The sequence below is a fragment of the Sphingobacterium sp. ML3W genome (genome assembly GCF_029542085.1).
Classification (GTDB): Bacteria; Bacteroidota; Bacteroidia; order Sphingobacteriales; family Sphingobacteriaceae; genus Sphingobacterium.
Map to the genome: position 1 here is coordinate 2,882,498 of NZ_CP107036.1, position 115,343 is coordinate 2,997,840.

General features: G+C 42.2%; 80 protein-coding genes (2 of these 80 running past the window's edge). 42 read left to right on the top strand and 38 right to left on the bottom strand.

Annotation, left to right across the window (positions count from 1 at the left end):
- From OGI71_RS12340 to OGI71_RS12365, 6 genes are all read left to right on the top strand, one after another.
- On the top strand, nt 1-15 hold the 3' portion of the coding sequence (locus OGI71_RS12340; protein WP_282255768.1) for a DUF5695 domain-containing protein. It extends 2,715 nt beyond the left edge of the window; 15 of the gene's 2,730 nt are visible here — the last part of the coding sequence; the start codon falls outside the window, past its left edge; it ends in the stop codon at nt 13-15.
- 180 nt (nt 16-195) lie between these two features.
- On the top strand, nt 196-759 hold the full coding sequence (locus tag OGI71_RS12345; RefSeq protein WP_223578017.1) for an RNA polymerase sigma-70 factor: 564 nt from the start codon (nt 196-198) through the stop codon (nt 757-759).
- Nucleotides 760-847: 88 nt separating this feature from the next.
- Nucleotides 848-1,954 (top strand): FecR domain-containing protein, encoded by a 1,107-nt coding sequence (locus OGI71_RS12350; protein WP_282255771.1) that lies wholly within the window; start codon nt 848-850, stop codon nt 1,952-1,954.
- A gap of 30 nt (nt 1,955-1,984) precedes the next feature.
- Nucleotides 1,985-5,485: a SusC/RagA family TonB-linked outer membrane protein gene (locus OGI71_RS12355; protein WP_282255772.1), complete on the top strand. Its 3,501-nt coding sequence runs from the start codon at nt 1,985-1,987 to the stop codon at nt 5,483-5,485.
- A 12-nt stretch (nt 5,486-5,497) separates the two neighbouring features.
- Nucleotides 5,498-6,901 carry a RagB/SusD family nutrient uptake outer membrane protein gene (locus OGI71_RS12360; RefSeq protein ID WP_282255773.1) on the top strand — a complete coding sequence of 468 codons (1,404 nt, stop codon included), beginning with the start codon at nt 5,498-5,500 and terminating at the stop codon, nt 6,899-6,901.
- 11 nt (nt 6,902-6,912) lie between these two features.
- Entirely contained in the window at nt 6,913-8,385 is a 1,473-nt protein-coding gene (locus tag OGI71_RS12365) for a TlpA disulfide reductase family protein (RefSeq protein ID WP_282255774.1), read from the top strand.
- A 102-nt stretch (nt 8,386-8,487) separates the two neighbouring features.
- Here the strand turns inward: OGI71_RS12365 and OGI71_RS12370 are convergent, their stop codons facing one another.
- From OGI71_RS12370 to OGI71_RS12395, 6 genes are all read right to left on the bottom strand, one after another.
- A complete protein-coding gene (locus OGI71_RS12370; protein ID WP_282255775.1) occupies nt 8,488-9,696 on the bottom strand; it encodes a TlpA disulfide reductase family protein in 1,209 nt (402 codons plus the stop codon).
- A 45-nt stretch (nt 9,697-9,741) separates the two neighbouring features.
- Complete coding sequence (locus tag OGI71_RS12375) at nt 9,742-11,229, bottom strand: RagB/SusD family nutrient uptake outer membrane protein (protein ID WP_282255776.1); 1,488 nt, start codon at nt 11,227-11,229, stop codon at nt 9,742-9,744.
- A 10-nt stretch (nt 11,230-11,239) separates the two neighbouring features.
- The gene (locus tag OGI71_RS12380) at nt 11,240-14,674 is read right to left on the bottom strand and encodes a SusC/RagA family TonB-linked outer membrane protein (RefSeq protein ID WP_282255777.1); all 3,435 of its coding nucleotides are present in this window, start codon (nt 14,672-14,674) and stop codon (nt 11,240-11,242) included.
- Nucleotides 14,675-14,928: 254 nt separating this feature from the next.
- A complete protein-coding gene (locus tag OGI71_RS12385; protein WP_282255778.1) occupies nt 14,929-16,110 on the bottom strand; it encodes a FecR domain-containing protein in 1,182 nt (393 codons plus the stop codon).
- A gap of 143 nt (nt 16,111-16,253) precedes the next feature.
- Nucleotides 16,254-16,865 (bottom strand): RNA polymerase sigma factor, encoded by a 612-nt coding sequence (locus tag OGI71_RS12390; protein ID WP_282255779.1) that lies wholly within the window; start codon nt 16,863-16,865, stop codon nt 16,254-16,256.
- Nucleotides 16,866-17,139: 274 nt separating this feature from the next.
- Nucleotides 17,140-20,370 (bottom strand): sugar-binding domain-containing protein, encoded by a 3,231-nt coding sequence (locus OGI71_RS12395; RefSeq protein ID WP_282255780.1) that lies wholly within the window; start codon nt 20,368-20,370, stop codon nt 17,140-17,142.
- 223 nt (nt 20,371-20,593) lie between these two features.
- Here OGI71_RS12395 and OGI71_RS12400 point away from each other — a divergent pair, with 223 nt between their 5' ends.
- The 15 genes from OGI71_RS12400 (at nt 20,594) to OGI71_RS12470 (ending at nt 42,167) form a co-directional block, all read left to right on the top strand.
- Complete coding sequence (locus tag OGI71_RS12400; protein WP_282255781.1) at nt 20,594-21,688, top strand: zinc-binding dehydrogenase; 1,095 nt, start codon at nt 20,594-20,596, stop codon at nt 21,686-21,688.
- Nucleotides 21,688-22,935, top strand: coding sequence for an MFS transporter (locus OGI71_RS12405; protein WP_282255782.1), 1,248 nt, complete (start codon nt 21,688-21,690; stop codon nt 22,933-22,935). The genes OGI71_RS12400 and OGI71_RS12405 overlap by 1 nt, the downstream gene beginning before the upstream one ends.
- Nucleotides 22,928-23,662 carry an HAD family hydrolase gene (locus OGI71_RS12410; protein ID WP_282255783.1) on the top strand — a complete coding sequence of 245 codons (735 nt, stop codon included), beginning with the start codon at nt 22,928-22,930 and terminating at the stop codon, nt 23,660-23,662. Before OGI71_RS12405 ends, OGI71_RS12410 begins: the two co-directional genes overlap by 8 nt.
- 36 nt (nt 23,663-23,698) lie before the next feature.
- Nucleotides 23,699-24,586 carry an ectonucleotide pyrophosphatase/phosphodiesterase gene (locus OGI71_RS12415; protein WP_282255784.1) on the top strand — a complete coding sequence of 296 codons (888 nt, stop codon included), beginning with the start codon at nt 23,699-23,701 and terminating at the stop codon, nt 24,584-24,586.
- Between the two features lie 585 nt (nt 24,587-25,171).
- On the top strand, nt 25,172-27,220 hold the full coding sequence (locus OGI71_RS12420) for a S41 family peptidase (RefSeq protein ID WP_282255786.1): 2,049 nt from the start codon (nt 25,172-25,174) through the stop codon (nt 27,218-27,220).
- Between the two features lie 20 nt (nt 27,221-27,240).
- Nucleotides 27,241-28,368 (top strand): TlpA disulfide reductase family protein, encoded by a 1,128-nt coding sequence (locus OGI71_RS12425; protein ID WP_282255788.1) that lies wholly within the window; start codon nt 27,241-27,243, stop codon nt 28,366-28,368.
- Nucleotides 28,369-28,402: 34 nt separating this feature from the next.
- Complete coding sequence (locus OGI71_RS12430; RefSeq protein ID WP_282255789.1) at nt 28,403-31,990, top strand: SusC/RagA family TonB-linked outer membrane protein; 3,588 nt, start codon at nt 28,403-28,405, stop codon at nt 31,988-31,990.
- A 10-nt stretch (nt 31,991-32,000) separates the two neighbouring features.
- Complete coding sequence (locus OGI71_RS12435) at nt 32,001-33,419, top strand: RagB/SusD family nutrient uptake outer membrane protein (protein WP_282255790.1); 1,419 nt, start codon at nt 32,001-32,003, stop codon at nt 33,417-33,419.
- Between the two features lie 5 nt (nt 33,420-33,424).
- Nucleotides 33,425-34,282 carry a hypothetical protein gene (locus OGI71_RS12440; protein ID WP_282255791.1) on the top strand — a complete coding sequence of 286 codons (858 nt, stop codon included), beginning with the start codon at nt 33,425-33,427 and terminating at the stop codon, nt 34,280-34,282.
- 2 nt (nt 34,283-34,284) lie between these two features.
- Nucleotides 34,285-35,205: an ABC transporter ATP-binding protein gene (locus OGI71_RS12445; RefSeq protein ID WP_335995073.1), complete on the top strand. Its 921-nt coding sequence runs from the start codon at nt 34,285-34,287 to the stop codon at nt 35,203-35,205.
- A gap of 117 nt (nt 35,206-35,322) precedes the next feature.
- Complete coding sequence (locus OGI71_RS12450) at nt 35,323-37,662, top strand: Gldg family protein (RefSeq protein WP_282255792.1); 2,340 nt, start codon at nt 35,323-35,325, stop codon at nt 37,660-37,662.
- A 9-nt stretch (nt 37,663-37,671) separates the two neighbouring features.
- Complete coding sequence (locus tag OGI71_RS12455) at nt 37,672-38,991, top strand: DNA mismatch repair protein (RefSeq protein WP_282255793.1); 1,320 nt, start codon at nt 37,672-37,674, stop codon at nt 38,989-38,991.
- 8 nt (nt 38,992-38,999) lie between these two features.
- Entirely contained in the window at nt 39,000-40,319 is a 1,320-nt protein-coding gene (locus OGI71_RS12460; RefSeq protein WP_282255794.1) for a DNA mismatch repair protein, read from the top strand.
- A gap of 118 nt (nt 40,320-40,437) precedes the next feature.
- On the top strand, nt 40,438-41,025 hold the full coding sequence (locus OGI71_RS12465) for an RNA polymerase sigma-70 factor (RefSeq protein WP_282255795.1): 588 nt from the start codon (nt 40,438-40,440) through the stop codon (nt 41,023-41,025).
- Nucleotides 41,026-41,036: 11 nt separating this feature from the next.
- Nucleotides 41,037-42,167: a FecR domain-containing protein gene (locus OGI71_RS12470; protein ID WP_282255796.1), complete on the top strand. Its 1,131-nt coding sequence runs from the start codon at nt 41,037-41,039 to the stop codon at nt 42,165-42,167.
- Nucleotides 42,168-42,297: 130 nt separating this feature from the next.
- Here OGI71_RS12470 and OGI71_RS12475 read toward each other — a convergent pair whose 3' ends face one another.
- Entirely contained in the window at nt 42,298-43,197 is a 900-nt protein-coding gene (locus OGI71_RS12475; protein ID WP_282255797.1) for a hypothetical protein, read from the bottom strand.
- 256 nt (nt 43,198-43,453) lie between these two features.
- On the opposite strand from OGI71_RS12475, the gene OGI71_RS12480 reads away from it, so the two are divergent.
- Nucleotides 43,454-43,921 (top strand): PA2169 family four-helix-bundle protein, encoded by a 468-nt coding sequence (locus OGI71_RS12480; RefSeq protein WP_282255799.1) that lies wholly within the window; start codon nt 43,454-43,456, stop codon nt 43,919-43,921.
- A 208-nt stretch (nt 43,922-44,129) separates the two neighbouring features.
- On the opposite strand, the gene OGI71_RS12485 is transcribed toward OGI71_RS12480, so the two are convergent.
- The gene (locus OGI71_RS12485; RefSeq protein WP_282255800.1) at nt 44,130-44,315 is read right to left on the bottom strand and encodes a hypothetical protein; all 186 of its coding nucleotides are present in this window, start codon (nt 44,313-44,315) and stop codon (nt 44,130-44,132) included.
- Nucleotides 44,316-44,359: 44 nt separating this feature from the next.
- Here OGI71_RS12485 and OGI71_RS12490 point away from each other — a divergent pair, with 44 nt between their 5' ends.
- A complete protein-coding gene (locus OGI71_RS12490) occupies nt 44,360-44,605 on the top strand; it encodes a response regulator (protein WP_336044294.1) in 246 nt (81 codons plus the stop codon).
- A 158-nt stretch (nt 44,606-44,763) separates the two neighbouring features.
- Here OGI71_RS12490 and OGI71_RS12495 read toward each other — a convergent pair whose 3' ends face one another.
- A complete protein-coding gene (locus OGI71_RS12495; RefSeq protein WP_282255802.1) occupies nt 44,764-48,885 on the bottom strand; it encodes a hybrid sensor histidine kinase/response regulator transcription factor in 4,122 nt (1,373 codons plus the stop codon).
- 301 nt (nt 48,886-49,186) lie between these two features.
- On the opposite strand from OGI71_RS12495, the gene OGI71_RS12500 reads away from it, so the two are divergent.
- From OGI71_RS12500 to OGI71_RS12545, 10 genes are all read left to right on the top strand, one after another.
- Nucleotides 49,187-52,372, top strand: coding sequence for a TonB-dependent receptor (locus OGI71_RS12500; protein ID WP_282255803.1), 3,186 nt, complete (start codon nt 49,187-49,189; stop codon nt 52,370-52,372).
- A 16-nt stretch (nt 52,373-52,388) separates the two neighbouring features.
- Nucleotides 52,389-53,981 carry a RagB/SusD family nutrient uptake outer membrane protein gene (locus OGI71_RS12505; RefSeq protein WP_282255804.1) on the top strand — a complete coding sequence of 531 codons (1,593 nt, stop codon included), beginning with the start codon at nt 52,389-52,391 and terminating at the stop codon, nt 53,979-53,981.
- Nucleotides 53,982-53,987: 6 nt separating this feature from the next.
- Complete coding sequence (locus OGI71_RS12510) at nt 53,988-55,442, top strand: glycan-binding surface protein (protein WP_282255805.1); 1,455 nt, start codon at nt 53,988-53,990, stop codon at nt 55,440-55,442.
- 100 nt (nt 55,443-55,542) lie between these two features.
- A complete protein-coding gene (locus OGI71_RS12515; protein ID WP_282255806.1) occupies nt 55,543-57,135 on the top strand; it encodes a glycoside hydrolase family 43 protein in 1,593 nt (530 codons plus the stop codon).
- Nucleotides 57,136-57,139: 4 nt separating this feature from the next.
- Nucleotides 57,140-59,053, top strand: coding sequence for a sialate O-acetylesterase (locus tag OGI71_RS12520; protein ID WP_282255808.1), 1,914 nt, complete (start codon nt 57,140-57,142; stop codon nt 59,051-59,053).
- 59 nt (nt 59,054-59,112) lie between these two features.
- Nucleotides 59,113-60,324: a glycoside hydrolase family 5 protein gene (locus OGI71_RS12525; RefSeq protein WP_282255809.1), complete on the top strand. Its 1,212-nt coding sequence runs from the start codon at nt 59,113-59,115 to the stop codon at nt 60,322-60,324.
- 77 nt (nt 60,325-60,401) lie between these two features.
- On the top strand, nt 60,402-62,462 hold the full coding sequence (locus OGI71_RS12530) for a beta-galactosidase (protein WP_282255810.1): 2,061 nt from the start codon (nt 60,402-60,404) through the stop codon (nt 62,460-62,462).
- A gap of 36 nt (nt 62,463-62,498) precedes the next feature.
- Nucleotides 62,499-64,448 carry a glycoside hydrolase family 97 protein gene (locus tag OGI71_RS12535; protein WP_282255811.1) on the top strand — a complete coding sequence of 650 codons (1,950 nt, stop codon included), beginning with the start codon at nt 62,499-62,501 and terminating at the stop codon, nt 64,446-64,448.
- A gap of 77 nt (nt 64,449-64,525) precedes the next feature.
- The gene (locus OGI71_RS12540) at nt 64,526-66,160 is read left to right on the top strand and encodes an alpha-L-fucosidase (protein ID WP_282255812.1); all 1,635 of its coding nucleotides are present in this window, start codon (nt 64,526-64,528) and stop codon (nt 66,158-66,160) included.
- 88 nt (nt 66,161-66,248) lie between these two features.
- The gene (locus OGI71_RS12545; protein WP_282255813.1) at nt 66,249-68,015 is read left to right on the top strand and encodes a glycoside hydrolase family 2 TIM barrel-domain containing protein; all 1,767 of its coding nucleotides are present in this window, start codon (nt 66,249-66,251) and stop codon (nt 68,013-68,015) included.
- A 568-nt stretch (nt 68,016-68,583) separates the two neighbouring features.
- Here OGI71_RS12545 and OGI71_RS12550 read toward each other — a convergent pair.
- The 5 genes from OGI71_RS12550 to OGI71_RS12570 all read right to left on the bottom strand — a co-directional run bounded on the left by OGI71_RS12550 (nt 68,584) and on the right by OGI71_RS12570 (nt 71,277).
- Nucleotides 68,584-69,042, bottom strand: coding sequence for a hypothetical protein (locus OGI71_RS12550; protein ID WP_282255814.1), 459 nt, complete (start codon nt 69,040-69,042; stop codon nt 68,584-68,586).
- A gap of 11 nt (nt 69,043-69,053) precedes the next feature.
- Nucleotides 69,054-69,644 (bottom strand): CHAP domain-containing protein, encoded by a 591-nt coding sequence (locus tag OGI71_RS12555; protein WP_282255815.1) that lies wholly within the window; start codon nt 69,642-69,644, stop codon nt 69,054-69,056.
- Entirely contained in the window at nt 69,563-69,949 is a 387-nt protein-coding gene (locus tag OGI71_RS12560) for a hypothetical protein (RefSeq protein WP_282255816.1), read from the bottom strand. Before OGI71_RS12560 ends, OGI71_RS12555 begins: the two co-directional genes overlap by 82 nt.
- A 36-nt stretch (nt 69,950-69,985) precedes the next feature.
- Nucleotides 69,986-70,540, bottom strand: a complete 555-nt coding sequence (locus OGI71_RS12565) for a DUF6266 family protein (protein WP_282255817.1) — start codon at nt 70,538-70,540, stop codon at nt 69,986-69,988.
- Nucleotides 70,541-70,632: 92 nt separating this feature from the next.
- A complete protein-coding gene (locus OGI71_RS12570; RefSeq protein ID WP_282255818.1) occupies nt 70,633-71,277 on the bottom strand; it encodes a DUF6266 family protein in 645 nt (214 codons plus the stop codon).
- A 410-nt stretch (nt 71,278-71,687) separates the two neighbouring features.
- Between OGI71_RS12570 and OGI71_RS12575 the strand changes: the two genes are divergently transcribed.
- The gene (locus OGI71_RS12575; RefSeq protein WP_282255819.1) at nt 71,688-71,897 is read left to right on the top strand and encodes a hypothetical protein; all 210 of its coding nucleotides are present in this window, start codon (nt 71,688-71,690) and stop codon (nt 71,895-71,897) included.
- A 322-nt stretch (nt 71,898-72,219) separates the two neighbouring features.
- On the opposite strand, the gene OGI71_RS12580 is transcribed toward OGI71_RS12575, so the two are convergent.
- Complete coding sequence (locus OGI71_RS12580; RefSeq protein ID WP_282255820.1) at nt 72,220-73,272, bottom strand: hypothetical protein; 1,053 nt, start codon at nt 73,270-73,272, stop codon at nt 72,220-72,222.
- Nucleotides 73,273-73,442: 170 nt separating this feature from the next.
- On the bottom strand, nt 73,443-74,447 hold the full coding sequence (locus OGI71_RS12585; protein ID WP_282255821.1) for a hypothetical protein: 1,005 nt from the start codon (nt 74,445-74,447) through the stop codon (nt 73,443-73,445).
- Between the two features lie 240 nt (nt 74,448-74,687).
- Here OGI71_RS12585 and OGI71_RS12590 point away from each other — a divergent pair, with 240 nt between their 5' ends.
- Nucleotides 74,688-75,302 (top strand): hypothetical protein, encoded by a 615-nt coding sequence (locus OGI71_RS12590; RefSeq protein ID WP_282255822.1) that lies wholly within the window; start codon nt 74,688-74,690, stop codon nt 75,300-75,302.
- Between the two features lie 227 nt (nt 75,303-75,529).
- Here OGI71_RS12590 and OGI71_RS12595 read toward each other — a convergent pair whose 3' ends face one another.
- The gene (locus OGI71_RS12595) at nt 75,530-76,162 is read right to left on the bottom strand and encodes a class I SAM-dependent methyltransferase (RefSeq protein ID WP_282255823.1); all 633 of its coding nucleotides are present in this window, start codon (nt 76,160-76,162) and stop codon (nt 75,530-75,532) included.
- A gap of 723 nt (nt 76,163-76,885) precedes the next feature.
- Between OGI71_RS12595 and OGI71_RS12600 the strand changes: the two genes are divergently transcribed.
- Entirely contained in the window at nt 76,886-77,110 is a 225-nt protein-coding gene (locus OGI71_RS12600) for a hypothetical protein (protein WP_147430542.1), read from the top strand.
- Nucleotides 77,111-77,194: 84 nt separating this feature from the next.
- Nucleotides 77,195-77,419 (top strand): hypothetical protein, encoded by a 225-nt coding sequence (locus tag OGI71_RS12605; RefSeq protein WP_282255824.1) that lies wholly within the window; start codon nt 77,195-77,197, stop codon nt 77,417-77,419.
- A 39-nt stretch (nt 77,420-77,458) separates the two neighbouring features.
- Here the strand turns inward: OGI71_RS12605 and OGI71_RS12610 are convergent, their stop codons facing one another.
- Genes OGI71_RS12610 through OGI71_RS12620 form a run of 3 tightly spaced genes read right to left on the bottom strand, consistent with a single transcriptional unit; the run spans nt 77,459 to nt 83,286 of the window.
- Entirely contained in the window at nt 77,459-78,712 is a 1,254-nt protein-coding gene (locus OGI71_RS12610; RefSeq protein WP_282255825.1) for a TlpA disulfide reductase family protein, read from the bottom strand.
- 17 nt (nt 78,713-78,729) lie between these two features.
- Nucleotides 78,730-80,082, bottom strand: coding sequence for a RagB/SusD family nutrient uptake outer membrane protein (locus OGI71_RS12615; RefSeq protein WP_282255826.1), 1,353 nt, complete (start codon nt 80,080-80,082; stop codon nt 78,730-78,732).
- A 9-nt stretch (nt 80,083-80,091) separates the two neighbouring features.
- Nucleotides 80,092-83,286, bottom strand: a complete 3,195-nt coding sequence (locus OGI71_RS12620) for a SusC/RagA family TonB-linked outer membrane protein (RefSeq protein WP_282255827.1) — start codon at nt 83,284-83,286, stop codon at nt 80,092-80,094.
- A 790-nt stretch (nt 83,287-84,076) separates the two neighbouring features.
- On the opposite strand from OGI71_RS12620, the gene OGI71_RS12625 reads away from it, so the two are divergent.
- Both OGI71_RS12625 and OGI71_RS12630 read left to right on the top strand, forming a co-directional pair.
- Entirely contained in the window at nt 84,077-84,529 is a 453-nt protein-coding gene (locus OGI71_RS12625; protein WP_282255828.1) for a helix-turn-helix transcriptional regulator, read from the top strand.
- Nucleotides 84,530-84,982: 453 nt separating this feature from the next.
- Nucleotides 84,983-86,145 (top strand): IS3 family transposase gene (locus OGI71_RS12630; RefSeq protein ID WP_282255829.1). Its coding sequence is split into 2 segments (ribosomal slippage): nt 84,983-85,235 and nt 85,235-86,145, totalling 1,164 coding nucleotides; the frame shifts between segments, so codons are not numbered across the junction.
- Between the two features lie 63 nt (nt 86,146-86,208).
- On the opposite strand, the gene blaOXA is transcribed toward OGI71_RS12630, so the two are convergent.
- Nucleotides 86,209-87,021, bottom strand: coding sequence for a class D beta-lactamase (gene blaOXA / locus OGI71_RS12635; RefSeq protein ID WP_282255830.1), 813 nt, complete (start codon nt 87,019-87,021; stop codon nt 86,209-86,211).
- A 1,290-nt stretch (nt 87,022-88,311) separates the two neighbouring features.
- On the opposite strand from blaOXA, the gene OGI71_RS12640 reads away from it, so the two are divergent.
- Entirely contained in the window at nt 88,312-89,064 is a 753-nt protein-coding gene (locus tag OGI71_RS12640; RefSeq protein ID WP_282255831.1) for a DUF6794 domain-containing protein, read from the top strand.
- Nucleotides 89,065-89,250: 186 nt separating this feature from the next.
- On the opposite strand, the gene OGI71_RS12645 is transcribed toward OGI71_RS12640, so the two are convergent.
- Together OGI71_RS12645 and OGI71_RS12650 are read right to left on the bottom strand one after the other, a co-directional pair.
- Nucleotides 89,251-91,320 (bottom strand): hypothetical protein, encoded by a 2,070-nt coding sequence (locus OGI71_RS12645; RefSeq protein WP_282255832.1) that lies wholly within the window; start codon nt 91,318-91,320, stop codon nt 89,251-89,253.
- Nucleotides 91,321-91,608: 288 nt separating this feature from the next.
- Nucleotides 91,609-91,974, bottom strand: a complete 366-nt coding sequence (locus tag OGI71_RS12650; RefSeq protein ID WP_282255833.1) for a hypothetical protein — start codon at nt 91,972-91,974, stop codon at nt 91,609-91,611.
- A 664-nt stretch (nt 91,975-92,638) separates the two neighbouring features.
- Here OGI71_RS12650 and OGI71_RS12655 point away from each other — a divergent pair.
- Complete coding sequence (locus OGI71_RS12655) at nt 92,639-92,992, top strand: hypothetical protein (protein WP_282255834.1); 354 nt, start codon at nt 92,639-92,641, stop codon at nt 92,990-92,992.
- Nucleotides 92,993-93,144: 152 nt separating this feature from the next.
- Here the strand turns inward: OGI71_RS12655 and OGI71_RS12660 are convergent, their stop codons facing one another.
- From OGI71_RS12660 to OGI71_RS12725, 14 genes are all read right to left on the bottom strand, one after another.
- Nucleotides 93,145-94,257: a thioredoxin domain-containing protein gene (locus OGI71_RS12660; RefSeq protein ID WP_282255835.1), complete on the bottom strand. Its 1,113-nt coding sequence runs from the start codon at nt 94,255-94,257 to the stop codon at nt 93,145-93,147.
- 21 nt (nt 94,258-94,278) lie between these two features.
- Nucleotides 94,279-95,697, bottom strand: coding sequence for a RagB/SusD family nutrient uptake outer membrane protein (locus tag OGI71_RS12665; RefSeq protein ID WP_282255836.1), 1,419 nt, complete (start codon nt 95,695-95,697; stop codon nt 94,279-94,281).
- Between the two features lie 4 nt (nt 95,698-95,701).
- Nucleotides 95,702-99,229, bottom strand: a complete 3,528-nt coding sequence (locus tag OGI71_RS12670; RefSeq protein ID WP_282255837.1) for a SusC/RagA family TonB-linked outer membrane protein — start codon at nt 99,227-99,229, stop codon at nt 95,702-95,704.
- Between the two features lie 237 nt (nt 99,230-99,466).
- A complete protein-coding gene (locus OGI71_RS12675; RefSeq protein ID WP_282255838.1) occupies nt 99,467-100,597 on the bottom strand; it encodes a FecR family protein in 1,131 nt (376 codons plus the stop codon).
- 124 nt (nt 100,598-100,721) lie between these two features.
- Nucleotides 100,722-101,315, bottom strand: a complete 594-nt coding sequence (locus tag OGI71_RS12680; protein WP_282255839.1) for an RNA polymerase sigma-70 factor — start codon at nt 101,313-101,315, stop codon at nt 100,722-100,724.
- A 289-nt stretch (nt 101,316-101,604) separates the two neighbouring features.
- Nucleotides 101,605-102,792, bottom strand: a complete 1,188-nt coding sequence (locus OGI71_RS12685) for a sialidase family protein (RefSeq protein ID WP_282255840.1) — start codon at nt 102,790-102,792, stop codon at nt 101,605-101,607.
- Nucleotides 102,793-102,810: 18 nt separating this feature from the next.
- Nucleotides 102,811-104,295: a TlpA disulfide reductase family protein gene (locus tag OGI71_RS12690; RefSeq protein ID WP_282255841.1), complete on the bottom strand. Its 1,485-nt coding sequence runs from the start codon at nt 104,293-104,295 to the stop codon at nt 102,811-102,813.
- A gap of 88 nt (nt 104,296-104,383) precedes the next feature.
- On the bottom strand, nt 104,384-105,823 hold the full coding sequence (locus tag OGI71_RS12695) for a PKD-like family lipoprotein (protein ID WP_282255842.1): 1,440 nt from the start codon (nt 105,821-105,823) through the stop codon (nt 104,384-104,386).
- 10 nt (nt 105,824-105,833) lie between these two features.
- Nucleotides 105,834-106,538, bottom strand: a complete 705-nt coding sequence (locus tag OGI71_RS12700; RefSeq protein WP_282255843.1) for a DUF4843 domain-containing protein — start codon at nt 106,536-106,538, stop codon at nt 105,834-105,836.
- Between the two features lie 48 nt (nt 106,539-106,586).
- The gene (locus OGI71_RS12705) at nt 106,587-108,011 is read right to left on the bottom strand and encodes a RagB/SusD family nutrient uptake outer membrane protein (RefSeq protein WP_282255844.1); all 1,425 of its coding nucleotides are present in this window, start codon (nt 108,009-108,011) and stop codon (nt 106,587-106,589) included.
- 11 nt (nt 108,012-108,022) lie between these two features.
- Nucleotides 108,023-111,325: a SusC/RagA family TonB-linked outer membrane protein gene (locus OGI71_RS12710; protein ID WP_282255845.1), complete on the bottom strand. Its 3,303-nt coding sequence runs from the start codon at nt 111,323-111,325 to the stop codon at nt 108,023-108,025.
- A 106-nt stretch (nt 111,326-111,431) separates the two neighbouring features.
- Nucleotides 111,432-112,673, bottom strand: a complete 1,242-nt coding sequence (locus OGI71_RS12715) for a FecR family protein (protein WP_282255846.1) — start codon at nt 112,671-112,673, stop codon at nt 111,432-111,434.
- 110 nt (nt 112,674-112,783) lie between these two features.
- Nucleotides 112,784-113,380 (bottom strand): sigma-70 family RNA polymerase sigma factor, encoded by a 597-nt coding sequence (locus tag OGI71_RS12720; RefSeq protein WP_282255847.1) that lies wholly within the window; start codon nt 113,378-113,380, stop codon nt 112,784-112,786.
- Nucleotides 113,381-113,520: 140 nt separating this feature from the next.
- On the bottom strand, nt 113,521-113,739 hold the full coding sequence (locus tag OGI71_RS12725) for a hypothetical protein (protein ID WP_282255848.1): 219 nt from the start codon (nt 113,737-113,739) through the stop codon (nt 113,521-113,523).
- 192 nt (nt 113,740-113,931) lie between these two features.
- Here OGI71_RS12725 and OGI71_RS12730 point away from each other — a divergent pair, with 192 nt between their 5' ends.
- Nucleotides 113,932-114,534, top strand: coding sequence for a hypothetical protein (locus OGI71_RS12730; protein ID WP_282255849.1), 603 nt, complete (start codon nt 113,932-113,934; stop codon nt 114,532-114,534).
- 303 nt (nt 114,535-114,837) lie between these two features.
- Here OGI71_RS12730 and OGI71_RS12735 read toward each other — a convergent pair whose 3' ends face one another.
- A protein-coding gene (locus OGI71_RS12735; protein ID WP_223577858.1) for an MBL fold metallo-hydrolase crosses the window boundary here: on the bottom strand, nt 114,838-115,343 show its 3' end. Its footprint extends 994 nt past the window's final position; 506 of the gene's 1,500 nt are visible here — the last part of the coding sequence; its start codon lies off the right edge, out of view; it ends in the stop codon at nt 114,838-114,840.

Genomic DNA, 115,343 nt, shown 5'->3' on the forward strand with positions numbered 1-115,343 from the left:
AGAAAAACAAAATGATACTCGCTGATGGCCTCATCCCTCTATAGGCGGATGAGGCCATCAGCGAATTGGGTCAATGAACAAAGAAAAAATGAAGTAAACGCGAAATCGGATGATAGGCTTTAAAACTTTCGTTTTTTATTTTTGAAAACAATGTCCTAAATTAGCTCTACAAACTAGTATCAACTCAACAACCCGGTGCAGTACGATTACCACAATTTAAACGAAGAGACACTCTTCCAACTTGTAAAGGCCAACGATGCGTTAGCCTACAAGGAATTGTTCGATCGTTATAAAGAACTCCTGTTTCGCCATGCTTATCGAATGACCCAGGACAGCGAACTTAGCAAGGATATCGTTCAGGACATTTTCCTCGTGCTCTGGAATAAAAGAGCATCCATTGAAATCAGCCAGTCGCTCGAACCGTATCTGATCAAATCCATCCGCAATAAAATACTCGACTATTTTAGCCATCAGGAGGTAGTCGAAAAATATCGGGAAGATACCTTATCCTTTGTAGAGCAGGGCATCTGCTACACGGATGACTTCCTCTTAGAAAAAGAACTTGCAGCTATGATCGAACGGGAAAAGAGTAAACTGTCGCCCCGTACCAGGGAGGTTTTTGAACTCAATCGCGAGCAGGGCCATAGTTATAAAGAAATCAGTGCGCTCTTATCTACTTCCGAGAAAACAATTAAAAAGCAGGTACATAATGCCTTACGGATACTGCGCACGAAATTTGGTTCTTTCTTTTTTTTCTGATCATTTTTTTTATTTTTTTTATACTCCCTTTTCCCTGTTTGGCCGTCATTACAATTAGATAGCCTACTTATGGCTATCGGCCTAATGCATGGAGAAAGAAACACTAAAAGAAATATTCCGGAAATATAAATCGGGGACAGCGTCCCCCGAAGAACTGCGGATCATTCATAGCTTCTATCTGCACAAAGCGAATCGTTCACCGGAGATACCGGACGATCAATTTGTTCAGGAGCAACTTGATGCGATGGATCGGAATTTATTTCCACAAAAAGAAAAACGTATTTCGGTATGGAAATATGCTGCAGCAGCGCTCATCATTCTCAGCTCAGCATTTGGCATGTATAAGTATACACAGCAACAGCTTTCCGAAAAAGAAACGCAACATGCTGCCGAACTGTTTGCCGCAATAAAACCGGGGCATGACCAAGCTACCCTCCACCTTCCCAATGGCGAGGTAATTGCATTGGGTCAACAAGACAAACTGATCAATAGGGATGGCATGGTAAAGCTGAATACGGGCAATCTCGACCTCAGCACTGCTGCGGGCAATCAGATGATCACACTGCAGACACCACGTGGTGGACAGTTTCAGGTTCAACTGGAAGATGGCACCAAAATATGGCTCAATGCCGGATCAACCATCAGTTACCCAGCCAAATTTGGTACCAATGAACGATCCGTCATTTTAAAAGGGGAAGCTTATTTTGAAGTTGCGCACAACGCGAAAAAACCATTTAAAGTTAACGTTGGGAACGATGAAATCCAAGTGCTGGGTACGGGGTTTAATATCCAAAGTTACGCGGACAATGCCACGCCCATCACCACGCTGGTTCATGGAAAGGTAAAAGTCACGCGCAAAAATAAAGAGCAGCAATCACTGATCTTACAACCTGGACAGCAAACCTTAGCACAGATAAATCTACAAAAGGCAAACACGGATATCAGCGGTATTACCGCCTGGAAAAATGGACTTTTCAGCTTCAGACGGAGCTCGGTAAAAAATATTGTCCGCGAATTGGAACGCTGGTATAATATTGATTTTGTCGTTGATCAGACAGCTGCCGAAAACCGCCTGATAACAGGGGAAATCCCTCGAAACGTCAATCTTGATGATGTTATGCAGATCCTTTCTTATTTTGACATCCAAGGCCACATGAAAAACAATAAAGTGTATTTAACCCTTAAAAAACAATAGCATAAACAGATAACTTAACCCACACCTACTATGAAACAAACCTATTCGTCCAGGCTTAACAAAAAAGCTAGGGCCGTGCTACTCTATGGCTTTTCGGTACTGTGCAGTTCCTACAGTTTCGGCCAGATTAACATCCAGGCCAATAACGAATCAGCTCTTTCTGTCATGAAACAGATTGAAAAACAATCGGCCTATCATTTTGTCTATGATGAGGCACAGTTGACGATTCCAAACGTTAAACTTCGTCTCAACGATGTCTCGCTCAAGGAAGCCCTGGACGCGACATTTACAGCCAACAACATCCAGTACAAGATTGTCAAAAACACCATTTTATTAAAAAATGCACCTGCTGGAAAATCAATTTCTACAGCACCGTCAGCGCCAAGCCAGCAGTACAAATTGCAGGGACAAATTTCAAATGCTGCCGGAATCCCGCTCAGTGGTGCTACGGTGAAAATTAAAAACACGAATATCTCGACAAAGTCCGATCAAAACGGACGGTTTGAACTGACTTCACCGCAGCGTAGCGCCACGCTAACTGTATCATTCTTGGGTTACGAGACCCTTGAAATCAATGCGAATGAAGAATTGGCTACGATCGTACTCAAGCCAAGCAATACCAGTCTTTCGGAAGTTGATGTGACTATCAATACGGGCTATCAGACCATTGCCAAAGAACGTGCTACAGGGGCATTCTCCAGCCTACCGAAAAATAGCCTGCAGCAGCAGCGGCTCAACAACCTAGGAAGCTTGCTAGAAGGCCGTATTGCAGGTTACCATAATGGCCTACTTCGCGGAACAACCTCTATGAAGGGAGTTACCTTACCTCTGTATGTTATCGATGGTTTTCCAGTAGACAATACAAGCATGAATTTCAATGGCAATGTAGTAGAAAATCTCCCCGACCTCAATTTGGAAGATATAGCGTCCATTACCGTCTTAAAAGATGCAGCTGCAGCATCCATTTATGGCGCACGCGCGGCCAATGGAGTTGTTATTATCGTCACAAAAAAGGGAAAAAATAAAGGGACTGAAATCAATGTTTCAGCAACGCTGACACATAGCCCCTATTATTTTAATACGGATCGTCTGGCATCATCCGCGGATATGATCGGAATCGAACGGGAATGGGCAGCGAAAAACCCAAATTTAAAAACAATGACGCCAGCGCAGGCGCAAAGTACGTTAGACGATATGTCTTACAGAAGCCTTGGTATTCGCACCATCCTCAAAAAATACGCCGGTCAGATCAATGAATCTGAAATGAATGCCGAGCTGGACCGTCTCTCCCAACAGGGTTATCGTTATTATGACGATGTAGCCAAGTATGCCAAGCGGAGTCCTTTTTCCCAGCAGTACAACCTGAACCTTTCCAATGGTACGGAAAAGAGCAAATTCTACTTTTCGACGACCTACAAAAAGGACCTCCTGGAAGACCGTTTCAGTAAAAACCAAAATCTGGGTATCAATCTCCGGAATATCACCCAGATCAACAAATGGTTGGAAGTAGAAATGAGCTCATTTCTCAACTATGCGGATGATGACAGACAGACTTATGATGCGCTAGCGCCCGGATTTTCTTTTTTGCCTTACAATCCATTAAAAAATAGCGACGGCAGCAATTATACCGCTTACATGGCCGATTATATGAGTCTGGCAAATATCAACAGTATCAAACAGTATGGCCTGAATACACTGGACATCACGCCATTGGACGAGATAAAAAACAATATCGAACAGTCCAGTGGCTTCTCCAACCGAAGTTTCATCAAATTGAATGCAAAGATTGCAGACTGGCTCAGCTATTCGGCCTCTTTTCAGTATGAGATCAGCAATAAGAAATTCGAGCTTCTTTATGGTAAAAACTCGTATTATACACGATCGAGAGTCAATCAATTCGCGTTAATTGCGGATGGAAAAGCGACACTGATGATGCCCAATGGCAATATCAATAAGACAACGGATCTCAAGAATAATGCATTTAATTTTAGGCAACAGATTAATATTGACAAGGACTTTGGCGAAAGACACAGCCTGAATGCCATATTGGGTAGCGAGATTAAGAACAACCGCATGCGTTCTCAGCTTCAAAATCTCTACAATTTTGATCCCGATGCGCTCACCTATACCATGCTCGATCCGAAAATAGGTACAGTGGGTTCTTTCAATCAAAAGTATGACTATGCCAGTCAATATGAATCTATCAATCGCTTTATTTCCTTTTATGGGAATGTTGGCTATGCCTATTCGAAAAAATACCTCCTCACGGGAAGCTTGCGCTGGGACAGATCAAACTTATGGGGAACAAGCTCAAAATATCAGAACAAACCGATATGGTCCGTGGGTGCCGGATGGAATCTGAATGAGGAAAATTTCATGCAACTGGACTGGTTAAATCAGCTTAAGCTAAGAACTTCGTATGGTATCGGTGGTAATATATTACAAAATGTTGCTCCTTTTATGACAGCGTATTACAATACCAATTCTCACGTCGGGGGAACACAAGGTACAATCTCGGGCCGTCCCAATCCGTCACTTTCGTGGGAAAAAACAACCACTACGAATGTTGGGATGGATTTCGGTTTGTTCAGAAATCGTATTTCTGGAAGCCTGGATTACTATCGAAAACAAGGGAAAGACCTCTTCGCCTCCACCATGGGTGTACCCACGGAAGGTTTTGGCTATTCAACCTATGCCATCAATAATGGCCAAATGACCAATCATGGCTTGGAACTGACATTAAACGCCAATATCCTGCAGAACAAAGATTTTAGCTGGAACAGCAGTGTACTTTATGCCTATAACAAGAACAAAGTGACCTATGTCAATGTCAAAGCGCCATTTTATATCCTACAATTGGATTACCCCGATGCCTATCCCCGTATAGGAAATCCATACCAGGCGATTTATGCCTACAAATGGGCCGGACTCGATCAGCAGGGAATACCGCAGGTGTATGATGAAAATGGAAACAAAACCACACAAACTCCGACGACGTTGGAATCGATTGTATATGCCGGTTCAAAGGTACCTACACATACACTTTCCTGGACAAATAGCCTTTCGTACAAAAACTTTGATTTTTCAATGATGCTCACCTACGAAGGCGGTCATAAGATCAGAAATGCAGATCTACCTTATATGGGTATCGGCAATTATCTGACATTCACAACCCTTGCACCGATGAACAAAGATATTCGCAATCGTTGGCAACAGGAAGGCGATGAATTGAAGACCGATATTCCTCGGTTGGTGTTTCCAGAAGAGATAAATCTTTACAACTCAGCAAGTGGTACCATCTACCAATATGCAGACATCAATGTACTTGATGCCCGTAATATACAAATCCGCAACATTAGTCTAGCTTATCGCCTACCGGCTGACTGGGTCAAAAAGATGCGCCTGGCGCAGGCGAGGTTACAGTTCAACGCTGAAAATGTAGCCATGTTTACCAAATCCAGCAACGCAAAATATATGCTAGGCGGCTATCGTACACCGAATTATGTTTTTGGCGCTTACCTAACCTTCTAATTTAAAATTCTTATGAAAAAGATAATATACCTACTTGCGATCATACCAGTTCTGTTTTTCGCTTCCTGCAATAAATATCTAGATATACTACCCAAAGGCAAAAAAATCCCGCAAACCTATGCGGATTTTGAGGCGCTACTGCGCGATGAAGCAACTGTTCATCAGGTTCCTATCCTCCAGGCTATTATTTTGCCCAATGATCGTTTTGTCTCCCCGGCGAACCTTAACTATTATAAATTATGGGATATCAACTATAACTGGCAGGAACAAGAGGACCGGAAGGTCTATAACAATGCCGATGAAGGCACCTACTATTATGCCTATTCGAGCATATCTGTCTGCAATCTGATCCTAGAGCATGGGCAGACGATGACGGAGGCCACAGCCCAACAACGTGATGAACTGATGGCTACCGCCAAGGTACTCCGGGCCATCAGTTATTATACCTTAGCAAATTATTATGCTGCGGATTATGACAGTAAAACGGCGGGGCAATTGCTATCGGTTCCGTTGATTGAAAGTGCAGATATAGCCGCTCCATCAAAGCAGGTCACTATCGCTGAAATATACGATTACATGATCAATGATATCAAAAGTGCCCTACCTAGCCTACCTAATACGGGACTGACGATCCTGCATCCGGGCAAAGGAGCGGCCTATGCATTATTGGCACGTATCTACTTACAAATGGACAACTATCAGGATGCGTTGGAAAATAGCGAAAAAGCGCTGGAATACAATGACAAACTTTATGACTGGACAGCTTACTATAATGCCAATAGATCGCAGATCGAAGAGCCTGCGAACTATGCATTGAAAAAGACGCCCATGGATTTTGCCTATGTCGAGAATTACTATTTCAGACATGGCCAATCACCAAACTATACTGCTGCGGAATTATCCTTGCAGGTAGAACGTGCAGCTGGATTTGAAAAGGGAGACAGTAAATTCGCTTCACGCTGGAAGTTGCGTACGGTCGTGCCCAACACCTATTATACCAGCACAATGACCGGATTCTATAACACACAGGGCTTGACGACTGTCGAAGTTTATCTGATTGCCGCAGAATGTCAGGCACGTCAGGGAAATATCCTAAAGGCAATGGATCTTGTCAACAAGGTCCGCAAGACAAGGATCCTTGCGGCAAATTATACCGACCTGACCGCACAAAATACCACTGATGCTATAAAAAAAATACAGCAGCTTAAACGGAATGAGCTGATTCATTCCATTATCCCGTTTGCCGATTACAAACGCCTCAACAAAGAAAGTACGCTTGCGACCACACTGACCAAAACGATCGACGGCAAGACGGTCCAACTGAGCCCAACATCACACCTCTGGATTATGCCCTTTCCATTAGGAGCAACAGAAAATCCGGGCAACGGGTCTATTAAACAGAATGTTGAAAAATAAAACAAAAAACCATGAAAGTAAAAGCTTTAACACTAGCACTCCTGCTCGCAACGACAGTCGGTTATGCGCAACAACAAACAGCGAATAGATACGAACAATACCTTCCCATTATTGAGAAAGGCACATTAGTACAAAAAGATTCTTTAGCGAAAGCATTACTCGCAGAAGTAAAAGGTTACAAAACAGAAACGGACTATCATTCCACCATCAATATTCTCCGTTCGCTGGACAAAGAAAACGAAATGACGATCGTTGAAAATATCGCCAAGAAAAAATACCCAAAGGGCGCAATCACGCGTGATGCTTTTATCACAGATGTCTTCTACAATGCAGGCACGTCAACGGCGAAAGAAAAGGCGTATACTGACCTGATCAAAAAATGGCCAGTTAAAAATTTCAGTCAAGAGCCACTGACTTATGACTATGTTTTGGCAAATCTATCACAAAGTTTTGCCAATGATGGAAATGCACAAAAGGCTATTCATTATCTGGGCGAGATGAAAGAACGGTTCTGGCGTGGAAATGGTTATATTCCAGTTGGTCAGATTCTCCTCAAGTCAGGCGATACGACTACTGCTGCGCCACTTTTGAAGACAGCAATGGATGATAGTTATTATTACCTTACGCTACCGGAAGAACAAAAGGACAATAAAGCCCGCTTTGCAGCGATGGGTTATGCCAGCTCGATGTCGGCTTATGTGAATATCCTTGTTGCACAAAAAAAATTCCCTGAGGCTGTCGAATATATCGAAAATGCGCTGAAAGCAGCGCCCGAGCAAGCGGATGGTTTAGCCATGGTATACTATAAATCGCTAATGGGAACCGGCAGAAAGCTTGAGGCATATAATATTTTAACAAAGTTATATGCCAAAGGACAGTTTGCCGTTGAAGATGATCTTAAAAGATTATATACCGAATTGAACGGATCAGCCCAAGGCTATGAGCAGTTCAATGCTTCCCTGAAAACGGAATTAACACAAAACATCCGCAACCATATCAAAGAGATGGCCACCTTCAAACCGGCCCCCAATTTTGAACTGCTCAATCTAAAGGGTGAAAAGGTATCCTTGGCCAGTTTAAAAGGAAAAGTTGTGATTTTGGATTTCTGGGCAACCTGGTGTCAGCCCTGTGTACGCTCATTCCCGGGAATGAAGGCTGCGCAAGAATCCTACGCGAACGATAAAGAAGTACAATTCCTATTTATGAACACTTGGGAGCGGGATAAGAACTACAAAGAAAATGTCGTCTCCTTTATCACAAAAAACAACTATCCGTTTGAGGTGCTGTACGATGATCAAAAAGATCCACAGACAGGAAAAGTCATGGCAGCTCAATACGGTGTCAATGGTATCCCGGCCAAATTTATTATTGATAAGGAAGGAAATATCCGATACTTTCTTACTGGATCCACGCCCAACGTGGACTATATCAAATTGGAAATGAAAGAATTGATAGAAGCCGCTAAAAAACCTTATAAAGGCTAATAGTCTGTCTGCCTCTGAATAGAGGCAGACAGACTATTTAATGCGTACATCAATAAAAAAGGCAGCACTTCCCATGTTTTGCAGGCTCTTTAATGGCAATTTTTATTGTGCTCCAAATACCTCAGCCAGCTTTTTGTCCAGTTCAGTATCCGTTTCGGATCCACTTGCATAGCGGCCAACAATAAGACCATCTGGATCGATCAAAATCTTGGTCGGTAATGTGCTGATGCCAAAGTGAACAGAAATGGATTTGGATCTATCGAATTCTCCGTTTTCAAACTTTAGCCCATTAAGTACATGTCTCCAAATACCGATTTTATCTTGATCTACTGCTTTGTGCCAAGCAGCCTGGCTCCGATCATCGTCCGCAACACCAATAATTTCAAAGCCTTTGCTTTTATATTTTGTGTACAGATCTATTAAATGCGGATTCCCTTTACGACAAGGTACACACCAGCTCGCCCAAAAATCCAACAGCACATATTTACCCTTGAATGCAGCAAGTTTAAGTATCTTTTCATTGATATCGGTAGACTCAAATTCAAATGCTTTGCTTCCCGGCGAACCATTTTTGATGCCCTGAATCTTTCTTGCAATCTCCCTGCCGTAACCGCTATTCTTGATCTGATCAGACAAACTGTTATATAGCCCCTCAATTTTGTCCAGATCGGCACCTGTTGTCATAAATTGCATGAGGAAAGAACTCACGTATGAATCTGGATTTTTCTGTATAAATTCTACATCCAATTTGGCCATCCGTTCATTAAATGGCGCAAAATTTTCCCTATAATCATAGGCTTCTTCTTTCAAATTTTTCACTTTCGTTTCCAAAAGCTTCAGTTCGGCATCCGCGTCCATGTATCGCTTATTCAAACGACTGTATTCGTCAAGCACAGGTTCCATTTCCTGCCGGATGGCTTTTTTTTGAACATCAAGTTTCGCCCATTCGTCCTGTGATTTTGAACCTTTGATCAGGGCATTTTTGAAGTTGTCTTTCTCAAGTCGGATGCTCATCTTTTTGGGTTCCAAATAAAAACTTACCGCATTTGGATCGTCCATGCCCCTGTTGTTACGGTTAATATACAGATAAGCCATCACTGGTTCTTCGATGGTGCCTTTAAAAACAAAGGTATTATGTTCAATTTTTACACTGTCCAGGGTATGCTTGCTTCCATCTCCACTACGATAGCCCAGGTAGACATAGGGCGATGAAACATGAATGGTCTCGCCCTTCAATACAAAAGACTGCTGCCCTAGGGCAACCAACGATAAATTGGTCAACAACACTATGCTTAAGATGTATTTTTTCATTTACTGCTAAATTTAAAATGGTTATTAAAATTCATATTTATTAACTCAATTCTGAACCAGGTTAGGATTCGCGATGATCTCTTCTTCCGGTATCTGCATCATTATTTTTTTGTCGGTCGGACTGATATTCAGCTCAGCAGAACTGCCAGATTTATAATTTCGCACCATGGGCAGGCCATTTCGGAATTCATCGTAGCTGGCATGTCCTTCAAATGCCAATTCCAGCTTGCGCTGCTTCAGGATTTCATTAAGCAGCGATTTCCCTTCCAGCCCCGATAAAACAGCCAGTCCTGCCCGTTGTCTGATTGTATTGACATCGCTCAATGCAGCGTCCCCATTATTTAGCTTTGCATAGGCCTCAGCCCGATTAAGGTACATTTCAGCCAGACGTAGGTAACGGAAGGGTGAAAAAGTATAAAGTGATTCATACCGGATCATATATTTTGAAACGGCCCGTGTATCCTCGGGATATCCCGGTGTTACATTACTGATATAAAAGCTATTTCGCTTGTCGTCGGCCTCCAGCAAGGACAACAAATAAGGAGAAGGGCGATATAAGCCCCCAGTATAACCTATCCGTGAGGGCATTGCAAAATAATTGCTGATCAGCCCCTGTGAATAGTCTATATTCACCGCAAAGATATCCTCTTTGTTGTTTATGTTATTGGTTTTATAATAATCGACATAAGCTTGCCCCTGCAAAAGCTGATAACCACCTTCTTTGATCACTTTGTCTGCATATTCTACGGCCTTCTGGTTGGCACTGGCTACCGGATTATCGACCGTTCCCCCCATATACAGGTATACTCTGGACAGCAGCGCGTATGCAGCATATTTGCTGCCATAGCTGTTTGATTTTTTTACGGCAAATAAAGGAGCTGATGTTTCCAAATCGCTAATGATCTGCGCATACACCTGTTCCACCGAAGCTCTTTTCGGTGCAAATCCAGGGCTGATTTTGTCATCTAGGATAAGCATAACGCCCAGCGATTCACCGGGTGACTGATGGTAAGGTTTGCCATAGAGACGTACTAGGTTAAAATAGACATAAGCCCGTAAAAATAAGGCGTCGGCTTTTGCCTGTAAGATTTCAGTGTTTGTTTCACCCGCCTTCACATGGCCCAATATCTTGTTGAGGTGCAGCAGCAGCGTGTAACTTCCGCGCCAAAACTCGTAGGTATGCGAACGATCTTTTGTACTGGAGTTGACATAGTCAAACACATCTGTATTCTTGTTCACCTCAGCATCTAGTGCCCTGATCGTGTTGCCCTTTGCCTCCGAGAGGAAGATGAACATATCATTATAATTAAAGGAAGATGCTACCGCACCGCCAGCAACCAGGTTATACGTACCCACAACAGCCTTGCTATAGCCTTCGGGGCGCTCAAACTGGATATCCTCAAAAATAACGTTATGCGGACGAAGCTCATCCAACTGCTTATTACAGCCGCTTGTCAATCCTACAACAAGCATGCTGACTAGAAAATAAAGACTTTTATTTCTATGATATCGGTATATAGATCTGATTTTCATCTGTAAATAATTAAAACGTAACTTGAACCCCCAGTAAAAAACGTCGTGGATTTGCAAAACCTGCGCCTACGCCACCAAAAGAATTTCCCCCGAGTGCAGCGCCCTCCGGATCCGCCCCGACAAAACCGCTGTCTTTAATGACAAGCAGATTGTCTCCGCTGAGGTAGACAGTCGCATTTGTCATTTTTATACTTTTTAGGATATTCTGGGGCAATGCGTAAGCCAATCGTACATTGCGCAATCTGGCGTGACTGCCATTTCCCCATATTCTTGACGAACGGTAGTTCAGCGCAGACCAGGCGTTGGGATCCGTACTGAATATATCCGGATAGTTTGCCTTTGTATCGCCAGGTCCTTTCCAGACATACTGGTTTTCGCCGAACGCGATATTATTGCGGCCCTGTCTTGGCAATATCGGACTCTGGAAATTATTGACAATACTCATCATCAGATAATTGCCATACTGAAACCACCATTCTGCGCTTAGAGTAAATGCTTTATATTGAAAAGTGTTGGTAAATCCGCCAAAAAACTTTGGTGTAGCTGAGCCAACTGGCTGCCAGTTGCGCAAGTCGCTCGTGGCTCCAATTCCTTCTACAATCGCTTTTTCACCATTGACAAAGTTGTAATGCTGCATATTGCCATTATCCGGATTGATACCGGCATATTCTACAGCCTTGATCACGTTAATATCGTCACCGATCTTCCGGTAGTAAGCGAGCGAATAACCATCCAGCAGCGAATCTTGATACAGTTTCGTGATTTTATTTTGATTGATGCTAAAATTAAGGCTACTATGCCAGTTAAAATCCTTTGATTTGATCAGATGTGCATTTAGAATCAGTTCTAGACCTTTATTGACAATCTGCCCTACATTCTGGTATTGCGCCAGAGAACCCTGGGCAGAAGGCAATTGCACATTCTGTAGCAGTCCATCACTTCGCTTATGATACATATCGAAGGTGATACCCAAACGACCAAATAATAGCGCATCTACCCCAATATTGGTATTGTATAGCGTCTCCCAAGAGATGATGGGATTTGCAAGCTGCGAAATGCGGACACCGGTATTTCCTTCCTGCTCATAACGAAACAGGGTGCTACCATTTCCTGTCGCATAGAAGGTTGTATTCAAATAACCATCCCCAAGATCGCGCCCTGACGTTCCATACGAAGCACGCAATTTGAGCGAATTTATTGCTTTGACATCTTTTAGAAAATCTTCCGAAGACAGCATCCAGCCTGCACTCAAGGAATAGAAAGTACCATACCTTTTGTCCCGTCCGAAATTGGTCGTTGCATCTGTCCGGACCGACGCTGAGGCCAGATATTTTTGCCTATAGCTATAATCGGCCTGTCCGAAAACCGAAAATGTTGCTCTTTCCCGATAAGCTCCGACGGGTGAATAGGGCCGCGAATATGCTAGGTCTACCGCACTACCAAACCTTTTTGCCGCCCCCATATTTCTTTCGCCAGCAAGCAGATCGTTCATATTGACCGTAGACAGCTCTGTTGTGCGTTTGCCCCACTCCTGCCCCATCAATACGGATAGATTGTGCTGCTCAAAATTTTTCCGGTAATTCAAGGTATTGGATGTCAGATAGTCGACCATTTTTGTATCGTCCAGATCCAGGCTTCCATTGGGTACGGTCATCCCTGGCCGGAATAAATAAGGGAAGCCGCCATATCTCCCCGAAAATGATCTTGGATCAAAATAGGAGTTGATATTCGTGCCCATATAATTGATTGAATTGGTACTCTGGATACTCAGTTCCGGCAAAATATCATAGCGCAAGCGCAAACTACCCAGGTGATTTTGCACATTCGTCAAGCGTGTGTTATCATAATCCGTTTCGGCAAGGAAATTTTGCATCCAGCTTGTTGTGACCGGCCCATAGTTGCTCGACTGCCTAACCAGCAAACTATCCAGCAAATTGCCCTGGTCATCATAGGGCGACATAAAAGGCTGAATCATATACAGTTCAGGAACGCCGTTGCGTTTTGATGTTCGGTCCACGATGGTGCTGAGGTTTATACTTGCGTGAAATTTGCGCGATACAGCATGATCAATATTAACCCGTAAGCTCTTACGGTCAAAAGAATTGTCATATAACGCCCCATTCTCTTTAAACCAACCTATTCCGGCATAGAATTTTGTCTTTTCAGTACCGTTTCGGACACTCACTTCGGTATTCCGAAGGTTGCCGTTGCTATAAATAGCGTCTTCCCAGTTAAAATTACGGGAACGGTCTGCATCGGTATACACACGGCGTTCTCTGATAAAATCATTTACATCAGGAAAAGTCTTACGGATAGATTCTGTCTGCTCCCAATAGCGGCGCATCTGCTGATCCATAAAACCGATGAGCTCGGTTGTATTCATAAAGCGCAAATCGCGTTTTGGCTGGATAATTCCATATTGTATATGCGCGTCGACAGCACTCTTGCCCGACAGTCCCCGCTTGGTTGTAATGACAATCACACCCTGTGCTGCCCGCGAACCATATATGGCTGTCGAAGAAGCGTCTTTCAGTATCGAAATATTTTCCACATCGGCTGGGTTAACAGCATCCTGCACAGCCTGATAATTGGTGATTATCCCGTCGACCACAATCAGTGGCCCCAAATAGTTGTTGGTAGGTGTCGTCATGGAGGACTGCCCCCGCTCGACCACCTGGCCTTTTGCGCCGGACTCGCCAGAGGTCTCCGTGATATACAAGCCCGTGGTTTTCCCCTTTAACATGGACAAGACATTTGATGAGGTGACACTGCTGCGCAGGACATCCCCGCTGACCTGCTGCACGGCACCTGTCACTTCAGAGGCTTTCTTATTCATATAGCCCACCACCACCAGCTCTTCCAGGTACTGGCTCTGCTGCAGCAAGCGGATCGTCCCCAGATTTTCAGTTGCTTTTATCCGCTGTGGCAGATAGCCCAGCAATGAAAACTCCAGATAGCTTTGTTTGGGCACATGCTCGATATAAATATCTCCGCTGCCGTTACTGCTGGCGTATTTCACTATTTTCAGATCTGCCGAAAGCACTTTAACGGTCACGCCCAAAAGACCATTATTGAGTGAATCAGTCACCCGTCCACGAACGCTCATTTCATCCTGCACAACGATTGGTTTTCTTTCGACAGAGGTCGGCTGTTCCTTGATAATGATCAGCTTGCCCTCAAGCTCATAGGTCAGTGGCAACCCCCGTATGATAGACTGGATGGCCTCCTGGAGTGGCTGATTCTTAATATTGACGGTTATGCTTCTGTTGCTCTCCACTTGCTGTGCGGACCAGATGTAGTGGTAGCCGGTCTGTTTATTGACCTCCCTAAAGGCTTCCTTGAGCGTCATTTTTGTGTGCCTGAGCGTCACCATCTGCGCGGCCGTCTTGGCGCTTATGTGCACAAAAAACACACTGCAAATAATAGCGGTAATTGATATTTTCATAATACACGATTTGGTCAGGTTAGGAAACCAATGTACATCTTTCTTGTTTATTTTATACATTTGTGTTGGTTAGTTAGGTATTAAAATGTGTTGTTCAAGATAGTTTTGATCACGACTGACAGTATTGATCGGGGGCGCCGCAAACGCCCCTGATTATTGCCCGGTTCGTCATCTTATCATTTTCTTTCGTCATTTTATTTCATAGGCAATCTGGTTTTCAGGTTTCTTATTATCGTTTGTATTTTTATTGTCGTTTATTTTTTCCTGACATGCAGCAGTCTGCCTTTGAGCTCAAATCTGACATCGCTGGTCTTTTCCAAGATTTTCAGCAATGATTCCAGCTTCTCATAGCGGGGTACTATACCTTCAAATTTCAATTTCTTTAAGCTGGGGTCGGTAAAGTCAACATCAATATCATACCAGCGCGCCACCTGGTTTAGCATGATATCAAGAGATTCATCCGAAAAATTGAATGTACCCTCTTTCCAGGAGATAAAACCTGAGCTTTCGACATCTGCGATCGTGATCGTTCTTCCCTGGATGAGGGCTTGCTGATTCGGTTTTAGGTATTGTCTGTTTGCCCCATCCGGCAGCGACAGCTCCACCTTTCCTTCGATCAAGGTGGTCCGATCTGGCTCACCGCTATAAGCCGTGACGTTGAATGAGGTACCCAGCACCTTGATGGTCTGGCCCGGGGTACGTACCACAAAAGGCTGCAGTATTTTTTCCTTACCCTTCGACCTATATCGGTGTGCAACTTCAAAATAAGCCTCCCCCTCTAGCTCCAAGTTGCGCGCTTCGTCAGCCCGATCAACAATATACCGCAGACGTGAATCCGCATTGAGCCAGACTTTTGACCCATCAGGAAGCGCAATTTTATACGTACCTCCTTTCGGGACATCAATGATCATATTTCGTCCGCTCATATTCTCAGCAGCTATCCCCTGGACCAATGATCCATCTGCATAAGCCAGTTGCTGGCCCAGTACAATTTCAGACTGACTTTCGCTCAGGTTCACTTGTGTACCATCGTCCAGTCTGATGGTTGCTTTATTTCCACCCGGTAAAACAGTAGCCTGTTTTGGTGCCCCGGTATCGTTATCGACCAGATAGCGCACGGTGAGTCCCAGTCCCACCAGCAGGACAATCGTGCCGACAAGCCGCACCCACTCGTTGTGAAAGCTTATTATTTTTGCTGGCTCGGGCTTTTGAATCGTCTGTAAGACCTTTTGTTCCAGTCCATGCAACCAGTTATCGTCAGTATCAAGCTGCTGTACTGCAGTAGGCTCATTTTTGAATTCCTGCCCGATCAACTGGCGCAGCTGCGCAGCGTTATTTTCGTCCGCTATCAATCCCTCCAGCTCCAGCATTTCCTTTGGAGTCAATTTATCTGCCAGATAGCCTTCGAACAATTCGGAAAAACGGGAAGTTTGCATAGCTCTTTTTATTAGTAATACGAACAGGATGAACAAACCAATGAAGCGATCTGAAAAAAAATGCAAAAAAAATTAAGATGTGGTATCAGGACTTAGTTCGTCGCCGCCGAGGCTGTCCGCAAAGAAAATTAAAATAAGGAAATTTAGAATATATCCGGGGCGATATTCGCAAAGAAAAATACAGTCAATACCATCGAAGCTAATTCTGGATGCTGCTTAAAATAAGCCTTTATAGAAGCATTTGCATTGGTGATATGTGAATTTACAGTTGAGACTGAAATGGACAAAAGCTGGCTAACCTCTTCATAGCTCTTGCCCTCTATTTTGCAAAGCTCAAAGACTTTTCGGCGCTGTTCAGGCAATTGCTGGATGCCGCGCTGTAGCACTTCGAGCATCTCCTTGCCAAAGATCCCCTCTTCGATATGGGAATAAGCTTCAATAATATGCGTAAAATAATCAACAGACAGCCTTTTTTCACGTGCGGCTTTACGTAACCGGTCATAGACCAGATTTTCAGCGATCTTATACAGGTAACCTCGGTAGCGTTCGGTATCCAGGTTCCCCCTATTTCTCCAGACCCGCAAAAACAGCTCCTGCAGCAGCTCTTCGATATCTTCCCGAGATTTGATCAAACGCGACATCGACACAGCCAGAGGGCCCTTGTATCTGCTCATCAGCTCTTGCAATGCCAGTTCATCCCCTGCTTTCAGGCGAAGCAGTATCTCCGATTCCGTTGTATTAGGGGTGTTTTTCAAGCAGATTTATCAAGTTGAGGTTCTCTGGCCTAAAGTTAACAATAACAAATCAAAGCGCAAAGCCCCTGCCCCGATCTTAAATCGTCCCATTCAATCGGTTCCGTAATGTCAGGATATTAAAGCAACAAAAAAGGCCGGATCAATTGCTGTTCCGACCTTAAAAAAACTATCCTTTAATCCTACGTTTATCTTCAATCTTTGTATATCTTCAACTAATGAACAGCGTCAGGGGGAAATAGTTTTCTATTTTTTTATAAAAAATTCAGACCTCAGCTTAATCTACTTCTTCTGTCAAAGCCATCTTTGCAATCATCGTATTGGGACCTTTTGAGGTATTTACTTTCAATTTTAATATACCATCATTTGAATCTTCTCGCATTACATGCAATTTGACCCATTGTCCGTCTTTATCGTGCTGGCCTAAAGTATATTGCCTACCTTCAAATTCAATATCCGCCTGGCGTCCCAGATTATTCCAATCATGGAAAAAGACATAGAACGTACCGATCATACCTTGTGGCACTTTTAAGGTCACTTCCATGTGTTTACCCTGCCAGACCGAAGCTACCTCGTCTTTCCAGACGCCATCAGCCTTTACAGTATAAGTCGTTCCCTTATTAGCTTCACTCAAATCCAGAAGACCGGACCAATCCACATTCTGATCCATTTCTTTCACTTTTTTTCCCGCTTCCACATACAACAGTGCATTCTTAAAAGCTTTCGGCGCCACACTTTTTAAAGGCTCGATGAAGACAAACATCTTTCGTAGAGAATCCAAATTCGGCTCATAATCCGGAGCAAAATCATCAGAAGCCATATACTTTTCAAGACTGGCCTTCAACTGCTGGCTTACCGGATTGTTTTCATCCCGCAGGTTGAAACCTGTCACCAGCAGTTTGCCTTTGCCAACCTTTAATTCAAAAATGGAAGCCAGCTTATTATTGCGATGAAAATCATCTATCGGCTGGGCAATAGGCCTATAGTCCGCCGGAAAATCATTGATATAAAATCCCTTTGCTCCTTTATAGACCGCCTGCCATTGCCAGTTGCTGTAGGAATCTGTCGGAAACTCCTTAAAAGCAGCATGTTTGTCACGTAGCAAAAGACCGATGGTATTGATTCCCTGTCCCGGAAAAAAAGTAAGTGACCAATACAGTGGATAGAAGCTGATCAGGTCTGCCGTGGTCACATTTCCCAGGTCGGCGGCATCCAGCAATACCTTGCCGCCCGCATTTAATACTTGCTCAGCCTTCGTGTCGAAGCGGTCGGTTACATAAACATTCTTGGTACCCCCCTTCACCGGAGGATATACCCATATATCCCAACGATTTTTGTTGGGCCGGTCTTTCAGACCCACCTCCACCGTCAGTTTAGTCGCCTTTTTGATCCCGGAAAAATCACTGTTAAAAGTCCCTACAATCTCTGAGCTCCCCGACTGAAATACCTGATATGAGAAATCCCCCGATGACAGTACATGTGCTGTTTCATCGTAAATCTTCCAGTAAACCGCATCCTGGATATCTGCTTTTCCGTAATGGGCAACCTGTACTTTTGGGTTAAGGGTTTCGTCTGTTTTCCATACAAATTTAGGCAGGCGCAATAACATCACCGTAGTATCGTGGTGCATCCTAAATTCGTCCGGGGTCGTAATTCCCTTGCTGTCATAGAAAGCATCAAGCCAGCCAATAAGCGCTTCCCCCTGCCCCTGGTAGTCCTGCATACTTAACAGCTGTATCCCGGCAGCCGAAGGTGTACGAAGAAAAGACTCTATCTCATTTTTATACATCAGCTGATTGAGCGCACCGGATGCCTGCACAAAAGCTTCATTTTGCGATTCCAGATTGTTTTTTCTAGCCTGCTCGCGGAACTGCTCAAGATTTCTCGCCTTTAATACGCCTGTGTATTTTTTTATTTCATCCCATCTGGGGTAAACCGGCCATTGACCGATTTCATGTGCAATAACGGGGATATCGGACTGACTGTATACTTTTTCAAAATCCCAGTCCGTGGTCGCACCACGTAGTCCTCTGGTACCACCAAGTTTGTCAATGTAATGGGTGACAATAAACTGATCCAACCCGGTGATCTTTCGCGCCGAGGAAACCGCATATAATCTTCGGGAATCTTTTTCCTTATAAGGCTTCAACCAGGATTCCATGACTTCAAAGTCCGAATTGCCCAGTTCATTTCCGATGGCCATTGTTGTAAAAGAGGCATGGTTTCCATAATTGGCCAACATTGTTGCAATCTCTTTTTGCGCAAATGAATCGGCAGAGGCATTATGACCAAGACCTTTTGGTCTTCCTTTGGTGTTCATTTCTTCGCGTCCTGGATTGTCAACCGCCATCCACCAGTCCAGCCAGATCACTTCGGGCTGTAGATAAAGCCCGATCCGGTCAGCAGCGACAAAAGCCGCCTGTGGTGGACACCAGGAATGAAAACGGACATGATTCAATCCATAGGACTTATAGATGCGAAAGATCCTTTCCCATTCTTCGACAGCCATTGACGGGTAACCGGTCAATGGAAAATGCACACAGTCCAAATTTCCACGCAAAAAAACAGGGCGTTTGTTTACCAGAATCTTTGATCTGGAAGCACTGATTTCGCGGAAACCTATTTCCATCTCCTTCAGGTCCAACTGACGGTCTTTCTCATCCAGCAACCTGATCGTCAATGTGTAAAGATTCGGATTGATATCATCCCATAACTGAATTGACTCCGGTACATTTTCAGTCATTTCGATTGGTTGCTTCGCTGACAGCAAAGTAATCTTCCGTGTTCCCTGAAATACCTCAATGCCACTGTTGCGTTCTCGTAAAGTGTAGGTGAGCTTAACCGACCTTTTTTTTCCACCGACGTTCAGCAAAGTATCCTTGAGTTGAAATGCTTTTGGCGCTATCAATGTAAAAACTTGCGGATTGAAAAAATGGACCCGATCTTTTGCAATAAGTTCAATTTTACCGACTATGCCGTTCCAGATACTTTGGGTATACTCTGTATACGCATGCCCTTTGTCGCCAATGTTATAAATCATGTCATTGTTCACACGGATTGTCAGCCGATGCCTCCCCGGGCTAAGCACCCCAAGTGAATACAAATGTGGCGAATTTAGCGCATCTCTGGTCGAAATCTGCTTATCGTCCACAAAAAGCATAGATTGCCACATCACACGCTCCAAGTTCAAAAACAGCTGTTTATCTTTCCAATCTGGTGGCACCGTAATGTCGCGTTGGTACCAGGCCGACCCATAATATTTAAACGCTCGGGTCAATATACCGAAGTCTGATCCTACTGTTTTTGTACCATATTTTGCCTCATCTGTTGTCCCAGGTAAGTGTATCGTTTGGGTAAGATCCCGTTCAAACCACCTTTCCTTCAGACCATTGTTTTTCTCGTCCAGACTAAAGCGCCAGGATCCGTCCAAATTTTGTTTGTTCTGTGCAAATAAATGAATTGAAATGATCCAAAAGAAAACTCCAAAACATAGGGATAGTCGTTTCATAAATGATGGATAACTGAAATATTATACAAAAGAACTCATATTTGCCATGGACGAGATGTAGAAAAATAGTAAAAACATGTAAAATATACTTTTTTTCGCTATCCTTTATAGACAGACATCCCCCCCCCTCTCCAATGTATTCTTCATAAAAATTTAACACAATAAAAATATAGTATTAATAAACTTTGTTTAGTATTACAAAACTTATGTATATTTATATCAGATGAAAAAAGTTGCAACTTACTACGTATTTAGTGGAGCAAATACGGCACTAACCAAAGTCGATAAACCAATTCCAGCATTAAATGATGGAGAAATATTGGTAGGCATCCGTTATACCACACTCTGTGGTAGTGATCTGCACACCTATTGTGGCTTGCGCAACGAACCTTGCCCCACGATTTTGGGCCATGAAATCGTCGGAGTCATTGAAGAAATTTCGCCATCCCATGGCGGACTTGATGCTCAGGGCAGCTCGCTTCATATCGGGGATCTTATCACCTGGACTGTATTTTCAAGTGACCCCAACACAGGCGTTTACCAATCCGAAACACCGCAAAAAAACGATAAGCTCTACAAATATGGACACCGTCAGATTACCGAACAGGACAGCCTGCACGGCGGACTTGCCACACATATCATCCTTCGTCCACATACTTGCATACGCATACTTTCCAAAGATATCTCCCTGGCTGTGGCCGCAACAATAAACTGTGCCGTGGCTACTTCAGCAGGCGCACTTAGGCTTGCAGATACCGTAACAGGGAAAAACATCCATATTGCCGGCATCGGACTATTGGGATTGGTCAGCATTGCAATGTGCCGGGAATTGGGTGCAAAAAATATTATTGCGTCGGATATTAACCCCGCTCGTTTGGCAATGGCGAAAAGTTTTGGCGCCACCCATACGATCAATCTCCGCGAAGCTAGCGACAACACCTTATTTCAAGATATTGCAGTCGATAGATTTATCGACATGAGCGGCTCGCCCGATGCGATGGAGCTGGGGATCGATACACTGGGATTACATGGCCGTGCCGTGCTTGTGGGTGCAGTATTTAATCAACGCAAGACCGGTATCGATGCCGAAAAAGTCATCCGAAAACTGCTCACCATAAAAGGGCTGCATAATTACAACTATACCGATTTTTCCACAGCCGTAGATTTTATTATTGACAATTGGCAAAAATATCCATTTGAATCATTGATTGAGCGCGAATTTCCATTAGAAGAAGTCAATGCAGCAATAGCTTATGCGCTTGCTGAAAAGCCTATTCGGGCTGGTCTCTATATCCACACGTCAACAGCTCAGATCTAATGGAAAAGAAGTTTAGAAGAGATCAGTGGAAAATGCTGTTTGTGACCATGTTCTGCTACCTTTTTTTTTACACAGGGCGTCACAATTTTGGATGGGCAGCCAGGGGCATCGCCAAAGAGCTTGACATCAGCTTTCAGCAGGTAGGCTGGATCAGTTTTGCGATGTTGATGGGTTATGCTATTGGCCAGCTCATTAACGGCAATCTTGCCGACCGTCTAAGCCCCAAAATGATGATTATCACAGGCGGCGGTGTTTCCATCCTATGTAATCTAGCCATCAGTTTTGCCAGTTCATATACAGCTATTCTTATCCTTTGGACACTGAACGGTTATTTTCAATCCATGGCATGGGGATCTGGCGGTAAGCTGATTTCCAATTGGTGGAATAGCGCTGAGCGTGGTAAAGCTTTTGGTTTTTATACCATGGCAGCAGGAAGTTCTTCCGTTCTGACATTTTTTATGGCATTGGTTCTTGTCCAGCAGGAACAAAGCTGGCGTACCCTTTTCAGGTATCCGATCTTATTTCTCGCGGCTGCATTGCTTGTCTTTTTGTTTATCGCCTATAGTGACCCTAAAAGAAAAGGGTATACAATCGATGGAGAAGATGGTCCGTCAGTAGCAAAACAGGAAAACTGGAAGCAATCTTATCAAAAAGTATTTCGGAACCGCAACTTTATGATCGCCTCCCTTGCCATTGGCTTTCAGAGTATGGCACGCTATGGGCTGATCTTTTGGGTGCCCATCCACTTTTTAGGTAATAACTATAAAGACTCTTCTGGCAATATGTGGCTAACCTTACTTATCCCTGTCGGAATGGCTTTGGGAGCTGTTTCTTTTGGCTACATTTCAGATCTGCTATTCAACAAAAATAGAAGCAAATCCATCTGCGCGGGCATGATAACCAGTAGCATCATCGCCATCCTTATTTACCTTGTACCTATTCACAATCATTTATTGATCGGTATACTCATGTTTACTTCAGGGTTCTTTGTCTACGGCCCACAGGCTAACTTTTGGACCTTAAGTCCAGATCTTTTGGGGACCAAACTCGTGGGGACAGGTTTAGGTGTGATGAATATGTTCGCCTATGTCTTTGCCGCTATCGGTGAACCATTATTTGGCAAACTCATCGATTACACAGGTAATACCGCCAATATATTTCTTTTTGTGGCACTTATCTGCGCGATATGTGCCGCAATCATAAGCTTTGTCACAACTAAAAACCCTATAATTAATAGTAATGAGTAAAATTAAATTAGCCATCTTCGACATGGCTGGAACAACCGTACAGGACGAACGTGAAGTTGAAAAATGTTTTTATGATGCGATAATAGCCACCAACCTCAGTATCTCATCCGAGAAGATCAATAGTATGATGGGGTGGTCCAAAATATTGGTTTTTGAAACGATATGGAAGGAAGAAATCGGAACCGAACATTCTTCTTATCAGCAAAAAGTACAAGAATCCTATCAGTATTTTTGCAAGGTTTTAGAAGATCACTACCTTAGCTATGGAGCCAAATCTTATGATGGTGTTTTGGATGTTTTCGAATTCTGTAGGACAAATGATATCAAGGTAGCCCTTACCACCGGGTTCTATCGCAAAGTAACCGATATTATTCTGGGCAAATTGGGCTGGAACAATGGACTAGCTAAAGATTATACTAATCTCGAAAAAACGGGGTCGCATATTATCAATTGCTCTGTGACCAGTTCAGATGTTATCAACGGTCGCCCAGCACCGGAAATGATCTACCTGGCTATGCAAAAGTGTGGTATTTCGGACACAAAAGAAGTGATCAATTTAGGGGATACCCCCTCCGATCTGCAGTCCGCCTCCAGCGCGGATGTCCTGTTTAATGTAGGTTCATTATATGGCTCCCACAATAAAGAGGAGCTCAGTGTGCTCCCACACGACAGGCTGATCACAGCACCCAATGAAATTATCGAAATTATCCAGCACATCAATTCTTAGAAAGCTAATTCAATAATTAAGATCTAACATATGAAAATGAAATCACTACTTTTATTCCTATTTGTATCTATCTGCATCAACGTACATGCACAGCGTGTTGTCATCATCGGTATAGATGGTTTTAGCACCGAGGGGTTCAATGGATCCAAACATCCCAATATCGACAAATTGTTTGAAAAGGGATTAATCACACTCAGCAGTAGACCCGTGATACCCTCCGTGACCCTACCTAACTGGACAAGTCACCTTACTGGACAAGGACCTGAAGAGCATGGAATTACGGCCAATAATTGGACATTGGCAAAGCATCCGCTCCAAGCGATCGAAACAGACGCTGATGGTTATACACCATCCATATTTAAGGTACTGAAAGATAAAAAACCGGATTCGAAAACTGCATTCTATTATAATTGGGCCGAACTCATCAATCCGATCAATAAAAAATACCTCGATGAAGTTTCCTTTGAGGAAAACGATAAATATCAAAACAACTACGCAAAAGCGCTAAAATTTATCGGTGAGAACAGGAATGATCCTACGCTGGTATTTTTGTACAGTGTTCACGTTGACCATGCCGGTCACGGACATGGCTGGATGTCGCCTGAATATGTTACGGCAATCGAAGAAGTCGATGGTGAAATCGGTAATTTCATCAATCAGCTGAAAGAACAGCAACTTTACGAGGACACCTATTTCCTGTTGCTTTCAGATCATGGCGGCATTGCAAAAGGCCATGGTGGCGTCACGATGAACGAGATGCAAGTACCATTTGGCATTACCGGTAAAAAAATCAAAAATCTTGGCAAGACAGATGCATTTTTTAATAGCAACCGAAATACCTCCTGGATATTAGCCAAATTATTTGGACTGAAAAATATTCCCAGATCATGGACTGGCATTGCTCCTACAGAAATTTTCAGGTAAAGAACAACGCTAACAAAGGAGGTTTCTACCAAAGAAATATCCCCGAGTAAAACCCAGTTTGGCCCATGCGCACAAAAAAGGTCGGATCAATTGCTGTTCCGACCTTAAAAAAACTATCCTTTAATCCTACGTATACCTTATTATTCTTTATACATATCCTACTAACGAACACGATCAGGATCAAAATAGTTTTATTTTTTTATTATTAGTGTTCTTTTGCTTTATTTTCCACACCACTCCAGACACTGAGGTTGTCAGGAAGCAGCAATAAACAAAGAACAATAAGTATGGTTCGTATAGCCGGCGTTGGCGAGCATTTAAATCACTGCATTAGGATCACATGCCTCGGATTCGACCTCGTATATAATATGCTCATGCCAGCCTGCACCAATATTTAACTATTACCTCGGCCTATCTGTTCCTAAAAATTAATCCTCAACATAATCACCAAAGCATTCAAAGCTAACAATAGGTTAAAGAAAAGATAAAAAAAAATTCATACGGGATTCACCCTATTTAGACATTCGATTGCCTTATATATAAAGGGCCTTGTCTAGTTCAAGGTATACTAAGCAATGACTAACCATGATTCGAATTCCTAAATTTAATCTGAGAACGAAGGTTCTCGTCGCATTGTCCCTGTGGGCTTGTAGTACCAACGTTCTTGCTGGCGGTGGTTTATTTGACGATGAACAGAAAAAGCTCATTCTCAAAACCACAATGTATTACATCAACCAAAAGCATATACAGCCGCCGGTGCTGAACGATGAGTTTTCATCAAAAGTCTGGCAGAAATATTTTGATTATGTTGACGGAAGCCATAAAATTTTTCTTGCCGAAGACATCCAATCACTCCAAAAATATAAGACAGCATTGGACGAGGCAATCCAGAATAATTCGGTCGATTTTTTTACGGCTGCCGAACTCCTTTACAGCAGACGGATGCTCGCATTGCAGGCTATCTGTGATGATATCCTTGCCAAACCTTTTACATTTACGCAGCAAGAAGTGTTGAAGGAGGAGACCAGTTTTCCAACTTCGCTACAGGAACAAAAAGAACGGTGGCGCAAATCGCTTAAATTAAGCGTCCTCAAAAAATACCAGTCATTAAAAGAAAAAAATAAAGGGAAGAAAGATGCTGTACTGGAAGCAGAGAGCCGCATGGCTGTACGGAAATGGATGGCTGCTTTTTTTGCCCGAATGACCAAACCAAAAGCCGCAGATATCAATTTCAGCTATTTTATCAATGCCATCCTCTTTCAGGTCGATCCGCATACGATCTATAATATCCCCGCGCAAACACAATTAAAACAGGAGAATATCTCCAAGCGCTTTTTTGGCATCGGTATTTCGATGAAAGAAACCGATGGCGAATATGTTGTGGAGACGCTCGCACCGGGAGGTGAGGCAGCCAATACAGGTCTATTACAGGTAGGAGACCATATTCTCCGCATCGAGAATGCCCAAGGGGAATTACAGGATGTCTTTGCGATGCCTGCAGATGATGTTGTCGGCTTGATACGGGGCGACAAAGGCAGCTATGTCCGGTTACAGATCCGGAATCAAAAAGGCGAAGATCGCATCGTCAGCCTGAAACGTACGGAACTCAAAGATGAAGCAAAATTGGCGCGAAGCGCACTTTTTGTTAAAGGGAATGAAAAAGTCGGAATCGTCTATCTCCCCGATTTTTACGATGATGTTGCTGATCCCAAGGGTGCACATGCTGCAAACGATGTGATACAGCATATTATACAGCTGAAAGCCCGCGGGATGACCCGGCTGATCATTGATCTGCGCAATAATCCCGGTGGTTCGCTCAATCAGGTCGTCGTACTTGCTGCGGCATTATTAGGCGACGGCCCCAAGGCGCAGCTGAAAGGAAGGACTGGCATCCAGATTATGCAGAGCAATATGGAACCAATATTCGGGGGGCCACTGGCCGTCATGATCAACGAACGAAGTGCTTCGGCTTCCGAAATATTTGCAGCCGTGATCCAAGACTACAGACGCGGAGTCATTATCGGTGGGCCAACCTCCTATGGCAAGGGAACAGCACAGGATCAATGGCCAATAGGCAAGATGGGAGATTCCAGTAAAAATATTCCGGCAGTAAGTTTAGGTTCCCTGACCCTCACCTCTTTTATGTTCTACCGGGCGACAGGTCAATCCACACAGCGCAGCGGTGTTGTGCCAGATATTTTACTACCAAGTCCCACAGCCTATAGTAGTGAGCTGGAAAGAGATTATAATTCAGCATTGCCAAATGTGCCTATCCCTACAGCGCAATATCAATTTTCCAATACATTATCTGCCGAACGGATTGCAGATCTTAAACAGCAGCTTCGCTATACATCCATTTTCCAAAAAATTGATAGCGTTGCCAAATTGATCGCCAAGGAGGACAAAGCTCCGGTTGCCTTGGACACAAAGTCTTTTCTCGCACAACAAACGCGGAGGAAAATAAGGACTGATCAACTCAATACCTGGCTACAGATCGCAAAAAAAGAACAGGCTGAACTATTGCCCGAAGATAATCAGACCATTACTGCCGAAAAGTGGTACCGAGACTGGTTGAACGATACGCAAAAAGATGTCTATGTAGCACAGACCTGCGATTTACTCTATAAACTCTAATCTATCCAAACCCTAAAAAAATGACCAGAAAAACGAAAAGAAACCTCTTGTGGACAGCCCTACTTATGTCCTTACCCGCTACACAGCTGTTGGCTCAGCAGCAGCTAAAAATAAATGCCGAGTTGCCCGGATTGAAAGATGGCGATAAGGTCTATCTGATCGACTATATCAAACAGCAGATGGATTCTACACGTGTCGAAAACCACAAGTTTGAATTTGTAGCCAAGGCCGATTCCAGTTCGCTTTACGTGGTGCAGGTTGGCCTGCAGCCGAAAGAAAATCAATATTTCTATATGGACATGGGAGCCGGTGAGCTGAAGGTGTCCGGAAAAGGCGATTCGTTTAAAGATGCAGCATTTACAGGCAGCCCCTTTGTTGCCAAGTGGAAGGAGCTGGATGAGTTCTTGCAGCAGCAATGTGGTGCGGGGATAAACCATATCGGTGAACTTACGCAGAAGCTGGGGCAAGCGCAGGCCGTGGGTGATGCGCAGGCACTGGAAGATCTCCAAAAGCAATATCTTGCTTATATTGAAAAGAGTAAGGTCGCGGCCAAAGAGTGGATTGCCAAAAACCCCGATGAACCGATCAGTGCCTATGTGATCAATGCATTTCTATTTAATAAAATACCCTTGGAAGAAGTACAGGCATTGTTAAAAGGTCTTGGACCAAAAGCCCAAAAATCAAAATTGGCAGCCGCCATGTTGCGCGCCCAGGCACCCAAGATGACCAGCGCTTTGGTCAATCAGCAGGCACCTGATTTTACCTTGACTGACGCCGAGGGCAAACAGGTCAAACTGTCGGATTTTAAAGGCAAATATGTCCTACTGGATTTTTGGGCAAGCTGGTGTGCTCCTTGTCGCCGGGAAATGCCATTTTTAAAGGCAGCTTATGAAAAATACAATACCCAGAATTTTACGATCTTGAGCGTGTCGATGGATACAGAGACAGACAAATGGCGAAAAGCATTAGACGATGAAAAAATGCCGTGGACGCAGCTCCTGGATGACAGCAAACAGCAAACATCCACTTTATATAGTGTACAGTTTATCCCAACAAATTTTTTAATAGACCCTGCCGGAAAAGTGATTGCCTTTGGCCTTTATGGAGAAGAAGTCAGCAAACAGTTGGGTAATATGCTGAAGAATTAACCCGAACATAATGAACTAACCTAAATCATGAGATATGAAAAAAAATCGCTTTCTCCGTTTTGTTTTAACGACTGCGGTATGGGTTTCCTTGGGGGGGACTGTTGCCTTTTCGCAGTCGTTAAATAACAAGACAGTGACGCTGTCGATCAAGCAGGCAAAACTCGGTAAGATCCTCAAGTCCATTCAGGAAAAGTCTGCGACACAGATTGTATATAATGGGCAACTGGTCGATAAGGTGGCCGCCCAGACGGTTGTCGCCAAAAATGAAAAACTGACCGATCTGTTGGACCGGATTCTCAGAGGAACCGGACTTGGCTATACGATTGAAAATAATGTGATCATTATTCAACCGGTCAGGCCGTCAACCGGTGGTGTCACACTTTCCATCAGTACAACACTTATTCAGTTTGCTGCGGCTCAGGGCAAGGTACAGTTGGCCAACGGACAGCCAAAGCCATTGGTGACGATCGTGAATAAAGAAACGGGTACACATACCCTGTCTGATGCCAACGGCAATTTTATAATCAATGCCAAGGAGGGCGACCATCTCCAATTTAGCCATATAGGGTTCAAGCCCTATCAGGCGACCGTGCGTAATTTTAAGGAAATGAAAGTCACCCTGGAGGAGCAGGAATCGACTTTGGAGGAAGTGGTATTGACCGGATATCAGACGATCGAAAAAAAACTGTCCACCGGTTCTATTGTTACGCTAAAAGGAAAGGATGTCGCTGAGCCAAACGTACCCAACATTGCGTCGATGCTACAGGGTAAAGTACCGGGGCTGTCTGTCGAGACTTTGTCCGGAAGTCCGAATTCCATTCCCCGCATGCGGATGCGGGGAACCTCCACCCTGATCGGGAATGCCAATCCGATTTGGGTCGTGAATGGAATCGTCCGAGAAAATCCAACGGATATGAATCCCGATAATCCGATGGGGTTAAATCCTAACTTTTTCGATACATATCTTCGTTCGGGGACTACGCTTGCGAGTGCTGACCTGATGGGAAATTCGATCGGCGGGATCAATATTAATGATGTAGAGAGCATCAGCTTTTTAAAAGATGCCGCCGCAACAGCTTTATATGGTGTAAAGGCCGCCAATGGCGTGATCCTGATCACGACAAAAAAGGGAAAGGCCGGACCGAGTATTTTAAACTATACTACCTCATTGGGTTTTGTGCAGAAGCCCTCCTATAAACACCTCAATCTGATGAATTCCAAAGAACGTGTCCAGCTTTCCCGGGAGCTTATCAGTGAAGGGCTTCTATTTCAGGACATGCCGGTGGATTTAGGTTATGAAAGCGAATATTTAAACCTGATCAATGGCCGTATTACAGAGGATGTGTTCCATGATCGCGTACGGAAAATGGAAACCCTGAATACCGATTGGTTCGATCTCCTGTTTCGGAATAGCTTCAATCAGTCCCATACAGTTAATCTTTCCGGAGGTTCGGACAAGACTACCTTTTACTCCTCACTCAATTACAGAGATAATAAAGGAGCCGCCAAAAATGATACACGCAAATCCTTTGGGGGATCGATATCGCTTAATTCAAAGCTCAATGAAAAATTAACTATTGGTTTTGAATTAATGGGCGACTATGCGAAATCGGTCGGTTATAGTGCACAGGTCATAAACCCGATGACCTATGCATTAACGACGAGCAGAACAATACCATCAGATCTGTTTTATGAATCCAAGCTTCCTATTTTTGGTAATCAACCCTCATTTACGACAGCCCCATTACATTTCAACGCTTTAAATGAGATCGATCAGTCGGGCAATTTGACAAAAACCGTATTCTTGAACAGTGCGTTAAATTTGGGGTATAAAATCTCTGATGATTTACATTTGAGTTCGATATTGAGCGGGAATTTTAGCACGCAAAACTCCGAGCAGTATTCCACCGAGCGTACTTTTGATGTGGCGAAGGTAAGAGGTTACGATTATGGATCGGTTGTGCCCGGAGGACTGGAAGAGACATATTCACCTTTACCTTTTGGAGGTATTTTGGATCATCGAAATTCAAATTTGTATGGTTATTCATGGCGCAATACATTGGCTTATAAACGTAAGCTCTTTAATGACCGTGATCAACTGGATATTACCTTGGGCCAGGAGCTGAATAGTACCAAGCGGGAAGGGTATAACCAATACCAATATGGTTACCTCAAAGATCGTGGTGAAGGTTTTGCACAACTTCCAATTTATTATCCCTGGATGATCCAACGCAGGGAAAATAAAATCGATAATTTTCTTTCCGGATTCATCGCCGCTAGTTATGCCTATAAGGAGAAGTATGTTGTAAGTGGTAGCTTGCGTACAGATGCGTCAAACCGCTTTGGCCAATACACCAACAGTAGGTTTTTGCCAGCCTGGAGTGTATCGGGGCGGTGGAATGTCTCGGATGAACCTTGGTTACAAAACAGTAAAATAATAGACAATTTAAGTTTAAGTGCATCCTATGGCTGGCGGGGAAATGCAGTGACAAGTGTTGGTCCGGACCTGATTCTGCAAATATCCGATTTAGGAGGACCATTGAGCCTTATCGCAAATGAATATCAGTTGAGCATGCGATCATTGGCCTATCCGAATTTGCGCTGGGAACGGTCAGTAGACAATAATGTTGCCATTAATTTTGGCCTATTTCGTTCATTAATTAATATTGATGCTCAATTCTATGCCAGAAAGACCCACGATGCAATTATAGACTTAAATGTACCCTTTGAATATGGTGTTTCGTCCATGTATATCAATGGTGGGACGCTTACAAACAAAGGAATGGATCTAAGTGTCTCCCTGAAGTTGATACGTAAACAAGATTGGACCTGGACAATTTCCGGAAATACCTCCAAAAATAGGAATAACCTGACAAAAGGAAGTGATATCGCCGCTTATTCCCTTACAGACCACTTAAATGGCCAGGCTAGGCTTGCCGGTCAGCCGCTCGGGACTTTTTATGTCTTCGATTTTAAAGGACTAGATCCCGGGAATGGAACACCCCGGTATAAGGTGGTTGATGATGTTGAGGATCCGACAAAACTTGGCATGTACGACTATCTGATCAAAGCCGGAACAAAGAATTATCCGTTGACCGGTGGGCTAGGTACAACCATCAGGTATCGCAATTTGTCGCTATCCATGAGTTTTACATTTGGTCTGGGCGCACATAAACTCCGGAATCCATTGTTTAATGGTCAGGATTTTCAATATGCACCTAAACCAGATCAAAATGTGCAAAGGTGGCTATTGGATCGCTGGCGGAAACCTGGCGATGAATTGCACACGAATATCCCGCGTTTTGCCGATCGGCTGGGCGATCAGCGGATAGATGTCGGTGGCCGTATACTGAGTCGCTATATGATATATGATTATTCAACGGTACAATTGTCAAAGGCTGATTATCTTAAATGTCGGAGGCTTCAGCTTAATTATGCTTTACCGCATTCAGTGTTACAGCCGATGCATCTATCACAAGCTTCGGTGACTTTTAGTATGAGCAATGTCTTTACAATAGCCAGCAAGGAATGGAAGGGACAGGATCCCGAAATACTGGGTGTGGGTAGCAGCGCGTTGCCCCAATTGCCTACCTATGATTTAAGTATTAACGTTTCATTTTAAAAATTAAGTCATGAAACATACTATAATATTATTTGCTGTCGGCTTATCTATGCTGGCAAGCTCATGTTCGAAGTTTTTGGAGGAATCCACACAATCCGAGCTGATACCACGTTCCGCCGAAACGCTCAATGAATATCTTCTGGGAGATGCCTACCCGAATATGTTTGAAATAAATCCTTTGGAGATGTACATGAATGATGATATCGAGATGATCGCCTTTGTCACGACGACAGCGACCCATCGGATATATTCTTGGCAACCGGATATGGTTGAGTCAGGGGTGGGAGCTGGCGCCAATCAATCCTCTTGGAAAACTATCTATGCCGCTATTCAAGCCTGTAATACCACCCTGGATTACTTGCCGAAAGTGACGGGAACGGAGGCTTTCAAGAGTTATGTTGCCGGACAGGCAAAGCTCTTACGTGCCTTCTATTATTTTAACCTGGTCAATATCTATGGGCTGCCCTATAACGACAAACTAAGTGATCCCAAAACCAATTTAGGCGTCCCGTTATTGTTGTCGGGCGGTGTCGAGACCACCTTGAAGACACGCAATACCGTCGCTGAGATATACAGCCAGATCGAAAAGGACCTGAACGAAGGGACTGCACTTATTGATCAAAGTAAACAAGCACATAGCAAATATCGATTTGGTAGTGCCGCTGCGCATTTATTGGCCTCCCGTGTGTATCTCTATATGGAAAAATGGGACGAGGTGATCAAGCATACCGACCCCTTGCTGAATGGGCCTTATCAGCTGATGGACCTGCGCACTTGGGGACAAGTGAATCCACTGGAAAAACCTGTTATCAGCGCGAGTAACCCCGAAACAATCTGGGCATTTGGACTTAGAGGAGACGTGATCATGCAGGATACAGCCGCTTATCGCATGCCTATGGAGTTAAGAAACAGTTATAGCGAAGGCGACCTTCGCCATGGTGTCTATTGGGCTAATGGTGTAACCAAAAAATTGCACATTGGCGATTTTGGGTTGAAAAGTGCACAGGCCTTTCGTCTTTCAGAGGCTTATCTTAATCGGGCAGAAGCGTTGGCTCAATTGTATAAACAAGGAAACGCAGATGCGGGACAAAAATGTGTCAACTTGATCAATGGCTTGCGTGAAAAGAGGTTTCAGACCGATAGATATACGCCCTGGAAATTAGAACATATTGCTAACGATATTTTGCAATATATACGAGACGAACGGCGTAGAGAGCTCTACAGTGAAGGGGGGCGATGGTTTGATTTACGCCGTTATGGAATGCCCCGTATTCAGCATACATTTTTCACCTCGACGGCACAAAATGAAAATTACATCTTAGAGGAGCGAGATCCGAGTTATGTTCAGCCTATACCGCTACGGGTCATTGATTTGAATCCCAAGATAATTCAAAATCCATTATCCCCAATTCGTCAACCTAAAAATTAATTGTCATGCGAAACAAAATTAGATTACTTTTCGTCAGTCTTCTGGTTGTAATGATATTAGGATCCTGCAAGAAAGAGCTGCTGAAAGCTGATGATTCCCAGCCAATGTATATCTTGCCACAAGGTGATCATGCTTTTGACCAATATATTGTCGATTTTCATCAGAAATATGGAACCTACATTTTATATAAATTTAATGACGCCGATTTCCGCTGGGACTTTACCCGAAATATTCCTTTTGTGGGTACAGCAGGGGATCCAGAACGTGTAGCCGCCAGCTTAACATTTCTGAAAGATGAGTTCTTTGGTTTCTATGCCGAGGATCTTTTCAAAAAAATGGTTCCCTATAAAATTATGCTATGCAAGAAAATCACTCCTTTGGAACCTTCCTCCGAGGTACCGTTAGCGGGATTGGCAGATGCAGTCTGGTCGCAGAGCCACATTGCATTTGGACATGTTGACAAGCGATGGGATGACTTTTCAGAACAACAGAAAAAACAGGCCAAAGGAGCGATTCACGGTGCCTTCTGGGCTGCCGCTGCTGCAGGAAATAAAATCCAAATTGCGCCCGATTTTATCGAGGGCATCCCTTACAGCTACTTGCACGAAAACAATTATAAAATGTATGGGGTTTTTGCGGTTCCAACTAACCAATATAAAGACTTATATGAGTATATATCTCGTATCACAAGCCATACCAAAGCCGAATTAGAAGAGAAATTTTTCACCCCCAAATTCGACCCCACGGGCGTATATCAAAGAAAGTACAATGATTTGATTTCCTTCTACAAAATCAACTATAAAATCGATCTGCAAGCCATTGGAGATGCCAAGCTGCATGAATTACTAAAGAAAAACAACTGAACATGAGTATTTTAAAAGTGAGCCATTTATCACATAAATATGCTTTGAACTGGGCCATACGTGATATCAATATAGAAGTCAACCAAACTGGGATCGTCGGACTGCTGGGATCAAATGGTGCCGGCAAGTCGACGACCATGAACATTATCTGCGGAGCACTGAACCAGACCGAAGGAACAGTGCTGATCAATGGGATCGACCTGCGGGAAGAGCCACTCCGTGCCAAACAGCAGATCGGGTTTCTGCCGCAGATCCTGCCTTTGTATACTGATCTGACCGTAGATGAATACCTGCGTTATACCGCCGAATTGCGTTTAATGAAATCCAGCGAGATTACTGCGGCCGTTGGAGAGGTGAAAGAAAAATGCCAGATCAGTCATTTTAGCAACCGTCTGATCAAAAATCTTTCCGGAGGGTACAAACAGCGTGTCGGCATCGCGCAATCCATTATCCACAAACCCAGCCTGGTCGTGATGGATGAGCCAACAAACGGGCTGGATCCCAATCAATTGATCGAAGTACGTAAGTTGATCCGCGAAATTGCGCAAGACCGCACGGTATTGCTTTCCTCACACGTGATGAGTGAGATTCATGTCCTGTGCCGGGATGTTATCATGATTGAAGGCGGGCGGGTTATTTTTTCGGATACCATGGATGCCTTTAATAATTACCTGCAGCCACAGAGCCTGTTGATCCACTTGGAGAACCCGCCAGTATCTGGCGCACTACAAGCCGTTGATGGGGTGACCAAAATAGACTTCCTGAGCGAAAAACAGGTACGCGTTTTCTTTGACCAGGGCGAGGATATCGCCGAACGCCTCGTTGCTGCAAGTGTGGAACAGGGCTGGCGACTGAGGGAGATCAGCATGGAAAAAGGTGTACTGGAGGATGTGTTTAAGCAGCTCTCGAGCCAAGCAAATTAATTGGGAAAATTTAATACACAATAATTGCCTGTTAATTGAAATACCCCTTGGTTGAAAAGCACAGCCATGACGTGAAAATAAGCCGGGTATTCCATATGGCCTTTAAAATATATCGCTATGAAACTTATATGCAAGATTGCGCAAAATGAAATCCGTAATCTTTTTTACTCGCCCGTCGCCTGGTTCTTAGGAATCGCTTTTTGGGTCCTCTGTGCTTTTACCTTTACGGATAGCCTGGTTCGGATGGTCAATATTCAGGAAGTCAGCATTGAAAATAATCCTGCTTTCGAAGGTTTTCTGTGGGCTTCCCTGACCAATATCATTTTAATTCAGGGGGCGCTCTTTTCGACCGTGATCAGCAATCTCTATTTCTTTCTGCCCCTGTTGACGATGGGACTCATTAGCCGAGAGTTAAATAACGGAACGATCAAGCTGCTCCACTCCTCTCCTGTCAAGCCCATACACATTGTGCTCGGTAAATACCTGGCAATCGTATTTTATTGTGTTTGCCTGTTGGGGATCCTGAGCATCTTTTTGGTCATCAGCTTATTCACCATCATGAACGTCGATGGCGGTATTGTGCTCTCAGCGTTATTGGCTTTATTTCTATTAATCTGTACCTACGCCGCAATAGGCATCTTTATGAGCTGCCTCAGTACGTATCAGATTGTTTCGGGTGTAGCGACATTCCTACTGATCTTTGCCTTATCCGCCATTGGACAACTCTGGCAGGAATATGATTTTGTGCGCGAGCTGACCTATTTCCTATCCATAGGTGGCCGCACGGAGCGTATGCTAAAAGGCCTCATTACCACGAGCGACATCATTTACTTTCTATTGATCATTATGATGTTTGTGTCATTTACCTATTTTAAGGTCAGAGGCGCAACCGAATCAAAACCCTGGGCAAAAGCCTCGTCGCGGTATGCCCTTGTGGTTGTGATCGTTCTCGCATTTGGATATATCTCATCCAGACCTGCTTGCATCGTTTATTGGGACGTGACAAGAAATGATGTGAATACCATCCACCCCAAGGTACAGGATATCCTCCATAAATTTGATAAAAGCTCTCCCTTAAAGGTCACCTTATATGTCAATTTGCTGGACAATAGTATCGGTAGAGGCGGAACACCGGATCAAAGAAAAGGCTACGAAATGAACCTCTGGGAAGGCTATGTCCGATTTAAACCCGATATGCAATTCGATTATGTCTATTACTACGATGTGATGCCCGGTGATAGCAGCCTGTATAAACAGTATCCTAACAAATCGCTCAAACAGATTGCCGAAATCGTAGGGAAAATAATCCGTGTCAATCCCGACCGGTTTATTTCACCGGAGGAAATCCGTAAACGCATCGATCTGACGGCTGAAAATAAGCGTGTTGTGATGCACCTGGAATACAAAGATAAGAAGACCTTCCTGCGGACCTATGATGACGGCATGTTTTGGCCAGATCAGATGAATATGGCTGCTGCTTTCAAGCGCTTGTTGCAAGACGACCTCCCTAAGGTACTTTTTACCAGCGGCAATCTCGAACGCAGTATCTATAAGACCGGAGAGCGGGAGTACAACTACCTTTCACGGGATATCAGCAATCGAAAGGCTTTGATCAATATGGGCTTTGACAGTGACACCATCGATCTGGATCGTCAAGACATCCCCAAGGGCATCGCGGCCTTGGTCATAGCAGACCCAAAAACAAGCTTGAGTACATTAAAACAACAGAAAATACGTACATACATCAATAATGGTGGACATACCATGTTGATCGGGGAGCCGGGAAAACAGGACCTAATGAATCCTTTGCTTAACGATCTGGGTGTCCAGTTTAGTCCGGGGACACTTGTTGAAGTGACGCCGAATGAAACTCCCGATATGATACGCCCAATGATTACAAAAGAAGGATTTAGCCTGAGCGATCAATATCAGATCGAGCGGGAGCGCTTGCGGATCGGCAAGCCGGTAGGCCAAGGTTCCATTGCAATGCCCGGAATGGTGGAAGTGTCCCTGACAGGGAAAACAGACTTCAAGCCGTTGCAGATTTTGACAACGGACCCGCAGCGCAAAGCATACAATACAATAAATAAGCTGATTGTTGACTCGGTCCCGCCTGTATTTACGCCGGCCCGCGGTGATACACAAAAGGAAAGTTACACAGCCATGCTTGGTCTGTCACGCAAAAAAGGTGATACTGAGCAGCGTATCCTTATCACCGGAGATGGAGATTTTCTATCCAAATTAAGGCAAGGTGGAGGCATGTTTTCATTGGCCATGTTCAGCTGGCTGGACAATAACCGCCTACCGGTATATGTCGTCCCACCCGAGCCAATAGATATATTCTTCACGATATCAAATGCAACAGCGATCACTATCCGTGTTGTGACGTTATATATTATGCCAGCACTGTTATTGCTCACGGGTATTGTGATATTAATTAGACGTAAACGTAAATAAACGGAGATTATGCTACTAGAAACAGATGTACAGACCCTAGAAGATCTACGGATCTTTGGAAAAAGGGACCAGTCAGGAATTTTCGAAATCTACAATAAAACACGTACGCGCGGAGGTGAAAATCTCCTGCGCGACCTGTTTCGCCAGCCATCAGCAGATCAGAAAACGATAGCCGATCGCGTGGCCATTTTCACCTATTTCTCCCAACAGCAGGTCGCCTTTCCTTTTGATCCGGCGATGTTTGATTTAACGGAAAAATATATTCGAAATCGCTCGGTATCCACAAGGGCCAGCAGCCAGGGCTTGGGCGAGCGCGACATCCAGAATGGTGTGTCGGCCATTATCCAGTTCTTGAACGGGCTGCGAAACTTTATGGAGACCGAAGCAATGGTCAAAGCAACAGTTTACGCTACGCAGCGGAGTGCTATCTGTGCGATTCTGAATGAGGCAGTATTTGCGCCTGTATTTAGAGAGCATGCCGGTGGCAAAGTAGCTTTCTCAGCGATAGCGGCTTATGATCTGCTTTTTCGAACTAAGATATATGCACAGATTGAATCTTTGTTAAATCAGGTTTATTTACTGGATGTGTATCTAGCGATTGCAGGCATCGCCAGGGAGCGCAATTTCACACTCCCCTCTGTACACGCGAAGGGAACCCGGATACTGAAAATTGAGGGGCTCTATCATCCGGAGCTGAAGCAGCCCGTAGCCAACGATGTGACGATGACGGGTACGATGAGCCTGACCCTATTGACAGGTGCGAATATGGCTGGCAAAAGTACTTTTCTAAGATCCATTGGAACGGCAGTATATCTCGCACATATGGGGTTTCCAATTGCTGCAAAAGCCATTGATATTTCGGTCATGGACGGATTATATACTACGATCAACTTACCGGACAACTTGGGTATCGGTGCAAGTCATTTCTACGCAGAGGTACTGCGGGTCAAGAAAATAGCAGCTGAACTGGGCAAAGGCAGATCGCTATTCGTCATTTTTGACGAGCTGTTTCGCGGCACCAATGTCAAAGACGCACATGAAGCGACAGTAGAAGTTGCCAGGGCATTTGCCCGAAAAGATACAAGCCGATTTATTATTTCGTCACATATTGTGGAGGCAGCCGAGCAATTGAGCCAAGTGAACGGAGTCAATTTTTGGTACCTGCCCACACGGATGGAGGGGACTAAGCCGGTCTATACCTATACCCTGGAGCCCGGGGTCACCAACGATCGGCATGGGATGCTCATTATTCAAAATGAAGGTATCCTGGATATCCTAAAAAACGGAAAGAAGAAATTGGGAACGCCCAAATTGGAAAAAACGATATAACGAGAACGATGAATAAATTTAAAATAGATAAACAAACCCTCGACGAACTTAATCTGTTGGGAAAATTTAGATCGGGCACCATCTACAATTTATTTAATCAGGTACAGACCAGAGGTGGTGAGCAACTGCTGGATGAGATGTTTCACAACCCACTGACCGATAGGCAGGCGATCAATGACCGAAGTGCTGTATTCCAATTTTTTCAGCAGCAGGATGTTGTATTTGACTTAGACCGCCAATCGATGGCAACTATACAGGAGTATCTGGACACCAGTTCTTTTGGAAGCAAAACATTGGTCTATGGGGCGGCTGTATTACACAAACTATTGGCCGGCCTGACCCGTGACGATCGGTATAAGAAGAATGTGCAGGGACTCCAGGCTGTCATTCAGCTACTGAATACCATAAAAGCAATAATGCTCGAGCTCAAAGGAGCGCTCGGTCCCTTTAAAGAAAGATTCCAAGAGGTCGAGGCATTATTGGCCAACCCCTATCTGGCCAAATTGGCTCAGATGGACATTTATCAGGCCTTACCCCTGGGTGTATTGGCTTTTTACGAACATCTGCTCAAAGGTAAGTTATTGACTAGTTTGGAGTCGCTGCTGCTATTTGTGTATGAAGTGGATGTCTACCAGTCCGTCGCAAAAACTGCGGAAGCCCATCATTTCACTTATGCCAAAGCACTGCCGGAAACGGAAAATAGCCTGCGTTGCGAAAATCTGAAACACCCCTGTATTCCCGGCGCCATAGGAAATGATCTGTTCTTGCATGAGTCGAGCAATGTCCTGTTTCTTACCGGAGCGAATATGGCCGGAAAATCTACCTGGATGAAATCATTGGGAATAGGACTCTACCTGGCACACATGGGATTTCCGGTGGCTGCGGACAGCCTAGAATTTTCAGTGCGCGAGGGCTTGTATTCGTCGATCAATGTAGCCGACAATATCGGACTTGGTTACAGCCATTTTTACGCCGAAGTAATCCGTGTTAAAGAGGCGGCCTTAGCGGCTGCAAGCGGAGCCCGGCTCCTACTGATCTTTGATGAACTATTTAAGGGGACAAACGTGAAGGATGCTTATGATGGTACGCTGGCCGTGACAAGCGAGTTTGCCGAGTATGAAGCTTGCCTGTTTGTGGTGTCCACACATATCATCGAAGTGGGTGAAGAACTCCAGTCTGTAGAAAATATACAATTTCGTTATATGCCAACCGTGCTGGAAAATAATATCCCACGTTATACTTACCGTCTGGAGGAGGGTATTACAGCGGATCGGCAGGGTATGATGATCATCCGGAATGAGCGCATTTTGGAGATGATGGAAACTTAAAATGGGGTATTAGGTAGGTCAGCAGAGCGGATACAAAAAAGATATAATTGATCATTCTGATTTTAATTTAATTTCTATGAATACTTCGTATATTGGTATGGTTAAACCTATGGAAATTATGTATAATTCTTTAGAAGAGAAGGAGAATCAGCATGCTTCCGAAGTCCCTATAATGCTTTCGGAGCAGCTATTGAACAAGTTTTTTGATGAACATTATTCTTTTCTTTGCCAAGTTGCCATGCATGTTGTTGACGACGTTGAGGCGGCCAAGGATATTGTGCAGAATTTCTTTTTATATTGTTGGGAAAAAAAATCCCGTTTGAAAATTCAGGGCAATTTGAAATCCTATGCCTATCGTTCGGTGCGCAACTCATCATTAAATTATTTGAAACGCTTGACAAAGGTAAACTACGATAGTGAATATATCTTTACTGAAGCAGTAAAGATACCCTTGGATTCAGAAAAAGAACGGCATGCCATTGAAGATAAACGCGACAAGATGCTATGGGATACCATTGCACAAATGCCCGATAAACGGAAAGAGATCTTTTTATTAAGCCAAAGGGAGGGCTTGACTTACGTTCAGATCGCTAAGAACCTGGATATTTCAGTGAATACGGTGAAAACACATATTAAACTGGCCTATGTTTTTCTTCGATCAGAATGTAAGTGGTTGGTGGTTGTTATTGGTTGGTTGTTAATCTAAATAGAGAAGATATGAAAGATGATCATATTGATTGGGACAAGTTGTTGGCACAGCTTAACGCCAAGGAGCATCAAAATATGGATGAGTTATCCAAGGAGGAAGTGGACATGCTTTTATTCTCTGAAGAGGTCCGCTTTAAATTGAGAAAAAAACAAGCTAATGAGCAATTTCCTGTACACGAGGGAAAACTTGAATTTTCCCGGCGAAAAAAACGGCACAGGCTTTTGCAATTTTTGCCCTATGCTGCGGCGCTGCTGATTTGCCTGGGAGCAGGCATATGGATGCTAAACCGCAATATGGCACCTGTCGATAACGCAAAGGAATCAGTATGGGCGGGCAATCCGTCCAAAAAAATTACATTGCAAAGAGCTGATGGCGAGAAAATAGCGATTGATACACAACATCAGCAGCTGGATGAAAATGGAAACACTGTCCTGATCAACAACGGCGAAATAAGCTACCTGGGGCAAAAATCTGATCAAAGATCGACAACTACGCTTGCATTAAACCGACTGGATGTACCCTACGGCCTTCAGACGAAAGTAGAACTGGCCGATGGGACAAAAGTCTGGGTAAATTCGGGGACTTCATTTAGCTATCCGATTGCTTTCTCTGCGGATAAAAGGGAGGTATATGTGCAGGGTGAAGCCTATTTTGACGTGGCGCATGATCCCAACAAACCCTTTGTGGTCCATTGCGGTAAGGTGGGCGTTAAAGTCCTGGGCACGGCTTTTGGCGTCAATACATTTGGTAATACCGTAGTGACCGCATTGGTGCGGGGGAAAGTGGAGCTACAGGTCAATGGTCAATCGCAACAGCTCATACCCGGTAATGTTGGAAAATATAACAATGACTCCAATAAGCTCTATCTATCCGATGACCCTGTCCGTGATTGGGTAGCCTGGAAGGATCATGTGCTCTATTTTGATGACATGACGCTGGGCGAGATTGCTGAGAGGTTGACAAGACTGTACGATTATCGCTTTGTATTTGATGATCCGGCACTGAAGGAACTACGATTTACCATCGATATCGAGCAGACTACAGCCATACAGACGGTATTGAAATACCTACAGGCGAGTGTGCAAAACGTTGATTTTAAAGTGGTCGGGCGAGAGGTGCATGTGATGGAGGTAAAATAAGCGAAACAAGGCTGCCTCAGCGTACCGAGACAGCCTTGTTTGTATTTGATTATTGATCATCGCCCACCATTTCCAAAGGATGGAGCTGTATTTTCCGAACGCAGCTATTTCCGTTGTCAAGAATATATTTCTATTTTTTTGCTTCGGTATTGGCAAAAGTTACCGGAATTTCTTTTCCTACTTGTGTAGAAAACCAAAATCCGCTCAAGCTTCCATATGTATTTTTAATTCGGAAAAAGTTTTTGCGATTTTCTTCAATCAATAGCACATAGCCGTTTTCCAATGTTACGATTTCGGCAAAAGATTGCTCCTCGTTGTTTTGATATTGATAAGTGGTTTGATCGTATGAAGGATCTTCTTTCCAACCATTTACTTTCCAATTCAGCATCATCTTTCGACCATTAATGGTGGTTGAAAAAGTCGTTTGTTCTAGCAATGGTAATTCGACTAAAGTTGCAGCGCTATCAGCCGCTGCTGCCGCCGCTTCTACGGCAACAGTTGCCGCTTCAGCAGCGATAGGGTCGCCCGGTTCTTCTGCGCTAACAAAATCTTCAAAATTACCATCGAAGGCTTTCAGATCTTTAAACAAACCGCCGTACCATTGCTCTTTGAATTGAATTAAATCAACATAACGCAAGACATAATTCTCCTCTTTGTTCCTGTTGCTTTTGACCCAGATAAAACCGCTGTATTCTATAATCCCTTCAGAATTTTCGGCTTTATTGTTATCTGATTTAATTTCTTGGATGTATAAATCTTGCCAGTTGATTTCCCCATTCTTAATGTCGCAAAAATCTTCCAGTATTTTTCCCATCATTTTATAATATCTGCTTTCGTTGTACACCTCGATTAGGGCGGAACTACGGGCATCAAAATCACCACTGCTGATCATGATTTCGGAAAATGTTTTTTGGTCGGGCCACAATGTTTTGAAAGCCTTAGCATCACTGTTTTTTATTGCTTCAAATGCTTTGTGCAAATGTTTCTCGGACGCAGCATTTTGCGCCATCGCTATTGTATTTACTAGCATAACTAGTACGAGTAAGAGGTGTTTTTTCATAAAAGAAATAAATGAATTTTTTAAATATAAAAATATTCATCCCTGAAATGGGAAGCCATTTAACATTCGTAGTATTTCTTTTAAGATTCGTGCATTTATTCCTAGGTAATAAAAAATGTATTAAATACGGGGAGTGAATTAAATACCTAAATCTTGGATTTTTCAAACGATCGTTGGTTAGAGGCTGTTTTTTCAATAAATAAAAATGACAACAAATAACAGTATTATGGAAAATAACATTAATAATCCCGAAATCATCAATGACATTATCAAAATTAATAACGACCGTATTGAAGGTTACCGAAAAGCAATTGATCTGGCTACCAGCCATGGTTTAGATAAATTGCTACCGACATTTCAGAAGTACATTGAACAATCAAATGAATTTATCGCAGAACTGAAACCCTATGTGGAACTGGAAGGCAAGGAACCTACAGACAGTACCATGCTTAGCGGCAAGCTCTTCCGGGTTTGGATGGGCATAAAAGTAAATATCACCGGTGACGACGAAAGAAGTTTGCTGGAGACCTGTGAACAAGGAGAAGATGCCTTCAAATCGACTTATCAGACAGCCCTTGCTGAAGGATCGAATGAGCTTTCGCAACATGTACATAGTCTGATCAACACCCAGCTTAGTAAACAACTGGAAGCACATAATATCATCAAAATGATGCGCGACAGTAAAGCAATCTAAGCTTAAAGTTTTAAAAAAACAACTACCGAAGCGTAAATGGCAGCGGTAGTTGTTTTTAGTTTGCGTGCTACACCAGACTCCGCCCCCATCCTGCGATGCCTTCTATACCCACAGACGAAATCTGCTCCGCCTCCAAAGGAGAAGCAGGATCAAGACAAAGCCAACAGCCCAAAGGTATTTCGTAGATAACAGCGTGTTACGGCTCTTTTCATGCCTGGTCGCCTGTTCCGGGGTGTATGACGTTGACACCCGGCCTCTGGTTGATGCGTGTTCCGTTATCCCACAACTTGATCTGATTAGATACATCTCCTGTAATCGGACTTCCGTCCGCCTTATAAAGGTTTATGCTGGGATTTTCAGGTGCGAAGAAAAGATCTTTACTCCATCCATACATCGTCGCAAAAGAAAGACGATACTAATATATAGGAAATATGTTCCATTGTTCTTGAGCATTTGGTTTATCATGTCGAGGCTTCCGAAACTTCGCACAATGTCATTGAACGCGTCGAAGAAATCCAGCCCGACCTTATATTAATGGACAATTGGATCCCTAAAATTGGCGGCGTAAAAGCGACGCAACGATTAAAATTGTTACTCGCGTCTTATAAAGACTCCTGCCCAATCATTTGTGCAGCGCTCAAGAATTCGATCTATACAAGCACCCATCAGAGTCCGGAGACTTAAAAGTTAGGTTTTCTATGATCAAGATCAGTCCATATTAGACAAAGGAAACGACTATGGAAAAAATCGTCCTAAATTATGATTATAGAATCGAATGCACGCAAACCAATTAAGCTATGGCCTATACCTTTATACGCTTCAAACATTTACCTTTCAAATTTCTATAAAGTATTTGTGCCGGTTTTCTTATACTCGTTCGGTGTGACACCAAATTCTTCTTTAAAATATTTCCTGAAATATTTGGGTTCATTAAATCCAACCAAAAATGCAACCTCAGCAACATATAGCTGGCTTTTCTCCAATAGTTCGGCTGCTCTTTTGAGTCTGATAAAACGGATAAACTCAGACGGTGTTTTGTCCGTCAGCGCAAGAATTTTTTTATAAAAATTAACCCTGCTCATCGCCATTTCCCGACAGAGATCCTCAACCAAAAAATCTGCTTTTCCTATATTTGATTCCACGATGGATACCGCCTTTTGTATAAATTTCTGATCCATCGAAACAATCTCCGGTTTAGAGGTTGAAATAGCTATTCTCGATTTGAATTTCTCCTGGAATTGTTTTTGCCTTTTCGCGATATTGGCGAGTGTAACTCGCAGAATATCTATATTAAAAGGCTTCGAAATATAAGCATCTGCTCCAGCTTCCATCCCTTGAAATTGATTTTCATCCGAACACTTGGCCGTAAGTAAAACGACCGGAATATGTGAAATCCGTATATCCTGCTTCACTTTTCGACAAAATTCATAACCGTCCACATTAGGCATCATAACATCACAGAGCACAACATCTGGAATATGTTCAACGGCAAGGTCATAGCCATGCTGTCCGTCCTTAGCGGATAAAATTCTGTATTCAGCCCCAAAAAGGTCTTTCAAAAATAACCGAAAATCCTCGTTATCATCGATAATCAGGAGGGTATAAACACTATGCTCTGCTTCCAGAAACCCATCATTTGCGCTAACAGTACTTTTTTTAGTATCTACTTCAATAGCTGTGCCCGAATAGATTACATCTTGTCTGTTTGCACCGTAGCTCTCTTTGAGCATGGGTATGAGCATGGTAAAAACCGTACCTTTTCCAAGTTTACTATCCACTTCAACGGTTCCGCCATGGAGCCTGACAAATTCATTTACAATATGTAGCCCCACTCCTGTCCCGGCTATCCCATGGGTTTCATTGGATTCAATGCGGTAAAAACGGTCAAAAATCCGTTCAAGGTGTGCACTTTCTATTCCTATTCCGGTATCCGTGACTTTAATGCATAAGTATTTATAGATTTTATGATCTCTGATTGTTTCGTTTATATCTACGCTAACATCTACATGACCGTTATTCCTTGTATACTTAAAGGCGTTCGAAATCAAATTGGAGATAGCCATGTACATTTTATCTTTATCGAACCGTAGGTCAATATACTGATGGTTTGTGGTAAAGGTTAGTTTGATGGATTTTTCAGCAGCTATGGACAAAAATGATGTGCTGATCTCTTTCACAAATTCGATCATATTACCCGATGAAATATTGAGTTTCGCCTTGTCCTGATCGAGTTTTCGAAAATCCAATATATCATTGACCATCTTAAGCAGCTTCTGCGCATTTTTGTACATGACCCCCAAAACAGCGTTTTGTTCGTGGGGATGATCATTTTTTATCAACATTTCCAGGGGGCTGATAATCAAAGATAAGGGCGTTTTAAATTCATGACTGATATTCGTAAAAAACTTTAATTTCAGTTGATCTATTTCATGTAACTTATCGGCTTCCAACATCCGGGCTTTTTGATCAAGCTGATCTCGTTTTCTTTTTAACCGATATTTGATAAACCATTTGACCACCAGGATAAATATGACCGTATACAGTACGATCGCCCACCAGGACCACCAAAATGGTGGTTTGACAATAATACGCATTTCAATAGGTTTGGACGACCAGACATTATCTTCATTGCCGGCATAAACCTTTAATACATAAGTACCCGGATTAAGATTGGAATAGGAAGCAAATCCTGTGCTACGAGACGTTTCAATCCATTCTTTATCAACACCCTCCAATTTGTAACGATATTTATTTTTCTCCGGATGCATAAAATTAAATGCTGAAAAACGAATGGTAAAGTTTGTTTCGTTGTATTTTAGGGAGATGTGGTCAAGGTCGACAATGGACCGAGGAAGCACCAGGTGCCCATTTCTCTTATCACCAGGATTGAGGAGCTCGTTAGACAATAAAAGTTCGGTAAACCGCGCCCGTGGAGCACTTGTATTGACTGGAATCCCTGTTGGATGAAAGCCCACATACCCTTCTGTGGTTCCCATATATATTTTACCGGTCTTGTCCATATATACCGCATTGGGATTAAAAACCATACCTGTCAGTCCGTCACTCAGATCGAAGGTAGAAACAATGTTTTTAGGTTTGCTACTATCACCCGGAATGTATTGTATCCGGTTGAGTCCATAGCTTGTGCCCGCCCATATATATCCTTCCCGGTCTTCGGCCAATGAACGTACGTCGTCACTGGACAGACCGTCAGTCTGTGTTAACATCGTAAAGCGCCCTTTGGCAAGATCAAAGATCTTTATTCCCCTTTTTGTTGCCAGCCAAATACGTCCCTTTGAATCCTTCATAAGCTGGTACACAGGCACGGCTGATGCCTTATCCTGAAAATCAGGATTTGAGAAATAAGGTAATATGGTCTGATCAGGACCAATTTTATACACGCCGATATCCGAACTGAAGCTAATTGTTCCTTCCGCAGCATGAATGGCTGAAAGTATAAAATCTGAACGTAACTTACTATTTTCCCGATTAAAATTGCTGAATATACTGCGGCTGGGATCTAACCTGTCGATCCCCCCGCCTAAGGTCGCAATCCACAAATTGTGATTCGAATCTTCGGTTAAACCATAAACACTTAGGTTGGAGAGACTATTTTTATTTTTTTCCTCAACTTTGTACCTTTTAAATCGCTGACCATCATAGCTATTTAATCCACCCATAAAGGTTCCGGCCCATATTTTTTTGGAATGGTCTTCAAAAAGAGTGGTGACAATATCTGAAGAAAGGCTGTTGTTGTCCTCACGCTCGTTTCTGAAAAATTGACTTTTTCCACTATGCTCATTTAACTTAATAAGTCCTTTGCCGTTAGTACCCAGCCAAAGATTATCACCTTTATCCTTTATGATGCTGCTGCAATCAAAAATAATATTTCTACGATCGGATTCCCTTACTATTTCGGTACTGGGAAATCTGAACATATCTGGATGATAGTAAGAAACACCGTTTTTATATGTGCCGGCCCAAACAATTCCCTGCGGATCGCAATACAGGCTGACGATGGAATTTTGACCAAGTGAACTGTTGTTGTATTCTTCATGCTGAATGACCCTGACGGTATTACTTTTTTTATCAAAAAGATTGATGCCGCCGTGATCGGTTGCAATCCATAATAATCCTTGATGATCCGCAATCATCCCGCGGACGAAAGAATTTGAAAGAGCAGGTTTACTGTCGATATCCAACTGCTTCCATTGGTCATTTGTTTCATTATAACAAACTGCCCCCTTATTATTCAGCCCCGGATAGATCCAGACCATAGCATCTGGGTCAATAAAGATGCGTTTGGGAATCAAGGTGTTTATCGGTGTACGCTTCAACTGATTTTTTCGCAAATCCACTTTTCCGGTGCTGCTATTTAAACGTTCCAATAATCCGTCTTTGTGTAGTATCCATACAAGCGGGCCTTTTAAGGCAATCTCAACAATCTCAGTTGACGCTATAGTTGTTGGGTCATTTAATGGCCTATAGGCCGAAAGTTTTTTTGTTTTAGGTTCAAATTTATAGATACCCTTATGTGCATAGGCGACAATAAAGTTCTTAAACTGATCAATCTGAATGGAAACTGGATTTGGAGGAAGCCCCATCTGCTCAAGAAGTGAATCTGTATTATTGACAAAGACTTCTCTGCGCCAGTCAAACATAACATACTTATTGCCCATCATCCACAGATTCCCTTTCTCATCTTCGACAATCTTTTTCATTGCATCATAATGGGAATCTGCTGATGCGTCGCTACTCCGATTGAATATTTTGATGCGCTCACCGTCAAACCTATTTAGACCAGTATTGGTAGTAAACCACACAAAACCTCTACCATCTTTATGAATGGCGACGACTTCATTCCCAACAATTCCGTTACGGGTGCTTAATTGTGCAAATTTATACTGTTGCCCAAAGCTGGCTACAGTCGCAAAGAGTAAAATTAAAAGGATTAGTCGTTTCATTGGTTACGGTCTCAAGTACTCAGCGTTAAAATACTGATTTTATAAAATCTTTAGGGCATAAGTAATCATTTTATACCCAAAGCTGAAACATATAAGTCCCCAACCAGCATCTATGATCATTAAAACAATACATTCCCAAAGTCATTACTGCGGCCATAAGACCGCTTGCACAGCAGACTGAATAACATTTCATCCCCTTATCTGCAACATTTGGACCCCGCTAAAACAATCCGTTGTGCCTAATTTTAATCATCCCTTTCTCGGGAAAATAACCAATATAAATTATAAACTTAAATTAACCATGAAATCAAAAAACGGATCACAACAGTTTTTTTGGCCCAAACTGCGGCATTGGGAGTGTCTCATGCTGGCAGCCTTGCTTCTTCTTTTTATCAATGCACTACAGGCTCAGGATTCAAAAATCAATGTTTCTGGATGGATCACCGATAGGGTCACGGGGAGGCCTTTGACCAATGTTTCCATTAAACTAAAAGGAACACCTTCGGCTACTTCTTCCGATGAAAAAGGCCGGTATACCATTGCTGCTCCAAAAGGTAGTATTTTAATCATCAAACATTTGGGATTCCATACACAGGAAGTCAAAGTAACAGAAAATCGACAGAATATTCAGTTGACAGAAAATATCCATGCCATGGACGAAGTTGTCGTGGTGGGGTACGGAAAAATGAAACGGAGTGATCTGACCGGATCAGTCGTCTCAGTCACTGCTGCGGATATCAGCAAATCGGTCAGTACTTCACTTGATCAAGCATTACAGGGACGTGCTGCAGGTGTTTCTGTGACGCAGAATTCTGGAGCACCGGGGGGCGGAATATCGGTCAGCATCCGTGGTACAAATTCGTTCAGCGGTAATGAGCCCTTATATGTTATAGATGGAATTCCCATAGATGGTAATACGCGGGATAATTCCAGTGCGCTCTCCTCCATAAATCCATCAGATATAGAATCCATGGAAATATTGAAAGATGCTTCAGCTGCCGCCATCTACGGTACCCGAGCAGCAAATGGTGTTGTGCTGATTACAACGAAACGCGGCTTAGCCGGAAAAACCAAATTGGGCTATGAAGGATATGTGGGTCTTCAACAGCTGCCCAATATATTGAACGTTCTCAACCTGCGCGAATATGCGGTGTATCAAAATCTGCGCAGTAAAGTCATCGGCTTTGGCGATCGGGAGGAATTTAAAGATCCATCCTTGTTAGGTGAAGGTACAAATTGGCAAAAGGAAATCTTTCGGACTTCATTGATGCATAACCATCAATTGAACATTTCCGGCGGAACCGAGCAAAATAGATTTGCGATCACCGGCGGATACCTGGATCAACAGGGCATCGCACAAGGATCCAGTTTTGAGCGCTATTCCTTACGGATGAACTTTGATTCGAAAATCAATAAGTGGCTAACAGTAGGCATCAATGCCTATACGGCCAAAACAAAAAACAGGAACACCATAGACAATGGTGGAATCATTTCACTCGCCATTCGGCAGCTGCCGGAGGTGCCCGCAAAAAATCCGGACGGTTCCTGGGGCACACAACAGGAAAATATGTATGGCACCTATTTCGCCAACCCATTGGAAGAAGCGCTTACCCGGGAAAACTATGCGAAAGGTTCACAGATTAGTGTCAATGCCTATACGGATATCTCTCCCATCAAAGATCTTGTACTTCGGATCGAAGGCAATGGAAACTACAATTATTCCAATTCTTACCAATTCACCCCATCGTATGATTATGGCAATTTCAGACAGCAATCGGCCGGAGCCAGATTTGCCAGCAACGGTTCTTTTACCAACCTGAAGACTTACTTGACCTACACGAAATCCTTCACCGGAAAGCACAATCTCTCGATCATGGTCGGACATGAGGCCCAGGAAAACAGCTGGGAATCACTGTCTGGAAGCCGTACCAATTATTTTCTGAATTCAGTACATGAACTGGACGCTGGTGATTCAAAAACTGCCAAAAATGGAAGTTCACGAAGTTCAGGTGGCATTGAATCTTATTTTGGTCGTTTCAATTATGGATTTGACGACAAATATTTATTGACGGCTACCTTCCGCAGAGACGGATCGGATAAATTTGGCGTCAACAACCGCTGGGGAACATTCCCTTCTCTAGCGGCAGCCTGGAAGATTAAAAATGAATCTTTCTTAAAGGAAAATCAGGCGATAGACAACTTAAAGCTGCGGCTGGGCTGGGGGCTCGTCGGTAATCAGGCGGCAGGTTCCTATGCTTATGGCGTGACAATGGCCTCCGCCGCATCCATCTGGGGCACGGGCTTCTATCCCGGAAATTTTGCCAATCCGGATCTGAAATGGGAAAAAACCAATGCCTACAATATAGGCCTGGATCTGAGTTTATTTAAAAATAGAATCGAACTTACAACCGAGGTCTATTTAAAAAAGATCGACAACCTTTTAATGCAGGCCGTATTACCAGACTATATCAGCGGACTGATTTCTGCCCCTTGGGTAAATGCCGGTTCGATGACCAACAAAGGTATCGAGCTCACCTTAAACACCGTTAATATCAATAAAAATGGAGTATTCTGGAAATCTGGTCTGACATTTTCCATGAATAGAAACCGTGTCACGCAGCTGTATACAGATGCCGCCGCTATTCAGGGAAAAATAGGTGCAGAAACATTCACACTGACGAAGGTAGGTCATCCTGTCGGTCAATTCTACGGATATAACGTCATTGGCATGTTTCACAATGAAAGTGATTTTTACCAGCGGGACAATCAAAATAATGTGGTACTGGATCAGGATGGCAATAAAGTGCCTATCGCTCTTCCCAAAGATAAAAACATAGGTGTCAACGGCATCTGGGTCGGAGACTTTATATTCGAGGATAAAAATAAAGACGGGAAAATTGATGAACAGGACCGGGATTTTATAGGCAATCCAGACCCTAAGTTCATCCTCGGGCTCAACAATTATCTTTCCTATAAAGGATTTGACCTAAATATCTTCTTGAATGCCGTGTATGGCAACAAGGTATATAACCAACTGCGCAAAGATTTTACCAACCCAATGAACAATTCAGGTATGCTCAAAGAGACAACCGGAATTGCCCTCCTAGAAACGATTGATCCGAACGGTTCCGACCAGGATATTTCCAATGTGCGGGTATCCAATCCAAATGCGAGCATTCAGCGGATTACCGTCAGTGATGCAAATGATAATAGTCGGATGAGCAACAGATTTATCGAAGATGGTTCCTATTTGCGCCTGAAAAATATTTCTCTCGGATATACCTTCTCGCAAAACCTGCTGAAGAAATATCAAATTGAAAACCTCAGATTATACGTGAATATTCAAAATCTGTTTACCTGGACAAAGTATACGGGCTATGATCCGGAAATAGGTTCCTACAATCAAAGTGTCTTACTGAGAGGAATAGATTATGCCCGGTATCCCTCACAGCGCATCTATACCTTCGGTCTAAACTTCATGTTTTAATATTAAATACTGAATTATGAAAAAGCTATTCTTGATAGCCTTACTACTGGCTATTGTTGCACTACATTCCTGTAACAAAAGTTTTCTTGAACGAGAACCCGAAGGGGCATATGTTGACGCAACTTTCTATACATCTCCCGAAGCACTAAAGGCAGCCACAGCCCCACTCTATAATAGAGCATGGTTTGACTATAATAAGCGACCTGCTGTTGCCATCGGAAGCTTAAGGGCAAACGATGGCTATAATCCTTATATGAACCCCTCTTATACTTTATTCACGGTAACATCACTGGATGATGGACTCTCAGATGCGTGGAAGTCATTCTATGGCGTCATAACGATGTCCAATGCCATCATCGACGCCGTTAAAAACAAAGCTGTCAATGTCACTGAAAGCCAAAAAAATAGCGCTATTGCAGAAGCGCGTCTCATGCGCGGTATCGCTTACTTTTATCTCCTGCGTACCTGGGGGCCTGTGATACTGATTGAGGACAATGATACCGTGATCAAAGACCCTATGCAGCCAAGGCATCGGGAAGAAGATATTTTTCGGTTTATCATCGATGATCTCGGCTTTGCCGTTCAAAACCTTCCGGATAAAGCTGATAAAGGCCGCGCAACAAGCTGGGGCGCCAAAGGCATGCTCGCCAAGGTATACCTCTCCCGCTCGGGTTGGAAAACCGGCGGCACCCGCAATGAAGCCGACCTAGCCAAAGCAAAAGAATACGCACAGGATGTCTGTGTTAATAGTGGGCTGGAATTATATCCTAAATATGAAGATCTGTTCAAATACAAACATAATAATAATCCCGAATCGCTTATCGCCATGCAATGGGTACCACTTGGCGACTGGGGCGTCTGCAATACGCTCTTAGCTGATCTGGCATTTTCATCCGATGTGACGGGTGGTGTCAATGTTTGGGGCGGCGGACTGAACGGAACGATCGACATGCTCAAACAATACGAACGCGCGGACACGCTCCGGAGAAATGCTACCTATTTTACCCAGCACTCACTCTACCCCTATATCGCCATTGATAAAGGCGGTTATTCTTATCCAAATGCAGGAGCATCCATAAAAAAAGGCGTAATCGGCGGACCAAACGATGATAATGATGGCTTTGTACAATCCATGAGTTCGCCACTCAACACCTACATTTTACGATTGGCAGATGTATACTTAACCTATGCTGAAGCTAGTCTGGGAAATAATACTACACTCAGCGATGGTGAAGCATTACGCTACTTTAACAAGGTAAGAGATCGGGCCAAAATCGGGAGAAAAACATCAATTACATTTGATGACATCATCAAAGAACGACGCGTTGAATTTGCGATGGAGTATACCAACTGGTATGATATGGTCAGCTGGTATTGCTACAAGCCTGAAAAAATGCTGAAATACTTTAATGATCAGCAACGGGGCTGGTCGACGACCTCCATTACTAAGGATGAAGACGGGAATCTTATTTTTGAAGAGCCCACAGCACCCGCAGTACCTGTGATCGTGACAGCAAACAACATCTTCTTTCCTTATCCTGAGAATGATCTCATACAGAATCCGAGGTTAAAAGAAGAACCACAAGCTTATCCATTTAATAATCAATAGAGAATTATGAAAGCAATATACGATAACAATCGCTTTATATTATTTGTGTTCATAGCAATTATTATGTTGTCTATGCTGTCTTGTAGCCGCAACAATGATCTGACAATGACTCCAGAGATAACCCACGTACGATTGACAGATCCTGAAAAAGCAGATAGCACCTTTACAGGTGCATTTCCAGGCACAATGGTTGCTGTTATCGGAAAAAATCTCGATGGTATACAAAAAATTTATATCAATGACCAACAAATCGGATTTAATGCAAATTACTGCACCTCGACAAGCGCCATTATTTCCATTCCTGCCGACCTGCTACTGACTGGCACCAATCCGGATCTCCCCAATGAGATTAGGATAGAAACGAGCCACGGTGAAGCAAGATTCAAATTCCATATCTACTCTCCCGCACCTCAGATCGCCCGTATTGAATTAAAATATCCAGCCAAGGCAGGCGAAGTGCTCCGTATCTACGGCTTAAATTTCTACGAAGTACAAAAGATCGCATTCGAAAGCGCAACAGGTGGTAGCATACCAGCTACGGAATATGAGGTCGGTAAGGACTACGATAAAATCGAACTAAAGATTCCATCAGGTATTCAGGATGGTCGGCTGGCGGTCTACTGCATGACGGATTCTGTCAGCATAGCCTTCACTACACATGTTTCGCCGCCAATCATAAAATCGTGGAGCAGCGATATGCCTATCATTGGTGATCAGGCATTTATTACCGGTAACAACTTCATTGAGGTAACCAGACTAACTATCAATGGCGAATTTGATATCCCAGGTGAAGATTTAACCGTCGCCAACAGTAAGGATACGATTTATTACCGACTACCAAAGGCTCCAACAAAATCGGGTACCATCATGGTCCATGCCGCCGGTGGACAATCCAAGTCTTCCCTACTTTTTTATCCGATTCAAAACCTCGTCCTGGACTGGGACAAAGTAGGTAGCTATGATTGGGGGGACAACAACATGGCTGTAATGGCAGACGGGTCCAAACCACCTTTCTTTACCACCGGAACCGCTTACCGCATCTTTGGAACACCGGGTGCATGGCAATATTGGTGGGGTAACCTGTCCAACAAAGGTAGCTACCCTACCGTAAATACAATACCTGCCAATACGCCTATTAGCAGTCTTGTACTGCGCTTTGAATGCTTCGTCAATGAGCCTTTGGCGACGGCGACATTCGACCTACAGCTCAAAGGCAACGGGGATAAAATGGTATCAGATTATGTGCCACGCGATCGAAACACCAACAAAACAAACCTTGGAAAATGGATGACCTGCGACATCCTCCTCAATAGGTTTACGACAGTTGCCGACTACGGAAGTTTTGCTGCTATAGCCAGCTCAGAACTGGGCATTTTCACGAAAAATAAAGCAGACAATGCCAATGTCAAGCTGGACATCTACTTCGACAATTTTAGAATCATAGACACAAACAAAAACTAGCCCCATATGCACTAAATAGAAAGCTGACGATCGGGCCGGATACACGAGAAATCGTCATGCCGGCCATTAATCACAAATCATTTTTTTTAAACAAACACATATGAAATTTAAAAAGTCAATCTACTTCATTATTTCGGCCGTATTTTCCCTAGCCTTTCACGCTGTCATTGCGCAAACCGGTTTTTCAAATCCAGTCATTAGAGGCTTCAATCCAGATCCGAGTATTTGCCGTGTGGGCGATGACTATTATTTGGTCACTTCGTCTTTTGAGTATTTCCCGGGTCTCCCGATTTATCACAGTAAAGACCTTGTCAACTGGGAGCAAATCGGTCACTGTCTAACCCGGGATGCCCAGCTACCGCTGGAAAAGGCTGCTGCTTCAGGCGGCTTATTTGCTCCTTCGATCCGCTATCACGATGGTCTGTTCTATGTCGTCTGCACCAATGTATCATCAGGTGGCAATTTTTATTGCACAGCAACTGATCCCACTGGCCCCTGGAGTGATCCGATCCATGTGGCGATCGAGAGTATTGATCCCGATATATTTTGGGACGAGGATGGCAAAACCTATTTTGTCACACAGGGAAACGAAGGGATTCGGGTGACAGAGATTGATATCAAAACCGGAAAGGTTATTGGTCCCGAGCACCTGGTCTGGGGCGGTATCGACGGGCGTTTTCCCGAAGCTCCGCATCTCTATAAAAAAGACGGATTCTATTACCTGCTTTTGGGTGAGGGTGGTACAGAATACATGCATAGTGCAACAATTGGCCGGAGCAAGAATATCCTAGGCCCCTATGAATCCAGCCCACTAAATCCGATACTGACCCATGCCAATAGAATTGGTCAGGCAAATCCCATTCAAGGTGTAGGGCATGCAGATCTGGTCCAGGCCAAGGACGGCAGCTGGTGGCTGGTTTGCCTCGGTTTCAGGGTTACACAGCCCTACAGCTATTACCACATCCTGGGACGTGAAACCTTTCTTGCTCCTATGGACTGGCCGCAAGGGGGATGGCCACAGGTCAATGGCAATGGAACGATCAGCCTTGACATGAAAACAGCAACTTTGCCGTTGAAACCCTTCAGCAAACCTGCTATCCGAAGCGATTTTGACAAGGAACAACTAGGCCTTGAATGGCAATATTTAAGAAACCCCGTGCGGGATCATTATTCCTTGTCAGAAAAAAAGGGCTGGTTAAGCATACAAGCATCTCCAAATTCACTGAACGATGCCAAACCCCTATCAGCTATCCTAAGAAGACAAACAGAACACAACTTTACGGCTAGTACACTGCTGCAATTTGCATCTTCGAAGGACAATGAAGAGGCCGGAATCACAGTCATGCAAAACAACAGTCATCATTACGACCTGTTGATCAAACGACAGCAAGGAAAGAATCGCATTCAATTGCGTGTTAAAGTAGGCTCATTGAGCTACATCGCTGCTGAAAAAATTATTCAGGGCAACCAGCACAAATTAAGAATAGAAGGAACTTCACAACAGTATATCTTTTCTATAGCAAATCCCGGCAGTGAACAGTACAGCGAAATCGGAAGGCTCGACACACGCTATCTGGCAACCGAGGTTGCCGGTGGTTTTACAGGTGTCATGATAGGGCTGTATGCCACTTCAAATGGTATTCCGACGCATGCGAAAGTATTTTTTGACTGGTTCGACTATAAAACACACTAAAAATATGATAATTAAACAGATCCCAATTTTCTTCGCCTTTTTTTTGCAGGCATTCCTATTAAAGGCACAACTTAAGCTACCCGCTATATTTGGCGACAACATGATCCTCCAGCGGGACATCCCTATAAAATTATGGGGATGGGCCGAAAAAAATGAAACGGTCCATGTCCAGTTTATGCAGCAGCATCTAAAGACAAAAGCCGATAACAATGGGCAATGGCACATGACCTTAGCCCCTACTCCGCACGGAGGACCTTATCGCATGGAAATAAAAGGACACGACCAACACATTTCCCTAAAAAATATCCTGGTCGGTGAGGTGTGGCTTGCATCTGGTCAATCCAATATGGAATGGACCGTAAAAAATTCCAATAATGCCGCCAGCGAAATTAGCCATGCAACTTATCCGAGCATTCGGGCATTTAATGTAGAAAAGAGTATCAGTGATATACCCAAACAAGATCTTAAGGGAAAATGGGAAGTATGCTCTCCGGCCACTGTAGGCGATTTTTCCGCTGTAGGATACTTCTTTTCCCTCAAACTCTATCAGGAACTAGGTATTCCCGTGGGCATAATCAATGCTTCCTGGGGCGGTACCGGTGCCGAGACCTGGACTAGCGGGGGCAGTTTCAATAAATTGCCGGCACATTTCAGAGCACCCTACCAGCAGACTTTCACCGGCGACCTACAGCACTTTATAAAAGATAACGAATCAAAGAAACAGAAATATCTGCAAGCCTTAACCAAAGACCCGGGAATAGCCGCGAAATGGTACACAAACAATACAGGCCTATCAGCATGGGGAAAGATGAATGTTCCACAGTTATGGGAATCCAAATTGGGCGATATGAATGGTATTGTATGGTTCAAGCGCAGCATTTATCTTCCAAAGGGTAGCGCGGAAAAAGCTGGATCTATCCATCTTGGGACCATTGATGACGATGATATTTGCTGGATAAACGGTGTAGAAGTAGGTGAAACAAAAGGATATACCACCTCACGAAGCTACACGGTACCACAAGCTGTTTTAAAAGATGGTGAAAATACGATCACTGTAAAAATTATGGATACCGGCGGTGGTGGTGGATTTTACGGAAACCCGGTCCATTTGTATCTCGAAGTCGAAGGAGAGAAATTCCCTCTTGCTGGTGAATGGAATTATAAAGAGGCCGTCACTACGCAGCAGCATGACTATAAAGAAGTCTCGCCCAATATGTTTCCGTCCCTGCTCTTTAACGCCATGATCAATCCTATCGTCCCTTATACCATTAAGGGCGTCATCTGGTATCAGGGAGAAAATAATGCTGGCCAGGCGTATGATTACCGAACCCTATTTCCGAATCTAATACAAGATTGGCGATCGCACTGGAATCAAGAATTTCCATTTTACTGGGTCCAGTTGGCCAATTATATGGCCAAGGAAAAATCACCGGAAGACAGCGACTGGGCAAAATTGAGAGATGCACAGACCCGGACCCTCCGTCTTGCACATACGGGGCAGGCTGTGATCACGGACATTGGTGAAGCAGATGATATCCACCCACGTAACAAACAAGAAGTGGGCCGGCGGCTTGCTTTAATTGCACTGGCCAAAGATTACGGTCAAAAAGAACGCGTTTATTCTGGGCCAACGTTCAAATCGCTGGTAAAGGCGGACAATAAACTCGTTATTTCTTTTGATGCTACCGGAGGAGGACTTGTGGTTAACAACAAATATGGTTATGTCGAAGGATTCGCCCTAGCTGGAGCAGATAAAAAATTTGTTTGGGCCCGGGCTCATATTGAAGGTAATAAAATTATTGTTCAAGCAGATCAGATTATCAACCCTGTATTTGTCCGTTATGCCTGGAGCAACAATCCCGATGTCAATTTATTCAATAAAGAAGGCTTACCTGCCGTACCTTTTAGCAATGAGTAATCGAAAGCTACAACGATAAGTTACATGATTTAATAAAAAAAACTATAAAAATTAGAACGATGAAAACATTCTTAAGTTACATCATCATGCTGTTGATACTACCAGCATGCAGCAGTAAGGAGATTAAAGCTAACATGGAGCTCAATACGCCGGAGGCGAATGAAGAACCACAACCTACCTATAGCAAATTCTTGATACGGGACAACTTCAGCACCAACCAGCTGGTTGATGAAATGGGTTTAGGGATCAACCTCGGCAATGCATTAGACGCCACGGGCGACTGGATCAACCCAAGCAGCATCGCTAATTACGAAACAGCATGGGGCAGCCCGATCATTACAAAAGAAATGATCGAAGGATATGCCAATGCCGGTTATTCTTCACTGCGCATTCCGGTCACCTGGAGTAATATGATGATAAACGAGGAAAATTACAGAATCCATCCGGACCTGCTTAATAGAGTCGAATCGATCTTAAACTGGACACTTGATTGCGGCATGGTTGCCATTATAAACGTACACCATGAGAATGAATGGGTGAAGAAAGTTCCGACAGACAATGAAGCGAAGAAAAAGTTCACTTCCATCTGGGAGCAGCTCTGTAACCGTTTTGAGAAATATGGTGATCACTTGCTATTCGAACCCATGAATGAAATCGGTTACGACGAGATATGGACTCCCTGGAACGGCGGACAGACCGAAAAAGCAAAAGCATTCGGTTATGTCAATGAGCTGAATCAGCTTTTTGTCGACATCGTCAGGAGATCAGGCGGCAACAATGCAAAACGCCATCTTTTGGTCGAGATCTACAATACTGGTCTGGAGTACGCCTTCGACCCACTGACCAAAATTCCGGCTGATCCGGCAAAACATCTTGCATTGACCGTCCATTATTATACACCGCCACTATTTGCCATATTGGGCAACGGTGAAGATGCCGGATGGGGTGTTGGCGTTCCGTCCTGGGGTACAGCACAAGAATTTAAAGAGCTCAACGACAATATGGATCTGCTGAAGAAAAATTGTGTTGACAAAGGGATACCTGTCGTTATTGGCGAATATGCCTGTTCTTCCAAGAATAGAACGCAGGATGTGGTCAGGCTATTTAATGTTTCGGTAACCGAAGCCATTTATTCACGTGGCATGTGTCCTATGCTCTGGGATGTTCAGGGAGCTGGGCAATACGACCGAACGACCAGTCAATTTAAAGACCCCGTCTTTTTGGAGCAAATGATGGCAATACCGGCTAAATATCCACGCAGTCAAAAGTAAAGTTTGCCATACACAACTTAGGGAGGAAGTTAACCACCTCGGCCTGGCCCATTATAAATATACAGATACTAAAACTCATGAAACCAAAAACCATTTTTCTTCTCTGTCTGATCTTCTTGACAGCCCAACTTGTGGAGGCCCAGTATAAGTTTGATAAGCCGCTCTATGGGGCGGCCTACTATCACGAGTATATGCCCAGCGAGCGCCTGGAGGAAGATATCCGTCTGATGAAAAATGCTGGACTCAGCGTGATCCGTGTCGGCGAATCTGGCTGGGGCCTATTTGAACCGCAGGAAGGTGTATTCGATTTTGAATGGATGGACCGTATCATCAACAAAATGCATCAGGCTGGTATCAGCATCATACTCGGGACACCGACTTATTCCATTCCCGCCTGGCTTGCCCATAAGCATCCAGAGATAATAGCCGAACACCAGCGTGGCAATAAAGCGTACTATGGTATCAGACAGAATATGGACTTTACCAATTCCACTTTTAAATATTACAGTGAGCGTATTATCCGCAAGTTAATGGAAAGATATGCAAAGCATCCAGGGGTCATTGGCTATCAGGTAGACAACGAAACCGAGGCAAGAGGTATCAACAACCGCGATTACTTCATCGGCTTCCGCAATTACATTAAAGCGCGTTTTAACAATGATCTTGGTTTACTCAATAAAGCCTGGGGAATGAACTACTGGGGTATGAATATTCGCACCTGGGAAGAATTCTATACCCGGGATGGTGTCACCAACCCTTCCTATAAAAACGAATGGGAACGCTACAACCGCAAGCAGGTAGCCGATTTCCTGAATTGGCAATGTGATATTGTTAACGAATATAAACGGAAGGACCAATTTGTTACACATTGTTTCATGCCAGATTTTCACAATATAGACCAAGTTGAAAGTTTTCGCCAGATGCAATATCCCGCCATCAATATTTATCATGACGTACAGGATAAACAGGACGGTCAGCGCATAGCCTACGCCGGTGATTTTGTGCGGACTGTTGCCAAAAACAATTATATTGTTATGGAAACCAACGCCCAGGCCATCGGATGGGATGCCCGTACCCAGTACCCGCCATACGACAGGCAGCTGCGGCAAAACGTATATGCCCATTACGCCTCCGGTGCCAATATGGTGGAGTACTGGCATTGGTCTACCCTCCACTATGGACAGGAGACGTACTGGCGCGGTGTACTGGGACACGACCTGCAACCCAACAGGATATACAATGAGTTTAAAACGACAGCCCAGGAGCTGGCAAGGATCGGCGATCGCATTATTGACCTGAAAAAGAAAAATAAGGCCGCAATCTTATATAGCCACGATTCATACCACGCACTGAATTTTATGCCCTATACCTATAGAAACAACTATCCCATCGACATGGTATATAAGGCGCTCTACTGTCAGAACATTGAGGTCGACATTATCCCCTGTGACAAAATCAGTGATTTTAATGACTATGACATGTTGGTAATTCCACCGCTATATGTAGCAACCGACGAGCTGCTCCTAGCCATCGATAAGTTTGTAAAAGATGGCGGTCATGTTGTGATGATGTACAAAAGTGGCTATTGTAACGAGCACTCCGCAGTCAGGGCCACAGCTGCACCGGGGCCATTGCGTAAGGCCTGTGGATTCTACTATCAGGAGTTTTCCACCATCAGCGAAATGCAGCTCAGAAGTAATCCTTTTCAACTGACGAATAAAAATCAGATCGGCGACTGGTATGAATTTTTGGTACCTGAAACAGCCAAACCGCTGGCCTATGCTGACCACGCTTTCTATGGCAAGTGGCCTGTGATTACCGAAAACACGTACGGCAAGGGAAAACTGACCTATATCGGAACCTATCCTTCGCAGGAATTGCTCAATACAATAATCAGAAATGCTGCTGTGGCAGCAAAGGTCACTACTGGCGATAACTATACTTTCCCGATTATTCATCGTTCAGGAACAAATAAATGGGGTAAGACAATTCATTACCTATTTAATTACAGCGCCGAACCAAAACAGATTACCTATGTACTCCCTCAAGCCAAGGAACTTATTTCGGGCAAAGAGGCGCAAACAGGTCAGCAGCTGGAATTGAATCCTTGGGAAGTACTTATTATGGAACAAAACTAAATAATACACTCATCCACTTAACATTCACAATTTATTATGAGAGCACTTCTTCTTCTCCTATTTCTCACGGTAGCATCCGGACTTTCGGCCCAGACCTATACGGTACAATCGCCGGATGGGAAAATCTGTCTGGACATCGACCTTACTAACGGACTCTCTTATGCCGTCTCGTACAAAGACAGACAGGTCATAAATCCATCACCCTTAGGCTTCGAATTCCAGGATGAGCCGGCCATGCATAAAGGTCTTATCTTGTTGAATAGTCCAAGAACCACAAGGGGACACGACTCCTGGACTCCAGTTGTAAAGAACAAGCACGCCCACATCGAGATGCAGTGGAACGAGACACAGCTGGCCCTAGTCGAAAAAGAGGGTGAGCAGCGTCGGATGGATCTTTTCTTCCGGGTTTATGACCAGGGCGTCGCATTTCGTTATCAGTTATACAGCAGCCCTAAAATAGGCAATAGAGCCATCACTCGGGAGATGACCGGATTTTCGGTTGCAGATCATGCCCAAGCGTGGGCAGCAAGCTATAAGCCAAGGTATATATCCAGTCAGGAAAGCGAATTCGATAAAGTTCCTTTGGCAGGATTCAACGACGAGACCTTGGCTGGTCTTCCTTTATTGATCGAAGTCGACAAACAGAACTATCTCGCCATTACCGAAGCGCACATCGATAACTACCCCGGCTTTTATATCGGCCGAGAGGCCAATGATGATGATGGACAAACACTGCTCACCACCAAGCTTTCCCCTTTGCCGCGTGAAAAAGAAAACGGTATCAAAGTCCTTTTCTCTGACAAAATGCAGACACCTTGGCGCGTTCTGATGATCGGCGACAATCCCGGAAAATTTATCGAATCCGAAATTGTCCAGTCGCTCAACCCACCCTGTGCAATCGAAGACCCCAGCTGGATAAAGCCGGGGCTGTGCGCCTGGGACCACTGGTGGAGCGGGGAAGTGAAAATGGAGACTGCTGTTATCAAAGAATATATAGACTTTGCAGCTGCTCAAAGTTGGCCTTACATGCTGATCGACTGGCAGTGGTACGGTCCATTCAACCAAGCTAAAGCCGATATTACCAAAGCTGCCCCCCAAATCAATATGCCCGAAATACTGGACTATGCACGTCAGAAAAATGTACGCCTCTGGCTTTGGCTGTATAGTACCGATGCCAACCGCAATAACGCTTACGAAGAGGCTTTTGAACTGTATGAACGCTGGGGAATTGCGGGTGTAAAAATAGATTTTATGGACCGTGACGACCAAGAGATGGTCAATTGGTATCATAAAGTGATCAAGAAAGCCGCCGAGCACCGCTTGATGATCAATTTCCATGGTGCTTACAAACCTGATGGCATCGAACGCACGTACCCCAATATGATTACGCGTGAAGGTGTTCTGGGGGAAGAATACGCCAAATTCTCTGACCGTATCAGACCTACGCACAACGTCACCTTGCCATTCACGCGCATGCTGGCCGGACCAATGGACTATACACCGGGGGGCTTTCTGAACGTGACTCCAGTACAATTTAAGAAACAATCGCCCACCATGATGATGAATACACGCTGTGCCGAGCTCGCCAAATTTGTTATTTATGAAAGCCCCCTCACCGTATTCTGCGATCACCCGAAGCATGTACTAGGCCAGCCCGGAAGTGACTTTTTGCAGGTCGTACCCACCGTATGGGATGACACACGCTTTATTGATGGCTATCCCGGCGAATTTATTGTGATGGCCAAACGTGCCGGGACAAACTGGTTCATCGGCGCCATGACCAACGACGTGGCCCGCACGGTTACGGTACCGACCAGCTTTCTCCCCGCTGGAAAATATATACTGGAATACTGGCAGGATGCAAAAGAGGCCGCAACGAATCCCACAAAACTCGAGAAAAAAACTGTCGTTATCGAAGCCGGGAAACCGATAAAAATACCAATGGTCAGCGGTGGCGGCTATGCTGCGATCATCCGGCCACAGTAAGCTGCAGCCCCTCATCGTTGTAGAAATAAATACCATCTAAAATAACATACGATTTAAATAGAGAACTAAACCCTGTTATGAACAAGCACATTTTTAAGACATTATTACTATTTACCATCATTGGAACTGCGTTGAATGCTCCGGCCCAACAAAAAGGACAAGCCGGGTCTTCCGGTAAATTTCAGCCTACCTGGGAGTCTCTAGCACAATACGAAGCGCCGGAATGGTTTCGCAACGCCAAGTTTGGGATCTGGGCCCACTGGGGGCCTCAATGTCAGCCCGGAGAGGGTGACTGGTATGCCCGTGGCATGTATGATGAAGGCAGCGGACAGTATAATTCGCATCTGAAAAATTATGGTCATCCTTCTGTCGCTGGATTTAAGGATGTCATCCATACCTGGAAGGCCGAAAAGTGGGATCCCGAAAGGCTTGTAGCACTCTACAAAAAGGTAGGGGCACAATATTTTTTTGCAATGGGAAACCATCATGACAATTTCGATCTCTGGGACAGCAAGTATCAAAAATGGAATTCCGTCAACATGGGGCCCAAACGCGATATCCTCGCCGCCTGGTCAAAGGCAGCGAAAAAAAATAAGTTGCCCTTCGGCGTGAGCATCCATTCCTCCCATGCATGGACATGGTATGAGACCGCCCAACGAGCTGATCAGTCGGGTCCATTCAAAGGTATACCCTACGATGGAAACATGACCCAAGAAGATGGGAAAGGCAAATGGTGGGAAGGCTACGATCCCCAAGAACTGTATCGTCAAAATCATCCCCTCAGCAAGGGAAGTGAAGATATAAAATCATTATGGGCGCAGTGGGACTGGCACAATGGTGCTTCTAGACCCACACAGGAATACATCGATAATTTCTATCAACGAACAATAGACATGGTTGATACGTATCAACCTGACCTCCTTTATTTTGATGATACCACGCTCCCCCTATGGCCTATAAGCACGGTTGGACTTGATATTGCGGCCCATTTTTACAACGGCAACGCCAAGAAAAACAAGGGTAAGGTCGATGCAGTGCTGTTCGGAAAAATTTTATCCGAACAACAAAAAGACTGTCTGGTATGGGATGTCGAGCGCGGCGTACCGGATCATGTTCAGGAAAAAGCCTGGCAGACATGCACCTGCCTGGGAAGCTGGCATTACAATAAAGGGGACTACGAAAATAACAATTACAAGTCCAGTAAAAAAGTTGTGCATATGCTTATCGATATTGTCAGTAAAAATGGTAACCTCCTACTTAACGTTCCCATCAAGGGGGATGGCAGTATAGACGAAAAAGAGGAGAAAATTCTGCATGAAATAGGCGATTGGATGCAAGTTAATCAAGCCGGAATTTTTGATACCCGCCCCTGGATAATCTATGGTGAGGGTCCTAGTACGGTGGAAAAAAGGCCGTTAAATGCAGCTGGATTCAATGAAGACAAAGAAAATGCCTATACCGCAGAAGATATCCGTTTTGTGCAAAAAGGAAATGCCATTTATGCCCATATCCTGGCATGGCCAAACGACGGACAAATTTCGATCAAGTCTTTTGGACAGAAGAATACAACAGTTCCGCTAGTAACCGTTAAGACAGTATCGCTATTGGGCTACAAGAAAAAGCTCGAATTTAACCAAAATGAGGAAGCACTTTCCGTTACCCTGCCATCGGAAAAGCCTAATCAAATTTCGCTGGTGCTGAAAATTAATTAACCTATTTTTCATCATACAATAACATTATACACGAGTGCTTTTTCAGAACATCGTTTATACCATCAGAAAAATGAAAACCAATCCCAACATGAAAATTATTTTAGTCTTCTTCCACTTATTTCCGTTCCTGCTGTTTGGACAATCTGCCATGATTCATATCGAAGGGCGGCAGAGGAGCAGCTTAAACGGTTTGTGGGACGTCATTATAGATCCCTTTGATACCGGGTCGGGCGATTGGGCCGCCTACTATAAAGACCGGAAGCCATTGGGCAACACGGACTTTGTCGAATCCTCCTTTGAAGGCGGTCCGCAATTGTACGTACCTGGAGACTTCAACACACAACTTCCTGAACTCAACTATTATGAAAGCAGTGTCTGGTACAAACGTACTTTTAAAATACAGACAACTGACAATAACCGCTTCTTCATACACTTCGCTGCCGTAAATTATAAGGCCGAAGTTTACCTCAATGGGCTCAAGATTGGGGAACATGAAGGCGGTTTTACACCTTTCCAATTTGAAGTCACAGATCATTTGAGGAAGGGCGAAAATAGTATCATCGTTAAAGCCAATAATCAACGTATCAAAGACGGGGTACCGGGTCTTGGCTTCGACTGGTTCAATTACGGTGGAATAACACGGGACGTCAACCTCGTACAAACACCCAAAACCTATATCAAGGATTATTTTGTTCAGCTGGCGCAGAATGATGAAAATATTATCGACGGATATGTAACGCTTGATGGTCCTTCAAAAGAACAGGATATCGAAATCAACATTCCAGAATTGCATATCAATTTTAAAACCCGAACAGATAAAGCGGGAAAAGCGATACTCAGATTTCCATTACGGAAGAAAACGATGTGGACACCTGAAAATCCGAAGTTATATGAAGTTCATGTCTCTGCCGAGACCGATCGTCTTAAAGAACAGATTGGTTTTCGGACAATTAAGGTGGATGGAACAAATATTTTGTTGAACGGCAAATCCATCTTTCTGAAGGGGATTAATATCCATGAAGAAATTCCCCAGCGCCGGTCCCGCGCTTACAGCGAAAGTGATTATAAAATGCTGTTGGATTGGGCTAAAGAGCTGGGCTGTAATTATGTCCGTCTGGTACACTATCCACATCATGAAAAAATGGTAAAAATGGCTGAGAGAATGGGACTGATGGTCTGGGAAGAACTACCCATTTATCAGGGAATCGACTTTGCAGATCCGGGCATGAAGGACAAAATGAACTTCATGCTTAGCGAGATGATTGCCCGTGATAAAAATCGATCAGCAGTTATCATCTGGAGTCTTTCGAATGAGACATACCCCTCAGCGGCACGGGACAGTTCATTAACAAGGTTATATCATTTAGCCAAATCGTTGGACAATACCCGCCTTGTGACTTCTGCACTCAATAATATGCGTTTTGAAGGCAACAAAGCCTATATCGAAGATAAGGTTAACGGTGTGATGGATATTATGGCTATCAACCAATACCTGGGCTGGTACAAGCCTTGGCCCGAAACGGATCAAGAAGTCGAATGGATCTCCAGCTTCAATAAACCACTTATTTTTTCAGAATTTGGTGGTGAGGCAGTCTTTGGGAACAATATAGATCCCAAACGGGCAAGTAGCTGGAGTGAAGATTACCTGCTGGATATTTATAGGCGTCAATTTAAAATGTTTAAGAATATACCGTTTTTGCGGGGACTGACGCCATGGCTCCTGGTTGACTTTCGTTCGCCGGGAAGGGCACATCCAATTTATCAAAAAGGATGGAATAGAAAAGGATTATTATCCGACCGTGGAGAAAAAAAGAAGGCTTGGTACCTTGTAGCTGATCATTTCAAAAGCTACTAATTAGACTTTTGGTATTTAAAAGCATATAAACGTTAAATTACGAGCAAAAAAGCAGACAAAGCTCTAAAGTCGAGTTTTGTCTGCTAAAGTCGCCAGAAACAGATAAAAAACAACCGCTCCCATATACCCGTCCTTCATATACTCTCTCTAGCAACAGACCAGATCTACTGCGCTTCCAAAGGAGCAACGGTACCAAAGCCGACCTACCTGCCCAAAGTGCTTAGCTGTCTTTCAAAAATGATTATTGCATGTTATCACCCCGCCACATTTAGGCCGAGCGCATCAGCCCCTAGTGAAGCTGTTAGAATCCGTTGTGTTAAAAATAAATAGTTCAAAGCGCTAATTTTTATAGTCCTTTATCCACATAGGCAAAAGCAACTTAGGTGTCATACAAAAAGATGTAATCAAGCGTATTTCGAGAAAGTCTCCTATGCACAAATCTTCATTGTATCTAACAACAATAGGCATCTGCCAATGAAAGTATATAAAATAAAATAGGCTAGGGAATCAACACCTAGCCTATAAAAATACAATAAATCTAATGCCTAAGGTAATTAAACAACCATTTTCAGGGCAAGAAGGTTTTGAAAAACTTTCGAAATTTCCAGCCGAACAGAAGTACAATCGCTCCTAATAAAGTGATTAACCAAAGATTTGGGATCGCCCGTGACCTACGTTTATCTATACTCGACTTTAGCTCGGTTTGGAAGCGCCTATCGCTGGATTGGGAGGAAAGCTCATTTTTGACACCTGTATTCACTTTGGATTCCAGCATAACAAGTTGTCCATGCTGTCCAATCAATCCACTATCCGGATGAAAACGAAAATTGCTATCAGACCAGAATAACCAGTACCGAGATTGGCTGTCATGTTGCACGCCATATTGTAGCTCTATTTGCTTATGATGCTGAGCCATATCGCTTTTAGACAACCAACTCTCCTTATCCCTACTTTGATAGAGCCTACAGGAACCTAGGTACGAGCATGCAATGACAAAGAGTAGACATTTGTAAATATACTTTTCCATATCCCCTCCTCTCAGTCTATCCAATTTGAAAATGCATAGATCGTCACGATTGGACGCCGCTTAGACAGCACCCGATCTTCCACATTTCCCTCCACAGTCAGTATAAAACTTTTTTCTCTTTTCTGGACGATCCCCACATGGTTGATCCGTCCCTGCCGCTGACTATAGATCGCAAAGAGATCTGCCGGCCGAATGCTCTCCCGCTTTATCTGCTGCCCGGTATAACGACGGGCCATGGGAAATAGTGCTGGGCTCCAGGCATTGCGTGGTGCTGTACGTCCCGCCTTTCCATAACACCAGGACACAAACGCCGCACACCAGGCATAACCTTTGCCTAGACCTGTGTAGGCCAGGTATTCCTCCACCTTAGCGCCATCATTATTGCCTGTTGCTTCCGTAATACCGATCTCCTGTACAGCAATCTGGACAATACGTTTGCGAAGAGCGACCATGCGATCCTGATGCCCAGGTCTGGCCCCCATAGCTATAGACCTGGGCTGATTTCCAAATGGTTTCCGCGCTACAGCAGGATGGCTAAAACCGCCAAGAAAGAGAACAGCGACAAAAAGAACACCGAAAAATAAAGAATGCATTGTTGCCATGATGTCAATTGATTAAAGTGATAACTAAGGTCCTGACGGAAAAACTTAAAAGGCTGCCAGAGCAGTTCCTGCAGCCAGTAACAGCAGTAGATCGCAAGCAATCCGGTCAGGATAGCAAAGAGCAAGACCGATAGGATACCGATATCCAATACACCGGCTGTGGGATCTATGGCCTGGAGCAAAAGACCCGCTGAAATAAAAAACAAGCAAAGACAGACCAGCACAATTCCGAGAAGCTGCCTATTTGTTAAAGGCCAATAGATATCCTCGATATCAGTGACCATTTCGTTTTGTAATGTTTTCATTTTTAATAAATCATTTAATAATCCGATCTATAGTAGCTATGCGAATAGCCCCAGATACTGACTATTTGAAAAATTAGTTTTATCTCTATCATGTACAATCAAGTAAAGATGTACAGGCAGCTCTTCCATTCCTTCGGGTAACTGCAGCTGCAACTTGCCATCATGCCGCAGGGCCACTTCCTCATTGATTGCAGCCAGCTCTTGCGTTATAGCATACGCACAGAGGATGACGCCATCATCCCGTTCATCCCTTCTATATTTTTCCGCGATGGGATCCCAAGTTAGCCCAATAGTTGCTCCCTGACGCTCAACGGAGTAGACCCTCATGGAAGCCTTCACGCCCGCACTCAATTTTGCTTTTGCTGGGTCTACTTCAATATTGGGATAGGTACCTACCATGGCCCCGTGTAATATGGCAGACATTGCACGCCCGATCGCCGACTTTTTGTTTTTACGTGAGGTATAACCCAGCTGTATGATATAATTCACCGGATTGAGGAATTTCCTCGCTTTGGTGAATTTCATCTGCACTGTTTCGGTCCCATTGGCCACAAAAACCCGACTTTCCTTTTGTTTCGATAATATTTTCATTTCATTTACAATTGATTCCCAAATGTATGGGAGTAAACACCTTACTAATTTTAATATGACCGGTATTACGTACCGGTCATATTGCTTTAACACTAGACTAGATCCAGTTCGCCGAGATAGTGTGTTCGGCTGATCCTTTTGTTCTTACGATCGGCAAAGAAGAGCCAGAGCTGTCCTTTACCTCCGAGGAAGTGTTCTGGCAGTTCAATATCTGCTGTCCCCAATCCCCTGGTAGGAGGTTCGGGAGCTGTCATAAACTCGTCCAGCGCAGGCTGGTACAGCAAAATGTAGACACGATCGTCAAGATTGCCGTGCTGGATTTCAATAGCTTTATTTGTCCAGCTGACCATTAACATTCCGGCGGCCACCTCAGCTTTTACCGTACCACCGGGCTGCAAACTTCCCTGCGAAATTTGTACCTTAGCATAGTCAAGCGTAAAGTTGGGATAGGTCCCTACGACAGCCGTCTTGATATTGGCCTGCAGCGCCGCATTTGTTGGCGTCATCGTGTTGGCGTTGATCTGCGAAAAACCTACCTGCACAAAGGGTGCGATAGGCATAATAAATTTGGCAATGGTGTAGAACCGAGCCTGCTGAATCAGTTGCTCTTCAGTCGCGGGCTTATTGCTTTTTTTTGAAAGCCCACGGATGTAATCAATGCTTTTCCAGCTAGCTCCTATTACCGACCCAGCTTTACCACTGAATCCACCATTTGCACCTTTTCTAATTGTTCCCATGTTATTATTTTTTAAAAGTTTAAAACATGTAAAAACTTGACTTTTACCGGTATATCATGCTTTACAACAACAAACATAAAATCGATAATTCGTAATTTCAAGGTAGAAAATTGGATAGTCCGATCGCTGTCCTAGCCCTATTTGCCCTAGGATTTATAGCGCATACAATTGTCCGTTTGCTGTCCATGCCAAAAAGATCTCTGTAACCTGGCCAATTCGATATCGCTTCAATATCACTTCGTGCCCTATCCGTACTTGATTCGGCATTTATCCACTGTTTCTCTACTTATTACCTACTGTTTTCCTACTCTTTTAGTAGGGAATCAGTGGAGGATATGTAGCGGAATACAGCAGTGATTGCGAATATGGTACGAAGCAGCAATGAAGAAGTCTTGAATAAGGGACGGAAAATGGAAAGGAGAAAGCTTTGTTATCTAAAAAAATCGAAAGTAAACGAAAGAAGAAAAGTGAAGAATCGGATTACAGGAAAATTAATCCGCGAGGTGGTGGTATTTCTTTTTGAAAGCGACCATATCCGCATGCAAAAAATATTTGCCGGTGTGGTCTTTTTTGATCGGGAGTATCAAACCCTATTTTTCACAGCGGTAGAGTGTTTTTGAAACAATGCCTACGTAGCGGCATACCTCTTTGCTATGCACCAGTTCTAGCGGAGGATCGGGCAGTTTTCGGAGAATCAATGCTTTGATCTGCTCGGAAGAATCCGTGATCTTGTCAACAAGATACCTGAATGCGTCATGCAAACAGGGCTGGCGACATTCTTTTGGCTTAGCAGAAATGTCAAAACAGCCCTCACAATGTAAATATTTATTCATAGATTGGGATTTAGGATCAATTGCCCTCCCCTTTCACAGCCGGAAAACCAATTGATCGGGTTTATAATAATTGAAGATTTTCATACCTACACCACTTGCCCCATCCCATTTATTCATGACTTTTAAGAATTTTATTTCGGTATTGCATAGCCTGTTCAGAAAGTAAATTGAGAAATTTACTTTTGAGCCGACTTGAGCTTTTGACCATCAGATTGGACCGCCTTAAAATTGCATGAAATACCCGCTCCAGAAAGGACAGGATTTCTGGATGGGTGGTGCTGACATTTTGCAGCATAAATAAGGTAAAAAATGCTTTTTTAGGCTTATTCCCTACTCCCATTAGTGTAATACCCTCGCGCATGACCGATTCAAAATCATAGAGTTCGATCCATGCTCCCTTTATTTTTTTACCTTCCAGAATGATGGGATTGAGGTATTTCACGAGCTCATCGACCTCAGCCAGCAACCCTTCAACAGTCTCCTGCTGTTCAAACTTACCATATACATAACACTCATCAATGAGCCGGAGCAGTTTTTCAAAAGTATGTCTATCCCATATTTCTTCACTGCCAATAGCAGCATAGCTTTCAAATATGGTACGAAAGCGTAATGACAAGTCAAAGTGCTTTACTTTTCTCAGAAACTCTTCAAAGGTGATTCTTTCATCCACAATATGATGATAGTACATAAAAATCTTAAAAAAAGCCAGTTGCTCAAAGCCCACCAGATGAAACAGTGGCACCTCCGAACATACCATTTTTACCCAGGGACTGTCCCTGCTGGCCAAGGTTTCCATTTCCTCGCAGAGGGCCTCGATATATTGTTGAAGGTCTGTAAATTCGAGGCGCAACAGTGGTATATAGCTGGAGTCGATTGACAATACAGTCTGGGGTGCAAAGCCCGATAATTTTTCAGGTCTGGCTTCTGCTGCTGCCCGCTGTTGCAATTGTCGTTCGATATCGTACATACGGATATCGAAATGGCGAGCAAGCCGATAAAATTCGGGACCAGTCAAATACGTCGTACCCCTTTGCCGATTGCGCAGCGAACGCTTTTCAATGCAAAGCAATTCCATCATTTCCGCTGTCGTTCGATCAGGGTCATTTATTTTTTCTTCGATAATCTGAAACAGGATAAGTTGTATATCAATATCAGGCTGCATAAACTGGATAACGCTAAAGTTAATTATTTAAAATAATAAACTTTAAATATAACATAAACCTTAATTGATTAAAAATAAAACTTTATATGATACAATTATTTTACCAAACGATTTATCTAACGGTAAAATTTTTACCGTCAAGCAGCTAGAAATAAAATATTGATCTTTTGCTAATCCATTTTGAATTTACTTATTATTTTGGCTACCAACGTAGGCTCTATCCGGTAATAGCCTCCGGGCTTATGCAGACAGCGGTACGAATAAAGTTTATTTTGCACATTTTTTTTGGTGATCTTTTCAAACAGATCTTCAAGGACAGGAGATATAATAATATAGTACTCTTCCAGGTCGAATAACATAATATGGTCAGCACGAATATACAACGTCTTGTTGATCTGTATAAAATCTCCTTCAAAGATTGTGTCAAGCGGCTCATCGTCCTCAGTTAAAAAAGGGATGACATGACCTTCGTTAATTATTGCATAATCAAAATCTTCTCCATATATAAATGCGAAAAACTCCACATCTATTATCTCCCTAGCTGGATCAGTAGATTTAACTTTTTCTGCCTCTACAAATGTATTGGCAAGCTTTTGTGCTTCGTCTATTAACCGCTTATCTTCACGATCTTTTGATCTCGTTTTTTTAGCGGGATTTTTATACTGGGCACTCAAAATTGCAAACATTCGTTTTCGATATCCTTTGAAGAAGATCAATACAAAATAGCCAATTATTACTGCTGATAAGTAATATTTAAAATCAACCTGTCGATAAAAAGCCATGATTTCTGGTTCGATTCTCGAAACATACACTTCAGCTAAAGCTTTGCCCAGCGCACTGCTATTCCGTCCTGTATTAAAGAGGGCATATCCAAAAAATAAGTGGGTGAACGTATAAGGGACGACAGCCCATAATGCCTGATCATTGGGCGGGTTATGTTTAAAATTTAGCTGTGCGATCATAACGACGGTACAGAACCAAAATCCATAAAAAGCCGTCGCCGATGATAAAGACCATGTAATTCGGTCTACAATCATTTTATCATAAAGGGGCTCAGCTAAAGACCTAAGCGCAGGAATATAAGCCGCAAAATTACAGATAGCCACCACTAGAATACCGGCAACAATGCAGATAAGATAATCATACCACCTAGGTTTACCTTTTGTTTCAATCATAATCGGTCAAATAATTGGCTGTAAATATATTATTTTAAACAGGCCCAACATAGGTAATATATTTACCCAAATGCAGGCTCTTTGGTAAAACAATTACCTTTCGAATGAATATCAAAGTGCCTAAATTTACTTTATTCGAAATTCATTTCCTGATGAATATCGAGAACATATATAAACCTTATGAGCAAACGGCCAATTATTGAGCATACCATTGCCATATTATAATAACGATTTGACTAAATGGGAACATACTATTCTGAAAAAGAAGCACTCCTGACATTTTATACCTATTGGGAAAAATTTCATCCGGGGCTTGAAGACTTCCACAAGAGCTGGTTGCTGAAAAATGGGGAGATTATACCGATGACAAGAGGTCAGATCCTATCGGAGACTCCACATATGCAATCCACACTCTACATTGTATTGGTAGGTATATTGGCAAAAGAGCGTTATTGTCCCGATCGGGACGAACGACTCATCATGACGGTAGCCTTACCCCATATGGGATTTTTCACGACGATGCATTTTTTTAGCAGAAGTCCAGCATTGGGAGATATTGTCTGTTTAAAATCGGGATTAGTCCTCAAGATTCCCTACAAAGCCATAGGCCCCTATCGTAATCAGGAAAAAGCCATCGACACGTTAATTGATCTCTTGGTCAATAAGAAAAAATACCAACTTGACCATCTTCGGGTAATGGATTCATTGCTTATATCCACAGATCGTTATTTCTACTTCGCAGACCAACTACCGCAGCTCTGTCATACGCTTAGTCAAACCGAGCAAGCGCGGCTTTTACGCATGTCGGTGCGTTCTATTCGTCGGGCGAAGCAATTATATGTACGGAGCAAGTGATTTTTAGGTAACTTGATATCCTCGCTTCGGTCAAAAATCCTGGAATATCTTTGAATTAATGAAGAAAGATCAAGGACATCAGAACAGAAATAGAGAAGTCTCTAGCAGTTTAATTTTGATGCATTGAATCAATCAAGTGTAGAGTGGGCAGTAGTAATACGATTAAATTTTGTTGCATCAATTCACCCCAGAAAAGCTAATCTTGCGGTTACAACACATGAATTCTGTCATCCATTTGCGGCCGATTTCCGAAAGCTACAAAACACAAAATTCTGTGTCGTGTCAGATGGTGTCCGATGGTTTACGCTATGGCAATTGATCTTATTAAAATAATCCTTGAACTGATTTGTTAAACTTAATTCGGAATACTGTTTGATCTCAATGCCGCTGCATTTTTTTGGACCTTGTTCAGAAAATGTGCCTATAACCAAAATTCCATCTGGATTTATATTTTCTTTTACCTTCTTTAGATAACCTGCAATATCATCTTCGCTTGTTAAAAAATGAAAAGCTGCCCGGTCATGCCAAAAATCATAACTTTCTGTAGGCACAAAATGAGTAATATCCTCGACGATCCACTTTACCTTATCAGCTTTATCGCCTAACCGTTGTCTTGCTCTGTCAATAGCTTTTTCGGAAATATCCAAGACCGTAATATCTTCATATCCCAAATCTATTAGATAATCGACCAGCAAGCTATCACCACCACCAACGTCAATAATTTTTGCAGAGACAGGTACATTAAAAGCACTTAAATAATCCAAGGATGTTTGCGGTGTTTGCTGATACCAGCTTGTCTCTTTAAGCTCTTTGGTCTTGTAAATATTTTCCCAGTGATTTTTACGATTGAATCTTTCCATACATGTTTTTATGTTATGAACTTATTTAATTTATAGGCTGTTGCACCTGTCATATTCCGTTTGGGCTGTTGACCTATTTAACTATGAAGACTTAAATCTACAAAAAAGAGTCTATAAGCTCTTGCTATCAATCCATTTTGCTGGTCGGATTTTAGAAAACAGCCCCCCTTTAGGAACGATCGCATTCATTGCGATCTATTTGTCGGGCGATACAATGATATGTAGGCGAAAATAATTTTTAGGCCACCTGATGTCCTCGTTTTGGTGAAAAACCCTGCAATATCTTTGAGTTAACGAAAGAAGAAAAGTACGAAGGATTAAATTACAGTAATGAAGCAACAACAGTCAAACGGCAAAGGACAGGCTAACAGACATATCTCGGAGATAAGCCCGATCTACTCAGCAGTGAGCGATCCGAAGCAGGGCCATCCAGCAATGCTGCAGGAGGATGTCAGGGGCATGGCAGGAGATCATCGCATCTCGCTGGGAAACTGTTGTTGTGCAGGGCCAGTCAGAGATCGACACGGCCGTAGGTTTACGACCTTCCCGCGAGGCGGTAGGGGAAGAATTGGTCTGGCAGAATAAGGAGTCCCAGCGCCAGACCAAAGAGTCCGCTACGTGCGGGCTCGGGGCCAATGTACTGTCCAATTTTTTTGACCGATATGGACAATAGCATTGTGACTGGTTCATAAATCTAAGTTAGGCAATTTAAATCATACGATTATGGCATGGTTTCAATTACTTGCTAATGGAGATGCGACAGATCCAAACGACTACAATCAAGTGACTTCACCCGGTTGTAGTGGTGCGAATCATATCTGTGCAATTCAGACAAGTCCTGATGTAAACAACAAGCCTGTATTTACCACTTCCTTAAGGAATGAGATGATTACAGCGTTGAATACAAACTCCAGTAGCACCAACGTTCAGTTAAGAACAAACCCATAAATAAGGCCTAATACCTTATTTCAAAGGGCGCTCACAAGGCGCCCTTTCTGAAAATCAAATGTTTCACTTTTAAACTTAAAAATTATGCCTTGGTTTCAATTAGTAGCTGGTGGTGATCCCGCAGATCCTAACGACTGGATTATAACGGGTACACCGTCCTGTACGGGTGTTGACTACATCTGCGCAATCCAGACAAGTGCAAATGCAAACAATAAACCTGTATTCACCACTCCACTGAGGAATGAAATGATTCATGCACTCAATACGCAAATGAATACGGCAAATGTTCACTTACGGTCGATTCCTTAATTATCCCGAAAATTAATCAAGGGTAGTAATTATCCTTGATTAATGCTCTCTTTCCTTAATGATCATAACCTCGATCACCTTCTTTTCACGGACTGCTTCCAAGCCGTAATAAAGTATCTGTTCATTTAGTTTTTCCAAGGAGCTATAATCAGGAATATCCATAATTCCTTTAAAGCCCGATTCATCAAATGCCGGTGGATATAGTTCACTTACATCCAGTAAAAAAGCAAGATTATCTGCACCTTCCACTCGCCGACCATCCGTTGGCTTAACAGCATTTTCGCTTGATTTATCGGTCTTTCTAATAATGATTACGTCTTTTTCTTTCTTTTCAATAGATGCACTTACCCCCAGAAATGAAACAAGGTCGTTCATCACCAATTTAGCCATCTCCTTTTTAGGCAAAGTATCCTGACTAAAACGTTGATAGCAGATCGCATATTTCGTATCCCATATCCTTGGTCCGATCGTGTTAGACTTATATGTATATTTATTTTGATCTTTTACCTCCCATTCCACTCTACCTGGAATCCATAGAAAATTTGGAGGGTCAATGAAATTATATAGTCGCTTAAAAGCATTAAAAATACTGGTATTGATCAGGCTCGTCACAAACATTCCCGTTACCGAATCCTTTTCGATTGGTAGTCCACCCTTAAACTGCAAGCCATCCTGATAGCCTGTGATCAATACCTTGCCCTTCAGGTTAACATCGGCCGGATCATGCGTCACAGTTTTGGTATTAAAATCATCCTTTACGGGGATATCCAATTTCTCGTTAGCAATAAGCTCGTCGATAAACTTCGGTTTTATATAATCTGGATAAGTGATTGCCTTTACCTTCCCCTTGTAAATAAACACCGTATGTGGCACCCCGTGATAGGGAAAATATTTTTTTAACAACGAGTCCGACACGATTGTGGGCAGATATGCATTTTTCTCCTTGAGGTATTTATTCTTTTTATAAAATTCCGTTATCAGCTCTCTGGATTGCCAAGTCACCGCAAAGATCTGGGCTTTGTCCCCTACTTCCTTTTGCACTTCCTTGACATGGGGCATCAGCTGGATACAGGTAGCACAGTTGGTATCCCAAAAGTCCAGGATCAATACCTTGTCTTTATAATCATCCAGGTCGACCTTTGTCCCTGAAAAGTTCAATATTTCCATAACAGGCATATCTGGTACCGCAGCGTTGATTTTTAACTGCTTACTTAAATCTACCTTTGCGTTATGTTGTCCAAAGCTAATCTGAAAGGCTATCAATAAGCCTAATGTTAATAATAATGTTCTCATTTTTCTATTTATAAATATTATCGTTTATTCTGTTCTATAGTCGGGTTTAGATCTATTACGGCACGTGGGATTAAAAAAGCATACTTAGGACTGCCTACCACTAGCTTATAATTAGCTCCGTTGACTTGGCGTTGGGGTACAATCGCTGTCTTATTTTCTTGATTCAACCGTTTCGTATCGGCCCAGCGTCTTCCCCTAAATACCAGTTCGCGTCGTCGTTCTTTCAATATTTCAGATAGCAATATATCATTCTCCCATTCGACGGGAACGAATTTCCCCTGTGCAAACCTGTTCTTGCGCAGCAGGTTGATATCAGCCAAGGCATCCGTATTTCTGTTCAATCGGGCCGCTGCCTCCGCACGGATCAATAAGATCTCGCTGGACGTAAAGCCTATAAATGCCCCAATAGCACTCTGGTCGTAATTGGTCTTATAACCGTAGGTTCCGGGATCAAAATCATTGTGCTGGAAGTAGATCAATTTACGCAGGTCAGCATCCCCATAAAGCGCCATCAGGTCCGAATTTATCCGAGCGGCATAGGGGGTTAATGTTTCCGAGTAAAATGTCTGCGCCGTAAATATGATCTCCGCGTTATTCTTGGGGATGCTCATTTCATCATATATATCCAGTGTATTGTAGTCTAATAAATTTGGCTGTGCCTTCCATGCATCATCTGCGTAGCGAAAGGCACCCGCATAGTCCTGCATATCAAGATACAGGCGAGCCAGTCCTGCATAGGCAGCTGTTTTATTGGGTCTGCTCTTGGCAATAGCCCTTAGCGGTAGCTTTTCTGCAGCCATCTGATAGTCTGACAGAATCTGCTGATAGGTATCCAACAGGCTAGCCCTTCCCTTGGGCAGCTCAAGATCTGGCGTGAATTTCAGGGGTAGCCCCAGTTCCGCGGCCGCCGTATTTTTATTAAAGGGCAGACAATAGAGCTCAAGCAACTGCTGATAGGCAAAAGCGCGAAAGAAATGAGCGTTACCCACAATCTCCTTAGCTTGCTGACTGTCCTTCTCCTGCGCGGAAAGCGCATCCACCACGCTGAGTATCTGGTTTGCATAGAAAACCGCCTTGTAGGGCCCCTGCCATGCTGCGGCATTGATCGTGGGCTCATCCGACCAGATGTAGGCATTTCGCTCATCAGGATCCGATATGGAACTCCAGTCTTCGCTGTTGAGGTAAAACTCTTCACCTGCAATTAAATTTGCCACTGCAAAGCTGCTGTTAAGTACAGAATATTCATTCAATAGCAATTCGCAATCTGCTAGCGTACTCGGAATATCCATTTTCCTGTCGGGCTTGAGTTCAAGAAAATCCGAGCAGGAGGCCATCAATAGGCCTATGGTAAGTATGATATAAGTTTTCATATAATTGTGTTAAAAAGAAAAACTAAGTCCCAATGATCCGGCAAATGGGTCGGGCGGATTATTCCCAAATTCGAGGTCTATCCCCCATTTGTTTGCCCGCCATATGGACATGATATTGACCGCATAGGCGTATACACGGAGGTCTTTTAGCCAGCGGTTTTTGGGTGAATAGCCGATCTGAATATCACGCCACTTGATCTGGTCTGCTGGCGACACCAGAGCGGCAGAATACATATAAAAATTTGCCTCCTGAGCGTTAGCTGGATAGGTAAACACAGGTACATCCGTTATCTTTTCATCCCCGGGTTTCTGCCATCTTTTGGCGTAGTCAGCGTGCCCCACTTGGTTTGTCACCAGGGTTGAATAGTTGATCGACTTGCGCATAAACTTGTGTCCCAACTGAAAGCTTATATTGAACGAACAATCCCAGTTTTTGTAAGCAAAGCTATTCCGCAGTGATCCAAAGTAAAGCGGCAGCGCTGAGCCCGAGTTATGCATATCGGCCAGCAATGTGCCATTTACAATAGACGTATAGTTGGTGGAGATCTCCCCATTTTCATAGCCCCGCGGCTTTCCTGTTTCCGGATCCAGCCCCGCCCATTTATAACTGATGATGCTATTCAAATCAGCCCCTTCGATCGGTGTGACATTCATGGAGTATGCCCCAGAGCGATAATAGCGCCCAAGCTGATCGGCCAGATAAGATTTTGTCACCTTGGTACGGTTATAGGAAAAAGCCAGATCCGAGCGCCATGAAAAATCTGTAGCATTGATATTGACTGAATGGATCGAAAGATCTATCCCTTTGGCTTTGAGATTGGCACTGTTCACATTGAGCGATGCAAAACCTGTAGTCGGGTCTATCTGCGTAGCCGAAATCAGGTCTTTTGGCGTTTTGATATAATATTCTGCCGAACCGCTCAGACGGCCACTTTTGAGCCCAAAATCCATCCCCAGGTTAAACATCCCTACCGTCTCCCATCTCAGATTGGGATTTGGCGGGCTCTGCATACTTGCATAGGGCAATCCGGTCAAAAAGTGATTTTGAGTAGACCGTAGCATAATCGGATAAGCGGATGTGGCATTGTTTACATTCCCATTTTTACCATAGGTCATGCGCAGCTTGAGTGTAGAAAAGGGGCCATCGGTCAAAAAGCTTTCATTGGAAAGTAACCAGGCGGCACCTATGGACCAAAATGGCTTGCCCCGATCGTTGGCACTTACCCCAAACAGGTTGGAAGCATCCTTGCGCATGCTAGAATTAAAGATGTACCGCTGTCTAAAGATATAAGAGGCATTGGCAAAGTAAGATGTAAAGCGATTGGTTACCTCCGATAACTGCGGGTAATTATTGATCTTGCGGATACCCAGGATCCCATTGAGATAAGGGTGATCATGTACAAGGTCTGCTTCCTGATAGGACAGTGTAGCAGGGTCGTAACCAAAGAATACCGATGAGTGCGCTGTCGAATGATCCTGACGGATCTCACCGCCCAGCAGTACATTGACTTCGTGGGCGTCAGCAAACTTATGGTTATAGTCCAGCTGTACCCTTCCCTGCTGTGCATCACTGCTACCATTTAAGATATAGAGGTAGTCGCCGGCCGGATAGTTCCATTTGACAGATTGCTTGTCCCATGATGCGAAATAGTTGATCTCATCGCGTTGGTGCATGCTGCCTATCCCCCGCCAATTTTCCTGTTTGGTATTTGCTTTTCTAAAATTGTAGAGCAGCGAAAGCCTTAGTTCGGGCAGTATCTGGTAGTTTGCCCCAAATGAAAACATGATCTCCTTGGTATTATCCTTGATCTGTGTTTCGTACAGTTCGGCAAGCGGCTTGTAATTCCAGTCGAGCAGTCTTCCGCCAGCCACGGTATCCCTAAAGTCACGGCTCAGGCCCACGGTCTCTACCTCTAGTGGATTGCCGTTTTCATCCGCCAGGCGCATATAGGGATAGTTACCATAGCCCGCTCCCATTTCATTGTACTTGATCGACACCATGGCATCCTTGGTGGTATACTGTGTGTACTGTGTACTGAGGTTTAGCTCCAATCGGTCAATGGGCCGATAGGCGGTCTGGTTACGGAAAGAGAGCCTATCGGACGAACTGGTAACCACCGCCCCTCGGTTTTTATCAAAGCCAGCCGAGAAAATATTGCTCAGTTTTTGTCCACCACCTGCCAGCTGCACATTATACTGCTGTTTTACCGCTTTGCGATAGATGTATTTTGAAAAATCATCCCGCATATCTATCGACCGCAGCTCATTTATTTTACCGGTCAGCTGTGCCTCCGTCAATTTACCTTCCTGATGGTCTTTGAGCAGTTGCACCACTGGGGTGAGTGTATACATTCGGTCATACATCCTACTGTTGTAAAACCCCTTTTCAAAGAGCATCAGCTCCACATCAATAAAATCCGAGGTATTCATCTGTGGGAAATAGTAAAGGTTGGGCTTATTTTCAACTGTCGTATTTGCATTGACGGATACCCTAAAAGGTTCATTTCGTTTTGCTTTCTTGGTTGTGATGATAATCACACCATTGCCCGACTGGGCACCCCAAATGGATGACGCCGAGGCATCCTTTAGGATGGAGATATTTTCGATATCATTGGGATTGATGTTATTGAAATTGCCACTATAGGGAAATCCGTCTACCACGATTAGCGGCCAGATGTTAGAACTGATTGAGCTCCGGCCCCTGACATTGATATTGGGAAATTTACCCCGGTTTTCATCCAGCATCTTTACCGTTGAGATACTGGGTACCACATCTTCCAACCGCGATATAAAATCCATGGATACTTTGCGGTTCAGCAGCTTATTATCCACAAACTCAAAGCTACCCGCAGCCCTTTCCCGCGGAATCTTCTGAAATCCCGTACTGACCACTTCCACCTCATCGAGCGTATTCTCTTTGAGAAAAAGGGTGATATTAAGCTTGATATCTATCTGATAATCGACTAATTGGTCGTTATAACCGATATGAGAAAGCGCTACCTTTCCTTTACGGTTTGTAACCGGAATTGTAAAATTTCCGGTTTTATCGGTTTTGGCACTCCCCTTTTCATCCGGTATCCGTACAGATACGCCGACCAGAGGCTTCCCATCCAGAGATGATACCACCGTACCTCGTAACAGTTCCTGTTTTAGCCCATCGACCCCGCTGTCCTTGCGGGGCGTCTGAGCCGATAAACTAAACATAGAAAACATTACAATACCCAAAAAAAGGATTGCCAATTTTAAACAGTTCGATTTAGCTTGTTTTGGGCAGAAGCATTGCGCACCAATAGGCAGTCCACTCCCACCCTTGTAAAAATGAGTCATTTTTAAAGGTGTTAATAGGGCTGTGACCTGCTGGATTAGAATCCTATGATACTTACAAATGCATCGCTTTTGCTCCTAAGCCTAGTTTAGGTCACAAATAAAAAAATGATTGATAGTTGCAACCTAAGAGCGTTTGAGTGAGATTTTCTAGGTAAATAATAGGGTCGCTACGCTCTTCAAGATTTGAGGAAGTCATCATATGACTTTGCTTGCAGAGCTACTCCGCTGGCTTAATTTTGTTTTTTGTAATTTGTTTTTTGTTCATAACTCGTTTGTTTATTGAAACGAGTCTTGTGGCAGGTGTAGAAACCAACAATGGCGTGACATCCAACCTACCGCTGTGAGGCCGTGAGAAGCCCTGGAACGAGTAAGCGGACGCCACGCCATTGCTGACGGGCGTTGATCCACTTAATCGCCTTGTTCCATTTGAAATTTCTCACGTTTCACAGCCAAGACTCATAAGTGCATCCACCTTTATGATGGTGCAAATGTATTATTTTAATATACTAAAGACAAATAATTTACTTTAAAAGTGGCTTTAAGTCTTAATAAAGCTAATTTTATCGACAAATATTCGTACCTTTATATCAAAGGTAAGGAACCAATTATTTAGAGCAAAATGGTAAAATACCGGTAAGTTACCGAACTTATTAAAAATCTATAAAAAATGGGTGTTGCATTTCAAGAAGAGAAAATCCACGAAGGAAAAAATCTAAAAAAAATTCGTGAAATCATGGGTATGAAACAGGAGGCTTTGGGACAAAAATGCGAAAGCAAATTTGATCAGAGGCGAATTTCTGAGTTTGAAAATTCATGGACCATTTCTGAACCAGCTTTAAAGGAGTTAGCCGAAGCATTAGGTGTGACTGTAGAATTCATCCGTGCCTTCAATGAAGAGAAAGCGATATATAATATTCAAAATAATAATTCGTTTACAGTATCGGAGAATTCATTTGGACTTAGCAACCAACCTAATGTCACATATAACAGTGTTGGTAAAATTGAGACACTTTTAGAAAAACTTGTTCAGGACGACGCTGTTAAAACTCAAGCAATTTTGGATTTGACAAAAGTTGTTGCTGATTTAGCAGAGGAGGTGAAGAGGTTAAAGAAAAAGTAAGATATACTTAATATTTGGTAGCGCAACACCAACTTGGTCATAGGATTAAACTTAAAACCTATTTCCAATTTGAGACTATTCATTAATTTAATATATAGTTGGGACATAGTCAAGCCGAAATTATACATTCCATGGCAAGGATTCACCCATACCTTTCCATTTATCAGAATTGGTCCGATTGCAATATTTTCCATGATATTTTAAGATATAAAGAATTGTAAGTTCTACATACCATAGCCCCAAATCTAGCACCTCAGATGTCACTTCATTTGATATAGTAAGCATTTTTCGTCTCTTATTCACATTACCATGAACCAGCGCATTTCTTATCTCCGTGATTGCGAGAGGTCCATTGTTTCCATTAAAACTTATTAATCTACTATAATAAGCTGGAATTGTAATCTCCCCAAAAAATAGCTACGATTATTAATGTAGTTTTATAAATTAGGGACAATGAAAAAAAGTAAATTCAGCGAGCCACAGATCATTAAGATCTTATCACTTCAAGAATCAGGTCAATCGGTATCTGACATCTGTCGCGAGCATGGGATCAGTCAGGGAACATTTTATTCGTGGAAAAGTAAATACTCTGGAATGGAGGCTTCTCAGCTCAAACAAATGAAAGATATGGAACGAGAGCTGGCTCAATATAAAAAGATAGTTGCCGAACAAGCTCTGCAGATTACGGTTTTAAAAGATGTTATCGAAAAAAAGCTCTAGGGCCTGTCGAGAAGCGTGAGCTTGTTGGCTACTCGCGAGAGGAGTTTGGAACCAGTCTTCGTCAGGCCTGTAAGTTATTTAATATCAGCACATCGGTTTATTATTACCAAGCCAAGCGCAGCGATGACAGTGAGGTAATAGAGCAATTATCCATCCTTGCGGATCTTCATCGTACTTGGGGATTTTGGATGATGTACCATCGTTTAAGGAAGCTACAGTTTATGTGGAATCACAAACGGGTATATCGTATTTACACTGCGATGCGGCTAAATCTGCGCAACAAGCGCAAGAAACGTTTACCAGCACGAGTAAAAGCTCCGCTATTATGCCCAATTGGGCCAAATATTACATGGAGTCTTGATTTTATGCACGATACACTATCTATGGGCAAGAGCATTCGGACACTGAATATCATAGATGATTTTAATCGGGAGGCATTATCTATTACGGTAGACACCAGCCTTCCTGCAGTCAGAGTGGTCAGAGAACTAGAAAAACTTGTAGAATGGCGAGGAAAACCGGAATGCATACGATCGGACAATGGCCCTGAGTTTCTTGCGGAGGTATTACAGGAATGGTGTTCCCAAAATGGCATTGGATGGCGTTTCATCCAACCAGGCAAACCGACTCAAAATAGTCTTATCGAAAGGTTCAATAGAACATTCAGACAGGATGTATTGGACAGTTACATGTTTGAAAACCTAACTGCGATCAGAAAGTTCGCCAATGCCTCGGCATGGATGTATAATAATGTCAGGCCACATTCTTCGCTAGGGCAACTTACACCTGTAGAATTTTTAATGAAATATGGAAAACAGGAAAATTTCCCAACATTCCAACGAGATAATAACAATAAATTCGATTGGAATTATTTAGTTTTGAATATAGCTAGTTAGGGTGAGAATACACAAAAGAGGCTAAGGATAAATGAGTAATGATTTTGAAAGCTATATAGAACTTTACTTCTGTAACACTTTCAATTCATCAAGAATATCACTTAGAATTTCAAATCTTGCTTTTCCAAAATCAGGATTTTTATTAGTTGACTGGATACAATTTGAAAAATAATAAATATTATCTTTAGTTGTGACGTAACCAACATACCAACCCACATATTGTTGATCTTGTTTGCCAGATCCAGTCTTCGCCCTTACGACAGAACCCAGTGTATCCTTAACAATCATTATGTCCTTTACAATATCCATTGATCGTTTGGAGAAAGGAAGCTTATCATCATGAAGTCTCCGTAGAAAATCAACTTGCTCATTGGGTGTGATCCTCAGTTTACCCGATAACCAAAAACCATCAATACCGCCAGTAATATCCGCATTACCATATTTTGCTTTATCCAGCCAGTTCTTCATTCGTCTCTCACCTATATGTCTTGCTAGCTCTTGATAATACCATACGGTAGAATTTTTAAATGCATCCTTCATATCCGTGTCTTTATTCCATACTGCAAGCTGACGTTCTTTTCCATCCCATTTAAAGACAGCATATTGGTCTTTAACAACTCCGGTTTCTAACGATATTAATGAATTGCATATCTTAAATGTAGATGCTGGAGTAAACGGTACAGATATTTGTTCTTGATTGTAAATCGTATACTGATCATTTTTCTGATCATACATAATGAACGAGCCCCGCACCTTATAGTTATCATAGAATTGTTTAAAATCTTCCCGGATTATTTTACGAGGTGTGGATTTAAAAGAGACTAGTAAAATTACAATTAGGCAAGTTAGAAGGGAATAGATTTTTATAGATTTCATGTTGTTCTCAATAATAAAAGTTGGTTCATTCTTTTTAAATGTACAAAGGATAACAATAGCATCCAATTTAATGATACATATAATGAAATAGTCAAGACTTAATCTGACAGTTGCAATAAATTAACAACTGAAAAAAATAGATTAGAGTTATGACTACTTCATTTAAATCTAATTAAGTTATACAAGAAATCATTTTTGTTCAGATTCTTTAAATAGGAAAGCATTCTTTCCTAACTCTATACCATTACTTAGAGCTTTCGAGAAAAAGCTGGGTACCCTTTGTACTCGAAATAACGAAATATTATCCAGATCAAAGGGTGAAAAATTTGGTATTTGAAAACTTTACGATAAGCTACTAAATAAAGAATTCAAAGAAGATATTTCCCTAGACTGCTTTACCGAGATTTTAAAGGTGATCGAAAATAATGATCAACATTCAACACTTAACAAGTTAAAATTGCTACGTGATAAATTTTAAGTTCATACAGACAGCGAAATCAATATTATGACACAAGATCTGTTCCCTACCTACAATGAAGTGTGGGAACTAATGGATATTATAGAGCAATTCTTAATAGCAATTTAATCGGAATACGATACAGGCATTAGACTAGAAATAGACAGATTTATATTTAAATATATAAGAGAATTTGAAAAGACTTACAAATATTATCAATATACAACAGATACAGCAGAGGTTTATCGCTTAGAAAGACATTTTAGTAAATGGGAAATTGATGCTTTTAGAAAAAAGCATTAGGTTATATAAATTTATATATTTTCCAAATTAATTATCAAGCCTACTTATTACGGGATACCACAAAAGCCGTATAAAATTTCATCATATTTTAGGTAAAAGCATTTTTTATATGGAAACAATTAAAGCAATCAAACCAGGACCGAAGCTAAACAAACCTGATGGCACACCCGACATAAGACGACGGGTTACGCCCGACACTAAATCCAAACATCCAGATTTGAAGCCGCACAAGCACAAACCTGGGGATTCGAAGTAAAAGAATAAGGGAAAGAGGATCGGCAGTCTACGGCTCCTACAAAAATACAGACAGCGGCAACATTGGAAATACTGGTGGTGGCACCAAACCTACATTCTCGGCCTGCGGTGCTAAAAATAAATCGGGCGGTTACTGCAAATGTATCGTTGTAGGAGGTGGAAGATGCTGACAGCATCGATAAATAAATATCTTCTGAAAGAATAAATTCATAAATTAGTTCAAAGAACTGTTTGAATCTAATTATTTGAATTTAAAACTGCTTTATATCAACAATATGGCGACACTAAAATTTATATTGCTTACACTTATATCAGTTGTTTTGTCACTGCCCTTTGCTTCTGCGCAAAACTCTCTTCCTAGAAATCTGAAAGAAATAGCTTCATTCCTAAATATTAATGTTTCGGACAGCCTAAAAAACGTAATCAAGGATATTGATCAGGAAGAGTTAAGTGAATTTACCAGCGATGAACTTAACAGTGAATTTGAATTGATTGACTCGCTCCTTTCAACCCGAAAATCTCCATTATTTAGATATTTAAATAATAAAGGAATCCACAACTTTAAAAAAGATGTCATTTTGGAATACTATAAACTGCTGCTCTCAGATGGTTATGTAAAAGAAGATTCTATCCTGAAGTCATTCAAACTGAAGGAAAACAAACTGAAAAAGGAAATTAAACAGCGAATGAATGCGGACACAATTGCCGGTATTTATATTCCGAAAAACCTTGAAGATTGCTTTGTCCAAATAGACTCGTTCTGGGACGATAGCACTAAAAATAAAGTAAGAGAAATGACAGAGTCAGAGTTTATGGCTGGCGCACATTTCGGATTTGGAATGTGGATGAGAAATAACTGGGGACTCTGGGGAGGTTCAAGGCTTTCCGCATATTTCGCCAAACGGGGAATAAGACATCCTGACGACATGTCCGGTATCATATTAACGAGTTATTATCGGAAATTAAAGGGGAAAGATCCCGATGTAAAATCGCAGCTAAAATATTATAAAAAGTATTGGACTCCATAAATCTTGACTAAATAGAAAAATGCTCGGAATAAAGCTGACAAAATAACACTTCTTTGGTCAATTAGGGACTGTCCCACTAAGTGTGTAAACAATAAATGCGAAATCCTTTCGAACTCCGCATTTTTATAACTTACATACTTAATGAGACAGTGTAAAATTACAACATGAAATGTTGACCTTCACCATTTATGACGTTGATTGTCCACTAGCATCAACCCAATCAATACCGTTCCAATAGATCGGTTTTCCTAAGGTAACATCGAAAAATTCAACTCCGACAACGTTTACAATTGGACGTTGTGAGGAACTACCTGATAGGATCGTTTTAACAGGATTCCAGTTTTTATTGGTCGCATCTTCAACAATAAACAATGTATTACCAATACCACCTTTAGGGTTTGTAAGCCTCTCCCCTACTTTCTTCTGACTGGAATTGGGCATGAGCTGATCGCCAATTTTTCTAATATGTTCGCCATTAAATCCAATCCCGAGCAGATACCCGTTATGAATTGCATAATATTTATCTGCAACCACATCCCTATTGACATAATCATCTTTATAAGAATCTACCTTTTGAATCAAATTTAAATTAAACCCAGATCCGTCCATAGGTACAGCCCTTGAATACTTCTGAATAATATTATGTGTTTCCAGTTCGTCGGTAGATTTATTGATATCAACAACGAATTTGCCCGGTGAAAAAGTTTTATTATTGACATACATATTTGCAGAGATCTCAACATTTTCTGCCGTAAAATCGGAATCAATAGTAACGGATTTACTTACCGAGTTTAAATAGTTGTTTCTGATCTTAATATTTTTATAATCTCCCTGAAAATTCAAACTTCTAAAGAATATACATTCACTATCAGAACTCTCCATATAATTATTATAAACATCGACATTCTGGATTGGTTTACTCAATTTTACACATGATTTATCACTTATTAAATAATTGTTATAAATTTTAAAATCCGTTGCATCTTGACCCCCAATCAAAATATTTTCGTAGTTGGTACCGCTGGTATCACTATAGTTTCCAAAAACCTCCACATTCTCCGCATATGCACCTGAAACAATGGCGGTTATTTTATTCCCAGCTAATGGTTTGTTATGATAAATTTTGACATTATGAGATTTTAATGGTCCCCTTAGATCAACCATCAACTTCGCATGAACGCTATTATTACTAAATGTGATGTCAAATAGGTCAACAAAACTCGCAGTACATCTCAAACCCGATTCTATGGATCTCAAAATATTATTATTAACCATCAAGTTTCGGCCTTCGGTAAAAGGAGACCCGTAAAAATTAATGCAATAATTACAATTTTCTGCCGTGATGATATTATTTTCAATAATGATATCTTCTAATTTATAGATAGGAGTCTTTGCATCCTTCACAGGTTCTAAATCAATCGGAGCAACGTAAGCGTTATATTTTGTTATCTTATTTCTTGCAATCGTTATTTTCTTGGCACTGTTAGCTGTAATTGCATTTCGAAATTGATTATCAAAAATATTGTCTTCTATAATGACATGTTGTGAATACTTTTGGTCGACCTCTTCATATGTTAATTTACTATACTGCATGCTGATTCCATCACCAAGACAATTTTTAAAAACATTTTCTCGAACAATCACATTATTTGAACTCGATATCCAGATACTATGCTGTTGTTCAGAGTGATTAGATGTGTTATTCCAGCTACCATCAAAAGTGATTCCTTCAATTGTTTTAAACTTATCATCTTGGGAATTATGCAATACTAAGACACCCTTACGCATTAAAGGTAGTTCAACATTATCATTAACACTTTCTGCAACCTTTAGAATGGGATTGTTTATTCCCTTTACTGAATTATAGATTCTCACATGTCCATCTATTAAATAGTATCCATCGTTTACATTCGTAATGATCAATGGCAATTTTAAATTGGCTGCCTTTTGGATGAAGGGTGTATTATTGGTTTGCCCACTGTCTTGTTTTGTCCCAAAATAACGAACATCGACACAACCATCACTAAAATGGTGGATTAACCGTGTCGAACCAACAATGATTACAGAACCACCGTTATCGGCCGCTGAACTTATGGTGTCATAAGAGTAAACAATTGGATCCGGAGTATCCCCTAACTGATAATAACCGAAAAGCTTTACCCCAAGGTAAGTTCCATTTTGCAATGCTGTAATTTCATCTGCAGATAATGCCCGCATCTCTGCCATCGTGTTTTTGATTAAAAATTGATTTGCCATATTTCTTTTTCTTTTAAAATGTATAGCAAAAGTAGGCGGGCTGGAACCGCTATTTGAGGGAAAGAAGGTGTATGTAAGCGGTAATGGCGAGATACCGAAAAGTCGGTTATCATAAATATTTCAACATGAAGCACTCATGTAAAAAACAATGAAAATAGGCCGGTCACCCACTAACCTGATCAGATGCCAGTTTTAAATCAAACTGGGTTTTCAATTCATTGACCAACGTTGGGGTTGTCAGTAAGTCCATCGCATTTCGGAGAAGCTGCTAGAATAACTTGGAATGTACTATGATAAGGATGGTTCATATTGGATGTCATTTATTCCATCAAAAAGACCATAAGATACCTTAGCTGTAATGATACGGATTTCATTAAATTTGTTCTTTACTTCAAGATTTAAATAGGTATGAAAAGGATAGTGAGGCTTAGTAATGGCAAACATATATCCAAAAACAGATCGATGTTGTTTCGCAAAATTCCCGATAGACCATGATGGTAGTACTGCGTAGGATATTAACTCGAATTTATGCTGCTCTAAATCAAAATCTATATACTCATCAACTGCAATCCGAATCATTTTCTTTCGTAAAAAAACACGATAGATTGCCAGCGTGTACAATAAAATAAAGATAAAAATAATCGCAGGGCCCATATTTTCAAAATAGAATGACGAGGTGAAAGATAATGAAATTATCGACCACAATCTACGCTGGAATTTTATTTAATATGTAGGTTGTCTTCATGCAACAGGCAAACAGAAAGAGAAGGTGTCACCTTTTTTGTAATAGCCGAGTAACTTTATCCCAGAATAGATTGGTGTGGTTCCTTTTAGTCCTGCATCGTGTTCTTGATTAAAAGCTGGTTTGCCATTTTCTTTTCTTTAAAGTGTATGGCAAAAGTAAGTGTGCCCATCAGGCTATTTGAGGGAAATAAGCTGTATCTAAGCGGTATTCCGGAGATACCGAAAAGTCAGGGATTTTGAAACTTTCTTGAGTTGTTATTTTAAATCTTTACCTATGACAATTAATACATTATCACTTCTATACCTATTTACTGAACCTCAAAAGGAGTTTCTGGTTATAGATGGGTTTTCTACAACAAACCTGCGGCGTGCAAATTCTAACGCCTCAGTAATTGACGAAAAAGTATGTATAACTTTTATAAAATAGAATCAATAACGGTATAAACACCCACAACCAAAGAAATTAACAGAAAAGCAAGTACGATAAAGCAGCCTACGATCACATGTAATCTCACCCTAACTAGCTATATTCAAAACCATCCCTATTGAAAAGACACCTGATCAAACAGCTTGTGTGGTTGGGTGGCAAAGTTTCAATGCCGACGCTACGCTTACAGAAAAAGTATTACAGCAGTTTGGAAATACAACAACGGTAAACCCGTTATCATGGGCTATAGGTAATGAATGGATACCAGCTGAGCAGAATGAAGGCGTTTTAATTCCTGACTCTGCTTTGGTAAGAGGACAAGTTTCGGCTAGAATTGAGAAACATGGATTGCTGCTGGTGAAAACACCTCCAGCTATGAAAGCATGGTTAAAAAATGTGGACAACTTTCATGGATGGGATTATAATCTTTTTTTGGGTAGTGTATTATGGCGCATTCTTAAATTTAAAGATTATCTGTTTAGAAATCAAGAGTGCAATTAGAGCCTATTAAAAACTCGTATTATGGAATACCATAAAAACTGCGTTTTATCTAATTGTATTTTAGATAAAAACATTTTAAATCATAAAAACTACCTCATCGTAAGTAGTGGGTATCATAATTGATTATGGTACCCACTATTTATTTTTTGAGTTTACATTTTATTTTTATATTCAGCCAATTTCTTTTTGTATTCTTCTACTGTATAATCCATCACGGTACCTACCATTTCTCCGTCTTTAAGCGCTTTTTCAGCTATCGCTAAAGCTTTAGCTTGATTATCCGCCGCTTTTTCATACTGACCAGCTTTTGCATAACAGGTTGCCAATGCATCTAAAATCAATGGATTGCTCACTTCTGTCGCGCTGCCAAAATTGTCTGCGACCCATGCATAGGTTTCTTTGGAAAGGTTATCTGTTTTATACACCTCTCCCAGAAATAACGATGGTGCAGTTTTATATTCTTTTTGAAATTCTGTGGCAAAGGCAATGGCTTGCTTCTCATCTACATCGGTCAACAATGTCTTAAATTTAAGAAGGCTCATGGAAATTTTAAAGTCTGGCTTTTCAGCAACCAATTTATCCATTAACTCAAATGCTTTTTTGTGATCTTTAGCTGTTAAAGCCTCCTGAATTGGATTGAACATAGCCATCATAGCCTCACTTTCCTCCCGGGCCTTCTGAGCAGCTTTATCAGACTTTTCCTTGAACACCTTCATATCATAAGACCCACCTAATACTTGTGGAATGATAGAATCCAATTGACCGGGGTGTCCAACCCAAATAATATGATTTTCTTTGACTATAAAACTCGCTGGTATTCCGTTTTGCCCAGCTGCCCGCAGCCATTTATTACCCATACCCTGGTCTTTATCATCGACAATAACACTATAACCCATATTGGCATCATTCCCACGCACGAATTTTTCCACCGCCGGAACTACCGTTTCGTAAGACTGACCTTTTGGAATCTTTTCCCATACATTGACACCTACAAAGGTAATCTTACCTTCATATTGTTTTTGTAAAACGGTAAGATGGGGCATAGCTGCTTTACAAGGGCTACACCAGGTAGCCCAAAACTCCATCACATAGATTTGCGCTGGATCAAACGAGTCGAACTGTTTCCCTTTCAACCACTTCGAATAGCTGATTGCCGGGGCGGGATCACCTACATTTAACTTTCCACTTGTCTGTGCATAGCCGCCAATAGCAAACATTGATAATGTGAAGATCAGGATGCAGCTTATTATAGAATGCTTTTTCATTATTATTTGTTTTTGTATTTATTAATAGTTCTGTGTGAGTGTTGTATTAAACTGGGTGGCGCTCTGTGGAAATGGCAAGATCCATAGCGGCGAATTAGGTTTTAAGACATAGGTCTTACCTCCAATAGTTCTATTGATGGTTTCCGCATAAGCCGCTTCGGTATTCCAGCGCTTTACATCGACAAAATTGCGCCAGGTAAATAGAAATTCTATCCGTGAGACTTTTTTCAGATAAGCCATCGCCTCGGTGGCATCTTTAACCACGAGTGGAGCATACACTTCTGGCGCAATGCGACGGACCCGGATCTTTTCAATTTCTTCCATACCAGCAGAAAGTTTATTGCTGCGGATCAAACACTCAGCTTTCATAAGCACGAGATCTGATACGGTCATTCCGGCACTATTTCCTTCATAACTAATCGCAATCCAGGCAGGGATATCAGGAAGCCCAACGTAGATCATTCCATATTGGTAATTATAGACATTGGTATAGTCTTTAATAATATTTCCGGGCTCATAGTAATCTTTTAGTATCTCATAAGTAGGTGTGAGCAAAGATGGATCGAATGTATTAGAAAATGCATAAAACAAATTATCCGGGGCAATGAGGCCCTTTCGGCTCAGAACACGATTGGCCATTACCGGTTCGGACAACAGATAGCGGTGGTCCTCCAATGTATTGTTAATTGCCAGCGCATTATTTACGGCTTCTAATGCACCACTGTAATTGCGTAGAGACATCAAAATTTTTGCTTTCAAAGCATAAGCAAATCCCCTCCCAAACCGCATGCTATTTTTAGGCCGATCAGGCAATGCTTCTGCTGCCAATGCGGCATCAATATCTGCAAGCATCTTATCGTAAACCTCCTGTACTGTTACTTTGGCATTCTCTTTCTCAAAGTTAATATCAGTGACGTAGGGAATACCGCCATCTGTTGATGCCGTGGCAGGATCATACGCTTTCGCATACATATTGACCAAAAGGAAATGCATAAAAGATCTAAGCACATAAGCCTCCGCTTTGAGCTGTTCCAGAAGCTTTTTGTCCCCGCTGGCCTGATCGGCGTTCGCCAATACAATATTGGCGACCATGGCGATGTTTTTATAAAGTCCGTCGTATCGTGCATCAGTAGGTGTAAGCGCTGCACGGTCGGCAGCTTCGTCATAAGTCAACAGCACTTTATCCATGGTCAATACATTGGATGAAATCACATTAGGTACATTGTATGCCAGTAGATACATGTCATTGACAATCAGAGAAAGCTTATTCATGTTAAAGAGATTACCAGAATAATTTACATTCATCAACTGATCAAGGTCATCGGCACGATTGAGCAAGTTTTGCCCCTTGGGTACAAAATCAGTGTATTTTGCACAACCATTTATTCCGAACAACGAAATAAAAAGGGCCAAAAGGTATAGTTTAAATCTTAATTTCATAGTTTTAAAAATTTGCATTGATACCAAAGACAAAAGATGTTTGAAGAGGTGCTCCTCCAGTTTCGGGATCTACATGCACATCTTTCTGTCTGATCCATAATGATCTTGGATTATTGATCTGAAACCGCAGCTTTAGATTCCTGGCTTTGATCCTTGTTGCCAGATCTGCCGGCAATAAATAACCTAAGGCTATATTTCTAATTTTAATAAAATCTGCACTGCGCACTAGATTGTCTGAGTAATAGTATTGATTTGAAGGAGCAATCTGATAATACTGGCCACTTCCGGGAATATCTGTATCAGTATTTTCGGGTGTCCAGCTATCCAGTAAATAAGATGGCATAGCACCATAATTGGCTGACGGGTATGCCAATGGTACTGGTCTAGCCCTAAAATAGTGACCACCGTAATACATAGCAAAAATACTGAGGGTGAATCCCCTGTATGAAAAGTCATTGTTAAATCCCATCGTGATCTTAGGATCACCGCTGCCTGAAAAAACGATAGCATCTGCATCTGTGGGACCCAATGTTGCCTTAGTCGGTACACCAGCTGTATTATACCACTGTGCCATGCCCATATCATCAAGTCCTGCAAAACGAAAAGAGAACAATGAATTTACAGGGTATCCTTTACGGTACGAATCACCGGCTGCCAGCGTAATCGGATTTCTAGTCAATTCATCTACATCAGTAATGCGGTTTTGATTATAAGCCCCTGTTAAATTACTCGTCCAGCCAAATGTTTCCCGTGAAGTGGCTCTAAACCAATCATAACTCAAATTGAATTCCACTCCGTTATTGACCATGCTGGCGTTGTTGATAACCATGGATGCAAAGCCTTCGGATGGGTCAAGCCTTTTCTGTGCAAATAGATCTGTCCCCTTGCGACGGTACCAATCTAGGGTACCCCGTAGACGACTTTCGACAAGGCTAAAATCGATACCGATGTTGGCCGTAGCTGTCTTTTCCCATCGCAATTGCGGATTCGGTGGATTGGAGACTGTAGCATTGGGCTCTTGGGTCAAGTTGTTGATCCCTGCTGTTCCCACCAAAAGTGCACTTACATTCCGGATATTGCCCGTTAACCCGTATGATGTCCGAACCTTTAAATAGTCAATCCAAGTATATTGCTTGATAAAATCTTCATTGGATGCAACCCAGGATACACCAACTGACCAAAGTGGTCTACCTCTATATTTTTCGTCTCCACCAAAAAGGTCAGCATAATCTTTACGTATAGACCCAAAAAGATTATATTTTTGATCATAGGTATAAGTCAGGTTAGCATACCCAGAGGCAAAGCGGTGCATAATGTCTTTTTGAAGGCCCATGGAAACAGCCTCACCAAAATGATATTGATACAAAGGATAATTCGCATTCCAAAGCGTCCCCATCTTTTTCTCATCCATGGCGTCAAAATTGACCACGTTGGTCAGTTGGGTCTGCAACTGATCATCATACCCTAACAAGACGCCATTTGTGCCATAAGACCTAGTCTGGCGAAATTCAATACCGGCCAGGGCAATAAAGCGATGTCTGTTAAATGTACGGTCAAAATTGGCCTGAAAACGCGCTGTATAGTTGGGACTACGTAAATGGGATGTGGCCAATTTTCCGCCTTTTGGAATATAAGATGGGTAGGAAACAGCTTTCGTTACAGGATCTTCATACCGATAAGTGTACACATTATGCAACCACCGCATCGTATAACTATCTTCTTCCGAATAACCCGATACATCTGTGCGGATATCTTCATATTGGAACATCGGCTGCAAAGACAAGCCATTGAAAGGTCTGATATTTAAATTTAAATAATACCGGGTATTTAGTGTACTAGTATTCACAAAATCGCGTTCCAATTCGTCCATGTGATTGAACAAAGCGGACTGTAGTTCTGGTCGGCTCTCGGCAATAGTGTTATAGACATTAAAACGATTGTTCGTATAGTATGCTCTGCTACTATCATCATTGAACAATCTGAAATAAGAAGGAACATTAAAAGGGGTAAGTGCAAATTGGTTATTGTGAGTGCGAACCCTCCCGATGACACTATTGATGCCGTAATCGATATCAAGCCACTTATCTACACTATAACCGCCTTTATAGTGTAAATTAATACGGCGATCAAATGCATTAATAATACCTTTATTGTCATTCATATAATTTAATACAAAGCTATTTTGAGCTTTACTGGTATTTGTCCGTAAGGCCAGATTGTATTGTTGGGTTACACCTTTCAGCAGGGCATGATCATGATATTCTTTTGCAAAATCATTCTCTTTATAATTTTTTAATCGTGCATCGAGTTCAGATTGATTAATGCGATTGGTGTTGAGCTGATAATATGTATATTGGACAGGGGTAATTGCCTGCCCGGTGGCGATATTACTTTCAAAGTCTTGAATAGGTTGCTTAACTGTTCCACTACCGCCACTGAACCACCATTTATAATAATTGCTCTCCCAGTCTACCTGCTGGCCCGGCGACATAAAATTGTTATAGCTATAATCCGGTTTTTCGGTAACTGTCACATTGGCCGAAGCTTCAACAGTAGTTCTCCCCTTTTCTGTTGCTTTTTTTGTCGATATGACAATCACTCCATTGGAGGCTCTGGCACCATATATGGCTGCAGCCGCAGCATCTTTTAACACGGTCACCGTTTCTATATCATAGGGATTGACATCCGCAATGGATCCTTCGATTGGCAAACCATCGACAACAACCAAAATACCTGTTGAAGCCTCCATTGTGCTGGTACCGCGAATAGTGGCCTTGCCTTGATACTGCACCAAGCCGGGAACGATGCCTTCGAGATTGTCCATCACGTTGATACTATTGCGTTTTTCGATATCTTTGCTGGTCACAGTAGTCACGGAACCGGTAATATTTTCTCTACTGATCTTTTGAAAACCGGTATTGACAACTTTTACTTCGTCCAGACTGCGCAGCGTAGGCTTCATGTTGATGATCATATACTCTTTTTGCGCTAATTGTCCAGCTGTCACTGTCGTTTCGCTGGTTTCGTAGCCCACATAGCTCACCTCAAGAATATCATTGACCTCAAGCCGATCAAAACGAAAAAAACCTTTGTTGTCTGTAGCTGAGACCTGATTGGTTCTTTTTATTTTCACTGTAGCACCTGCCAAAGGGATAGACTTTTCTCCCACCACCAAACCTGCTAATCCTTGCTGCATGCTCAGCCCGCTATCAGTCGATTCATCTTTTAACTTAGGCTTCTTTAGACTTGTGATCACAACGGACTTTCCTTCAATAGAGAAGGCGAGATCACGCCCCTTTGTAAGTGATTGCAGAGCCTGATCAAGACTTATATTCTGAAGATCGAGATGAATCGATCGATGTTGTTGAAAAATAGCCTTGTCCAGCAAAAAGTCATATCCCGTCTGTTGCCGCAGCTGTTTTATGATCTTTTCTAAGGAGGCATTTCGCTCCATTATCGTGACACGTTGTGCATACGAGGCCCCGTAGGTATGCATCAACATACATGTCATGATAAAAAAAACTAATTTCATAATAAATAGTAGTTTAGGTAAAGGCCGCATGGGGTAAAAAACACCCAATAGCACATTTTTTTTCATACTTTTGTTTTGGTTAAATGGTTCATGTCTGATTAGTGTCGTTCATTTTTTAATGAGCATCTTTTGGGCAGCATCATTTTTCTTTTATAGCCGCGAGGTGGTGATGCACCTTGCGGTTTTCTCGAAAATTCACCTTTCGGTCGTTCCCCTGCTGATTTAAGATAAATAGGTTTAATTTGTTACTATAAGGGTCCTTTCTTTAATTTTGAATTTTACTTTGTTTGTTCTTTCAATTTGGCGTAATGTGGTTACTAAATCATTTGATCTGGAGATGTATCCCCACAAATTGAGCGACTTTGGCGCATCTGCTGTAAACTGGACATCCATATTGTACCAACGTCCTATGGACAGCATGATATCGTGAAGATTTCCGTCAATTTTAAAGAAACCATTCTTCCACGCCAAAATCTCTTCCGTATCTTGCTCATGGACATTGATTTGCCCAAGTCGGTTGACAGCTTGTTCGCCAGGTCTGATAATACGTTCTCCTGAACTGCTCACTACATTGACTTTCCCTTCAATAAGCGTGGTTTTGACAAGCCCCTTTGATTCTGCATAGGCATTGATGTTGAAATGCGTACCAAGGACTCGAACATGCTGAGATGCCGTTGCGACAATAAATGGTCTAGAATTTTTGCTTACTTCAAAATATCCTTCACCCTGCAATTTAACTGTACGTACAGCACTGGTAGCAAGATTGGAATCAAAAGTCAAACTAGACGCGGCATTAAGCCAAGCTTTCGAACCGTCCGGAAGGACGACTTGGTACATTTCTCCATTTTTTGTGGTGATAGTATTGCGAGCTGCTTTAATGGGCTGAGGATTGGCGTGATTTGCCGTGAAAACAAGTATGCCCTCTGCATTTTTGGAGATAACGACTCCTTGCTCCGTCATGATTTCACCTACATTGGCAGTATTGAGATCAATCTTCGAACCATCGGACAGCGTTAAAGTAGCACCCTCGTGTCCAGCTTTGATCTCCGGTCCTGTATAGTTGGCTACTTCATATTCCCGATGGCGTTGCTGCAGTTTGTATATACCTAGAATGCCTATGAATAATAAAACAGCAGCTGCATAGAATATCCATTTCCGTTTATTCAAAACCCGAACTTGAGGCTGGCATCGCTGATCAATAATAGCCCACATCGCTGATTTTATCCTTTTAAAATCTTCAGTAGAGTCGATAGCAGATTGGTCCAGGCGGTTAAAGGCGTACCATTCTTCGACAACACGCTGTTCCATCTGCGTGGCCGTACCTGAAAGATATTTCTCTACGAGCTCTGCTCCAAGTTTCTTTTCCATAAATCGAAGTCGGGTTTAGTAACCGTTTAGTGTGTTATACAGTTGAGGAAAGCTTAGGGGGTAGATAAATTTTCAAAATAATTATAACCCACTAAATAAGAACAACATAAGATAATCAAAAATCTCAGTTGTCTCTTAAAAAGATCAGCAGCAGTATCCCTAGAGAATTATAATTCGACAGTCTAACTTTAAGAATTTTTAATGCGTTTTGAACTTGCTTTTTCACGGTGGATTCGCTCAAATTTAGTCTTTCTGCAATTTCACGATGAGACAAATCCTCCAATCTGCTCAGTTCAAAGACTTCTCGCATTTTAGCAGGCAGTCTGGCTATTTCACTTGTTAGTAATAGCATCAGATCCTTCTCGTCTATTTTTTCTAATGTTTCATCATTCACCTGAAGGCTGTACTTTCCAATTTCAGTAAGGTAATCGCTTTTTGTTTTTCCTCTTTGAATATAGTTGAGGACGCGATTGCGAGCGGCCACATATAAGTAAGATGAGATACCAACGTTGTCCCTAATCAAATCGCACTTTTCCCATATTGATGTAAATAGATCTTGTACCAGATCTTTGGACGCATTCTCATCACGAAGCATTTGATTTACCTTATAATAAATCATCATGCTGTATCGATCGTAAATTTCGGCAAAAGCTTCCCTATCTCCATGTTTGAGCAAAGAAACAAGTTCACTGTCTGACAAAATTTTATACTTATCCATTTTACTTGTCTCACTGCTTTATAAAAGCACTACGGTACTATAGGTAAATTTCAAAAATTAATAATCTGCTACAATAGTAGAAAAATATTATAAATTATATTCGTATTTTTTAAAATTTTAGCATTGTTTGCTAGAGATCTTATATCTCGTTGCGACAATATTCTAAAAAAACCGATCGAAGAAAATAAGGAAAGTTTGGTGGAAGTTAGGAGAAATAAAATACAGAAAGCCATTTTTGATCAAACGGCTTTCTGTATAAAATTGATACTATTAAAATTGTATTACACAACTATAGTTTCCATTTTGTAAATTTCAATGTACTATTATTGGGATAATCTATCCAAAAGGCGAAAAGCTCCTTATTCTGAACAAGGAGTTTTTGATAAGCACCCAGATATTCTTTAAAAGTATTCGATACTATCGGCTTTGCTAAATACATCTCCTTCGCCACGGAATAGTTATCCTTTAGTGCTCTGTAGTTAACAGAAAACTTTTGGTCACTGAAATCCGAATAGATACAATGGATACCGCCATCATTGCCAAAAGCAGTAGAAAGAAGATTTCCAGTAGAAGTGATCAGATGTGGGCTAGACCACGACTCCCCTGCATTTCGACTCATGGATAACCATACCTCATTTCGCTGATGTGGATTTTGCCAGCTTAATACAAGATCATTGCCCCGGGTCGTTAATTCCGTCATTGCTGAGCCAAGTCTCTTAGATATGCTGCCTACAACCTTTGCTGTCTCAAATCTTACTTTTTCGTCATCAGCGATTCTCCTGGTTAGAAAAATTCCTTTACTACCATATGAACCCGCCGAAATTAAAAGCTGGTTTCCCTTGACCAAGGACATCGCTGGTCCTAAATAATTAATTGTTTGATCAGTAAACACATTAACGGGTTCTGTCCAGGTAGCGCCCTTGTCTTTGGACACTTGATATTTCACAGCATTTTTAAAGTTTTTAGTATAGGCAACGTAAACCAAATGGATTTCATCTCCGTGGCATACAATAGAAGGTTTGTCTAGCAGATTATCACTGCTCTTAATTGGCACTGATTTCAGATTAAAAACTTTGGTATTGAAATCAAATTCATACAAAGAAATATTTCCGGAAAAAAAATCCTGCCCGATATGCATGCAGACGACATAGGTATCTCCTTTTTGGTTATTACACACAAAAGGATTCCCAGTGGCGAAGGTATTTGGCAGATCAATTATTCCTTTTGCCGACCAGGTCCGACCATTGTTATCTGATGCGCGATAGGCAACCTGCATATCGGCTGCCTCTTCACTATTATCTTTCCGGGAGGGACGTTTTTCCATCCATACAGTAACGATACCGTTCTTTGATGGTTTACATGCACTTACCTCGAATGCCCTAACATCGCTCAGGAGCTCTGATCTATCCGACTGTGCAAAGGCTTGCCCGACTACCGAAACAAACGCACACAATAAAAGTGCGTATATTATTTTCATATATCTTTCTCCTTGTTATTAGCCCTTTTTTGCGAACGTGATCATATTGGACAGTTCTCTCACCGCCTTATCAGCATCGGCACCAAAACCTGAAGTACTGAAACGTATCTGCCCATGTGTATCAATAATAATTTTGGTAGGGATGCCATCTACCTTATATGCTGATGCGACAGCACTCGCATTTGTTTTCGGATCGCGCAAATCCATTAATACTTCAAATGAATATTCATTATCGGTTACATATTTTTTTGCATTAGTTGTTGGATCGCCGCTACCTTTTTCCCAGGTATGCAAAAATAAAAACTTGACATTGGGATCATTTTTGTATTTATCTACCGCTTTTTGCATAGCGGGAAATGAGGCTTTACACGGCCCGCACCAAGTGGCCCAAAAATCAAGTACCACCACTTTTCCTTTCAGGTCACTAAGCTTCACAAGATTGCCGTCAACGTCTTTTAACTCAAAATCAGGTGCAGGTTTATTAATTGCCATTTTTGCGATTTCGGCCTGAAGCTTTTCTTCTTGGATAACCAGTAAATTACTTTCGTAGCCTTGATAACCCGAATCAGAGCCATTTACAGCGATATAAGCAGTTTTAAGTTGCTCCATCATCGCCTGATTGGCGTGATCTTCTTTAACCGCATTCTCTAGATAGGGCAACGCTTCTTTAAACCTCTTGGTCTTGATCAGCGTCTGTACATAGGCTCCCTCCAGATATTTTAACGAACGGGGATCAGCTGTCTTATCTTCTTGGAGCGCCAAATATGCCTTTTGCCCTTCCTGATATCCTTTTTCCGCATCCTTACCGTTAGACAAAGCTGTAACATAATTAGTCAGAACAGCAAAATAGTTATTTTGGGCACGTGACAAAAGATTAGGATCAGGACTTGAGCTTGCTTTCATTTCCGCCAAAGATGCCTTTGCAGCATCTACGCCATACTTTAAATAGCCTGCTGCCAGCTCAGGGTTGGCCTTAACCATGGATCCGGCCATCATGGCATAAATAGCATCTTTCGCAATGGGATTTCCTTTTCCATCTGTAGCTCCCTTTCCATAGATATCTGCATAGAAACGCATCTTGGCATCATCGCCCCTAGCGGCGAAATCCTGACTCAGCGAATAGGTCAGAAAACCAAAGTTTTCATCGGGATATTCTTTATAAAGCGCCACAAAACTCTTGTCTCTACCGTCAAGATCGGAAATCTCACCTATCTCCTGTATTTTTTGCTGTAGGGCAAGTCGTCCTTTTGGAAACTTCTTGAGAATTTCATTTTGAAGATTGTCGGCTTGTTCCGCCATACCTTTGGATGAATAATAACTATAGGCTACAAGATAATTTTCCTCGACTGTTCCCTGTTGCAGCTCTTTTAATTTTGCAGTCAAAGCTGTCGGATCCGTAATTGTATTTAACTCTGACAACCTTTGTCTGATAGTATTAGCTTGTTGTGCTTTTGCAGTAAACAGCAAGAATGCTGAAAATGCTGTTAATATGATTTTTTTCATTTTTATATTTATATTGTATTGTTACTTATTTGCCTGGTCCACCGTCAACTTTATTTCATCAACGGTTTATTCTTACTTCTTTTTCCTACTAAGAAGCTTTACGATAGCTAATGTTTGTAATCTGCCCAAAGCCAGTATATACTATTTCTTTTCTACTGCTGTCGATATCACCAAACTCATTCAGAAAAATACAGTGTACCTCACCAGATGTTCCTTTGTTGACCGCAATCACAAGTTGCCGGTTTGCATCTGGACCTGACTTTAGCATTTTAAGATCGACGATTTCAGCCCCAGCTGCCAATCTGTATAATTCGGTCACGATTCCATTGGCTGCGGAAACCTTAAAAATTTTGCTCTTCGAAGAATAATATCCTCTTTCAACATCCGAAGCTGCAGCAAATCCTGTGAACTGATCGAGTTCCTGGGCTCCGCTTAATTGCGTATAATATCCTCCCAAAATACTTGAGGTTGATCTCAGTCGGAAGGCATAAATATAGGCTTGACCACCATCTTCCATTAGGCTTAGATAATTGTTGCTGAGCGTCAGGTCACTCCCCAGCATGGTCTTCTGAATATTATTGATATTATATTGCCCGTTGCTTGTCAAACGAGAAGGGATCGTAAGCTCACGCCCTTGATAGGTAGCCGACATAAAACGCTTGTGTTTGTTGTCATAGAAATATGTCGTAAAGGACGCATCCGGAAATACAAAAGGGAACATCGAATAATCACCTTCAAAACGATCAGAGAATTTTCCAAAATCTGTATTTGAACCAAAATCGGTACCATTGGCAGCATAAACATCGCCGTCGTGGATTAGATACTGATCAATATTATAGGCATTGGCACCATAAGCCGGAATTTTGGAGAAGCTCTTACTATTATAGAAGTACTCGTTTAGGTCCATTGTCTGCAACATTGTTTCGGCGTCGAAAACGCGTAGGCCATTCTCCGTAAAATAAAATAGCTGCTTAAAACTTCCAAAAAATGCTGTCGGTACAACAGCTGATACCGCAGCGACAAGTTTTTCGGGATAGGCAGTCCCATTGATATCTGCTATCGGGTTGTAGAATACTTGTTGGTCAGCAGTTCTAATAAATGACATTTGCCCTTTTCCATTTAGATTGTTGCCCACTAACCAGCCTTCGGGAAAAGCACCTGTCACTTTTAAAGAATAAAGTTGACTAATTGCTTTAATATCGGTAGTAGGGTCGGTAGCCAGAAATTGAATGGTATAATCATCTACGGCTAATTCGACTTTGATATCCAGATCCTTCGTTGTGGCCAAAATCTGATAGGATTCGCCCACATACAATCGCCATTGATAGGTATACTGCTTATTGGGGTTTGCCCCTTTTAATTGAGGCCGAATGACCAGATTTTGCAACTGGGCAAGTACGATGGCCGTGTCTTGAGGAGACGCAACTGAGATTTCCTCGATATCATTATAAGGCTGGAATTTTTCTTCTTTGCAGCTCCAAAAATTAAGTGCCACAAAAAATACCAGCATAAAACTTATACTTTTCATTTGATCCAATTTAAAAAATCACTTGTTTACCATTTTCATCCAACAATGGGCCGTTTGCAGCCTCATATGTTTTCTGTGCAGCTCTGAGCCTCAACCGCATATTGAGTATTTCGCCAGTGGATAAATCTCCAAAAACAGTATCCTCACCATATACTGTAAACATAAACTGCAACTTGGTGACGCTAAATTCTCCCACTGCCCATTCGATGTCATCCCAATACGTAGGCTTTGATAGGTAATCATTAAACTTTATTTTGTACCTCGCGATGCTAAAGGTCTTTTTGATCTCTTGCCCTATTGCGCCTTTTTCAAATATATCGGATGCTTTCACAGCGACATTTAAAAGCATGGTTTTCTCTTTTAACTTGGCACTGCGCGATAATATGACGGGATACAGTGTCCGAACGGAATCCGCTGGAAGAATAATCTCGGGTAGAATATAGTCTGCTCCTTCAACGGCTGTACTTCCTGAATCTGCTGCAAGCTGAAACTTCCGGTCTGTTTTCGCTGGAGCCCCCTGCACCCGGATTTTCAAAAATATCGTATCGCGCATCACCGAAGGAAGCCGTGAAGCAAAAGAATAGCTGGTGCTATCTGCTTCATACTGCCCGACATAAATACTAAGCGCATCTTTGCCTTCAAAAAACATAATCTCATCCTTCTTGCAACTGAAACATACCAGAATGAGTATTAGCGCTAACATTAAACTTCTCATAATTATTATTTGATCGTTAGATTTCTAGTGATAATATACATGACCGTATTAATAATTTGGGTTAAACTCAAGTTCATCCTTAGGAATTGGAAGTAAATAGTTTTTTGTACTAAAGCTTGTCATTCCAGCAGGCTTAAAAGGTATATCTGTAAAATTACGCCGCTTGTAGTAGTAGAATAACTGGCCTTCGGCATACATTTCCTTTTGATATTCCTTTGTGATCTCATTTTGGATAAAAGTACGGTCAAGATTTTCTGCTGTTAAGGGCAGTGCTGTCACGGTACGGGCCAAACGAACCTGATTGAGTTGACCTAAAGCCTCGTCTGCCGAGCTGGCCGTCTCAGCGATAATATACCGCATTTCACTGCAGCGTATTACGGGAAGCATATGGTCTAGCCGCAGGCTGTCAATGGAGGTGGATGAGGTCTGCCAGAATTTGGATGGAAATTTAAATCCTTGGCTATCCTCAAAAAGATTGAGCCATCTGATATCACTTTCGCCAACTGTCGACACTTCGTACAAGGTTTTAAAGTCTGCTTCAGGTCTGCTCAGACGGTCTGAGAAACTGCCATAAAAAGTAAAATATTGGTCGTATGCCCAGGTCTGAATATTCCTGTTTCGAACGGCAAAAATCAGCTCGCTTTTAAAGAGACGATCTTTTGTGCCAGCAGCAGCACTAACGCCGGATTTGTCAACGAAAGGAAACAGACCGGAATCTACAATTTCCTTCGCAGTAGAATAGGCTCGGGCTTGATCTCCACGATATAGATATATTCTTGCTAATATGCCTTTTGCTGCATAATAATTGAACTTATATCTTCTTTCTGTCGATCCGGTTAGAATAGGGTCCACCTTTTTTAATAGATCAGCAGACTGTAATAGATCTTGTAGTGCCAGTTCTGTGACCTCTGTCACTGTAGCGGGCACTTGTGAATATTGGTCAATGGCCACCCGGTAAGGGATTGCCTTGGCTTGAGGTGAGACAATGAAGGACGGTGCAAACATCCGCAATAGTTCAAAATGCAAAAAACCTCGCAGACCCAATGCTTCACCTTTAATCTCATTGTAGGCTTCGTCGGTCAGAACGCTTCTGTTTTGCTCGCAGAATTTTAGAATATTATTTAAACCGGCAATCCCGTTGTACGCTTTAGACCATACCTGTCCTGTATAGTCAATTACTTCAGCGGATTCATAATCATAGTTCCGACTTTTGACAAAAAGCCCATTTGAACCTGATGTATTATAATTCTGAGCTAATGCGGAGACAAATCCCATAGATAGATTGTCGCCATACAAATTGCGGCTTGCAAGGGTTGAATAAACACCGTTTAGTGTCTGACGAAATCCAATTTCTGAAGCAAACATCTCCTCTTCGGCTACACTAGATTTTGGTGCGATATCGAGGTATTTTTTACAGCTCTGCAACGATAAACTTATTGCGAGGAATAGTATATAGTTATGTATTGATTTCATGGTTTTTCAGTTTAAATTCCTACGCGTAATGAAAGGGCAAATGTGCGCGCAAATGGATTTGCAGTACCTCGTTCTACTTCTATTGAACTCCATCGAAACAGGTCATTCGTAAGTCCTGTAATCTGTAAACTCCGCAGGCCAATACGTTTGATCCATGCCTTTTGGTAAAAATTGTATCCAAAAGAAAGCGTACTTAACGTTAGGACATTGTTATCCTGCACAAATCGGGATGTCAACCTGGTAGCAGGATTACCCACGCCAATGGCCGTAAATTGACTCCTGCTCCCCGGCCCTGTCCAACCGAGATCATAGGCTCTTCGATCCACATTTTCGGTAGGATCCACCGATTCCACACGGTCAATCAACGTTTGATTGTAAAGTTGTCCACCGTATTGGTAATTAAACACGACTCCCACTTCAAAGCCTTTATAGTTTAAATTCGTACCGAAATTGCCATTCCATTTGGGAATACTGACCCCGTAGGCTACTTTATCAGCAGCATTCCACTCGTAGGTACGCTGGCCATCTTTTGTAAGAAATATTTCTGATCCTGTAGCCGGATCTACACCGAGCGATTTCACTACAAATATGGCATCCATAGACTGCCCCTCCTGAAGCAAAATATTGGGCACAGTTTGATTTTCGTTATTTTCATTCAAGCGGTCGTTGGAGGATTTAAGTCTGTTTGACAATTCTTTGAGCGTATTTTTGTTCGTAAATCCGTTGAGGTAAATGGACCACAGGGTTCCAGTTTCCTTTTTCTCGATAATCTTATATCGCGCTGAAAATTCGAATCCATTGTTTTCAACTTTGCCTAAGTTTTCTGAAAAGCTGCTAAATCCGGTCGAAGGTGCTAATGTTAGACTGGTCAAGGAGTTTTCAGTGATATCCTTGTATAAATCGAAACGCAAGTCAAGTTTTTGTTTAAATAAGATCGCATCGATTCCCACGTTTAATTTCTTAACATTCTGCCAGCTTAGATCGTGATTACCGAGGTTGCCTATTGTCGCCCCCAGATCATCGTAATATCCGCTTTCGACACCAAAATTATATCGGGTCTGAGCTGAATAAGCCGGAATATTCAAGGATCCGGTTGTACCGTAACTTCCTCTTAGCTTGAGCCTGTTGACCAGGTCATTTTTCTTGAAAAATGACTCATTATGGATATTCCAACCAAGGCCCGTGGACCAAAATGTACCAAAGCGCTTATCGGTACCATATTGTGATGATCCATCACGCTTTACCGATACATCGGCCAAAAACCTGTTATCGTAAGAATAGTTGGCATTGTAAAGATAACCTACACGCCTGATTGTACTCTCATCGCCAGTAGGCTTCCCATTTAATTGGTATTGATTCGCAAACAACAAATTGTCGAGTCGGTCATAAGGAAATCCTTCAGCAACGATTTGCGTAAAATTATTGGTGGAGCTCGATAAATTTATAGATGCAGTAGATACCCATTGATGCTTGCCGCGCATAAATGTATAGTTCAGATTGGTCATGCTTTCATAAGAAGATAGTTCATCGTTGCGATCGGTATAGGAGCCCCTACGATTTTTATCAGCTATTTCTTCAAACCTACTGTCCTGGGCAGAATAAAATTGATCTGTACCACCTCTTTGTTTGGTAAAGCTCAAATTTGACTCGATATAGAAGTTGGGCCGGATTGAATATCTTACTTGAAAATTATTTGTTATTCCCAACGAACTGGTCTGGTTGACCGAATGCAAAGTTGCGTCGTAAACAGGATTAGGTTTGATAAAATTCCTGCCTACATATCGAAAGTTTTCCAGGTAACGCTGTACTTCTCCTTTTTCGTCATAGGGAGTCCAATAAGGATTTAACGCCAAATAGTCACTAAAGTTACCATAAGGGGATTCGTTCGCTATATTCTGGTATACGCGAATGGAATTCCTGAATTGGAATTTATTCACTAAATAGGTGAGATCAAACTGCCCGGAATAGTTTTTTCTATCCTGCCCCTTCATGACACCCTGTTGCAGATCTGCCGTCGCCAATACACCATATCTCAAGTATTGGTCACCACCTTGAAGACTTAAATTTGTCCGGTTATTAAATCCTACTTGAGTCGGTACTTTCTTCCAGTCTGTATCAATACCGCGCTGGACATTTTTCCACCGTTCGTTATAAATCTGCTCGTACCTTAGATAATCTTGATCAAATTTAGCCTCATATACTCCTGTACGCTTCTCGAAATCCAATTTTTCCCGTGCATTCAAATAATTGTAAACGGACAGATCCGGAATCGATAACCTGAAATCGTTATTTAGCGTCACTTGGATTTTACCTGGCTTAGGCGCAATCGTATTGACCACCATAACACCATTGGCGCCACGGGAACCATATATTGCTGTTGCTGAAGCATCTTTCAAAATCGTCACGCTTGCGATCATATTCATATCGAGGTCAACGATACGCTGAAGTGTTACTTCGAAACCATCCAGTATAAAAAGTGGTTGATTAGGGTTGGAAGAAAGCTCTCCATTTAAGTTGGGCAAAGAATTTTGACCACGAAGCTGTATTTCTGGTAATTGATTTATACTTCCGCCCGTAACATTATTTGGCATGATACGAAAGGAGGGTTCGATGGCTGAAATACCAGCAAAAATATTATTTGTGGAGATTTTCTTGAGGTCTTCACCCGAAATTGTTCGTGATGCACCTGTAAAGCTCTCGGCACTCCGATTGAATATACCTGTGACCACAACTTCTTCAATGTCTTCGGTCTTTTCTTCCATCTCCACCTTATATTTAACAGAGGCAGTAATGGGTATAATCAGCTTCTTGTATCCAATAAAATTGAATTCCAAGGTTTTGGCATATTCGGGAACATTTAAAGTAAAATTCCCTCTATTATCGGTTTTCGTCTGTATATTCTTCTCGCCTACTGTTACCGTTACCCCCGGCATAGGCTGTTTAGAAGCGGTATTAAGCACCTGCCCCTGAAGTATTATATTTTCAGCTTTCTCCTCATCAATCAGTACAATCGTCTGATTTTTAAAAATATAGATAACCCCGGTATTCGAATTAAAGTATTGACTTAATACTTTAAGGATGTTTTCATTGGTAAAATTTGGGCTTACCTTTTTACCAAAATCCAATTTGGAAGATGTAAAAACAAAGTCGTATCCCGTCTGCCTTCTGATCTCCGACAAAAATTCATTCAGTGTAATGTTCTTTTTGTTGATCGTCACCGTTTGGGTCTGCGCATCTGCACTGTGAAGACATATACTGGCGTATATAGATGTGCAAACCGCAATTTTCAGCAATTTTTTGTTAAAATTCCCCATAAAAATGGTTGTATTAGTTTACCCGATCTGCTATACAGAATGGGGATCTAGGTTAGTAGTAAAATGATGGTTTTAGATGTAAGTTAGTTTTTCATAAATAAAAATATTAGCGCATGACAATGACCTCCTTTCCTTTTTGCTGGAATTTGATGTGATTTGCTTTTTCTAGAATTTCGAGCACTTCCTTCAGTTTTTTCGTTCTTGAAATTTGCCCCCAAACACGTTCGCCCGGTATCTTACCTTGATAATTAATGTCTACATCATACCAACGGCTAATCTGTTGTAATACTTCTTGGATAGGTAGATCAGCAAAGTAAAAATAATTATTCTTCCAGGCGAGGCTTGATTCAAGATCAGCTGGCTGTTTGGTAAGTCCCGTATGATTTATAACGACAAGTTCATTTGGTTTCATCAGTGCCTCATGCCCCGTATTCACTGACCTTATCCGGACGCTACCTTCAATTAAAGTTGTTTTGATCGCATCGGCGTCATTATAGGCGGAAATATTAAATTGGGTACCATAAACACTGATCTCCTGCTTCCGATTTCCGACATTTGTATTGACAAAAAATCGTCGTGTCTTATCTTTTGCCACTTCAAAATAACCTTCTCCTTCGAAAGTCACCCGTCTTTCATCCTTTCCGAATGTTGTCGGAAAACTCAATCTGGATTCTGCATTTAAATGAACAACTGTACCATCGCCTAACATTATCCTATATGTACGTCCACGAGGTGTGGTAATCGTATTGATGTTATTAGCATAATTACGTTCTTGTTCAATACCGGGTTTCAACTGGATAAGTAAAGTACCGTCCGAAGTACGTTGTAGGTGTACGCCGTCCTTTTCGATTACTTTACCCGAATCTAAACTTTCGAGTGCCAGACGTGAGCCGTTACCCATTTGTAAGATCGTGTTTTTATTGGCCAACATATCGTCTCGAGATGCTTTTTCCTTACCTGACTGATTATTATCAATTTGTTCTTTCTTATTAACGACATTGAGATCTTTAAATAGCTGTTTTTGCGTGCCAAGCCATATGGTGGAAAACAGTATACCCAAGAAAATTGCTGCTGCTGCAGTCCATTTCAAATAGTTAAACCTTTTTATCGAAGGTATTTTAGTATCGACGGCATAAATGGCTTCGAGGATCTGATGCTGCCGTTGGGAAGGCATGTCGATCAGCTCCTTTTGTTGAAAAAACAAATCTAACAGGACGGCATCCAAATTTTCCAGGACGTTTTTATCTGAAAGATAGCCATCAAGCTCATCTCTCTCAGCCTTTGACTCCTGCCCGCTCAGGCAAAGATCCAAAAGGTATCTCAATCTATTATCGTTGGATGGGGTCATAATTTTTCAAACTATGAGCAAAAGAATAATCATCAATTGATGCTTCTTCTGCCAATCTAAGTAAAGGACGATCGATGAAATACTTTGGGGGTATTGGTGTTAAAAAAAAATTAAAAATGTTTTAAGAAAAAATGAAGTAGCAGGACCAGCGGTATATCATTCATATGAGCAGTACAATACGCACGGATACTTTTCATTGCTTGATCAAGGTTGGACTTAACTGTCTCAGGCGACACCTGAAGTATTTCGGCTGCTTCTTCACGCTTTAGATATTGTTCTCGGATCAATCGATAGGTCTCTTTTTGTTTTGCCGGAAGCCGTTCGATTGCCTCGTCCAGCAAACGCTTGAAATCTTTATCCTGAGTCAAATAATCCGCTTCCGGATAAACGCGAAGTAAAGCGTTTTTGGCTTCCTCCTGCGAATAAGTTTTATAGTGTGCTTTCTTTTTAATGATATCCAGGGCGATATTTTTGGATAGCACATAAAGCCAGGTTTCAAAATTAGCAATTGCGGGAATCTGCTGCCGATGAATCCATACTTTAACGAAGGTATCCTGAACGATATCTTCGGCCATCCATTCGTTGTTGGTAACGCGCAAGGCGGTTGTATAAATATTTGGGCGATAGGTATCAAACAGCACTTTGAAGGCTACCTCATCTCCTTCAGCAACACGCATCAAAATAGATGTATCTATTTGCAAAGCCATTTTCAAATATCGTCTGTTTTCTGCAAAAATAGTTTTTATGTTCTTATTAATAGCATCTTAAATCAAAAATGGCAGGTAAAAACTATGTAAAATGCTAAATCCTTTTGATGACTTCACCAAAAATTGCTTCTTTTTACCATTTAATGGGAGAAATCGTTACATATTTGATGGATAGAATTTCCGATCTGAAAGACTGGTGCATGTTCCGCGCCTTTGGAATTATAAGGCGGGTTGGTTCCGTTATCGGAATATCGCTGTGCATGATCAACATTGTTCGACGTAATATTGCTATTGATAATATGACCTCCTTTAACAAAATAACCTAAAAGCGTGTAATCACCAATAGCTTTCCTTGTCAAACAACTAATTTGGCTTAATAAGCCATATAGCCTCTCATCGGACGATTATTATATTTTCTTCTCAAAAATTTATTAATTTAGCTAGGGCTCGTAGCATTGTCCAAGGTTTGTGCTAAATTGAACCTTTAGTCCAATTTATCCCGAACTATTGCCAAGCTGTGAACCGTTACCTATAATACTCAATCGACCGATATGACAAAATACTTTCCCGAAATACTAACCAATGAAAAAATTAACGACAGACACATTGAGTTTCGCAATGCGTTATTTGATTTAGACAAAAATGTAATCAGCGCAGAAAATTCACACTACTTGACAAATATTTACTACTCCACCAAACAACTCGACATTAGAAATAAGATTTTAAAACTGTTGTATGACTTTAATTTTGCGACATTGAAAGAATTCTTTGCAAATGCTTACAAGAAAGAACGATATTTAGATATGAAAATCTATGCTTTGCGTGGGCTTTCAAATTTTATGGAAGAGAAAGAGATTGCTAAACTGCTTGATAAGTTTAATCAAACATTAGCAAAAAGGCAAGATACAACACCATATAATTACCAAGAGTACGAATTATTAAGAGGAAAAAACGCTTTGCCTTTTTTAGTCGAAAAATTTGGATATAACTGTTTTGAAGAAACCTTGGAACAATTGAATAAACAATATGATGATATGCCAGACGCGTTCAAAGGACACTTTACGACAGACGAAAACGGAGAAATTGTCATGTTGAGAAAACCGGAAGAAACTAAAATTATGATGGAGAAATTTTGGGAAAACGCAAGAAAGTAATACACAAAATAATACTGCTGATAGTAAGGGTTTGCTCGCAACAAAAGTAGCGATCCCTGTGGATATTAAGATTTAAACAAGTATGAAATTCACTCACAAATTCATAAAAACTGTTAACAACTACGCCTATTTCAGCAATAGAACACCGACCTCATAACACTACAAATAAGAAGTGGTTGTACCGCTATGAAGGCAGGTCTTTTACGGACTTTAAGGATAAAACGAGAAAGAATGAGCAATGAAAATTTGAAATTTGCTGTTTTAAAAGCAAGGACCTTTCCTCCCTTGCTTTTAACTATGCTATTAATGACTATTAGTGACAAATTCATCTATGGTACCCAAATAAACTTTAACGTTTTCAATTCCATTTCTTTTTAGAATAGAATAAGCCATATTAGCACGTGTACCACTTTTGCAATGAACAATAACGGTCTTGTCTCTATTGATCTTCTTTAAGTTTTCATCCAAATGAGAAAAAGGAATATTTTCAACGTACGGTATATTTCCACTTTTATATTCATTTTCACTGCGGACATCAATTACCTGAACGTCCTTATTACCCAATAAGGATTTGAAAGTAGCTTTGTCAACGGTATCCGAACTTGAGAGCGGAAGACCTAAACTTTCGATATCAGCTACGTAGCCATATATGTTATCCATGCCGATACGGGTGAGTTTGCGGGTTAGATCTTCTATGCTCCTTTCATCGCTGATCAACACAAATTGCAAGCTATAATCTAACAAGGAACCCATAAATGTCGCAAATGAATTGCTTCCCTCAATATGGAGACTACCGGGGACAAAGCCTT

Coding starts and splice junctions, on each gene's coding strand:
- OGI71_RS12350 (WP_282255771.1), top strand. CDS start 848: ATGGAGAAAGAAACACTAAAAGAAATATTCCGGAAATATAAATCGGGG.
- OGI71_RS12355 (WP_282255772.1), top strand. CDS start 1,985: ATGAAACAAACCTATTCGTCCAGGCTTAACAAAAAAGCTAGGGCCGTG.
- OGI71_RS12360 (WP_282255773.1), top strand. CDS start 5,498: ATGAAAAAGATAATATACCTACTTGCGATCATACCAGTTCTGTTTTTC.
- OGI71_RS12365 (WP_282255774.1), top strand. CDS start 6,913: ATGAAAGTAAAAGCTTTAACACTAGCACTCCTGCTCGCAACGACAGTC.
- OGI71_RS12370 (WP_282255775.1), bottom strand. CDS start 9,696: ATGAAAAAATACATCTTAAGCATAGTGTTGTTGACCAATTTATCGTTG.
- OGI71_RS12375 (WP_282255776.1), bottom strand. CDS start 11,229: ATGAAAATCAGATCTATATACCGATATCATAGAAATAAAAGTCTTTAT.
- OGI71_RS12380 (WP_282255777.1), bottom strand. CDS start 14,674: ATGAAAATATCAATTACCGCTATTATTTGCAGTGTGTTTTTTGTGCAC.
- OGI71_RS12385 (WP_282255778.1), bottom strand. CDS start 16,110: ATGCAAACTTCCCGTTTTTCCGAATTGTTCGAAGGCTATCTGGCAGAT.
- OGI71_RS12395 (WP_282255780.1), bottom strand. CDS start 20,370: ATGAAACGACTATCCCTATGTTTTGGAGTTTTCTTTTGGATCATTTCA.
- OGI71_RS12400 (WP_282255781.1), top strand. CDS start 20,594: ATGAAAAAAGTTGCAACTTACTACGTATTTAGTGGAGCAAATACGGCA.
- OGI71_RS12405 (WP_282255782.1), top strand. CDS start 21,688: ATGGAAAAGAAGTTTAGAAGAGATCAGTGGAAAATGCTGTTTGTGACC.
- OGI71_RS12410 (WP_282255783.1), top strand. CDS start 22,928: ATGAGTAAAATTAAATTAGCCATCTTCGACATGGCTGGAACAACCGTA.
- OGI71_RS12415 (WP_282255784.1), top strand. CDS start 23,699: ATGAAATCACTACTTTTATTCCTATTTGTATCTATCTGCATCAACGTA.
- OGI71_RS12420 (WP_282255786.1), top strand. CDS start 25,172: ATGATTCGAATTCCTAAATTTAATCTGAGAACGAAGGTTCTCGTCGCA.
- OGI71_RS12425 (WP_282255788.1), top strand. CDS start 27,241: ATGACCAGAAAAACGAAAAGAAACCTCTTGTGGACAGCCCTACTTATG.
- OGI71_RS12430 (WP_282255789.1), top strand. CDS start 28,403: ATGAAAAAAAATCGCTTTCTCCGTTTTGTTTTAACGACTGCGGTATGG.
- OGI71_RS12435 (WP_282255790.1), top strand. CDS start 32,001: ATGAAACATACTATAATATTATTTGCTGTCGGCTTATCTATGCTGGCA.
- OGI71_RS12440 (WP_282255791.1), top strand. CDS start 33,425: ATGCGAAACAAAATTAGATTACTTTTCGTCAGTCTTCTGGTTGTAATG.
- OGI71_RS12445 (WP_335995073.1), top strand. CDS start 34,285: ATGAGTATTTTAAAAGTGAGCCATTTATCACATAAATATGCTTTGAAC.
- OGI71_RS12450 (WP_282255792.1), top strand. CDS start 35,323: ATGAAACTTATATGCAAGATTGCGCAAAATGAAATCCGTAATCTTTTT.
- OGI71_RS12455 (WP_282255793.1), top strand. CDS start 37,672: ATGCTACTAGAAACAGATGTACAGACCCTAGAAGATCTACGGATCTTT.
- OGI71_RS12460 (WP_282255794.1), top strand. CDS start 39,000: ATGAATAAATTTAAAATAGATAAACAAACCCTCGACGAACTTAATCTG.
- OGI71_RS12465 (WP_282255795.1), top strand. CDS start 40,438: ATGTATAATTCTTTAGAAGAGAAGGAGAATCAGCATGCTTCCGAAGTC.
- OGI71_RS12470 (WP_282255796.1), top strand. CDS start 41,037: ATGAAAGATGATCATATTGATTGGGACAAGTTGTTGGCACAGCTTAAC.
- OGI71_RS12475 (WP_282255797.1), bottom strand. CDS start 43,197: ATGCTAGTAAATACAATAGCGATGGCGCAAAATGCTGCGTCCGAGAAA.
- OGI71_RS12480 (WP_282255799.1), top strand. CDS start 43,454: ATGGAAAATAACATTAATAATCCCGAAATCATCAATGACATTATCAAA.
- OGI71_RS12485 (WP_282255800.1), bottom strand. CDS start 44,315: ATGTATGGATGGAGTAAAGATCTTTTCTTCGCACCTGAAAATCCCAGC.
- OGI71_RS12495 (WP_282255802.1), bottom strand. CDS start 48,885: ATGAAACGACTAATCCTTTTAATTTTACTCTTTGCGACTGTAGCCAGC.
- OGI71_RS12500 (WP_282255803.1), top strand. CDS start 49,187: ATGAAATCAAAAAACGGATCACAACAGTTTTTTTGGCCCAAACTGCGG.
- OGI71_RS12505 (WP_282255804.1), top strand. CDS start 52,389: ATGAAAAAGCTATTCTTGATAGCCTTACTACTGGCTATTGTTGCACTA.
- OGI71_RS12510 (WP_282255805.1), top strand. CDS start 53,988: ATGAAAGCAATATACGATAACAATCGCTTTATATTATTTGTGTTCATA.
- OGI71_RS12515 (WP_282255806.1), top strand. CDS start 55,543: ATGAAATTTAAAAAGTCAATCTACTTCATTATTTCGGCCGTATTTTCC.
- OGI71_RS12520 (WP_282255808.1), top strand. CDS start 57,140: ATGATAATTAAACAGATCCCAATTTTCTTCGCCTTTTTTTTGCAGGCA.
- OGI71_RS12525 (WP_282255809.1), top strand. CDS start 59,113: ATGAAAACATTCTTAAGTTACATCATCATGCTGTTGATACTACCAGCA.
- OGI71_RS12530 (WP_282255810.1), top strand. CDS start 60,402: ATGAAACCAAAAACCATTTTTCTTCTCTGTCTGATCTTCTTGACAGCC.
- OGI71_RS12535 (WP_282255811.1), top strand. CDS start 62,499: ATGAGAGCACTTCTTCTTCTCCTATTTCTCACGGTAGCATCCGGACTT.
- OGI71_RS12540 (WP_282255812.1), top strand. CDS start 64,526: ATGAACAAGCACATTTTTAAGACATTATTACTATTTACCATCATTGGA.
- OGI71_RS12545 (WP_282255813.1), top strand. CDS start 66,249: ATGAAAATTATTTTAGTCTTCTTCCACTTATTTCCGTTCCTGCTGTTT.
- OGI71_RS12550 (WP_282255814.1), bottom strand. CDS start 69,042: ATGGAAAAGTATATTTACAAATGTCTACTCTTTGTCATTGCATGCTCG.
- OGI71_RS12555 (WP_282255815.1), bottom strand. CDS start 69,644: ATGGCAACAATGCATTCTTTATTTTTCGGTGTTCTTTTTGTCGCTGTT.
- OGI71_RS12560 (WP_282255816.1), bottom strand. CDS start 69,949: ATGAAAACATTACAAAACGAAATGGTCACTGATATCGAGGATATCTAT.
- OGI71_RS12565 (WP_282255817.1), bottom strand. CDS start 70,540: ATGAAAATATTATCGAAACAAAAGGAAAGTCGGGTTTTTGTGGCCAAT.
- OGI71_RS12570 (WP_282255818.1), bottom strand. CDS start 71,277: ATGGGAACAATTAGAAAAGGTGCAAATGGTGGATTCAGTGGTAAAGCT.
- OGI71_RS12575 (WP_282255819.1), top strand. CDS start 71,688: ATGGAAAGGAGAAAGCTTTGTTATCTAAAAAAATCGAAAGTAAACGAA.
- OGI71_RS12580 (WP_282255820.1), bottom strand. CDS start 73,272: ATGCAGCCTGATATTGATATACAACTTATCCTGTTTCAGATTATCGAA.
- OGI71_RS12585 (WP_282255821.1), bottom strand. CDS start 74,447: ATGATTGAAACAAAAGGTAAACCTAGGTGGTATGATTATCTTATCTGC.
- OGI71_RS12590 (WP_282255822.1), top strand. CDS start 74,688: ATGGGAACATACTATTCTGAAAAAGAAGCACTCCTGACATTTTATACC.
- OGI71_RS12595 (WP_282255823.1), bottom strand. CDS start 76,162: ATGGAAAGATTCAATCGTAAAAATCACTGGGAAAATATTTACAAGACC.
- OGI71_RS12600 (WP_147430542.1), top strand. CDS start 76,886: ATGGCATGGTTTCAATTACTTGCTAATGGAGATGCGACAGATCCAAAC.
- OGI71_RS12605 (WP_282255824.1), top strand. CDS start 77,195: ATGCCTTGGTTTCAATTAGTAGCTGGTGGTGATCCCGCAGATCCTAAC.
- OGI71_RS12610 (WP_282255825.1), bottom strand. CDS start 78,712: ATGAGAACATTATTATTAACATTAGGCTTATTGATAGCCTTTCAGATT.
- OGI71_RS12615 (WP_282255826.1), bottom strand. CDS start 80,082: ATGAAAACTTATATCATACTTACCATAGGCCTATTGATGGCCTCCTGC.
- OGI71_RS12620 (WP_282255827.1), bottom strand. CDS start 83,286: ATGTTTAGTTTATCGGCTCAGACGCCCCGCAAGGACAGCGGGGTCGAT.
- OGI71_RS12625 (WP_282255828.1), top strand. CDS start 84,077: ATGGGTGTTGCATTTCAAGAAGAGAAAATCCACGAAGGAAAAAATCTA.
- blaOXA (WP_282255830.1), bottom strand. CDS start 87,021: ATGAAATCTATAAAAATCTATTCCCTTCTAACTTGCCTAATTGTAATT.
- OGI71_RS12640 (WP_282255831.1), top strand. CDS start 88,312: ATGGCGACACTAAAATTTATATTGCTTACACTTATATCAGTTGTTTTG.
- OGI71_RS12645 (WP_282255832.1), bottom strand. CDS start 91,320: ATGGCAAATCAATTTTTAATCAAAAACACGATGGCAGAGATGCGGGCA.
- OGI71_RS12650 (WP_282255833.1), bottom strand. CDS start 91,974: ATGGGCCCTGCGATTATTTTTATCTTTATTTTATTGTACACGCTGGCA.
- OGI71_RS12660 (WP_282255835.1), bottom strand. CDS start 94,257: ATGAAAAAGCATTCTATAATAAGCTGCATCCTGATCTTCACATTATCA.
- OGI71_RS12665 (WP_282255836.1), bottom strand. CDS start 95,697: ATGAAATTAAGATTTAAACTATACCTTTTGGCCCTTTTTATTTCGTTG.
- OGI71_RS12670 (WP_282255837.1), bottom strand. CDS start 99,229: ATGAAATTAGTTTTTTTTATCATGACATGTATGTTGATGCATACCTAC.
- OGI71_RS12675 (WP_282255838.1), bottom strand. CDS start 100,597: ATGGAAAAGAAACTTGGAGCAGAGCTCGTAGAGAAATATCTTTCAGGT.
- OGI71_RS12680 (WP_282255839.1), bottom strand. CDS start 101,315: ATGGATAAGTATAAAATTTTGTCAGACAGTGAACTTGTTTCTTTGCTC.
- OGI71_RS12685 (WP_282255840.1), bottom strand. CDS start 102,792: ATGAAAATAATATACGCACTTTTATTGTGTGCGTTTGTTTCGGTAGTC.
- OGI71_RS12690 (WP_282255841.1), bottom strand. CDS start 104,295: ATGAAAAAAATCATATTAACAGCATTTTCAGCATTCTTGCTGTTTACT.
- OGI71_RS12695 (WP_282255842.1), bottom strand. CDS start 105,823: ATGAAAAGTATAAGTTTTATGCTGGTATTTTTTGTGGCACTTAATTTT.
- OGI71_RS12700 (WP_282255843.1), bottom strand. CDS start 106,538: ATGAGAAGTTTAATGTTAGCGCTAATACTCATTCTGGTATGTTTCAGT.
- OGI71_RS12705 (WP_282255844.1), bottom strand. CDS start 108,011: ATGAAATCAATACATAACTATATACTATTCCTCGCAATAAGTTTATCG.
- OGI71_RS12710 (WP_282255845.1), bottom strand. CDS start 111,325: ATGGGGAATTTTAACAAAAAATTGCTGAAAATTGCGGTTTGCACATCT.
- OGI71_RS12715 (WP_282255846.1), bottom strand. CDS start 112,673: ATGACCCCATCCAACGATAATAGATTGAGATACCTTTTGGATCTTTGC.
- OGI71_RS12720 (WP_282255847.1), bottom strand. CDS start 113,380: ATGGCTTTGCAAATAGATACATCTATTTTGATGCGTGTTGCTGAAGGA.
- OGI71_RS12730 (WP_282255849.1), top strand. CDS start 113,932: ATGACAAAATACTTTCCCGAAATACTAACCAATGAAAAAATTAACGAC.